109 protein-coding genes, 1 tRNA gene, 13 pseudogenes and 2 other annotated features (2 of these 125 only partly in view) are annotated in these 112,322 nt (G+C 67.3%); of the genes and pseudogenes, 57 read left to right on the top strand and 66 right to left on the bottom strand.

The window, feature by feature from the left end; genetic code table 11:
* The 8 genes from L7N97_RS24215 to L7N97_RS24180 form a co-directional block, all read right to left on the bottom strand.
* Positions 1-635, bottom strand: a protein-coding gene (locus tag L7N97_RS24215; RefSeq protein ID WP_237480787.1) for an IS3 family transposase whose coding sequence is annotated in 2 segments (ribosomal slippage) — positions 1-374 and positions 374-635 — 1,182 coding nt in all (it extends 546 nt beyond the left edge of the window). Because the reading frame shifts where the segments join, the coding sequence is not laid out codon by codon here.
* A 296-nt stretch (positions 636-931) separates the two neighbouring features.
* On the bottom strand, positions 932-2,284 hold the full coding sequence (locus L7N97_RS24210; protein WP_237480786.1) for an MFS transporter: 1,353 nt from the start codon (positions 2,282-2,284) through the stop codon (positions 932-934).
* A gap of 46 nt (positions 2,285-2,330) precedes the next feature.
* Positions 2,331-3,053 (bottom strand): SDR family NAD(P)-dependent oxidoreductase, encoded by a 723-nt coding sequence (locus tag L7N97_RS24205; protein WP_237480785.1) that lies wholly within the window; start codon positions 3,051-3,053, stop codon positions 2,331-2,333.
* Positions 3,053-3,466 (bottom strand): Rieske (2Fe-2S) protein, encoded by a 414-nt coding sequence (locus tag L7N97_RS24200; RefSeq protein ID WP_237480784.1) that lies wholly within the window; start codon positions 3,464-3,466, stop codon positions 3,053-3,055. Before L7N97_RS24200 ends, L7N97_RS24205 begins: the two co-directional genes overlap by 1 nt.
* 5 nt (positions 3,467-3,471) lie before the next feature.
* Entirely contained in the window at positions 3,472-4,572 is a 1,101-nt protein-coding gene (locus L7N97_RS24195; protein ID WP_237480783.1) for an amidohydrolase family protein, read from the bottom strand.
* On the bottom strand, positions 4,569-5,618 hold the full coding sequence (locus L7N97_RS24190) for an amidohydrolase family protein (protein ID WP_237480782.1): 1,050 nt from the start codon (positions 5,616-5,618) through the stop codon (positions 4,569-4,571). Before L7N97_RS24190 ends, L7N97_RS24195 begins: the two co-directional genes overlap by 4 nt.
* 12 nt (positions 5,619-5,630) lie before the next feature.
* Positions 5,631-6,587, bottom strand: a complete 957-nt coding sequence (locus L7N97_RS24185; RefSeq protein ID WP_237480781.1) for a PDR/VanB family oxidoreductase — start codon at positions 6,585-6,587, stop codon at positions 5,631-5,633.
* 5 nt (positions 6,588-6,592) lie between these two features.
* Positions 6,593-7,138, bottom strand: coding sequence for a 2,4'-dihydroxyacetophenone dioxygenase family protein (locus L7N97_RS24180; protein WP_237480780.1), 546 nt, complete (start codon positions 7,136-7,138; stop codon positions 6,593-6,595).
* 326 nt (positions 7,139-7,464) lie between these two features.
* Here L7N97_RS24180 and L7N97_RS24175 point away from each other — a divergent pair, with 326 nt between their 5' ends.
* Positions 7,465-8,106 carry a TetR/AcrR family transcriptional regulator gene (locus L7N97_RS24175; RefSeq protein WP_237480779.1) on the top strand — a complete coding sequence of 214 codons (642 nt, stop codon included), beginning with the start codon at positions 7,465-7,467 and terminating at the stop codon, positions 8,104-8,106.
* A gap of 125 nt (positions 8,107-8,231) precedes the next feature.
* Positions 8,232-9,031, top strand: a protein-coding gene (locus L7N97_RS24170) for an IS5 family transposase (protein ID WP_237480778.1) whose coding sequence is annotated in 2 segments (ribosomal slippage) — positions 8,232-8,559 and positions 8,559-9,031 — 801 coding nt in all. Because the reading frame shifts where the segments join, the coding sequence is not laid out codon by codon here.
* Here the strand turns inward: L7N97_RS24170 and L7N97_RS29945 are convergent.
* From L7N97_RS29945 to L7N97_RS24155, 3 genes are all read right to left on the bottom strand, one after another.
* On the bottom strand, positions 9,028-9,273 hold the full coding sequence (locus L7N97_RS29945; RefSeq protein WP_255722347.1) for a hypothetical protein: 246 nt from the start codon (positions 9,271-9,273) through the stop codon (positions 9,028-9,030). The genes L7N97_RS24170 and L7N97_RS29945 overlap by 4 nt on opposite strands.
* A 20-nt stretch (positions 9,274-9,293) precedes the next feature.
* Positions 9,294-10,474 (bottom strand): IS3 family transposase gene (locus tag L7N97_RS24160; protein WP_237480777.1). Its coding sequence is split into 2 segments (ribosomal slippage): positions 9,294-10,213 and positions 10,213-10,474, totalling 1,182 coding nucleotides; the frame shifts between segments, so codons are not numbered across the junction.
* A 223-nt stretch (positions 10,475-10,697) separates the two neighbouring features.
* Positions 10,698-11,834, bottom strand: coding sequence for an iron-containing alcohol dehydrogenase (locus L7N97_RS24155; RefSeq protein ID WP_237480776.1), 1,137 nt, complete (start codon positions 11,832-11,834; stop codon positions 10,698-10,700).
* Between the two features lie 205 nt (positions 11,835-12,039).
* Here L7N97_RS24155 and L7N97_RS24150 point away from each other — a divergent pair, with 205 nt between their 5' ends.
* On the top strand, positions 12,040-12,981 hold the full coding sequence (locus L7N97_RS24150) for a LysR family transcriptional regulator (RefSeq protein WP_237480775.1): 942 nt from the start codon (positions 12,040-12,042) through the stop codon (positions 12,979-12,981).
* Positions 12,982-13,699: 718 nt separating this feature from the next.
* On the opposite strand, the pseudogene L7N97_RS24145 reads toward L7N97_RS24150, so the two are convergent.
* The 19 genes and pseudogenes from L7N97_RS24145 to L7N97_RS24055 all read right to left on the bottom strand — a co-directional run.
* Positions 13,700-14,899, bottom strand: a pseudogene (locus L7N97_RS24145) (IS701 family transposase); the annotation flags it as partial.
* 395 nt (positions 14,900-15,294) lie between these two features.
* Positions 15,295-15,606, bottom strand: coding sequence for a hypothetical protein (locus tag L7N97_RS24140; RefSeq protein WP_237480773.1), 312 nt, complete (start codon positions 15,604-15,606; stop codon positions 15,295-15,297).
* Between the two features lie 30 nt (positions 15,607-15,636).
* Entirely contained in the window at positions 15,637-16,401 is a 765-nt protein-coding gene (locus tag L7N97_RS24135) for a hypothetical protein (RefSeq protein WP_237480772.1), read from the bottom strand.
* Positions 16,402-16,405: 4 nt separating this feature from the next.
* Complete coding sequence (locus L7N97_RS24130) at positions 16,406-16,705, bottom strand: hypothetical protein (RefSeq protein WP_237480771.1); 300 nt, start codon at positions 16,703-16,705, stop codon at positions 16,406-16,408.
* Positions 16,705-17,064 carry a hypothetical protein gene (locus tag L7N97_RS24125; protein WP_237480770.1) on the bottom strand — a complete coding sequence of 120 codons (360 nt, stop codon included), beginning with the start codon at positions 17,062-17,064 and terminating at the stop codon, positions 16,705-16,707. Before L7N97_RS24125 ends, L7N97_RS24130 begins: the two co-directional genes overlap by 1 nt.
* On the bottom strand, positions 17,057-17,422 hold the full coding sequence (locus L7N97_RS24120; protein WP_237480769.1) for a DUF4326 domain-containing protein: 366 nt from the start codon (positions 17,420-17,422) through the stop codon (positions 17,057-17,059). Before L7N97_RS24120 ends, L7N97_RS24125 begins: the two co-directional genes overlap by 8 nt.
* The gene (locus tag L7N97_RS24115; RefSeq protein WP_237480768.1) at positions 17,415-18,581 is read right to left on the bottom strand and encodes a DUF5131 family protein; all 1,167 of its coding nucleotides are present in this window, start codon (positions 18,579-18,581) and stop codon (positions 17,415-17,417) included. The genes L7N97_RS24120 and L7N97_RS24115 overlap by 8 nt, the downstream gene beginning before the upstream one ends.
* Positions 18,574-19,008 carry a hypothetical protein gene (locus tag L7N97_RS24110; RefSeq protein WP_237480767.1) on the bottom strand — a complete coding sequence of 145 codons (435 nt, stop codon included), beginning with the start codon at positions 19,006-19,008 and terminating at the stop codon, positions 18,574-18,576. The genes L7N97_RS24115 and L7N97_RS24110 overlap by 8 nt, the downstream gene beginning before the upstream one ends.
* Positions 19,005-19,181: a hypothetical protein gene (locus L7N97_RS24105; RefSeq protein WP_237480766.1), complete on the bottom strand. Its 177-nt coding sequence runs from the start codon at positions 19,179-19,181 to the stop codon at positions 19,005-19,007. The genes L7N97_RS24110 and L7N97_RS24105 overlap by 4 nt, the downstream gene beginning before the upstream one ends.
* On the bottom strand, positions 19,178-20,401 hold the full coding sequence (locus L7N97_RS24100) for a helicase HerA domain-containing protein (protein ID WP_237480765.1): 1,224 nt from the start codon (positions 20,399-20,401) through the stop codon (positions 19,178-19,180). The genes L7N97_RS24105 and L7N97_RS24100 overlap by 4 nt, the downstream gene beginning before the upstream one ends.
* Positions 20,398-20,712: a hypothetical protein gene (locus tag L7N97_RS24095; protein ID WP_237480764.1), complete on the bottom strand. Its 315-nt coding sequence runs from the start codon at positions 20,710-20,712 to the stop codon at positions 20,398-20,400. Before L7N97_RS24095 ends, L7N97_RS24100 begins: the two co-directional genes overlap by 4 nt.
* A complete protein-coding gene (locus tag L7N97_RS24090; RefSeq protein WP_237480763.1) occupies positions 20,709-21,182 on the bottom strand; it encodes a hypothetical protein in 474 nt (157 codons plus the stop codon). The genes L7N97_RS24095 and L7N97_RS24090 overlap by 4 nt, the downstream gene beginning before the upstream one ends.
* A gap of 10 nt (positions 21,183-21,192) precedes the next feature.
* Positions 21,193-21,747 carry a helix-turn-helix domain-containing protein gene (locus L7N97_RS24085; RefSeq protein WP_237480762.1) on the bottom strand — a complete coding sequence of 185 codons (555 nt, stop codon included), beginning with the start codon at positions 21,745-21,747 and terminating at the stop codon, positions 21,193-21,195.
* Positions 21,748-21,768: 21 nt separating this feature from the next.
* Positions 21,769-22,020: a hypothetical protein gene (locus L7N97_RS24080; RefSeq protein ID WP_237480761.1), complete on the bottom strand. Its 252-nt coding sequence runs from the start codon at positions 22,018-22,020 to the stop codon at positions 21,769-21,771.
* A 586-nt stretch (positions 22,021-22,606) separates the two neighbouring features.
* A complete protein-coding gene (locus L7N97_RS24075; protein ID WP_237480760.1) occupies positions 22,607-23,029 on the bottom strand; it encodes a helix-turn-helix domain-containing protein in 423 nt (140 codons plus the stop codon).
* Between the two features lie 25 nt (positions 23,030-23,054).
* Entirely contained in the window at positions 23,055-23,441 is a 387-nt protein-coding gene (locus L7N97_RS24070; RefSeq protein WP_237480759.1) for a DUF6197 family protein, read from the bottom strand.
* Positions 23,438-23,797: a hypothetical protein gene (locus L7N97_RS24065; RefSeq protein WP_237480758.1), complete on the bottom strand. Its 360-nt coding sequence runs from the start codon at positions 23,795-23,797 to the stop codon at positions 23,438-23,440. The genes L7N97_RS24070 and L7N97_RS24065 overlap by 4 nt, the downstream gene beginning before the upstream one ends.
* Complete coding sequence (locus L7N97_RS24060) at positions 23,794-23,997, bottom strand: hypothetical protein (RefSeq protein WP_237480757.1); 204 nt, start codon at positions 23,995-23,997, stop codon at positions 23,794-23,796. Before L7N97_RS24060 ends, L7N97_RS24065 begins: the two co-directional genes overlap by 4 nt.
* On the bottom strand, positions 23,994-24,323 hold the full coding sequence (locus L7N97_RS24055; protein ID WP_237480756.1) for a hypothetical protein: 330 nt from the start codon (positions 24,321-24,323) through the stop codon (positions 23,994-23,996). Before L7N97_RS24055 ends, L7N97_RS24060 begins: the two co-directional genes overlap by 4 nt.
* 62 nt (positions 24,324-24,385) lie before the next feature.
* Between L7N97_RS24055 and L7N97_RS24050 the strand changes: the two are divergent.
* The 7 genes and pseudogenes from L7N97_RS24050 (at position 24,386) to L7N97_RS24025 (ending at position 30,951) form a co-directional block, all read left to right on the top strand.
* Positions 24,386-25,629, top strand: a pseudogene (locus L7N97_RS24050) (IS3 family transposase).
* Positions 24,667-24,783, top strand: a sequence feature (AL1L pseudoknot). Its footprint overlaps the pseudogene before it by 117 nt.
* A gap of 286 nt (positions 25,630-25,915) precedes the next feature.
* Positions 25,916-26,320, top strand: a pseudogene (locus L7N97_RS29940) (ISAs1 family transposase); the annotation flags it as partial.
* The gene (locus L7N97_RS30380; protein WP_309242874.1) at positions 26,203-26,829 is read left to right on the top strand and encodes an ISAs1 family transposase; all 627 of its coding nucleotides are present in this window, start codon (positions 26,203-26,205) and stop codon (positions 26,827-26,829) included. The pseudogene L7N97_RS29940 and the gene L7N97_RS30380, both read left to right, overlap by 118 nt.
* A gap of 62 nt (positions 26,830-26,891) precedes the next feature.
* Positions 26,892-26,965: transfer RNA gene (locus L7N97_RS24040), tRNA-Gly, on the top strand.
* A 115-nt stretch (positions 26,966-27,080) separates the two neighbouring features.
* On the top strand, positions 27,081-29,111 hold the full coding sequence (locus L7N97_RS24035; protein ID WP_237480755.1) for a site-specific integrase: 2,031 nt from the start codon (positions 27,081-27,083) through the stop codon (positions 29,109-29,111).
* A 214-nt stretch (positions 29,112-29,325) separates the two neighbouring features.
* The gene (locus tag L7N97_RS24030; protein WP_237480754.1) at positions 29,326-30,387 is read left to right on the top strand and encodes an AAA family ATPase; all 1,062 of its coding nucleotides are present in this window, start codon (positions 29,326-29,328) and stop codon (positions 30,385-30,387) included.
* A gap of 54 nt (positions 30,388-30,441) precedes the next feature.
* On the top strand, positions 30,442-30,951 hold the full coding sequence (locus L7N97_RS24025; protein WP_237480753.1) for a hypothetical protein: 510 nt from the start codon (positions 30,442-30,444) through the stop codon (positions 30,949-30,951).
* Here the strand turns inward: L7N97_RS24025 and L7N97_RS24020 are convergent.
* Positions 30,936-31,891, bottom strand: a protein-coding gene (locus tag L7N97_RS24020; protein ID WP_237480752.1) for an IS630 family transposase whose coding sequence is annotated in 2 segments (ribosomal slippage) — positions 30,936-31,540 and positions 31,540-31,891 — 957 coding nt in all. Because the reading frame shifts where the segments join, the coding sequence is not laid out codon by codon here. The two genes, L7N97_RS24025 and L7N97_RS24020, sit on opposite strands and share 16 nt — an antisense overlap.
* A gap of 327 nt (positions 31,892-32,218) precedes the next feature.
* Between L7N97_RS24020 and L7N97_RS24015 the strand changes: the two genes are divergently transcribed.
* The 4 genes and pseudogenes from L7N97_RS24015 to istB (L7N97_RS24000) all read left to right on the top strand — a co-directional run bounded on the left by L7N97_RS24015 (position 32,219) and on the right by istB (L7N97_RS24000) (position 35,777).
* A complete protein-coding gene (locus L7N97_RS24015; protein WP_237480751.1) occupies positions 32,219-33,124 on the top strand; it encodes an ATP-binding protein in 906 nt (301 codons plus the stop codon).
* Complete coding sequence (locus tag L7N97_RS24010) at positions 33,105-33,461, top strand: DNA-binding transcriptional response regulator (protein ID WP_237480750.1); 357 nt, start codon at positions 33,105-33,107, stop codon at positions 33,459-33,461. Before L7N97_RS24015 ends, L7N97_RS24010 begins: the two co-directional genes overlap by 20 nt.
* An 84-nt stretch (positions 33,462-33,545) precedes the next feature.
* Positions 33,546-35,031, top strand: a pseudogene (gene istA / locus L7N97_RS24005) (IS21 family transposase); the annotation flags it as partial.
* 11 nt (positions 35,032-35,042) lie between these two features.
* Complete coding sequence (gene istB / locus L7N97_RS24000; protein ID WP_237478175.1) at positions 35,043-35,777, top strand: IS21-like element helper ATPase IstB; 735 nt, start codon at positions 35,043-35,045, stop codon at positions 35,775-35,777.
* 132 nt (positions 35,778-35,909) lie between these two features.
* Here the strand turns inward: istB (L7N97_RS24000) and L7N97_RS23995 are convergent.
* From L7N97_RS23995 to L7N97_RS23985, 3 genes and pseudogenes are all read right to left on the bottom strand, one after another.
* A pseudogene (locus L7N97_RS23995) lies at positions 35,910-36,494 on the bottom strand (putative sulfate exporter family transporter); the annotation flags it as partial.
* The gene (locus L7N97_RS23990) at positions 36,494-36,922 is read right to left on the bottom strand and encodes a c-type cytochrome (protein WP_237480749.1); all 429 of its coding nucleotides are present in this window, start codon (positions 36,920-36,922) and stop codon (positions 36,494-36,496) included. The pseudogene L7N97_RS23995 and the gene L7N97_RS23990, both read right to left, overlap by 1 nt.
* Positions 36,923-36,933: 11 nt before the next feature.
* Positions 36,934-38,169: a molybdopterin-dependent oxidoreductase gene (locus L7N97_RS23985; RefSeq protein WP_237480748.1), complete on the bottom strand. Its 1,236-nt coding sequence runs from the start codon at positions 38,167-38,169 to the stop codon at positions 36,934-36,936.
* Between the two features lie 242 nt (positions 38,170-38,411).
* Between L7N97_RS23985 and L7N97_RS23980 the strand changes: the two genes are divergently transcribed.
* Complete coding sequence (locus L7N97_RS23980; RefSeq protein WP_237480747.1) at positions 38,412-39,323, top strand: IS1595 family transposase; 912 nt, start codon at positions 38,412-38,414, stop codon at positions 39,321-39,323.
* Between the two features lie 592 nt (positions 39,324-39,915).
* Positions 39,916-40,581, top strand: coding sequence for a hypothetical protein (locus L7N97_RS23975; protein ID WP_237480746.1), 666 nt, complete (start codon positions 39,916-39,918; stop codon positions 40,579-40,581).
* Between the two features lie 178 nt (positions 40,582-40,759).
* On the opposite strand, the gene L7N97_RS23970 is transcribed toward L7N97_RS23975, so the two are convergent.
* Positions 40,760-41,635: an FRG domain-containing protein gene (locus tag L7N97_RS23970; protein ID WP_237480745.1), complete on the bottom strand. Its 876-nt coding sequence runs from the start codon at positions 41,633-41,635 to the stop codon at positions 40,760-40,762.
* Between the two features lie 242 nt (positions 41,636-41,877).
* Here L7N97_RS23970 and L7N97_RS23965 point away from each other — a divergent pair, with 242 nt between their 5' ends.
* The 4 genes from L7N97_RS23965 to L7N97_RS23950 all read left to right on the top strand — a co-directional run bounded on the left by L7N97_RS23965 (position 41,878) and on the right by L7N97_RS23950 (position 44,647).
* Complete coding sequence (locus L7N97_RS23965) at positions 41,878-42,993, top strand: YeiH family protein (protein ID WP_237480744.1); 1,116 nt, start codon at positions 41,878-41,880, stop codon at positions 42,991-42,993.
* A gap of 73 nt (positions 42,994-43,066) precedes the next feature.
* Complete coding sequence (locus L7N97_RS23960; RefSeq protein ID WP_237480743.1) at positions 43,067-43,282, top strand: nuclear transport factor 2-like protein; 216 nt, start codon at positions 43,067-43,069, stop codon at positions 43,280-43,282.
* A 21-nt stretch (positions 43,283-43,303) separates the two neighbouring features.
* Complete coding sequence (locus L7N97_RS23955; RefSeq protein WP_237480742.1) at positions 43,304-43,492, top strand: hypothetical protein; 189 nt, start codon at positions 43,304-43,306, stop codon at positions 43,490-43,492.
* A 66-nt stretch (positions 43,493-43,558) separates the two neighbouring features.
* On the top strand, positions 43,559-44,647 hold the full coding sequence (locus tag L7N97_RS23950; protein ID WP_237480741.1) for a sulfite oxidase: 1,089 nt from the start codon (positions 43,559-43,561) through the stop codon (positions 44,645-44,647).
* A gap of 104 nt (positions 44,648-44,751) precedes the next feature.
* Here the strand turns inward: L7N97_RS23950 and L7N97_RS23945 are convergent, their stop codons facing one another.
* Entirely contained in the window at positions 44,752-45,084 is a 333-nt protein-coding gene (locus L7N97_RS23945) for a LexA family transcriptional regulator (protein ID WP_237480740.1), read from the bottom strand.
* A gap of 186 nt (positions 45,085-45,270) precedes the next feature.
* Here L7N97_RS23945 and L7N97_RS23940 point away from each other — a divergent pair, with 186 nt between their 5' ends.
* The 6 genes from L7N97_RS23940 to L7N97_RS23915 all read left to right on the top strand — a co-directional run bounded on the left by L7N97_RS23940 (position 45,271) and on the right by L7N97_RS23915 (position 52,464).
* Complete coding sequence (locus L7N97_RS23940) at positions 45,271-46,260, top strand: mechanosensitive ion channel family protein (RefSeq protein ID WP_237480739.1); 990 nt, start codon at positions 45,271-45,273, stop codon at positions 46,258-46,260.
* A gap of 55 nt (positions 46,261-46,315) precedes the next feature.
* Positions 46,316-47,128, top strand: a complete 813-nt coding sequence (locus L7N97_RS23935) for an IS5 family transposase (protein WP_237477649.1) — start codon at positions 46,316-46,318, stop codon at positions 47,126-47,128.
* A gap of 55 nt (positions 47,129-47,183) precedes the next feature.
* Positions 47,184-48,500 (top strand): DUF2254 domain-containing protein, encoded by a 1,317-nt coding sequence (locus L7N97_RS23930; RefSeq protein WP_237480738.1) that lies wholly within the window; start codon positions 47,184-47,186, stop codon positions 48,498-48,500.
* Between the two features lie 48 nt (positions 48,501-48,548).
* Positions 48,549-49,796: a cation:proton antiporter gene (locus L7N97_RS23925; protein WP_237480737.1), complete on the top strand. Its 1,248-nt coding sequence runs from the start codon at positions 48,549-48,551 to the stop codon at positions 49,794-49,796.
* Between the two features lie 181 nt (positions 49,797-49,977).
* Entirely contained in the window at positions 49,978-51,867 is a 1,890-nt protein-coding gene (locus L7N97_RS23920) for a potassium transporter Kup (protein WP_237482374.1), read from the top strand.
* Between the two features lie 372 nt (positions 51,868-52,239).
* A complete protein-coding gene (locus L7N97_RS23915) occupies positions 52,240-52,464 on the top strand; it encodes a hypothetical protein (protein WP_237480736.1) in 225 nt (74 codons plus the stop codon).
* 34 nt (positions 52,465-52,498) lie between these two features.
* Here the strand turns inward: L7N97_RS23915 and L7N97_RS23910 are convergent, their stop codons facing one another.
* The gene (locus L7N97_RS23910; RefSeq protein WP_237480735.1) at positions 52,499-53,515 is read right to left on the bottom strand and encodes a fatty acid desaturase; all 1,017 of its coding nucleotides are present in this window, start codon (positions 53,513-53,515) and stop codon (positions 52,499-52,501) included.
* A 16-nt stretch (positions 53,516-53,531) separates the two neighbouring features.
* Positions 53,532-54,083 carry an OsmC family protein gene (locus L7N97_RS30375; protein ID WP_237480734.1) on the bottom strand — a complete coding sequence of 184 codons (552 nt, stop codon included), beginning with the start codon at positions 54,081-54,083 and terminating at the stop codon, positions 53,532-53,534.
* 113 nt (positions 54,084-54,196) lie between these two features.
* Here L7N97_RS30375 and L7N97_RS23900 point away from each other — a divergent pair, with 113 nt between their 5' ends.
* The 15 genes from L7N97_RS23900 to L7N97_RS23825 all read left to right on the top strand — a co-directional run bounded on the left by L7N97_RS23900 (position 54,197) and on the right by L7N97_RS23825 (position 65,219).
* Positions 54,197-55,078, top strand: coding sequence for a LysR family transcriptional regulator (locus L7N97_RS23900; RefSeq protein WP_237480733.1), 882 nt, complete (start codon positions 54,197-54,199; stop codon positions 55,076-55,078).
* A gap of 210 nt (positions 55,079-55,288) precedes the next feature.
* Positions 55,289-56,263, top strand: a complete 975-nt coding sequence (locus L7N97_RS23895) for a PhnA-like protein (RefSeq protein ID WP_237480732.1) — start codon at positions 55,289-55,291, stop codon at positions 56,261-56,263.
* 104 nt (positions 56,264-56,367) lie between these two features.
* The gene (locus tag L7N97_RS23890; protein WP_237480731.1) at positions 56,368-57,270 is read left to right on the top strand and encodes a YsnF/AvaK domain-containing protein; all 903 of its coding nucleotides are present in this window, start codon (positions 56,368-56,370) and stop codon (positions 57,268-57,270) included.
* A gap of 27 nt (positions 57,271-57,297) precedes the next feature.
* Positions 57,298-57,723 carry a YsnF/AvaK domain-containing protein gene (locus tag L7N97_RS23885; RefSeq protein ID WP_237480730.1) on the top strand — a complete coding sequence of 142 codons (426 nt, stop codon included), beginning with the start codon at positions 57,298-57,300 and terminating at the stop codon, positions 57,721-57,723.
* A 171-nt stretch (positions 57,724-57,894) separates the two neighbouring features.
* Complete coding sequence (locus L7N97_RS23880) at positions 57,895-58,251, top strand: hypothetical protein (RefSeq protein ID WP_237480729.1); 357 nt, start codon at positions 57,895-57,897, stop codon at positions 58,249-58,251.
* Positions 58,252-58,368: 117 nt separating this feature from the next.
* Positions 58,369-58,575, top strand: coding sequence for a hypothetical protein (locus tag L7N97_RS23875; RefSeq protein ID WP_237480728.1), 207 nt, complete (start codon positions 58,369-58,371; stop codon positions 58,573-58,575).
* 74 nt (positions 58,576-58,649) lie between these two features.
* On the top strand, positions 58,650-59,720 hold the full coding sequence (locus L7N97_RS23870; RefSeq protein ID WP_237480727.1) for a PRC-barrel domain-containing protein: 1,071 nt from the start codon (positions 58,650-58,652) through the stop codon (positions 59,718-59,720).
* Between the two features lie 119 nt (positions 59,721-59,839).
* Positions 59,840-60,841, top strand: coding sequence for a hypothetical protein (locus L7N97_RS23865; protein WP_237480726.1), 1,002 nt, complete (start codon positions 59,840-59,842; stop codon positions 60,839-60,841).
* Between the two features lie 204 nt (positions 60,842-61,045).
* Positions 61,046-61,468 carry a hypothetical protein gene (locus L7N97_RS23860; protein ID WP_237480725.1) on the top strand — a complete coding sequence of 141 codons (423 nt, stop codon included), beginning with the start codon at positions 61,046-61,048 and terminating at the stop codon, positions 61,466-61,468.
* Between the two features lie 26 nt (positions 61,469-61,494).
* Positions 61,495-61,941 carry a phage holin family protein gene (locus tag L7N97_RS23855; RefSeq protein ID WP_237480724.1) on the top strand — a complete coding sequence of 149 codons (447 nt, stop codon included), beginning with the start codon at positions 61,495-61,497 and terminating at the stop codon, positions 61,939-61,941.
* A complete protein-coding gene (locus L7N97_RS23850; protein WP_237480723.1) occupies positions 61,938-62,891 on the top strand; it encodes a hypothetical protein in 954 nt (317 codons plus the stop codon). Before L7N97_RS23855 ends, L7N97_RS23850 begins: the two co-directional genes overlap by 4 nt.
* Before the next feature lie 82 nt (positions 62,892-62,973).
* Positions 62,974-63,147, top strand: a complete 174-nt coding sequence (locus L7N97_RS23845) for a DUF1328 domain-containing protein (RefSeq protein ID WP_237480722.1) — start codon at positions 62,974-62,976, stop codon at positions 63,145-63,147.
* A 78-nt stretch (positions 63,148-63,225) separates the two neighbouring features.
* Positions 63,226-63,732 carry a DUF421 domain-containing protein gene (locus L7N97_RS23840; protein WP_237480721.1) on the top strand — a complete coding sequence of 169 codons (507 nt, stop codon included), beginning with the start codon at positions 63,226-63,228 and terminating at the stop codon, positions 63,730-63,732.
* 225 nt (positions 63,733-63,957) lie between these two features.
* Positions 63,958-64,125, top strand: a complete 168-nt coding sequence (locus tag L7N97_RS23835) for a hypothetical protein (protein WP_237480720.1) — start codon at positions 63,958-63,960, stop codon at positions 64,123-64,125.
* Positions 64,126-64,955: 830 nt separating this feature from the next.
* Positions 64,956-65,219 (top strand): hypothetical protein, encoded by a 264-nt coding sequence (locus L7N97_RS23825; protein ID WP_237480719.1) that lies wholly within the window; start codon positions 64,956-64,958, stop codon positions 65,217-65,219.
* Positions 65,220-65,307: 88 nt separating this feature from the next.
* Here the strand turns inward: L7N97_RS23825 and L7N97_RS23820 are convergent, their stop codons facing one another.
* From L7N97_RS23820 to L7N97_RS23810, 3 genes are all read right to left on the bottom strand, one after another.
* Positions 65,308-65,715, bottom strand: a complete 408-nt coding sequence (locus tag L7N97_RS23820) for a hypothetical protein (RefSeq protein WP_237480718.1) — start codon at positions 65,713-65,715, stop codon at positions 65,308-65,310.
* Between the two features lie 572 nt (positions 65,716-66,287).
* Positions 66,288-67,307 (bottom strand): sodium:calcium antiporter, encoded by a 1,020-nt coding sequence (locus L7N97_RS23815; RefSeq protein ID WP_237480717.1) that lies wholly within the window; start codon positions 67,305-67,307, stop codon positions 66,288-66,290.
* A gap of 184 nt (positions 67,308-67,491) precedes the next feature.
* Positions 67,492-68,556 (bottom strand): fasciclin domain-containing protein, encoded by a 1,065-nt coding sequence (locus L7N97_RS23810; RefSeq protein WP_237480716.1) that lies wholly within the window; start codon positions 68,554-68,556, stop codon positions 67,492-67,494.
* A gap of 677 nt (positions 68,557-69,233) precedes the next feature.
* Between L7N97_RS23810 and L7N97_RS23805 the strand changes: the two genes are divergently transcribed.
* Positions 69,234-70,097 (top strand): transporter, encoded by an 864-nt coding sequence (locus tag L7N97_RS23805; RefSeq protein WP_237480715.1) that lies wholly within the window; start codon positions 69,234-69,236, stop codon positions 70,095-70,097.
* Between the two features lie 148 nt (positions 70,098-70,245).
* Here the strand turns inward: L7N97_RS23805 and istB (L7N97_RS23800) are convergent, their stop codons facing one another.
* The gene (gene istB, locus L7N97_RS23800; RefSeq protein ID WP_237478215.1) at positions 70,246-70,989 is read right to left on the bottom strand and encodes an IS21-like element helper ATPase IstB; all 744 of its coding nucleotides are present in this window, start codon (positions 70,987-70,989) and stop codon (positions 70,246-70,248) included.
* Between the two features lie 14 nt (positions 70,990-71,003).
* On the bottom strand, positions 71,004-72,518 hold the full coding sequence (istA, locus tag L7N97_RS23795; protein ID WP_237480714.1) for an IS21 family transposase: 1,515 nt from the start codon (positions 72,516-72,518) through the stop codon (positions 71,004-71,006).
* A 527-nt stretch (positions 72,519-73,045) separates the two neighbouring features.
* On the opposite strand from istA (L7N97_RS23795), the gene L7N97_RS30615 reads away from it, so the two are divergent.
* Both L7N97_RS30615 and L7N97_RS23790 read left to right on the top strand, forming a co-directional pair.
* Complete coding sequence (locus tag L7N97_RS30615) at positions 73,046-73,318, top strand: DUF6894 family protein (protein ID WP_428981025.1); 273 nt, start codon at positions 73,046-73,048, stop codon at positions 73,316-73,318.
* 103 nt (positions 73,319-73,421) lie between these two features.
* Positions 73,422-74,834 (top strand): carbohydrate porin, encoded by a 1,413-nt coding sequence (locus tag L7N97_RS23790; protein WP_237480713.1) that lies wholly within the window; start codon positions 73,422-73,424, stop codon positions 74,832-74,834.
* A gap of 34 nt (positions 74,835-74,868) precedes the next feature.
* Here the strand turns inward: L7N97_RS23790 and L7N97_RS23785 are convergent, their stop codons facing one another.
* The 3 genes from L7N97_RS23785 to L7N97_RS23775 all read right to left on the bottom strand — a co-directional run bounded on the left by L7N97_RS23785 (position 74,869) and on the right by L7N97_RS23775 (position 77,361).
* The gene (locus L7N97_RS23785) at positions 74,869-75,123 is read right to left on the bottom strand and encodes a hypothetical protein (RefSeq protein ID WP_237480712.1); all 255 of its coding nucleotides are present in this window, start codon (positions 75,121-75,123) and stop codon (positions 74,869-74,871) included.
* Positions 75,124-75,398: 275 nt separating this feature from the next.
* Positions 75,399-75,974 carry a hypothetical protein gene (locus tag L7N97_RS23780; RefSeq protein WP_237480711.1) on the bottom strand — a complete coding sequence of 192 codons (576 nt, stop codon included), beginning with the start codon at positions 75,972-75,974 and terminating at the stop codon, positions 75,399-75,401.
* Between the two features lies 1 nt (position 75,975).
* Complete coding sequence (locus L7N97_RS23775; protein WP_237478510.1) at positions 75,976-77,361, bottom strand: IS701 family transposase; 1,386 nt, start codon at positions 77,359-77,361, stop codon at positions 75,976-75,978.
* Between the two features lie 107 nt (positions 77,362-77,468).
* On the opposite strand from L7N97_RS23775, the gene L7N97_RS23770 reads away from it, so the two are divergent.
* The gene (locus L7N97_RS23770; protein WP_237478198.1) at positions 77,469-77,750 is read left to right on the top strand and encodes a hypothetical protein; all 282 of its coding nucleotides are present in this window, start codon (positions 77,469-77,471) and stop codon (positions 77,748-77,750) included.
* A gap of 175 nt (positions 77,751-77,925) precedes the next feature.
* On the opposite strand, the gene L7N97_RS23765 is transcribed toward L7N97_RS23770, so the two are convergent.
* Together L7N97_RS23765 and L7N97_RS23760 are read right to left on the bottom strand one after the other, a co-directional pair.
* Positions 77,926-79,266, bottom strand: coding sequence for a mechanosensitive ion channel family protein (locus L7N97_RS23765; RefSeq protein ID WP_237480710.1), 1,341 nt, complete (start codon positions 79,264-79,266; stop codon positions 77,926-77,928).
* A 554-nt stretch (positions 79,267-79,820) separates the two neighbouring features.
* Positions 79,821-80,558 carry a hypothetical protein gene (locus L7N97_RS23760; protein WP_237480709.1) on the bottom strand — a complete coding sequence of 246 codons (738 nt, stop codon included), beginning with the start codon at positions 80,556-80,558 and terminating at the stop codon, positions 79,821-79,823.
* Positions 80,559-81,062: 504 nt separating this feature from the next.
* On the opposite strand from L7N97_RS23760, the gene L7N97_RS23755 reads away from it, so the two are divergent.
* Together L7N97_RS23755 and L7N97_RS23750 are read left to right on the top strand one after the other, a co-directional pair.
* The gene (locus L7N97_RS23755; RefSeq protein WP_237480708.1) at positions 81,063-83,075 is read left to right on the top strand and encodes an AI-2E family transporter; all 2,013 of its coding nucleotides are present in this window, start codon (positions 81,063-81,065) and stop codon (positions 83,073-83,075) included.
* A 217-nt stretch (positions 83,076-83,292) separates the two neighbouring features.
* Positions 83,293-83,733, top strand: a pseudogene (locus tag L7N97_RS23750) (manganese catalase family protein); the annotation flags it as partial.
* Here the strand turns inward: L7N97_RS23750 and L7N97_RS29925 are convergent.
* Entirely contained in the window at positions 83,731-83,961 is a 231-nt protein-coding gene (locus L7N97_RS29925) for a transposase (RefSeq protein WP_428981024.1), read from the bottom strand. The pseudogene L7N97_RS23750 and the gene L7N97_RS29925 overlap by 3 nt on opposite strands.
* 58 nt (positions 83,962-84,019) lie before the next feature.
* Positions 84,020-85,242, bottom strand: a protein-coding gene (locus tag L7N97_RS23740; RefSeq protein ID WP_237479301.1) for an IS3 family transposase whose coding sequence is annotated in 2 segments (ribosomal slippage) — positions 84,020-84,954 and positions 84,954-85,242 — 1,224 coding nt in all. Because the reading frame shifts where the segments join, the coding sequence is not laid out codon by codon here.
* Positions 84,845-84,961: a sequence feature (AL1L pseudoknot), on the bottom strand. (Overlaps the previous gene by 117 nt.)
* 88 nt (positions 85,243-85,330) lie before the next feature.
* On the opposite strand from L7N97_RS23740, the pseudogene L7N97_RS23735 reads away from it, so the two are divergent.
* Positions 85,331-85,762, top strand: a pseudogene (locus L7N97_RS23735) (manganese catalase family protein); the annotation flags it as partial.
* A 218-nt stretch (positions 85,763-85,980) separates the two neighbouring features.
* Here L7N97_RS23735 and L7N97_RS29920 read toward each other — a convergent pair.
* The 12 genes and pseudogenes from L7N97_RS29920 to L7N97_RS23685 form a co-directional block, all read right to left on the bottom strand.
* Positions 85,981-86,460, bottom strand: a complete 480-nt coding sequence (locus tag L7N97_RS29920) for a YihY/virulence factor BrkB family protein (protein ID WP_309242873.1) — start codon at positions 86,458-86,460, stop codon at positions 85,981-85,983.
* A gap of 58 nt (positions 86,461-86,518) precedes the next feature.
* Positions 86,519-86,857, bottom strand: a pseudogene (locus L7N97_RS29915) (YhjD/YihY/BrkB family envelope integrity protein); the annotation flags it as partial.
* A 372-nt stretch (positions 86,858-87,229) separates the two neighbouring features.
* Entirely contained in the window at positions 87,230-88,399 is a 1,170-nt protein-coding gene (locus tag L7N97_RS23725; protein ID WP_237480707.1) for a permease, read from the bottom strand.
* 71 nt (positions 88,400-88,470) lie between these two features.
* Positions 88,471-89,355, bottom strand: coding sequence for a YihY/virulence factor BrkB family protein (locus tag L7N97_RS23720; protein ID WP_237480706.1), 885 nt, complete (start codon positions 89,353-89,355; stop codon positions 88,471-88,473).
* Positions 89,352-90,425, bottom strand: a complete 1,074-nt coding sequence (locus tag L7N97_RS23715) for an endonuclease/exonuclease/phosphatase family protein (RefSeq protein ID WP_237480705.1) — start codon at positions 90,423-90,425, stop codon at positions 89,352-89,354. Before L7N97_RS23715 ends, L7N97_RS23720 begins: the two co-directional genes overlap by 4 nt.
* Before the next feature lie 247 nt (positions 90,426-90,672).
* The gene (gene cax / locus L7N97_RS23710) at positions 90,673-91,761 is read right to left on the bottom strand and encodes a calcium/proton exchanger (RefSeq protein ID WP_237480704.1); all 1,089 of its coding nucleotides are present in this window, start codon (positions 91,759-91,761) and stop codon (positions 90,673-90,675) included.
* Positions 91,762-92,377: 616 nt separating this feature from the next.
* A pseudogene (locus L7N97_RS30610) lies at positions 92,378-92,626 on the bottom strand (IS91 family transposase); the annotation flags it as partial.
* Positions 92,627-92,652: 26 nt separating this feature from the next.
* A protein-coding gene (locus L7N97_RS23705) for an IS3 family transposase (RefSeq protein WP_237479395.1) occupies positions 92,653-93,872 on the bottom strand; the annotation gives its coding sequence in 2 pieces (ribosomal slippage) (positions 92,653-93,593 and positions 93,593-93,872; 1,221 coding nt in all).
* A gap of 56 nt (positions 93,873-93,928) precedes the next feature.
* Positions 93,929-94,867: pseudogene (locus L7N97_RS23700) on the bottom strand (IS91 family transposase); the annotation flags it as partial.
* Positions 94,868-94,871: 4 nt separating this feature from the next.
* A complete protein-coding gene (locus L7N97_RS23695; protein WP_237480703.1) occupies positions 94,872-95,777 on the bottom strand; it encodes a tyrosine-type recombinase/integrase in 906 nt (301 codons plus the stop codon).
* A 1,045-nt stretch (positions 95,778-96,822) separates the two neighbouring features.
* Positions 96,823-97,902 (bottom strand): YeiH family protein, encoded by a 1,080-nt coding sequence (locus L7N97_RS23690; RefSeq protein WP_237480702.1) that lies wholly within the window; start codon positions 97,900-97,902, stop codon positions 96,823-96,825.
* An 83-nt stretch (positions 97,903-97,985) separates the two neighbouring features.
* Positions 97,986-99,302, bottom strand: a complete 1,317-nt coding sequence (locus L7N97_RS23685) for a cupin domain-containing protein (RefSeq protein ID WP_237480701.1) — start codon at positions 99,300-99,302, stop codon at positions 97,986-97,988.
* Positions 99,303-99,338: 36 nt separating this feature from the next.
* Here L7N97_RS23685 and L7N97_RS30370 point away from each other — a divergent pair, with 36 nt between their 5' ends.
* The gene (locus L7N97_RS30370) at positions 99,339-100,538 is read left to right on the top strand and encodes a helix-turn-helix transcriptional regulator (RefSeq protein WP_237480700.1); all 1,200 of its coding nucleotides are present in this window, start codon (positions 99,339-99,341) and stop codon (positions 100,536-100,538) included.
* A 245-nt stretch (positions 100,539-100,783) separates the two neighbouring features.
* Here L7N97_RS30370 and hflX read toward each other — a convergent pair whose 3' ends face one another.
* A complete protein-coding gene (gene hflX, locus L7N97_RS23675; protein WP_237480699.1) occupies positions 100,784-102,139 on the bottom strand; it encodes a GTPase HflX in 1,356 nt (451 codons plus the stop codon).
* 552 nt (positions 102,140-102,691) lie between these two features.
* Here hflX and tnpA point away from each other — a divergent pair.
* The 3 genes and pseudogenes from tnpA to tnpC (L7N97_RS23660) form a co-directional block, all read left to right on the top strand.
* Positions 102,692-103,141, top strand: coding sequence for an IS66-like element accessory protein TnpA (gene tnpA, locus L7N97_RS23670; RefSeq protein ID WP_237480698.1), 450 nt, complete (start codon positions 102,692-102,694; stop codon positions 103,139-103,141).
* Complete coding sequence (gene tnpB / locus L7N97_RS23665) at positions 103,138-103,494, top strand: IS66 family insertion sequence element accessory protein TnpB (RefSeq protein WP_237480697.1); 357 nt, start codon at positions 103,138-103,140, stop codon at positions 103,492-103,494. The genes tnpA and tnpB overlap by 4 nt, the downstream gene beginning before the upstream one ends.
* A 105-nt stretch (positions 103,495-103,599) precedes the next feature.
* Positions 103,600-104,514, top strand: a pseudogene (gene tnpC / locus L7N97_RS23660) (IS66 family transposase); the annotation flags it as partial.
* An 88-nt stretch (positions 104,515-104,602) separates the two neighbouring features.
* Here the strand turns inward: tnpC (L7N97_RS23660) and L7N97_RS23655 are convergent.
* Positions 104,603-105,331: a reverse transcriptase domain-containing protein gene (locus L7N97_RS23655; RefSeq protein ID WP_255721718.1), complete on the bottom strand. Its 729-nt coding sequence runs from the start codon at positions 105,329-105,331 to the stop codon at positions 104,603-104,605.
* A complete protein-coding gene (locus L7N97_RS29905; RefSeq protein WP_309242839.1) occupies positions 105,259-105,843 on the bottom strand; it encodes a reverse transcriptase domain-containing protein in 585 nt (194 codons plus the stop codon). Before L7N97_RS29905 ends, L7N97_RS23655 begins: the two co-directional genes overlap by 73 nt.
* 684 nt (positions 105,844-106,527) lie before the next feature.
* Between L7N97_RS29905 and tnpC (L7N97_RS23650) the strand changes: the two are divergent.
* Together tnpC (L7N97_RS23650) and L7N97_RS23645 are read left to right on the top strand one after the other, a co-directional pair.
* A pseudogene (gene tnpC / locus L7N97_RS23650) lies at positions 106,528-107,142 on the top strand (IS66 family transposase); the annotation flags it as partial.
* 88 nt (positions 107,143-107,230) lie between these two features.
* Positions 107,231-107,524, top strand: a pseudogene (locus tag L7N97_RS23645) (integrase core domain-containing protein); the annotation flags it as partial.
* A gap of 349 nt (positions 107,525-107,873) precedes the next feature.
* Here L7N97_RS23645 and L7N97_RS23640 read toward each other — a convergent pair.
* On the bottom strand, positions 107,874-109,046 hold the full coding sequence (locus L7N97_RS23640; RefSeq protein WP_237480696.1) for an ABC transporter ATP-binding protein: 1,173 nt from the start codon (positions 109,044-109,046) through the stop codon (positions 107,874-107,876).
* Positions 109,047-109,237: 191 nt separating this feature from the next.
* Between L7N97_RS23640 and L7N97_RS23635 the strand changes: the two genes are divergently transcribed.
* The 3 genes from L7N97_RS23635 to L7N97_RS23625 form a co-directional block, all read left to right on the top strand.
* Entirely contained in the window at positions 109,238-110,371 is a 1,134-nt protein-coding gene (locus L7N97_RS23635; RefSeq protein ID WP_237480695.1) for an IS5 family transposase, read from the top strand.
* 261 nt (positions 110,372-110,632) lie between these two features.
* A protein-coding gene (locus L7N97_RS23630) for an IS630 family transposase (protein WP_237480694.1) occupies positions 110,633-111,588 on the top strand; the annotation gives its coding sequence in 2 pieces (ribosomal slippage) (positions 110,633-110,972 and positions 110,972-111,588; 957 coding nt in all).
* Positions 111,589-111,688: 100 nt separating this feature from the next.
* Positions 111,689-112,322, top strand: partial view of a recombinase family protein gene (locus tag L7N97_RS23625; RefSeq protein WP_237480693.1) — the 5' portion only. The gene runs 626 nt beyond the window's last position; 634 of the gene's 1,260 nt are visible here — the first part of the coding sequence; the start codon lies at positions 111,689-111,691; its stop codon lies beyond the right edge, outside the window.

Raw genomic sequence — 112,322 nt, 5'->3', positions numbered from 1 at the left:
GTGATTGCGGCGCTCCGGCCGCAGACGGATGCACGAGCCGTCGTTCAGCCACAAACGACCGCGCTTGGGCTGGCGCGCCGGCACCTTGAGCCCTTCCTGCCGCCAGATCCGCTCGACGCGCTTGTCGTTGACCACCCACCCGGCCCCGCGGAGCAGGGCCGAGATCTTGCGATAACCGTAGCGGCCATACTGTCGCGCCAACTCGACGAGATCGGCCGTGAGGGCCTCCTCGTCGTCCCGGCCCCGCGGCACCTTCCTGTGCGTCGACCGATGCTGGCCGAGCGCGCGGCAGGCCCGGCGCTCGGAAACAGCCAACACGTCACAAACATGGCCGACGCACAGACGACGGCGCGCGGGGCTCAGAAGTTTCCCCGGGACGCCTCCTGCAAGATGAGCTTGTCGAGCGTCAGATCCGCGATCGCCTTGCGAAGCCGGTTGTTCTCGGTCTCCAGATCCTTCATCCGCTTGACCTGGTCCGACTTCAGCCCGCCGTACTCCTGCCGCCAACGGTAGTACGTGACCTCCGTCACAGCGACGCTGCGGACCGCGTCCGCAACGCTCGACCCCTGCGACACCAGCACGTCAACCTGACGCAGCTTGGTGATGATCTCCTCGGGCCTGTGCCGCTTCGCCATATCGTCCGTCCTCCCAGGCTCAAAAGCCATACCTCAGGGCGGACCACTTCAAGGGGCGAGGATCAGGCCCGTCCAGGCCGACGAGTCTGCGGGACGCTTCATCAAGATTGATTCCGCCGTATTAGAGCAGACTGCGATCAGGCGAAGTCACCTGACCGCGTGAACCTGCTTGTAGAAGCAGGAGGTTAGAGCTGGAGCCACGAGCCAAGGCGAGCGGCAGCAGCTCTAATGCGATCCGATCAGACCAGATCGCCTCATCGGACCTATCTGCATAGGCGCTTCAGCAGCGCCTTGCTTCAGCGCCCGTCCACACTCAGCATCGGCGCATGCGGCTGCCCGGGAGCAGAGGACTGAGCCTGCCGGATATCGGCCGCGAGGTCAGCTTCGATGGGCGCCCTCGCCAGGATGAAATAGGCGAGACCGCCTGTCAGTGTGATGCCGGCTCCGACCCACAGCGCCGGAGCGAAACTGCCAGCACCCTGTACGATGAAGCCTGTGACCGTGGGAGCCAGCGCGCCGCCGATGTAGCCGCCGAAGTTTTGGATGGCGCCGAGCGATCCCGTAGCGTTTTTGGGCGCCACCACCGTCACCATTGACCACTGATTGGCGATGGCCACGTAGGAAAGGAACAGCGTTGCCGAGATGAAAGCGATGGCGGCCGTGCGATCCTGAGACTCGGCGGCCAGCACGACGCAGAGCGCCATGCCCACCATGGCGACCGCCACGGGATAGCGCCTCGCATCGACCGGAGACAGGCCGCCCCGCTGCAAACGGTCCGCGACCCAGCCCCCGCTGAGGCTTCCGAGCACGCCGCAGAAGAACGGTATCGCCGCCGCCCAGCCGGTCTGCTTGATGCTGTAGTGCCGTTCCATCTCAAGGTAGGTCGGCAGCCAAGCCGTGAATATCCAGATGACGTAGATACCGCCGAAGCTGCCGAGGATCATGCCCCAGGTAGTGCCGAAGCTGAAAAGGCGCCGCCATTGGTGCAGCGTCACGCTACCGCCTGCAGACGTAGGGTCGCCCTCAGACAGGTAATGGTCCTCCGCTGCTGACAGGGCGATCTCGGCGGGGTTGCGGTACAGCCCGTACCAGAGAAGCGCGATCGCGAAGCCGAAGACTCCCATGATCAGGAACATCCCCCGCCAGCCGAACCAGCCCATAAAGGTCGTCAGCAGCGGAGCTGCCAGCGCCGTGCCGAGCGTCGAGGCCGAGATGAAGATGCCGGTGGCGGCGCCGCGGTGGCGGAGATTGAACCAGTCGCGCACCACGCGCGATCCCGTCGGGAACTGTGGGGCTTCGCCGACTCCGAGTAGCAGCCGAGCGAAAAAGAACGCGCCGAAGCCGGACACGAGCCCGCCCAGCATCTGCGCTCCCGACCAGACTGCGAGGCCTAGCGCCAGTAGCCGCCGCGCGCCGAGCCGGTCAACCAGCGCGCCAGTGGGGATCTGAGATAACGCATAGGCCCAAAGGAAGGCCGACAGCAGCAGGCCCATTTCGCCGATGGACAGGCCGAGATCCTCGCGGATCATTGGGCTGGCGATCGACAGCGTGGCGCGGTCGACGTAGCTCACTACCCCGCTGATGACCAGAAGAGCCAGTGCCGTCCTTTGAACCCGTTTCAGGCGCGTCGTTCGTCCGACGTCGTCCATGATGTCCTCCCATTTCGTTCTTGGTTTGTTGGTCCTCGGGCTGCAGTCAGGCGGCCAGATAGCCTCCGTCGACCGGCAGGATCGTCGCCGTGATGAAGGCCGCGGCCGGGCTGCACAGGAAGGCGACCGCCGCGGCGACGTCGTCCGGCGCGCCCCAACGCCCGAGTGGCGTGCGGTCGAGGATGGGTTTGGCGCGCGACGGGTCGTCCTGGAGCGCCTGGGTCAACGGCGTGGCGATCCAGCCCGGCGCGACTGCGTTCACCCGAATGCCATCGGGCGCATAGGCGATGGCGAGCGACTTGGTCAGCTGCGCAACGCCACCCTTGCTGGCACTGTAGCCAGGCACGAGGCCGCCGCCGAAAAAGCTGAGCATGGACGCCGTGTTGACGATGCAACCCCGTCTTTCGCGCAGTTTCGGCCGCGCCAGAGTGCAAAGACGCATCGTGCCGGTGAGATTGATGGCCAGCACGCGCTCGAACGTGTCGAGCTCGTGCTCCTTCACGCGGGCGATGATGCCGGCGCAGTTCACCACGATGTCGAGCCGCGGCAACCCGTCAATGAGCTGGTATACGTCCTCCTCATGGGTTACGTCGAGCTCCTCGACGCGGAGGTCCGAGCTGAGATCGGCCGCTTTGGCACCGAGGCCTGCCGCCACCACCTCAGCCCCGAGCCCGCACAGCATCTGGGCTATGCCGGCGCCGATCCCCCGCGTGCCGCCTGTGACGAGCGCGGTGCACCCGGCGAAAAGGTCGGTCCGAAAAGCCGTCATCACACGTCCACCACAATGTAGTTCGCGTCGACCGACACGGGAAAGCTTTCGGCCACGTAGGGACCCTTGATCAGCTCCTCGCCCGCCGCCACTGCGGCCGCATAGGCCCGCACCCGCATCCGTTTCGGGTCGCACCAGGATTGTCCGGTGCGGATATCGAACTCCCAACCGTGCCACGGGCAACGGACCATTTCGCCCGACCGCGTGTAGCTGTAATGGCCAGGACCATCCGACTGCACGAGCCCAATGCGGTCGCCCCGGCACAGGCTCGCGCCCTCGTGCGGGCAGCGATCCAGCAGGGCGAAATAATTCCCATCGACGTTATAGATGCCGATCGGCCGTCCTTCGACGTCGACCAGCTTGGAACCGCCAGGCGGAATCTCGCTCAGCCGCGCCACGACATACCGCGCCATCGTCTTCAGAGTCCAAACACGCCGCGGGCGTTCTCAGAATAAATCAATCGCTGCTGTTCGCCTGTCAGCGTGCCCTTGAAGGCAAAGCGCGGGTCGTCGAAGTCCCAGTGTGGATAATCAGTCGAGAACAGGATCCGGTCGTAGCCGATCCACTCCATCGTCTGCTTGAGGTCGCCGCGGTTCTCCGGCTCCTCCATCGGCTGGGTGGTGAACCACACATTGGAGCGGACATAATCGGACGGTGGCCGCTTCACACGCGGCACCTCGCTTCGACCACGCGACCAGTGAGCGTCCATGCGCCAGGCATGTGGAGGCACCCAGGCGAAACCACCCTCGACCAGGATGACTTTGAGGGTGGGAAACTCCTCGAACACACCCTCGAAGATGAGGCTAGCCAGCACGGATTGCATGCCGATCGAATGATTGTGGTGGTCTTCGAGATAGAAGGAGGGCCAGCCGCCCGGCGTCATCGGGATCGCGCTGGTGCCGCCGACATGGATGCCGATCGGCAGGCCTGCCTCGACGGCGGTCCGGTAGATCGGCCAATAGCGGCGCTGGCCCAGCGGTTCGCGGTTGCGCGTCATCATCAGCACCTGGGCGAAGTTCTCATCGCCCGCGCGACGCCGGATCTCGGCGACGGAGGTCTCGGAATCCTCGACCGGGATCACAACCGATCCCCTGAGACGAGGCTCGGGTCGCGTGAACTCCTCTACCTGCCATTCATTGAGTGCGGTGCAGAGCGCGGCGGCAAAATCGGGGTTGCGCTCGTCCTTGCCAGTGAGGGCAAAGACCTGAAGAATGCCGTATTCCACCCCGTTCGGGTCGAGGTGCTGCTTGCGCATGAAGTCGAGGTCGGAGCCCGGCGGGTTGCCGTTCTCCGGCCAGGCGTCGCGCCGGGCCAGGGCCGGCGTGGCCTTGGGATAAGTGGGGCTCGCCGTGAAGGGCTGGCGCAGATAGGGCCCGTATTGGTGGAAGTGCGAGCGCCACTGCGCTGACAGATAAGGGTCTAGCGAGGCGCGGGACTTCAGCGCGGGATGGATGTCGCAGTCGATAACCTTGAGCCGGGTCGCGCTCGCGGTGTCGCGGTCCGATACAGAAACGTTCATTGCACGGTCTCCTTGAGGCGCGGGTAGGTGTCGAGCGGATTAACGGTGGTGATCTGGCGGGCGAGCGCCGAGCCGATGCCGTCCGGCAGGGCGGCGTCGCCGTCGAACTGCCAATGGGGATAATCGGTCGAGAACAGGATTAGTTTGTCGGACCCCATCTGCTCAACGACGCGAGCAAGGTGCTGCGGATCAGGTGGCGCATCGGCTGGCTGCAGGGTGAAGCGGATGTGCTGGCGGATGATCTCGGCAGGGGGCCGGTCCACCCAAGGCACTTCGGTACGCAGGCCGCGCCAGGTCTTGTTGGCGCGCCACAGGAAGGACGGCAGCCAGGTGAAGCCCGCCTCAATCAGGACGACGCGCAACTCCGGGAACTTGGAGAAGACGCCTTCCGCGACGAGGCTCAACAGCGCGCTCTGGAAGGCGGCTGATTGGCTAACATACTCTTCGACGATGAAGGACGGCCAACCTGAGGAGGTTGTGGGGTTGTGGTAGTTCGAGCCGGCATGGATGCCCACCGCCAGCCCCAGGCGCTGCGCGGTCTCGAAGATCGGCCAGTATCGGCGGCGGCCTAGCGGCATGTCGTCCGACACCAGCAGCAGCACCTGGACGAAGCGGGTGTCGGCAGCGCGGCGCTCGATCTCCTCGACCGCGAGTGCGATGTCCTGCGTCGACACCACGATGGAGGCGCGCAGCCGGCTGTCGGCATTGAGCCATTCAGTCGCAATCCAATCATTGACCGCGCGGGCCAACACCGAGGCGAGGTCCGCATTGGCAAGGGCCTGGGCGCCGTAGAGTGGGTTCAGGATGGCAAGCCGCGTTCCCCACGGTTCGAGTGCCTGGGTACGGAGCCGGTCAAGAGTCAGGGCATCGCGCCGGTCCGTACGGGCGCTGATGGGTGCGCCAGGCGGATAACTGTTGAGGCCCAACCCGTCGGTGCCACGGCTCGACACCATGTCGCGCCAATAGGTATCCATGTAGGGCAGCAGCATCGCCATGGTCGGGGTCGGCGGATGGATGTCGCAGTCGATCACGCTTGTGTTGGGCATCGACGAGTGTCCTTAAAGGTCCAGCACCAAGCGCGATGACCGCGACCCGGAGCAGCACACCATCATAGTCTTGTTGGCCGCCTTTTCGGCTTGGCTCAGCACGGCGTCTCGGTGGTCCGGAACGCCGTCCAGAACGGTGGTCTCGCAGGTGCCGCAGACCCCTTCCATGCAGGAACACGGGACATCAATCCCAGCATCGAGCAAAACATCGAGAATACTACGGCCGGAGGGCACTGGCAGTTCTAGCCCTGAGCGGGCCAGTTGCAGCACGAAGCCGCCCACGGTTGCGGCCGCCTGGGACGGCGCGAAGGATTCGGTATGGACCCTATCTTGCGGCAGATGCGCGGTCGTGGCCACGAAGCTGTCCAGCATTGGACGAGGCCCGCAGCAGTAGAAGTGACTCCCCGCCGGTGACACGGCGACGAGTTGCGCAATATCGAGCAGCTGGCCGTCGGCCAAGTCGTCGAACCAGAAGTCGACCCGTTCGCCGAAGGCTTCCAGCAAGGGCACGAAGCCGGCCACGGACCGGCTGCGGCTGCAGTAGTGCATACGCCAGGGCCGATCGAGCGCGGCCAATCGGTGCGCCATGGCGATCAGTGGCGTAACCCCGATGCCGCCGGCGATTAGCACGCTGTGGGGCGCCGTTTCGTCGAGCCGAAAGGTGTTGCGAGGGCCCCGTAGGTCGATATCCATGCCAGGCATCAGCACGTCATGGACATATGTCGAGCCACCGCGGCTCGCCCGGTCCCGCGCCACGGCGACGAGATAACGGTGCCGTTCGTTGGGCGCGTTGAGAAGGGAATAGCTGCGCACGAGCCCGCCCGGCAGCACAAGGTCAACATGGGCGCCGGGCGTGAAGGGCGGCAACTCAACACCGTCGGCACGAAGATCGAGCACGCGGATATCGTCGGTCTCCGGCGAAGCGTCATGAACCTGGACGCGGAGCGTCCCTCCCTCTGCCGCTATCATCACGCTCACCGCACGAACTGGTCGACAAAGGCTTCGCCCAGGCCGACGTCCATGAAATGCTTGCGGCACATGTCGATTTTAGAGAAGACGTCTTCGTAGCCTACGCCCTTGCCCCAAGGATCGACGTAATACATAACGCCGTTCACCTGGAAGTAGGTGATCATTTCCTCGACGTCTTCAGGCACTATCAGAGTATGGGTTTCGCCCGGCGGCTCGAACACGTAGCTGCCTTCGGTCGCGACCCAGTCGTGTTCCAGGTAGCGCCAGCGCCCCTTGAGCACGAAGCCGTGCACCGGGCCGGGGTGGCGATGCCGGCTCAGGACGCCCGCCTTGCGGACCTTGAGAAGGTTCATCCAATAGCCCTGACTGACGTTCAGGCAGAGCGGGCGGAACCAAACGTTCTCGCCCTGGGGCACCCATAGTCGATCATCTTCGGGGATCGCGTTCGGCACCACAATCTCGGCCCTCGCCTCCTTCGGAAAGGGGAGCTGGTAGGGCATGGTGCGGATGTCGGCGCCGGGCTGCGGGGCGTTGCCAGTCTCGGCCGTCATGGCTTGTCCTCCGTCAATACGGGAGGCGCCGCTGGTCCCCGCGCTCAACTCCCGCATCATGTCGGCGGGTCGCGTCGCGCGAGGCGGTAATCCGGCGTTCCTTCCCTTGGACGCTGTCCCGGATGTTGCAAGGGATCAGCCGTCCTACTGACTGACATGTAAGTCAGGCGTCCGCGGATTGCAAGGTGTTTTCGGTTGCGGGTGCGCCGCACGGACGCCATGAAGAGAGCGCCGCGGCAGCCTATGCCGCCATATTCTCGTCCGGAGTCTCAAGAATGACCGCCGTAGGCTCAGCTGTTCCCTCAGATGTGGACGCTCAGGGGAGCATGCGCGACAGGATCAAGGATGTAGCGCGCGACCTGCTGATCAAGCATGGCTACCGCGGCCTGCGCTTTGCCGACATCGCTTCTAGTCTCGCCATCACGCGAGCCAACGTGCACTATTATTTTGGCGACAAGAGCAATCTGGCCGACGAGGTCATCGCCGAGTACACGGCCCAGTCGCTGCACGAGATCATCGACATCTGGCGCTCGGACGACGATTACGTCGGCAAGATCCTGCGCACGATCGAGCACAACCGCACGCGCTATCTTCGCTTCAACCAGGGCGGCGTTGAAGGAACACCCTGGAGCCTGATCTCGCGCATGCGGCTCGACGCGGCGCTCCTGAGCCCCAGCGCGCGGCAGCATCTGCGGCTGTTCTCGTCCGGCGTCGAAGCCTGCGTGCTGCGCAGCATCGAGACCGCGAAAGAAAGGGCGGAATTTGTCGACTCGGCGCCGGTGCGTGACATAGTAGTGCAATTCGTCAGCGTGATCGACAGCGCGGGACCGATCACACAGGATGCCGGGTCCTTCGCCCGGCTCGAGCATTTGTACTTGGCCTGCATGCGGATTGTCGTGCATGGTTACGGCAGCGAAACCGCCAAGCGCCGTCTCGGCACCATGCTGGAACGGCATCGGACCGAGTAGGGTCGAGGTGGGTCAACTCAGGCGAAACTGCCCGCTGCCTTCAAGCCAGCGCGGCTCTTCTGCGAGCGAAGGCGGTCGCCTTCTAAGAGCACCTAACAAAACCGGCGTGAGCGCGTTCAAGGGCGATGAGCGAGCCCTTGGTCACCGACGCGCTATGGTCTGCCATCGCGCCCCTGCTGCCACCGGAACTGCCCAGGCCGAAGGGTGGTCGACCGCGGTGTGACGACCGCAGCGCTCTGACCGGCATCGTCTTCGTGCTGCGCTCGGGCACGGCGTGGGAGTTGCTGCCGCGGCAGTTCGGCTGCTCGGGCATGACATGCTGGCGAAGGCTGCGCGACTGGCACGCGGCCGGTGTGTGGGCGCGGCTGCACCGGGTGTTGCTGGAGCAACTCAACGACACGGGCGCGCTGGACTGGAGCCGGGCTTCTCTCGACAGCGCGTCCGTGCCGGCCAAAAGGGGGGCGAGGAGACCGGCCCCAACCCGACCGACCGCGGCAAGCCGGGCACCAAACGCCACATCGTGGTCGACCGGGCCGGCACGCCGCTCGGCGTCACGCTGAGCGGGGCCAACCGCCACGACAGCCGCATGCTGGCGCCCACGCTCGACGCCGTGCCGGGCGTGCGCCACGGGCGAGGCCGGCCGAGACGGCGCCCGACCAAGCTCCACGCCGACAAGGCTTACGACAACCGCCGCTGCCGGGCCGAGTGCCGCGCCCGCTCGGTCAAGCCCCGCATCGCGCGCCGCGGCGTCGAGCGCAGCGACAGTCTCGGCCGCCACCGCTGGGTCGTCGAGCGCACCCTGGCCTGGCTGAACCGCTTTCGCCGTCTCACGGTCCGTTACGAGCGGCGCGCCGACATCCACCTCGCCTTCGTCACGCTCGGATGCGCCCTGATCTGCCTCAACCAGATCAAGCGGTTTTGTTAGGTGCTCTTAGCCGCGAAGGCGCGCGGCACGTTGATCGTGCCGAAGGCGTGGATGAAGAGATAGAGGTCCTTGCCCCAGACTTGCGCGGCGCGGAAGGCGTCGCGGTGCATGTATTCGCCCGCGATCGGCAGGGAGCGGAGGTCCCGCAGGATGTGCCGGCGGATGGACTGGAGCTCGGCCGGGTCGTTCGAGCCAACATAGAAGACCGCCTCCGCATCCGCCTTGGAGTGATCGGCCCCCAGTGGGTGGTCCGGTGTAAATGTTAGTGCACCGTCGGCCGTGGCGCCACGTGTAGCCTGGCCGGCGGAGCAGGTCGGGTCAGCGCAGCCGGCCAGGCGGCGTGAGTGGGCACCACCACTTCCGGGGCCGGCGGTCTGTAGCCGAGCGAGGCGTGCGGGCGTACAGTGTTGTAGTGCCGCCGCCAGCTCTCGATGATGATCTCGGCCTCCCGGAGGGAGTAGAAGATCTCGCCGTCGAGCAGCTCATCACGGAGCCGAGCGTTGAAGCTTTCGACAGAGCCGTTTTCCCAAGGTGAACCGGGCATGATGTATGCGGTCTTTGCGCCGACGGCCTTGATCCACCTCTGCACGGCCACAGCGATGAACTCCGGGCCGTTGTCGGAGCGAATGTGCTCCGGCACGCCGCGCATGATGAACAGATCGGACAGCACGTCGATGACGTCAGCCGCTTTCAGCTTGCGGCTGACCCGGATCGACAGGCACTCATGGGTATACTCGTCGACGACGTTCAGCATGCGGAACTTGCGGCCGTCATGCGTGCGGTCCTCGACGAAGTCGTAGGCCCACACGTGATTGCGACGCTCCGGCCGCAGGCGGATACACGAGCCGTCGTTCAGCCACAGACGAGAGCGCTTGGGCTGGCGTGCCGGCACCTTCAGACCCTCCTGACGCCAGATCCGTTCCACGCGTTTGTCGTTGACGATCCACCCGGCTCCGCGGAGCAGGGCCGAGATCTTGCGATAGCCGTAGCGGCCGTACTGGCGCGCCAGCTCTACAAGGTCAGCCGTCAGGGCCTCTTCGTCGTCTCGGCCCCGCGGCACCTTCCTCTGTGTCGACCGGTGCTGGCCGAGCGCGCGGCAGGCCCGGCGCTCGGAGATAAGCAGAACAGCACGGACATGATCGACACACTGGCGACGGCGCGCGGGGCTCAGAAGTTTCCCCGTGCAGCCTCCTGCAGGATCAGCTTGTCGAGCGTGAGATCAGCGATGGCCTTGCGCAGCCGGCCGTTCTCGGTCTCGAGCTCCTTCATCCGCTTGACCTGGTCCGACTTCAGGCCGCCATACTCCTGTCGCCAGCGATAGTACGTCACCTCCGTCACTGCGATGCTGCGGACCGCGTCCGCAACGCTGGACCCCTGCGATACCAGCACGTCCACCTGACGCAGCTTGGTGATGATCTCCTCGGGTGTGTGCCGTTTCGCCATCTCGTCCGTCCTCCGGGGCTCGGAAGCCATACCTCAGGGCGGACCACTTCAGTGGGGGCGGATCATAGGCCCGCCAGCATCGCGGCGCGAAGAATGTTAGATCCTGTCATAATGGTTCTCCTCCTGTTGAAATCTCGCCTCGAGAACAATGCAGGCATTTGCGGCAGGGCTCCTCCGCCCGCCGTCGCCCGGTCCGCGCCGTGACGGCGCCCTCGTTACCCCTTCAGAACGCCGCGTCCAGCATGGCGTGATAGTCCTTCGCCGTTGCCTCGCGTGGGTTGGTGAGGTGGCTGTGGTCCCGCAGCGCGCCCGAGACGATCGGCTCGAACATCGCCCGCGTCACGCCGACCTCGGACAGGCGCGCGGGCAGGCCGATGGCGCGCGTCGCCGCCTCCACCGCCTCGCTGATGTCCGCCGAACGGTCCAGCCCCATCGTGTCGGCGAGGCGGGCGTACTTGTCCTGCGCGACGACGCTTTCGGCTTGGCTGTTGAAGGACAGGACCGACGGCATAAAGATCGCGTTCAAGGTGCCGTGGTGCAGCTTCGGGTTGAGCCCGCCCAGCGAATGGCTGAGGCTGTGGACGCAGCCAAGCCCCTTCTGGAACGCCATGGCGCCCATGGTGGCGGCGATCGCCATGTCGGCACGTGCCTGCCGGTCGCCCGGCTCCGCGACGGCCTGGGGAAGGCTCTTCCAGCCGAGGCGCAGCCCCTCCAGCGCGATACCATCGGCGGGCGGGTTGAAGGAGGGCGCGATGAAGGTCTCGATGCAGTGCGAGATCGCGTCCATGCCCGTCGCGGCCGTCAGATGTGGCGGCAAGCTCAGCGTCAACTCGGGATCCACAATGGCGGCCTTCGGCACCAGGAAGGGCGAGAGCAGGCCCACCTTTCGCCCGTCGTCGAGGATGATGATGGCGGCGCGGCCGACCTCGCTGCCGGTGCCCGCCGTCGTCGGCACGGCCAGCGTCGGATAGGTCCGCGCGGTGATCTTCGCGAGTCCGCCTTCGATAGCGGCGAAGGTTTTGAGCGGCCCGTCATGGGCCGCCATCACGGCCACAGCCTTAGCGAGATCGAGCGCCGAACCGCCGCCGACCGCGACGATGCCGTCGGCTCCGGCTTCCCTGAAGCGCTGCGTCGCGGCCTTGGCCGCGGCCTCGGTGGGGTTGCCGGGCGTCTCGTCGTAGACCGCGGCGAAGCCAGACGGCAGCAGTGCCTCGACCCGCTCGATCACGCCGAGGGCGAGCACGCCCTTGTCGGTCACGACCATCGGTCGCGCGATGCCCGCGAGGCGAAGCTCGTCGGCGAGAACGCGGATTTCTCCGTAACCGAACTGCACACGCGTGACGTAGTTGATGAGACCCATTCGCTCCCCCCGAGCATTCGCAGCGCCCTGCATCCGTCCGGACACATGGGATCGCCCCACCTATTCGATTCCAGGATCGGTCGTCGCGAAAACCGGGCCAGGTTCTTATGCCGACATCCTGGACAGTCGCGGCAAACTATCGGGCGCGGAGACGCTGTAAATCCGCTATTGGGCGATACAGGTATAACGCGAGGGAAGACCTGGAATGAGCGCACGGTGGCCGACGGCCGCGTTTTCCCGCCTGTCGCTGCGTCAGATTATGCTGATCGCCGCGATCGACGGCACGGGCTCGCTGAAGCGAGCCTCGCAGAAGATCGGCATGAGCCAGCCCCGCGCCACGAAGGCGCTGCGCGAGGTAGAGGAGCTGACGTCACGAACCCTCTTCACGCGCACCAATCGCGGGCTTCTGCCGACGGTCGCGGGCGACTGCATGATCCGGCACGCCACCACCCTTTTAGCGCAGCTCTCCTCGCTCGAAGAGGAAATTCAGGGGCTTTCGGAAGTCGAGTGGAGCCAGTTGCGGATCGGCACCATCATGGGCGCCGTCCCTTACGTCACGGAGACGATCAGCGCCTATCTGCGCCGCTTTCCCCGCACCCGGATCGAGATCGTCGAGGACACGAGCGTGGAGCTTCTGCGCCTGCTCGACAGGGGTCTGCTCGACCTCGTCATCGGCCGCAGCTCGGTGACCGCGACGCCGCAACACTATAACGTGAAAGCATTCCACGACGAGACGCTGTCGGTCGTCGCGAACCAGGCCCATCCGCTCGTGCGGCGAAAGCGCGTCTCGCTGCAGGACCTCACCGATTCGCGCTGGATCGTCTACACGGCGGCCATGCCGATGCGCGTCCTGCTCGAACGGGAGTTCGAACATGCCGGACTCGGCTTCCCCGTCGCGCTTCTGGAGACGCGCTCGGCGCTGACCACGATATCGCTGATCCAGGCCGACCCGAACACGGTCGCGCTCCTCTCCAGCGACGTGGCCGGCTTCTTCGTCAACTTCGGAATGGCGCGCGTTTTGCCGATGCATCTTTCGTCGAAAAGCGAGCCCTATGAGGTTATTACGCGACGAGGATTGGGGTTATCGGACACAATCAAACGCTTCCTCGTTCAACTGTCTATGGGCGTAGCCGACATGGACGAGTGAATGTGCTTTCGCCCAAATGAGATTTTATGACCTCTATCGTCGATTCTACTCGTCTGAGAACAGGCCAACGCTTGCTATGCGCCCCTTATTGTAGCGTATTCCCGTTACATCGCCTTAATTCAACCGTAGTCAGTTCCAGGGAATTCGATAAAATACTATTGTCTCTAATAATAATTGTGCATAATGCGCAATATCATGCAATAAATATCACATTGTATGTGAGGCTATAATATAACTGCTTGTCGAAATTCGATTATTATAGATCAATTGATGATTGGTAGCCCAATTCTTCTTAATAAAAAAGTAATAATCTGAGGGAGCTGCCGTATATGTCGGTTACTTGGTACTCGCGACTTCAGAAATCATTTGGTCGAGCGTCCTCAACATGGATAGAAGCATATTAGTGTCTGCTTCAAGCGGCAACGATCTCAAAAGCAGATGAGGTGGATAGCTCCTGATCTCTGCATCTGAGTGCCACGATGGGTCTCCCGTCAGGCGAACTCAAGTCTATTGAGCTAGGCAGAACCTCGGGTTTAGGCATGCGACACGATCTAGCACTACAGTTGCATCTTTTGCAGGTGAGCTCTCCGGGCCCGCGCTTGGTGAGCGCGCCTCCAGCACGACCAGGCGATGATGTGAGCCGGAGCGACCCGCCGGGCTCGCAGCCGCATCGCCAGGCGACGGATCTCCTGCACGGACCAGCAGATCAGGTCAGCAGACGCTGCCGTAGGAGTTTTTTTGGGTGTTCGGCCAGATTGGCCCGGTGGCGAACAGTCGCCATCATGGCGAGCGCCAACATGCTGAGCGACACGTGGCGGTGCCAGCCGTGCCAGGACCGCGTTTCATTGTGGTCGAGGCCGAACTCGTTCTTCCCCGTCTCGAAGTCGTCCTCGACAGACCAGCGATGGCCCTCCACCGTCACCAACGTTTCGATGCTCGTTCCTTGCGGACACCATGTGGTGAAGTAGGCCAGGGCGCCGTCGGCGATGGCGCGGCGGATCAGCAGGCCGCGCGTCCAGGGCGAGGCCGGCGTCACTCCGAACTCGGCCCCGTCGAGGTCCGCGAGTTCGAAGTAGGCCCAGTCGTGCAGCCTCGGCCCCTTGGTGCCCTCGCCCGCGGACAGGCGCCGCCAGTCGACCTCGTCGATCTCCGCAGCGATGTCCTCGGCACGGCCATCGACGGAGGGAAGCTTGCCCCAGGAGTGGAACTCGCTGTTGGCGTTCACGCCCAGCACGTAGCCCTTTCCGGCCCGGCGCAGCGCCATCTCCAGCGCGCCCACGCCGTACACGCTGTCGGCCGCCACCCACCGAAACGGCACGCCAGCCGCGATGGCGCGCGCCACCATGGCCTGCGCGATCTGCGGCTTCGTCGCGAACGCGGTCTCGGGCGGCACGTGCGCCTTGGCCAGTCGATCCTTGTCCGTCGTCCAGCTCTTCGGCAGGTACAGGGCACGGTCGATGAAGGCGTGGCCGTGGCGCGAAACATAGTCGGCGAAGACGCCGATCTGGCAGTTGGTGATCTTGCCTGCTGAGCCTGTATACTGCCGTCCGACGCCACACGACGCTTTGCCCTGCTTGAGAAAGCCAGTCTCATCGATCACCAGCACGGCATCGTCATCGGCCAAGTGCTCCACCACATAGTCGCGCACGACATCGCGCAGGGCGTCCGCCTCCCATCGGCCTCGCCCCAGGATGGCCTGCTGGCGCCAGGGGCCCGGATCGCCCGCCGCCTCCGCGCGCGACCAGCCGGTCTTGCGTTGCTCTCCGCCCAGCAGGCCATCCAGGAACTGGCCAGCCGACAATGCCACCCGCTCCTGCGTGAACAGCGGGCGGATCCGCCCCTTCACGTCCCGCAACGACGATGCCCAGAGCTCAAGCGTCGTCTCGATCGATGCCGCCAACCCGTGCCGCCTCCTCACGACGGATCAGGTAAGAGGCCAGGACAAAACCGCAACTGTAGTGCTAGCCTGGCGCTGCATAAACATAATGTCCGCTTCGGCACACGTCACGCCCGGAAGCGGACTGACAGGTTTCCACCCACTTTTGCCGTTCGCGGCCCCGTCGGTGCGGGCGGGCAGGCGTCGCCCGTGAAGCGATTTTCTGGTCGGAAAACTGGTAAGAATCCTGGTCAGAACCGGCGGTGTATCGGAGCCAAGCTCCTCTGGGGAATGAGCTTCGGAGCCGATTCCCTTCACCCGCTCCAACAATCTGAGAGACTCAGCGCGCTCCGCGCCGCTCCATTCGGAAAAACGGGCTGCTGAATTCGGAAAACGGTTCACCCGCTGTTCCCTTTCCGACGTCCTCGCACGCGCGCCTAGTCGGTCTGCTGCACCTGCTCCAGGTCGACTGGATTGTAGGTCTTGAAGAGGAAGGCCGAGCGGTCGATCGAGTTGCCAAACTTCTGCGAGACGGCCTTCGAGTCGGCGCCGCCGCGGAACGCTTCCGTCGTGGCGGAGCGGCGCATGTCGCGCAGCTGGCGATGGTCCTCCGGATCCACCATGGCCCGCACGTCGGCGAAGTCGTGCGACAGGACCGTGTCGCGGTAGGGCTGCTTGCGGCGGGTGCGGAAGAGCAGGGCCTCGCCCATCATCTCGATGCCGAGCTCGCGCAGGTAGGTCCGGACCATGGCGTCGCCCAGGCGCGACAGCGTGCCGGATCACCGGCGCGCCGGTCTTGCCGCGGCCGTCCGCCGAACGGTCGATGATGAGGCGGCCGTTGACCGGGTCGGTGCCGAGGTGCCGCGCCAGAGCAGTGCGGGCGTCGCCCGGCTGAAAGCCGGTGTCCCAGCAGACGATGATGATGCAGGCCAGTCCGCGATACCCCGCCGCCACGCTGTTTTCGCGAGGTGGAGCGCGCTGGCGAACTCGTGGCGGACGTTGCGAGGCTTCGGCGCCGTGTTGGTGACCTTCTTCGAAGGGTCGGTCAGCTGCGTGTAGCGCAGCGCCTGCAGCACGCCCCAGAGGGCGCGCCACACCTTCATGGCCTTGTGGGCCGCGTCGACGCCGAACTCGCCGGCGACGGTCGCGCGCCATGCGATGCTGTCGGGTCGCACGTCGCCGAATACCGGCTCGATGCGCTTCTCCCAGGCCGGCCACCAGATCTTCGTCCGGTTCGACAGCGCGAGCGCTCCCCACTCCTCCGTGCGGATCCACTCCTGCCAAGCGGCGCCGATCGAGCCGCGCGGGTAGCGTCGGCCGAGGCTGACGGCCTCCTTCGACGCGCGGCCCGACGCTGCCGGCTCCGGCGCGGGCGCGCGCCCGTCCCGGGTCGCCATCCTGTCCTCGTAGAGGCGCCACGCCTCACGCCGGGCCCGCTCGTCGTCGGGGCCGAGGGAGCGCGGTCGGAAGCCCTCCGCCACCATGCGGCCGCGCGGCTCGAAGAACCGCTTGCCGCCGCGCACGCTCGTGTAGGGGATCCTCACGGTCCTACCGCTGCCTGCCTGTCCCACGGATGCGTCCCAGCCTCGACGAGAAGTCGCCGGCGTCAGCATCACGCGCTTCCACAACCTTGGCGAGTCCCGACCGCCGATCCATCCAGTCCTCGATCGCCTTGACGTCGAAGTGGCCGGTGTCTGGATCGGGCACCGGGAAGCCACGTTCGCGCAGGCGCGGCAGCACGTCCTCGAAGCTGGGCAGGGTGAGGCCGAGCAGGCGCGCAGCCTTCACGGGCGGCACGTCGCGCGGATCGACGCGGAAGCGGACGGCCGTCGTCTGCGGGGCTCCCATCAGCCGATCCCTCCGGCGGCCTCGGTCGCGCGGCGTTTGCAGATGCGCCACAGGCGGGCGTTGCGGTTCTCCGCCGACACGAGGCGGTGCACGGCATGCAAGCGCGCCGCCTCCAGCGGGTGCATGCCGTCCGGCCGGAAGACCTGCGCCTCCGGGCAGGCGAGGAAGCGCAGGCGCGCCGCCTCGTCCTCGGCCGCGAGCCTGCGGACAGTCGCCTTGGCCCGCCGGCGAGCGGCCTTCAGCGCCGTCGGCACGGCGCGCCAGTGCGCGGCACAGATGATCTCCCAGCCGGCTGGGGTGCGATCGGCCGGCACCGTGCGGCGGCAGAACGGGACGATGCAGGGGAGGCGGTCAGGCATGGGCCGCCTCTCTAGCGAGCGCCGCCCACCGCGCGATGTCCAGCAGCACGTCGCCGTGGCACGGCCCGTCGAGGGGGCACCAACAGGCGATATTGTGCCCGGCAAGCTCCGCCCTCACCTCCTCACAGGTGAAGCGCAGGCGGCCCGCGCGCAGGTCCTCTTGGAACGCGTCGACGGCCGCGCCCCGCGCCCAGTTGGCAGGGCCGATGTCGGCCGGGCAGGACTGCCACCGGTGCGGGTTGCCCCAACGCGACGGCCGCGCCACGACGATCGCCGGAAGGCCGTTCGTGGCGCGGCTGAGTGCCTGCAGGCCGAACCCGCGGGCGCGAGACAGGCGAATGCGGACCGGCTCAGCCATGGCCGACTTCCGGCATGGCGTCGTGCTCGACGCCGTCGAGGAGACGGCCGGCTGCGGCTTTGCCCACCCGGAACATGAGCATGCCGCCGTGGCCGTCGACGACGCGGTAGGCGTCGAAGCCGGTCGCCCCGCCGTACCCCAGGGCGAGGTCTGGCACCCTGCAGGTGCGGCCGTGGAACTCGTCGAGGGTGCCCTGGCTCTCCCCTTCCCGCGCGATCCGGTTGGAGCGATAGAGCGTGTCGCTCTCGGCTTCCGTCATGGTGCAGATCGGCTTCCAGGCCCCCCACTGCTTGAACAGGAACGGCACGCCCGCGGCTGCGCATTGGTCGCGCAGGGTCCGAGCCCAATCGGGGTGCATCGGCCGCGCGTCCGGTCCGCTCTCGCCGCCGACGACGACCCAGTCAAGGCCTGGGTGAGGACGGAGCGGAACACCGAACTCGTGCCAGCCGGGACACTCGTCGTTCATATCGAGGTGTCCGCCGCAGTCCGGACAATGGTAATTCGGATCGCGGAAGTACGTGGACAGGTCGATCGACCCGAGCAGCGGCTCGGCCGACACGAACCGCACCGCCGCAGGCGTGTCGAGCAGGTCGGGCACGCGCTCATCCGCCCGGCGCTGGTCCTCGGCTGAGATGCCGAGCCAGACGTTGGGGAGGACGCTCGGAAGTATGGTCCAGTCGACGTGGTCGGAGAAGCACGCCGGCCCGGTGGGGTGGTCCACGCGGACGTCGCCGGTCGCGAGCCGTTCGAACCATCGCGAGGCGTAGTCCCGCATCCGTGCGCTGCGTTTTGTCAGCACCTGAAACGTGTGCCGTGAGCAAAGCGCCATCACGGCGAACACGCGGTCGATCCAGGCGTCCGACACCCAATCGCCGAACAGGTCCGTGATCGAGCAAACGAAGATCCGACGCGACCGTCGCCAGCGGAGCGGGGCGAGCAGCATGGCCTCGTCGAGGAAGTGCTCGACGTCGCCGCGGTGGCCCGGCTTGAAAGGCAAGCCGGTACCGAGGCGTAGCTCGTTGAATGTCTCGCTGTAGCAGTTCGAGCAGCCCGGCGACGCGTGCTCGCAGTGCCAGCCGACCTCGCCCGTAACGCGGTGCCGGGCGCGGATCGGCGTCCAGGTCGCATCGGTCCACTCGATGGTACTGGTCTCAGCCATTCCGGGCCTCATGTGGTCCAGCGCTTCGGAGGCCCCGGGCCGAGCGGCCCGGCTCCGGGTCGCCCATCAGCGCCGGTGCGAGGTCGACGCCGGCGGGGGATCGGTCGACCGGCCGGCCGACCGCCGGATGGGCGTCGAGCAGGCGCAGCAACCGGGCGAGCTCGGCGGCGAGGCGCGGTTGCCAGCCCTCGCCCGACATCACCGCGGCGACGCGCAGCGCCGCATCGGCGCCGGCGACGCCGCACAGCACGAGCGCGGCGTCCGGGCCGACCGCGGGGTGAACCTGAAGCACGGCCTCGACCGCGTGGGCGCGCAGCCGCAGCGAGCCGGCCAGCCCCGCCCCGCCGCGGAGCTCCGGGCCGAGCAGCGCCGCGGTCGCCGCCATGGCGGCCGACACGGCGCGCGGCGTGAGGGCGGGCCGGCTCACGGCCGCACCGCCCGGACCGCGGCGCCGGCCTCGACGAGGCGCGCCGCGCAGGCGATCAGCCGCGGCAGGCGGGCCGCCAGGAGCGCGCCGACCGGCCCGCCCGTGAAGGGGTGGCGGCCGGTGCGCGCCATGTCGCGCGGCTGGCCCAGGAGGTGGCGGGTGCCCTCGGTCATATCGCCTCCACGGTTGGGCCGTCCGCGCCCTGCCCGCGGCGGACGAGGCCGTAGCCGTCGAGCAGCGACAGGGCGACCTCGACCGCGGCGGCGCCGAGGCCGAGCTGGCGGGCGAGGCCGGAGACGAGGCGCGGCAGAGGCCGGATGCGCCACAGCTCGTCGTAGGCGAGCGCGGCCGCGGCGGCCCCCGGCTCGCGCATGAAGCGGCGCACAGCCGTGGCCTCCGCAGGCAGGCAGCCGCTGCGGAGCGCGGCGAGGCGCGACGCTGTGGCGGAGGCGAGGTCCTCGACGTCGAGCATCGCGGCGCCGTCGCCGCCCCGCGGGGGCGGCAGGCTGAGGCGGGGCGTCGAGCCGCGGTGGCGCGTCACCACCGGGCCGACGTGCACCACCACGGGCGAACGGCTGAAGGCCGTGCCGACGGCGATGAAGGAGCCGGGCCGCAGGTGGGGCAGATGGCCCTCCGCCTTGTCCCGGGTCCAGCCGATCGCCTGGGCAGCGCGGGCGATGTCGAGCTCCAGCGCGTTGCGTCCGATCAGCACGTTGCCGGCCTCGGACGCGACCGACTTCGCGAGGTTCACCAACCGCTGCGTCGCCAGCACGCCGCAGAGGCCACGCTTGCGGCCGCGGCCCATCAGGTCGGCGACGGCCTCGAGCGAGGCGCGCCGCTCCTGGCGGGACGCGCCGGCGCCGCCGGCCTGGGGCGCGAAGAGGTGGGCCTCGTCGACCGTAACGAGGCAGGGGTGCCAGTGGTCGGGCCCGGCCAGCACCAGCGCGCGCAGCACGGCCGCCACCGCCGCCATCTGCGGCCCGCGCTCCAGCTGGCTGAGGTCGACCCACAGCGACAGCTGCAGCACGCGCGCCTGGCCGGCGGCCTCGGCCAGGGCCTCGGGGTCGAGCCGGGCCGCGTCGAGGTGGACGTGGCCGTAGCGCTCGGCCAGCGAACCGAACTCCCCTTCCGGGTCCAGCACCACTTGCTGGATCGCGAGGGCCGTGGTCTCCAGCAGGCGGCGGAGCAGCCAGGACTTCCCTGCGCCCGACATGCCCTGGATGAGCAGGCGCCCGTCGAGCAGCGCCCCGAGGGTGAGCTCGATCGCGTCGCCGGTGTCGCCGCGGCCGACCTTGACAGGCGCGGGCCGGACCGCTACCTCGCCGTCCAGGGCAGCGGCGTCGAGGTCGGCCGGCGCGGTGCGGTGTGCGCGGGCCAGGGCGCGGGTCGTCATGGCGCGTTCCTCCGGATGTCCCAGAGACCGCTCTGGTCGAGCCGCTCGACGCCCCAGCGGCGGTATAGCGCCGCGAGGTCGTCCCTCGTCTCGGCCGCTTCGGCCCGCGCCGCGGCCCGGAGGCGGGAGCGCTTCGCGACCTCGGGATCGCGGGCCGGCGGCTTGTGCCCGCTCCTGGCCCGCGACGAGCGCACGCCGTTCAGCTGCTGCCAGACCGCGACCTTGCTGCGGCCCACGGCCTCGCCGATCTCGCTGAGCGACAGGCCGGCGGCGGCGAGCCGGCGCGTGCGGGGCAGCCAGTAGGCGCTCATGCGGCGCGGCCCCTCAAGCGGCCGGTCGGCTGGCCCACCCCGAAGCCCTGCGCGGAGCGTTGCCCGAGGGCGGGCGGCGCGGGCTGGCGCCTGCCCTTCGCCTGCTCGCGATGGATCTCGCAGTAGCTGTTGGGGACCTCGACGCCGGTGTGCCCGACGACGACGGGCCTCTCGACCACCGCGGCGCAGAAGCGGAAATCCTCTTCCCCGACGTCGCCGATCGGCCACCGGCAGCAGTTGCGCTTCAGGCGGTCGACCTCTCGTGCGGCGCCCGTGAACACGGCCGCGCCGACCGGCTCGCGCGGTGCGACGGACGGCGGGAGGGGCGACGGCTCGGGGCAGTCGCGGCGGTGATAGATGCCGAGCACCTGGTTCTTCGACAGGCCGTGCCGGCGCGCGATGTCGCCCCGCTTCTCGCCGCGGGCGCAGGCGGCGATCACCGCGGCCCTGATCTCCTCCGAGAAGGCCATGCCGGCCCCCTCAGTTCAGCGCCGCGCCGGCGCGGGGCGCGGCGTCGGCGAGCGGGACGGAGCCGGGCTCGGCGGCCGCGACGGTGAGCAGCGCGGGCGCGCCGTGGCGAAGCATGGCGGGGTACAGCGCGCGCGGCAGCGGAAGCGGCGCCCGCAGCGAAGCCGTGTCGACGAGCGCGACGACGTCGATCGACAGGATCGGCTCGCCCGCCTCCCCCGCCTCGGCGTCGACCGTGAACAGCACGCGCACGGTCAGTCCCTCGCCGGCGAAGCTCGGCAGAAGGGCTTCCAGCGGCAGCAGCTCGCAGTGCTTGCGCCGCTGCGCCACCGTGTTCTCGGGGTCGAAGAACCACGCGACATCGCATCCGAGGAAGCGCGCCGCCGCCGCGAGCCGGCCGGCGGTGATGCGGTCCCGCCCGCTCTCGTACTTCGAGAGCTGCTGGTGGGTGACGCCGAGTTCGGCGGCGAGGTCCTCCTGCGACAGGTGGAGATCCTCGCGGCGAGCGCGGAGCGCGGCGCCGACGGTGCGGTCGGCCGCGCGGGCGAAGTCGTCCGGGTCTGACATGGCGGTCTCCTGACGGGCGGGTCAGCCGCGGTCGGCGGTGCGGCGGCGGACCGGGACCTCGGCGCCGGAGGCGACGGCCGTCTCGTCGCCGGTCACCTTCGCGGTGCCGCGCTCGCGCCAGCAGAAGGCGAGCAGCAGGAGTGCGACGATCAGGAAGGGCGCCCAAGTGAAGAAGCTGAACAGCCGCTCGTCGGTCAGCACGGGGCCGAGCACCGCGGCGTGGGCCGGGAGGCAGAGCAGGCAGTAGCCGGCCGTCCAGGCCAGGATCAGCATGGCGAAGGCCGACCCGTCGGCCGCGTGGTCGAGCAGCGCGGCGCATCCGGGCGCGGGCCCGCGCGGTCGCGGGGCGGACGAGGTCGGCGCGCCCGGCGTCGAGCGGCGCGAAGCCGAGGCCGATCAGCCCCGTCTCGACCGCGAGGGCATCGTCGAGGTCGAGCCCGTCGAAGCGGGCCGCGCGCACGAGCGCCGCGGCCATCAGCGCGACCAGGTCGTCGTCGGACGGCTGCGGCCGCGGCACGGGGGCGGCCGTCGGCATGGCGCGGGCGTCGGCCAGCAGGGCGCGGCGCTGGTGGCGCACGATGTCGGCGGCCCGGTGCGCGTCCTGCGGCGCGACGTCGACGAAGCCGGCGCGGTGGAAGGCCGAGCGACGCGCGTGCGGATCGCGCAGGGCCGCGACGTTGCGGAGTGGGCGCGTGAGGGCGCGGAGGTGCAGTTCGTGGTCGAGGTTGAGCATGGGGACGTGCTCCTGGCGGGAGGGAGCGCTGGCGGGGAGGGGCGCTCGTCGCGGGCCCTCGGGGGAGGCGATCGGCCGGGAGGAGCGTCGCGAAGGGGGCCCGGCGCGCGGCCGGGCCGGGCGGGGTCAGGCGGCGTGTGGCAGGGCGGCGTCGGCGTGCTCGGCCGGCCCAGCAGGCTCTTCGGCGGCCGTGCGCGGCAGAAGGGCGACGAGGTCCATCACGCGGCGGCGCGCGTCGGGCGTCAGGCCCTCGATCTGCTCCGCGACCGACAGGTGACGGCGGATCGTCGCCGGGGACATCGGCACGACTTTGGTGTCGACCTGCACGCCCTCGAAGAACTCGCCTGGCTCCCGCCCGAGCGCCGCGGCGATCCGGGCCAGCACCTGGGCCGACACGCGGTCCCGGCCCAGCTCGTACTTCTGGACCTGCTGGAACGAGCAGCCGATCGTCTCGCCCAGGGCGCCCTGGCTGAGCTTGGCGACGGTGCGCGCCTCGCGAATGCGGGCGCCCATGGCGCGGTCGAAGTCGTGGTCCTTCATAATGCTCATGGTCCTGATCTCCCGGTGATGGGCGTCACGGGCCGCCGCGGGCGGCGAGGCCGATGGCGGCGTCGAGGAGGGCGAGGACCTCGTCCTCAGTGCGGGCGGGCTCGGCATCCCAGGCCGAGAGGAAGGGCTTGGCGCCGGCCGCCACGAGGCACGCGATCGCGTGCTGCCGCCCGTCCTCGGGCCCGGCGAGCCGGACCAGGGCGGCCAGCACGCCGAAGCGCACCGCCTGGGGGCGCCGGCACGGCAGGCGCTGCCCGGCCGCGTCGACGGCGCGGAAGGACTCGGCCGGCAGCCACATGCCCGGCCGGCCGAGGATCTGCCGGACGGCGTGAAGCTGCGCCGCGGCCGAGACCGGCACCGGCCCGGCTGGAGCCGCCGCGGCGGGCGGGGTGCGGCGCGCGGGAGCGCTCACGGCGCGACTCCGGCGAGCGCGCGGTCGAGCAGCTCGGACAGGCGGCGCCACGCCGTCAGGTGATCGTCCTCCGACTGCGCGTGGGTCAGGGCGCGCTCGAAGAGGTCGGCCGCGGCCCGCAGGGCCCGCACGGGCCGCGCGTCCGGGTGGCGGGCCGCGTCCACCGCGAGGTCGATCGCGATGTGGCGGCCGTCCGCGACGGCGTTGAGGCTCACCGTGAGCCATGTCAGCCGCAGGTGGCGCTCGCCGCCGATGAAGTCGCTCAGCGGCACCACGCGCTTAAAGGCGGCGTCGCAGAGCGCGAGGCCGAGCGTCTGCGCCATGGAGGCGCCGAGGCGGGACGCGGGGGCCGTCACAGCCCCGCCCCCCGGCGCGCGGCGTCGAGCGCCACGAGGCTGAAGGCGCCGACCACGGCGAGGCCGACGAGCACGGTCGCCTCAACGACGTCGTCGTGGCGATAGCTGAAGCCCGACCAGCCGATCGCCGAGACCGACAGGCCCGCGAGCGCGAGCTCGACGAAGCCGACCGCGGGCGTGAGGAGCGCCGCGAGGCTCACCGGCGCGGCTCCCGAAACGAAGTGGCGCGGCGGCCGCGGTCCTCGATCATGCGGATCGCGGCCCGGCGCGCCTCGACCGCGTCGTCGAGATCGGCCGGGACCTCGATCGTCCAGTGGGTCACCAGCAGGAAGCCGACGGCGTCGCGCATCGAGGCCAGGGAGACCTCGCCGGCCATGACGCTGGCCGCGCGCGCGCCCGCGAAAGCGGTGGCCTGCTCGTTCGAGCATGCGGCCGGCGGTGACGAGGGCGAGACCGCTTCCGCCGCGACATCCACGGGCCAGGGTTCGAAGGCCGAGCTGTCGGCCCAGACCGACAGGATAGTCACGCCGCCCACGACTGAACCGCGCCGGGTTTCCCGGAGGCTCCTGATCTTGCGAGAGTGGAGCCATGACGAAGCGCACACCCCCATTTTCCCCCGAGGTCCGCGAGCGTGCGGTCCGGATGGTGCAGGAGCACCAGGGCGAGCATAGCTCGCGGCACGCGGCCATCCGGTCGATCGCGTCCAAGATTGGCTGTTCGGGGGAAACCCTGCGCAACTGGATCGAGGAAACCGAGAACAGCAAAGGTGCGAGGCTCGGCCCTGCATCGGACGAACGCGAGCGCATCAAAGCGCTGGAGCGCGAAGTCCGCGAGCTGCGTCAGGCGAACGAGATCCTGCGCAAAGCGAGCGCCTATTTTGCCATGGCGGAGCTCGACCGCCGCTCACGGACATGAAAGCCTTCATCGACGAGCACCGGGATGCTCACGGGGCCCTGCCGATCTGCAAGGTGCTGCCGATCGCCCCGTCCACATATTACGCCCATGCGGCGCGGCAGGCCGATCCCACCAAGCGGTCGGCCCGTGCCCGGAGCGATGGGGCGCTGATGGTCGAGATCCGCCGTGTGTTCGAGGAGAACTTCGGTGTTTACGGCGTTCGGAAGATCTGGCGGCAGCTCGGCCGCGAGGGGATCCCTGTCGCCCGCTGCACGGTGGCGCGCCTGATGCGCGTCTTGGGGCTGCAAGGGGTCGTGCGGGGAAGAAAGGCCCGCACCACAGTGCCGGATCCCTCGGCGGCTTGCCCGCTCGATCCTTCGACGAGCTCAGGATGAGGGGTGAACCGGCAGTTCAAGGCACCTCGTCCCAACGTGTTGTGGGTGTCCGACTTCACGTATGTGGCGACCTGGTCCGGGTTCGTCTATGTGGCTTTTGTCATCGACGTGTTCGCCCGCCGCATTGTTGGCTGGCGAGCTTCGCGCTCAGCCCAGACCAGCTTCGTGCTGGATGCGCTGGAGCAGGCCCTGCACGAGCGCCGACCTGTCGGCGGGCTCATCCACCACTCTGATCGAGGAGTACAGTACGTCAGTATCAAATACACAGAACGACTTGCCGAAGCCGGCATCGAACCGTCGGTCGGCAGCATAGGAGACAGTTACGACAACGCCCTCGCTGAAACCATCAACGGCCTGTTCAAGGCCGAGGTGATCCACCGGCGGGGGCCATGGCGGTCGTTCGAGGCCGTCGAATACGCCACGCTTGAGTGGATCGACTGGTACAATCACCGCCGGCTGCTCGAGCCGATCGGCAACGTCCCGCCGGCCGAAGCCGAAGCAGCCTTCTACGCCGCGCTTGAGGCCACCCCGATGGCGGCGTAACGTCCAAGCCAACCAGCCTCCGAGAAACCCGGCGCGGTTCAACATGTGGGCCGGAGATCCTGTGGGACCGGCTGTGCCGCATCCCTGACCGACGCGGCCGCAAGGGGCGCCAGTATGCCCTGCCGTCGATTCTGATGCTGGCGCTTCCGGCCTCGCTGTCGGGGGCCGACGACGTGATGGCGACGTTTCGTGGGGCCGGCGCCTGCCGCCCGAGGCGCTGTTTCTTCTGGGGCTGGAGCGGGCCCCGTGTCACGCAGCCTACCATGACGTCTTCAAAGCTCTGGACGTGGTTGCGGTCGAGCAGGTGCTGGGCGCCTGGGTGAACGAGCACGGGCCGGGCGGTCACCTGGCGCTCGACGGCAAGCGCCTGCGCGGCTCGGCGCCCGGCGGCCACGACGGACGCGAGGGCGTCCACCTCGTGTCGGCCTTCGCCAGCCGCCTCAAGGACATGGTGGGCCAGTTGCGGGTGCCGCCGGACGGCAACGAGATCACCGCGGCCCTGGCCCTGCTCAAGGGGCTGCCCCTCGCCGGCACGGTGGTGGCCGGCGACGCCGCCTTCTGCCAGCGGGCGATCTGCCAGACAATCCGCGACCGCGACGGCGCCTACCTGTTCGCCGTCAAAGCCGACCAGCCGGAGCTGATGGCCGACATCGCCACGGCCTTCGGCGACGCTTTTCGCCCCCGGAGCTCACCCGCGCGCTCCGGCGGGCGCCGACGCCGCCTGAGCCGGCTTCGCCGCCGGACCTGCGCACGGCCGGCACGGTCGAGAAAGGCCACGGCCGCATCGAGATCCGCAGGCTGTCGGCCAGCCACAAACGCGTCGCACACCTGGGCTGGCCCGGAGCCCGGCAGGTGTGCCGCATCGAACGCACCCGCGAGATCGGCGGGCGCGTCAGCCGCGAGGTCGCCGACGCGGTGACGAGCCTGACGCCCGAACAGGCCGGGCCAGACCGGCTGCTCGGGCTGTGGCGTGACCATTGGCTGATCGAGAACCGTCTGCACTGGCGGCGCGACGTGGTGGCCCGCGAAGACCACAGCCGCCTGCGCTCCCGCTCCGCCCCCCAGGCAGTGGCGGCCGTCCGCAACACTACGCTGTTCATGCTCCGCGGACAGAAAGGGGCCTTGCGCTCACGACGGGCCGCAAAAGCCGAAGACCGGCTTCAAACCATCAAAGCTGCCAGCAATGGCTTCTTTGAATGACCCTGCTCGGCTGCGGGGTAGGGCTTGCCGGCGCGGCGCAACTCGGCTATAACGAATTGGACGCGGGTGTAGTTCAATGGTAGAACGGCAGCTTCCCAAGCTGCATACGAGGGTTCGATTCCCTTCACCCGCTCCATTTTTGCGCCAGAGCGCTGATTTCCCTACGGTCCCCTCACGTTCTCGCCGCAGACCGCCGATTCCGGGCGGAAACCGGTAAGAATCCTGGTAAGAATCCAGCGTGAGGCGCCCCCATGCCGCGGTCGAGCACCACCGGTCTGCCCTTCCTGGTCCGTCGGACCGACACGGGCAAGTTCTGCTATCACCGCGACGTGCCGGCTGCCGTCGCCGCCTTCATCACGGGCGAGGTGGTGCTGCCCTGGAAGGAGGGCATCCACAAGCTCGAGGGCCGGCCGACCGTGAAGGTGTCGCTCGCGACGGGCGACGAGGCCACGGCTCGGGTGCGCTGGAACCGCGTTCACGAACAGGTCGAGGCGCTGGTCCAGATGGGACAGGTGCTGGCCGCGGAGAAGGAACAGCGAGGCCGTGAGCGCAACACGGTGCAGCGGTTGCCCGTCGGCGCGGTCGGCACGATCGCGGCGCAGGCCAGGCACGATCTCCTGGCGGAACACGATCAGTGCTGGATCGACCCGACCTTCACCTCGCCCCTGACGGGCGTCGTCGTGCGACTGATGATGAACGCTAGCCGCACCGCCTCTCTCGACCCGGTCGATGACGCCCGCCGCTTCGCCGACGATCTCAGGTTGCGCGATGCCAAGGCAGCCCTCGTCTCCCGCCGGTCCGGCACGCTCGATGGGGAGATCAAGGAGGGCGAGGTCACCGACCCGCATCTCATCGCCGCCATCAGCGACTTGGCGGCGGGGCGCGTCGTGCGGCTCACGCCTGAGCAGAACGCGGCCCTCACCGCCGCCTGCACCACGTCGACCATCCCCAGCGAACTAGATCTCCGCCTGGCGGAGAACGGCCTCGATCTGCCGCAGGGCCACACCGACCGCCGCGCCCTGGCGCTGGCGCTGCTCAGGACCACCGTCAACGGGGTCGAGGCCGTGAAGGCGAGGGACGCCGGCGCCGCCATCGACACGCCGGAGCGTCCGCCTGTGATGGCGCCCGTTCCGAGGCCCGAGACGGCTGCTGCCCCGATGCCGCTCCTGTCCGCGATGCGCGAACGCTGGATCAAAGAGGAGAGGCCGCTCGGCAAGCAGCAGGACGACAACGCTCTCTACACGGGGTACTTCATCGGCAAGTTCGGCGACCTGCCGGTCGACCAGATCACCAAACCGGTCTTAAAGGATTTCATGGACCTGCTGGAACGCTGCCCCCGCAACGTGCCCCATGCCATTCGCCGGGCGTCGCTCGCGGAGCGGATCGCGTGGGGCGAGAAGCCGGCCAACTTGAAGCAGCCCAGGCTCGCCCGACGCACGGTCAACGCCAAGGGATTGGGGTCGATCTCGGCCGCGCTGACGATGGCCGAGAAGCTCGGCCACATCGCCGTCAACCCCTGCAGCAAGATGGGCCTGAAGATCACCGAGGCGGACGTGATCAAGCGCGAGCCGTACGGCCTGGAGGACCTCCGGCGCATCTTCTCGACGTCGGTCTACGTGGCCCCGATCGACATCCCGATCAGCGGCTGCGGGTCTGCGGCGCACTGGCTGCCGCTCTTGGCGCTGTTCACCGGAGCGCGGCTGGAGGAACTCGGGCAACTGCTGGTCGGTGACGTCAAGCAGGTCGACAGCTTGTGGTGCATCCATATAACCGACCTCCCAGACGAGGACGACGCGGCGGACCGAAAGGCTTGGTGGGGCGAGAAGGAACCGGAAAAGGCAGTGAAGACGGCGGCTGCACGGCGTTACGTGCCGGTCCACGCCGAACTGGTGCGGTGCGGCTTTCTGGACTTCGTGGCGCGGCGCAGGCGCGACGGCTTCAAGCGCCTGTTTCCCGAGCTGAAGGCCTACCGCGGCCGAATTACGAAGGCTTGGAGCACGTTCTGGGCGCGGCACACGGACGAGCACGTGACCAAGTCGCCCCGGAAGACGTTCCACAGCTTTCGACACCTGTTCGTGGCGCGGCTGCGCGCAGCGGGCGTGGACCGGGACATTATCAAGGCGCTTGTCGGACACGCCAACAAGGACGTAACGGCCGGCTACGGCGTGGTCGACGGCACTCTGTTTCCCGTCGCAGTCTTGCACGAGGCGCTCCAGAAGGTGCGCGTGGACGGCCTTGAGCTATCGCACCTACATCGGCCGGAACTGATCAAGGCTGCTTGACAGGAGTTGTCCATGCACTTGGCGATCCGGCCTTCTGTGAGGTCAGCATCGCGCCAAAAGCCGGCTTTGGCGCCTTGCCCGAAAGCAGGCTTTCTTTCGGCGCGTTAAATGAGGCGCTGGGGTCAGGCTGTCAGCTGTTCGCCCCACATTAAGCGCTGGAGCGGCCCTTCCAACCGCCCGTTCTCTCGCGCTAAGGTTAGCTCGGAGAACCGGCGTGCACATCAAGCGAATCCAGATCGAAGAAGGCTTCCTCAGTGGGCTTGACTTACGCCTGCCGTCAGGGCTGGTCGCTGTTATCGGTGCGCGTGGAACGGGTAAGACATCGCTGATCGAGGCCATTCGCTTCGGCCTCGGTGCTCGCAACCACACGTCCGAGGCCACGACCGAGTCAACGGAGCACGCCAAAAACACGCTGGATGGTGGCGAGATCACCATCACGATCGACGATATCTTCGATGACATCGTCGTTTCCCGAAGCGCAGAGGACAACGAGCCTAGAGCGACCGAGGCTTTCCAGCCACCGATCATCTTCTCTCAGAAGGAGATTGAGACCATCGGCCTGAGTGAGATAGGTCGGCTGAGCCTGCTGGATGGCTTCGTTCGGGATCGAGCCAAGCTTCGCGCTGAAGAGGCGGAGATAGCCAACGCTATTAGGTCTCTTTACCGCGAGATCGCCAACCTTGAAAGCGAGATCGCCCGAACCTCGACTAGGTTGGCGGAGCTACCTAGCCTTCGTGCTCAGATCCTGAGTTTGGAAACACGGGCGGCGGATATCAGCGCAACATCGGCCGTCACTGCGGAAAAGTCAGCTCGCCTCGATACTTTTGCATCGAAAATAACGGCTATTGCAGTTAGGGTCGATACCCTTGAGCGCTTTGAAGTACGCCTAAGGGAATGGGCCGATGCGCTCGATGAACACATGGAAGAGGACTTCGGACCTGAGCCATGGGAAGGCGAAGCAGCCATTGATCCCCTAGGGCCATTCCGAGCTGGCTACGATGAGGCTATCGGTCACGTCAAATTCGCCAGTTCAGAATTTAAGGCCTTGATGAGTCAAGTTGAGACTGCATGCTTGGTTGCTGCGGGGGAACGGCAAAAAGTGGAAGGCGAAGCGCGCTTGCTTCGCGGAGAAGTAGAAAAGCTGGTGGAAGGTGCCGGCGCAATTACTCGACAGCTCGCGGCCTCCCGTAGTGGGATCGCCCAACTCGAGGCGATTGAGAAGGTTATTGTTGATCGACGTAGCCGGCTGGCCTCCTTGCGCCATCGCCGCGATTAACTGCTGAATTCTCTTGAAGCGGTTCGGGACAAGCGCTTTCGCGCACGCGTCACTGTGGCAGACAAGATGAATGCCGCGCTTGGGCCACGAATCGGCGTCGCCGTCGAGAAATTCGGCCAATATGCAGAGTACACCCGTGCCCTAACCGAAGCTTTTAGAGGCAGCGGTCTTAAATACAACAATCTAGCGGCCGCTATCGCGGAAGCAGTCAGCCCTCGTGAACTTGTGCGCTTTGTAGAGGAACAGGCATTTTCCGAGTTGGCCCAAGCCGCAGGCCTGCCGCGCGACCGAGCTGCGCGAGCTCTGGGTGTGCTCCAAGAGTTCGGACTTGGCGAGATCGTGACCTGCGCAATTGAAGACAATGTCCGGCTAAGGCTCTTGGACGGCACCGAGTACAAAGACATCGCCACGTTGTCGGCCGGCCAGCGATGCACGGTTATCCTACCCATCGTCCTTCAGCATGACGAACGGGTGCTGGTAATCGACCAACCGGAGGATCACATCGACAACGCATTCATAACAGACAGCCTGATTAGAGCTGTTGCCGCTCAGGTTGGGTCATAGGCATCGTAGCCTGCTGCAGCGAGATAGTTTCGGCACTCATCGGGTCTGAAGCGCGTGAAGGCGTCGCGGATGGCAGCCCACAGGTCGGGGACAGTGCGGGCCGCCGCGGTGCGCAGCAGGGCCTTCAGCTTTGCGAAGGCTTGCTCGATCGGGTTGAAGTCCGGGCTGTAGGCCGGAAGGTAGAGCAGCTTCGCCCCCGCCGCTTTGATGGCCTGCCGGACGCCGGTCACCTTGTGGGCCGCGAGGTTGTCCATGACGACCGTGTCACCTGGTTTGAGCGCGGGCACGAGCGTGCCGGTGACGTAGCATAGGAACCGCGTCCCGTTTGTGGCCCCGTCCATGAGGTCGATCGCGAAGGGACCGCTCGCCCGCAGGGCGGCCGTGACGGTGGTGGTCTTGTAGTGGCCGTGGGGCACCGCGATGCGGCAGCGCTCGCCCCGCGGAGCCCGCCCGTAACGCCGCTCCATGTTGGTGGCGGTGGCGGTCTCGTCCAGGAACACGACGCGATCAGGGTCGATGTCGAGTTGCCCCTCGAACCAGGCCTCGCGTGCCTCCATCACGTCGGGCCTGTCCTGTTCGGCGGCGTGCAGATCCCCTTTTTACGGGTGATGCCGTGACGCCGGAAGAAGCGGGACAGCCCGCTCAGGCTTGCCGTGGCGCCGCTTTCCCCCAGCACGTCCCTCACCTCGCGCAGATAGATCTGCGGGCGCGCCTCGTAGGCCTTCAGGATGGCGGCCGAATGGGCCTCAGTTCGGTGGGAGTGCCGGTCCCCACCCATCGGCTTGGCCGCGATCTCGCCCTCGGCCCGGAAGCGTGCGCGCCACCGGATGGCCGTCGCCACCCCGACGCTGAAGCGCTCCGCCGCCTCGCGGCAGGACGCGCCCTCCTCGATGGCGGCAATCACCCGCTCGCGCAGGTCCAGCGACAAAGCTCGGGGCATCGGTCTTCTCCGTGATCCGGCCACCACCGAATCACAGCACCGCCCCCTGCGCTACCTCGCCCGAGCCAACCTGAGCGGCAGCAGCTCTAAGGCAATCCGAGCGCGGGCGCCACATTCTCAGCTCATCGTTTCGACCCATAATGCCAACATCCCCGTGCTAGGAGACGCGAAGTTGGTTGTTCAGCTTACATCGGATGGCCGCAACGGGTCCGTTGAGGTCTGCAAGCCGCTGGACGACGACGCGGCAGTGGACGCGATCACCTCTCTAATGGAAGGCGGAATCGAGGCGTTCCGGAACCGCGCAGCCTTCTACGATGCGCACCTTTTATGACCCGCGAAGAAGCAGCGACTGCCCTCGATTCGAACGCAACCGAAGTGCGCTTGCAGGGTGCGCGCTTCTTTTCGCGGATCTCTGAGACTGATGACCTACAACGTATCAAAGCGGCATTGAGACGAGAAACGGTTCCGTGGATTAGGCGAGCGCTGCTGTCGGCCGTGGCACGGGCCGAACAAGCTCCCCCTCAGCAGGTCGCGCAGCTACCTAGCGCAGATGACTTGGGTGGTCTCGACGCTCAGCAGATATTCGCGAAAGCGGCAGAGGAGGTCGCCGATAGCCTCATTCACGAGCTCGCGCCGGTCGTCGGCCTTCTGCGGGTCGTCTTGCCCAAAGAGTTGGATGGAGCTTATGAGTCTTCACAGTCCCGACGCTACCTCGATCAGCTTCATGGTCTGATGACTGCAATCCGCGACCTCAAACGCGCGAACGCGGTGCCCACTTACAAGCAGTTCACGCTCGCCGAACTCATTGCTGAAGTTATCGAGGCTGTCCCCAATCCTGGGGGCGCTACAATCCAGCCGGCAGGAATCAGCCGGCTGATTGTCTCGGCCGACAAGGACCAACTACGTCTGGCGATTAGCAACGGCCTCCGAAACGCTCTAGAGGCGGTGCAGCTCCATTCGATCGCGAAGCCGCCTAAAGTCGTCGTTACCTGGGGCGCGACCCAGAGCGAGAACTACGTCGTCATCAAAGACACTGGTCCTGGCTTTAATGGCGACCCTGCCGCCGCATTGAAGTTGGGCGCTACGAGCAAGAATGGCCACGTTGGGTTTGGCCTCGCGCTCGCTCAGCAGGCGATGTTGTCTATGCAAGGCGATATCGCGCTGAAGAACGATGAGGACGGCGCTCACTTCGAAATTCGCTGGTTCAGAGACAATGAAAATCTTATTCGTTGAAGACCATCTGAGCTTTGGCCCGTCGATGGCGGAGATCTTGCGCGGAATTGCTGGGGTCGAGCGCGTGGACCTATGCCGCACTAAAGCTGTGGCATTGGTGATGTTGTCGCAAGATTTTTATGACCTGCTTATTCTTGACCTCGCCATTCCCGCAAACGAAGGGGATTTAGATATCGCGCCGGTGCATGGTCAAGCGGTGTTCTACGAAGCAATTAAGGTTTGCCCCGGCATCCCGATTTTCATTTTAACGGGATCTGAGATGGACGATTTCATCAAGGGCCTGGTGCGGCACGGTGAGCAGGTTGTGATTAGGCGTGGAATTTTGACCCCCATGTGAGGGGGATCGGCGTCCAACTTTGACCCCCTCGAGTGCAATTCGAGCAAGCTGCACGTCCTTGTTGCGGGACGGGCGGTGGGGGGGATGAAAGGCGTGGACACGATTGCGCGCATCAGGCGCGAGTTCTTCATTCGAGGCCGGTCCATCAAGGAGATCGTCCGGGATCTGCACGTGTCCCGGAACACCGTGCGCAAGGTGGTGCGCACCGGCCGCACCGCGTTCGAGTACGAGCGTGAGGTCCAGCCGATGCCCAAGCTCGGGCAGTGGCGGGCTGATCTGGACGAGATGCTGGCCGCCAACGACAGCAAGGCGGCCCGCGAGCGGCTCACCATGATCCGCGTGTTCGAGGATCTGCGCGGCCGCGGCTATGCGGGCGGCTACGACGCTGTCCGGCGCTACGCCCGGGGCTGGCGGCGCGAGCGGGTCGCGGTGACGGCCGCCGCCCACGTGCCGCTGAGCTTTGATCCGGGCGAGGCCTACCAGTTCGACTGGAGCCACGAGATCGTGCTGATCAACGGCACCACCGTCACCATCAAGGTGGCCCACGTCCGGCTCTGCCACAGCCGCATGCTGTTTGCGCGGGCCTATCCGCGCGAAAGCCAGGAGATGGTGTTCGACGCCCACGACAAGGCCTTCGCCTTCTTCGAGGGCGCCTGCCGCCGCGGCATCTACGACAACATGAAGACGGCAGTCGAAACGATCCTCGTCGGCAAGGAACGACAATATAACCGCCGTTTTCAGCAGATGTGCGCTCACTATCTCGTCGATCCCGTCGCCTGCACGCCGGCGTCGGGATGGGAGAAGGGCCAAGTCGAGAACCAGGTCGGCCTGGTGCGCGAGCGCTTCTTCACGCCCCGCCTGCGCGTGAAGAGCATCGAGGAGCTGAACAGGTGGCTCCTCGATCAGTGCGTCGCTTACGCCAAGGGCCATCCCCATCCCGAGAACAAGGAGATCACGGTCTGGCAGGCGTTCGAGGCGGAGCGGCCGAGCCTCGTGCCCTATGTCGGCGCCTTCGACGGTTTCCACGCCGTGCCGGTCTCGGTGTCCAAGACGTGCCTGATCCGCTTCGACAACAACCGTTACTCGGTGATGGCGAGCGCCGTCGGCCGCCCCGTCGAAGTGCGGGCCTATGCGGAGCGGATCGAGTTGCGCCAGGGCGGCCATGTCGTGGGCGAGCATGTTCGCAGGTTCGGCCGCAACGAGACCGTATTCGAGCCCTGGCATTATGTGCCGGTGCTGGCCCGCAAGCCCGGCGCCCTGCGTAACGGGGCGCCGTTCAGGATTGGTGCTGCCGCCCGCCTTCGAGCGCGTCCGGCGCAAGCTCGCCGGCGCCGACGATGGCGATCGCCAGATGGTGGGCCTGCTGACGGCCGCCATGGACGACGGGCTGGAGGCCGTCGAGGCTGCCTGCCTGGAGGCGCTCGAAGCCGGCGTCCACTCGGCCGACATCATCCTCAACATCCTGGCCCGACGCCGCGAACCCGCGCGCGTCATCACCATCGATACCCCTGACGCGCTGCGCCTGCAGCACGAGCCCGTCGCCGACTGCGCGCGCTATGACACTCTGAGGAGCATCATGTGATGGAACGTTCCGAAATCCTGGCCACGATGGTGGACCTGAAGCTTTACGGCATGAAGGCCGGCTACGACGAGATCATCACCACGGCGTTGAAGCGCCAGCACGAGCCGCAACGCATCGTCGGTGATCTGCTGCAGGCCGAGATCGCCGAGAAACAGGCGCGCTCGATCAAGTATCAGATCACCATCTCCAAGCTGCCTTTAGCCAAGGACATCGAGGATTTCCGGTTCGAAGGCACGCTCATCAACGAGATGCTGGTGCGCGATCTCGCCGGCGGCGAGTTCCTTGCTCACCAGCGCAACGCTGTCCTGGTGGGCGGCACCGGGACCGGCAAGACTCACCTCGCCATCGGGATCGCCCGAGCCTGCATCCGCAACGGCGCCCGTGGCCGCTATTTCAACGTCGTCGACCTCGTGAACCGGCTCGAAGCCGAAGGCCGCGCCGGCCGCCACGGCCGCATGGCCGACTACCTGTCGCGCATGGACTTCATCGTGCTCGACGAACTCGGCTATCTGCCCTTTGCCCAGTCTGGCGGGCAACTCCTCTTCCATCTCATCAGCCGCCTCTACGAGCAGACCTCCGTCATCGTGACGACCAACCTGGCCTTCGGTGAATGGCCGAACGTGTTCGGCGATGCCAAGATGACGACCGCACTGCTGGACCGGCTCACCCACCATTGCGAGATCGTCGAGACCGGCAACGAGAGTTGGCGCTTCAAAAACCGCGCCTCGGCCTGAGCATCACGCCACCGCAGCCGCCCGGCTGCGCAACCCTGACCCGCTTCGCCGGGCGGCCGCTACCGCCTCAGATTGCAGCAAGGGGGTCAACATTGGACGCCGATAGGGGGTCAAATTTCAACGCCGATTGACAGCCAGCACGCCGTATTGCGTCAGCGACAGGGGCAGCACCGGCACCAGCAGCGGCAGGAGCAGCACGACGACGACGCCCAGCACCGCCGTGAAGGCGATCGAGGAGGCGACGTCGTCGCCGTCCGCGCCGATCACCGGCGCGACCGCCGCGATGGCGGAGTTGCCGCAAATAGAGTTGCCGCATGCCACCAGCACCGCCATGCGCTTGGGCATCCCGAGCAGCCGGCACAGCCCGTAGCTCGACGCAATGGCGAGCGCGACCACGAGCGCGATGCCGCCGATGAGCGCCGGGCCGAGCGCCAGCACGGTGGCGGCGCTGACCGAGGCGCCGAGCAGCACCACGGCGACCTCCAGCAACACCTTGGCCGAGAAGGCGATGCCGGGCGCCCATCGCGAGCCCGGCGTCCAGGCCGACCGGACGGCGACGCCGAGCAGGATCGCCAGCACCAGGGCTTCGAGGTAGGGCTCGCCGACGAACCGCGTCTCGACGCCCTGCAGCGCCTAGGCCACGAGCGTGACCGCGACGCAGAGCGCGAGGCCCGGCAGCAGGCGGAGCGGACCGGCCGCGTCCAAGGGAGGGTCGATCAACGGCCGGGCTTCAGTTGCGCAAGGTACTCGACCACCGCCGCGGCGTCCTCGGGCGACACCGGCGCCTTGTAAACCTTCACCATCTTGTTGACCTCGCCCTGCCACTCGGCGCGGCTGAGCTCCGGTTGGGTCAGGACCATGCCGGCCGAATGGCAGGACAGGCAGTTGCCGTTGATTGCGTCCGCGTGCGGGCCGGCCGGGTACTCGCGGTCGTTGGTCGGCAGGGTGAAGGACACGCTGGTCAGCGTCACGCCGTCGGCCGAAGCTGTCTTGGGCGCCGCGGCTTCGGCCGCCGCAGCCGCAGCGGCGGCACGCGTTTCGGCCGCCTGCTGCCGGCCGCGGCTCTCGGGCGAACCGACGATCGCGAGGGTGATGCCGGCCGCGACCACGAGGCCGAACGCGACGGTTCCGAGCGAGATCTGCATGGTCGCCTCCTTCAGGCCACGGCGAGGTCGAGCGCCTCGACCCCGTTGCGCATGAAACCGTTCGGGTTCCAGGGCTGCTGCATCGGCTGCACGACGCCGTCCGCGTTGGTGCAGCGCACCAGGGCGGCGAGCCTTCCCCCCGCCGCCGGCGCGGATGCGGCGTCGAAGGTCCAGCGGCGGAACGAGTAGGTGCCCTCGTCGGGGCCGAGCTTCGCCGCCGCCCAGGTGGCGCCGCCGTCGGTCGACAGGTCGACGGCCTTGACGCCCCGGTCGCCGCCGAGCGCGATGCCGCGCAGGGGCACCAGCGCGCCGGCCTCGACCTTGGCGCCGCTGGCGAGTCCGGTGAACCAGCTTCGCGGCACCATGCGGTTGATCGGCACCGTCTTGAAGCCGGTCTCGCCGGGCTTGACGCTGGCGTGGGGCGTGTCCGGGATGCGGTAGGCCGTCTTCATCCAGAAGCTCTCGTCCGGCGCGTCCAGCACCTCGATGTCGGTGACCATCTTGACCCAGTAGGTCGAGTACCAGCCCGGCACGATGAGGCGCAGCGGGAAGCCGTTGAGCAGCGGCAGTTGCTCGCCGTTCATCTGGTAGGCGATCATCACCTCGCCGTCGCGGGCGTGGTCGACCGAGAGGCTCTTCATGAAGTCGGGTGCGTCCGGCACAACGGGCTCGTCCAGCCCGTTGAAGCGCACCGCCACCGAGCCCGCCTTCACGCCGGCGCGGTCGAGCACGTCCCTGAGTCGCACGCCCACCCATTTGGCGTTGCCCATGGAGCCGTGGGACCACTGCGCGCCGGCCACGCGGGGCTCGAACAGGCCGCGCGAGTTGCCAGAACACTGGTTGACGGCGGCGAGCTCCACGCGCGGCATGGCCAGCACGTCGGCCAGTGTGAGGCTCAGCGCGCGCTGCACGTTCCCTCGCACGGCGAGACGAAACTTGGCGGCATCGACGCTTTCGGGGATCACGGCCCAGTGCCAGCGCACGAAGAAGCGTTCGTTGGGGGTGAACACGCCCTGGTCGAAGACGTCGAATGGCGTTTCCAGCAGCGGCGGGCGGGTGCGCTGGAGGATCATCTGCCCTTTCTGCGGGAAGGCGCCCGTCATCTGCCGGTCGCGCGGGTCGCTCGGCAGCGGCAGGCGCACGTCCGCCGCTCGGGCGCGGGCCGCCCCGAGCGCGAGGGCGCCGACCCCGAGCCCCTGCAGGACGCGGCGTCGCGTGGTCCCCGTCGCGATGTGGTCGCCCGACATGTCGATCCTCTCCCTCGTGTTTCTGTTCCCACGTTAGACCGCATCGACCGCGGTGACTCATCGTCCTTCTCGCGTGAAACGATCGATGGAGACGAACGATCGCGGCCCGTATCCCGGGCGCCCGCGGAGCGACAGTCGGGCGGCGCGACCCAGCGACGCCGCGACAGCCGTTCATTTGGGCGATTATATACCTTGCAAACCACGGCGATCCAGGGTAGGGTTTGGACATCGGAGCCAAGCCCATGTCCGCCCTGTCCGCCCCTCACTTCCACGACGAAGGCGCCGCCTTCGCAGAGGTCGAGCGCCTTCTCTGGCCCGAGGGTCCGGTGTGCCCTCACTGCGGCTCCCTGAGCGGCAAGCACTACGATCTCCGCAAAACTCGCGTCGGCCTTCGCAAGTGCTCCGACTGCCGCAAGCAGTTCACGGTCAAGGTCGGCACCGTCTTTGAGTGCGCCAAGATCCCGCTGCACCTCATGCTTCAGGCGGTCTATCTCCTGTGCGCCTCCAAGAAGGGTTGCAGCTCCCACCAGATCCACCGCACCCTCGGCATCACTTACAAGAGCGCGTGGTTCCTGACGCACCGCATCCGCGAGGCGCTGCGCTCCGGTGATCTGGCGCCGATGGGTGGTGAGGGCGCCGTGGTCGAGGTGGACGAGACGTTCATCGGCACCAAGGAAGGCGCCACCAAGCGCCGAGGCTACGCCCACAAGCGTGCGATCCTGTCCCTGGTGGAGCGCGGCGGCATGGTTCGGTCTTTCCATGTGGACGGCACCGCGGCGGCGCAGCTCGTGCCGATCCTCCGCGCGAACATCGCCAAGGAGACAGCGATCATGACCGACGAGGCCGGCCAGTACGGCAAACTCGGCGATCACTTCGCCTCCCACGACTTCACAGTCCACAGCGCCAAGGAGTACGTCCGCGGCGAGGTCCACACGAACACCGTCGAGGGCTACTACAGCATCTTCAAGCGCGGCATGAAGGGTGTCTATCAGCACTGCGCCGAGAAGCACCTGCACCGCTACGTTGCCGAATTCGATTTCCGGTACAATCACCGGATCGCGCTTGGCTGCGGCGATGCCGAGCGCACCGAAGCGGCCTTGAAGGGCATCGTCGGCAAGCGGTTGACCTATCATGGGCTTGATCGGCAAGCCTAGACGCACTTGACGTTGTAGGGCACGTTCTCAGCGTGCCTACGCTGACTGATTCGGAATTCGCGCTTCTGGTGCCCGCCTTCTTGGCGGCTGACAAGACGGCTGTCGGTGCTATAGCTTGGAAGAATGGCTCTCATCCTGATTACAGCAGAGCAATTTTTCCTGTCATATGCACTCAGTACCCGACAATAAATAGCAAGGTCGTTCTTACTGCGCACTGCAACAGAAATCCTAGAAAATATGCTATGGTGCTCCTAATTGGAGACATACCAGTATTTCGACTAGACGTCGATCCTGCGCGAACGCACTTCAATCTCTCTAATATGACGAGAGTTGAAGGAACCCATTGGCAAATCTGGCCAGATATGGAGGCTCAACCGGAAAGTGCAAGTCGGAGCCATCGGCAGTGGCTCGATGAGTTCTTGCGGCGCTCGAAAATATGGTATCGTGGCGTGTACGTCACGCCGCCCTACCAGGACCCTCAGCTACCACTCCTATGAGCAACACGCTACCGCCCATCGACCCGCGAGAGATCGAAGCGGCTAGCCGCAGCCTGATTTGCGCCCGTACAACAAATCTTGGCGTTGAGGTGCAGATGCCCCTCATCTATCCGTCCGGCAACGGTGTGACGGTTGTCGTAGTCGATGAAGGCGACACTTGCTTGATCCACGACGCCGGCTTTGGCGCAATGGAGATCGAATTAGCAGGGATAGGTGTCAGTGAGAAGATGCGTGTTCAACTCGCGCGACGTGCAATGATCTTCGGCTGTGAGTTCACCCAGAATCGTATGTGGCTCCGGTGCTCCAAAGCCAAGGCTGCCATCGGCGTTGTCATGGTAGCGAACGCATCCAAGCTTGTTGGCGATCAATCAGCCGACCAGAAAACTATCGTTACGACAGACTTCAAGAAGGAAGTCGCCCACTTGATGCGGGTAACTCTCGGCGAGGACCGTGTCAGAGTAGATGATGGTGTGCTCGGAGACAGCGGAATCGAATATAAAATGAAGATTGTTCTGCTTAACGAGCATAAGACTGCACCGCAGGCGTTTGTAGAAACTGTTTCTGAGCAGAAAGCTGTAAACGCGCCATTCCGTGCATTTTATGATATTCAGAAGAATGAAAATCTTCGGGATGTTCGTCGCCTGTCAGTGTATGACGATCGCCATCAATGGCGATCTGGAGACATCATACTTTTACAGGATGTAAGTGCGATTATACCGTTTACCACAGCGCAAGCGCATTTAGACAGGGTGCTCAATTGAAGAAGCCGAGAGAGGATGCCGCAGCTCAATCCGCCCGCTTCATCGAAGCCGCCCGCGAACTCGGCTGTGACGAGTCCCCGGACGCCTTTGAGGCTGCGGTGAAGAAAGTCGGCTCAGCTCCCGTAGTGCGAAATTCACCAATCAAATCCAAGAACCAGAGGAAGAAAGAATAAGAAAACTATTGATAACGTTGTTTTATGAACGATGCAGCCTTGTCAATTTCTGGAAACAATGCACTTTCAGTAATCCCGAGTGTCGCAAGTTCCTTACGAATGGGACCCTTTGCTAGTTCTGGAATTTTTATTGACTGAAATGAGATCTTATCCATAGTTACTGGCCTTCTCGGTGTATCTGATAATCCGAAAATCATGAAAGCGCCATTCTGGGCTATGATTCTACGATTGCTGAGCTTGGGTACAACGTACCAAAGTCGGTCAAGATCTTTGCCGTTAATGATCCCCCTGAAAGCTGATTTTTCCTCTCGAATAAACTGAAGCAGCCGGTCTGCAGCAGGGTTGGTTGTACCGTTGTTGAAGTCTGAAATTGATAAATTTTTGTTTGAAAATAGCTCATCCTTTTCCTCGCTCGTCAAATTACACAGATTTGCTACGCAGCTAATTGTGTCGCTGTCATAGTACTTCCTTCTGCTGTTAGGGACTTCAATGTAATAAACGCGACCATCTTTTGCTTTCTTGTCTTTTCCTAAAAATTCCTCAGAAGCATTAAAGAGTGCGACCAATGGATTGCCGGTCACATCCATCAATCTCGTCGGAAGTCCATAATGCTGCATTCGCACAAGTCGGTCGAACATCGTTTTATCGCTGTCAAACTCATGAGGATGCACTGATACTAGATCGCGCGTAGCATCTCGCTCGTGTCTAAGAAGATTGGTATATTGAGGTCTCATTATGGTGGGCAAACGCTGCCATTCGATCTTGGCCTCACCTCGAAAAGTGAAGAAGCTATTATCACTTGCAGAGATGGTTTTAATCACGTCAATAAACGCAGAGGTCGAATCTGCTGTATGTGTAATTGCTGAAGGGGCTGTGACCATGGAAGTCCCACTCGTTAAACCCAAAGCGCACCATCACGCGAAGGGAAGCAATGGCATGCTACCTCAAATCGCGTGGTTCGCAAGGTATATAATCGCCTTCATTTGAGGGGTGAGGGGTGACCAGAGAGGCTCGAAGCCAGCCTCTGACAGATCGAATTTGTAGATCGTTTCATTCGATATCCCGCGTTGGATCGAACGGTTCGGCCGGCCGACATTGCCGTCATCGAGACAGCGAGGATGTCATGTCGGACCAGCCCCTCATCCCGCAGCGGATCGCTGCCCACCCCGTGCCGCTGGCCGGCCTCGGCCGCGGCGCCCTCCGCGTGCTGCCAGGCCTGGCGCTCTGCGGCGGCGTCACGGCCGCGGCCTATGGGTTCGAAGCCGGCGAGGCCCACCTGTTCGGCCGCGCCTGGCTCGAGGCCCTTGTGCTCGCCATCCTGGTCGGCACCGCCGTCCGCACCGTCTGGACGCCCGGCACGCGGTTCCGCCCCGGCATCACCTTCGGCGCCAAGCAGATGCTGGAGGTGGCCGTCGCGCTGCTCGGCGTGTCCATCTCGTTCCGCACCCTCGCCGATGTCGGCCCGGGCCTGCTGTTCGGGATCGCCGGCGTCGTGGTCCTGGCCATCCCCACCAGCTTCGGCATCTGCCGTCTGCTCGGCCTGCCCAAGCGCATGGCCGTGCTGGTGGCCTGCGGCAACTCCATCTGCGGCAACTCCGCCATCGCGGCGGTGGCGCCCACCATCGGCGCCGACGGCGACGACGTGGCGGCCTCCATCGCCTTCACGGCCGTGCTGGGCGTGCTGGTCGTGCTCGGCCTGCCCTTCTTCGGCGCCGCCCTCGGCCTGAGCCAGCTCCGCTTCGGCGCGCTGGCCGGCCTCACCGTCTACGCCGTGCCGCAGGTGCTGGCTGCCGCCGCCCCCGTGGGCCCCGCCGCGGTGCAGATCGGCACGCTCGTCAAGCTGGTGCGCGTGCTGATGCTCGGGCCGGTGGTCCTCGTCCTGTCCATGCTGGCGAGCCGCCTGCGCGACGAGACGGACGAGCCCGCCCCGAACGTCACGGCCGGCGACCGCCCGAAGCCCGGCCACGTCCCGGTCCACCGCATGGTGCCGCCCTTCATCCTGGCCTTCCTCGCCTTCGCCACGCTGCGCTCGGCCGGCCTCGTGCCCGCCGCCGCCCTCGCCCCCACGGCCACCGTCGCCGAGGTGCTCACCATTCTGTCCATGGCGGCGCTCGGCCTCGGCGTCGACGTCCGGGTGGTGGCCAGGGCCGGCCTGCGCGTCACCGGCGCCGTGACGCTGTCCCTCGCCGCCCTCGGCGCGCTGAGCCTCGGGCTGATCCGCGTCCTCGGCCTCGCCTGAGCCGCGACGACGAATAGGGCGCGAGCGGCCCGGGGAGCCACCGCACCTTCGAACTCACCCCCGGAGACGAACCATGAAGATCTCGCACATCGCCCTGCTGCCCGCCGCACTCGCGGCCCTGGCCACCCCGGCGCTGGCCGGCCCGGCCGCCGAGATGGCGCAGGCCCACATCGCCGCCATCGCCAAGGGCGACGTCGCCGCCATCACGGCCTCCACGGCGCCGAACGCGGCGCTGCACTGGGTCGGCGGCCCGCTCGACGGCACCTATGCGGGCGCCGACACGCAGTAGGGCATCTGGACCAAGTTCACGATGGCGCAGGGCGAGCAGAAAGCGACCGTGTCGGACCTCGCCGAGGCCGCCAACCCGAAGGGCGCGACCGTCACGGCCAATGTGGTCTTCGCCGGCAAGAACACCGTCAAGGTCCGCTACGTGATGCTCTATACGGACGGCAAGCTGTCCGACGAGATCTGGCAGGTCGACCCCAACGGCAAGTCCTGAGAACCAGGGAGGGCCGCAACCGCGGTCCTCCCCATCGATTGCGGATACAGACATGAGGAGGACGCCGTGCTCAACCCGTTCCGCAAACATCCCGAACTGATCGTCCACGGCGCCCACCCGCTCAACGCCGAGCCGCCGCTGGCGAAGCTGCGCGGCAGCTACCTGACTCCGCGAGACCTGCTCTACGTCCGCTCGCACGGCGACCTTCCCGAGCTCGACGGCGCGACCCACCGCGTCGCGGTCGAGGGCCGGGTGTCACGTCCGCTGTCGCTGTCGCTCGCCGACGTGCGAGCCCTGCCGTCCCGCACCGTGCGGGCCGTGATGCAATGCGCCGGCAATCGCCGCGCCGACATGCGCGCCGTGCGCCCCGTCAAGGGCGACCCCTGGGCGGCGGGTGCCATCGGCTGCGCCGACTGGACCGGCGCGCCGCTGGCCGCCGTGCTGGAGGCCGCGGGTGCCGAGACCGGCGAGGCGTTGCACGTCGCCTTCACGGGCGCCGACACCTGCCAGCCGAGCGACGGCGGCGCGCATTTCGGCGTGTCGATCCCCATGGCGAAGGCGCTCGACCCCGACACGCTCGTGGCCTTCGCCATGAACGGCGAGCCGCTCGCCACCGAGCACGGCTTCCCGCTGCGCATCGTGGCGCCGGGCTGGGCGGGGGTGCGCAGCCCGAAGTGGCTCAGTGCCGTCACGGTGCAGGACCGGCCCTCCGACGCTCACCAGCAGGCCGGCGACTACAAGCTGTTCCCGCCCGACATGCGGCCCGACACGGAAGACCTGACGCGCGGCATCACCATCGAGGCCATGCCGCTCAACAGCGCCATCACGGAACCCGCGGCGGGCGCCGAGATGAAGGCGGGGCGCGTGGCGGTCAACGGCTACGCGGTCGCGACCGACCGCCATATCGTCCGCGTCGACCTGTCGGGCGACGGCGGACGCACGTGGGTGCAGGCGAGGATCGAGGACCAGGGGACCTCGCGCTGGGGTTGGACCCTCTGGCACGGCACGCTGGACCTGCCCCCCGGCGAGCACGAGATCTGCGTCCGCGCCTGGGACGCGGCCGGCCAGACCCAGCCGGCCTTGCCCGATGACACCTGGAACTTCAAGGGCTACCTCAGCGCCGCCTGGCATCGCGTCCGCGTGACGGCAGCGTGAGCGCCACACCCCAGCCCAACGCCTCGGGCGACGACGGGCTCGGCTGGCGATTCTGGTGCTCGGTGCCCGTCACTGGGGACGCTACGGGCTTCGCCGCCGGCCCGCTAGTGGCGCTGCACTGGGGATCTGACGGTTGGGTCCTGTGCCATTGCAGGAGCTGGCAGGGTATCGGACTCGACGACGAGGCAGATGGATCGGGCAGCGCCGGGCGTGCGGCTGATGAAGCTCCATCGTTCAAAGGCGAGGACCATCTGATGGACAAAGGGCGGCGTCACGCGGAAGGGGCGTTGTAGATCGGCTTCGACCGGTGGTCGGCCGAGCACGATCGCGTAGGCTTGGATGAAGGCCGGATCCTCTCCCTGCTTGTCGGACAAAGCGGGGCGGATGGCGGTTTCGTTCTGATGTGGGATCCGCTGGATCACCTTGGATCTCGTCATGAGCGGAGGACTCCGGTCTGATCCAGTGGGTCACGTATAAAACCGTCATCGGAGCCTGTGTGAACCGCCGGGAGGCGAACTTTCATCCGGCGCCAAAGATTGCCCGCTCGGAGCGAAGTCGACGGGTGGACCTCGACGCCCCGGGTGCCGTTGCTCTCGGCGAGGCGTCTCCGATGGAGACGCGGAGTGAACCTATTCGGGATCGATTGGGTCGGGGTCAACGCGGAGAATGGGCGAAAGCTCCTCCTTTCGCTCGTGTTCATCGCCGTCGTGGTGGCGCTCCGGATCGGGCTCAGGGCGCTGATCGGCCGCGTCGCCGGGAAGTCCTTCGCCACGACCCAGCTCCGCTTCTGGTCGCGCCAGGGCATCAGCCTGCTCGCCGCAGTTGTTCTGGTGCTGGGCCTGCTGTCGATCTGGTTCAACGACCCGACGCGCCTCGCCACGGCTTTCGGCCTCGTGTCGGCCGGCGTCGCCTTCGCGCTGCAGCAGGTCATCACGTCGCTGGCCGGCTATCTCGTCATTCTGCGCGGCAACACCTTCACGGTCGGCGACCGCATCTCGATGGGCGGCGTGCGCGGCGACGTGATGCGGCTCGGCTTTATCCAGACCACCATCATGGAGATGGGCCAACCCCCCTCCGTGCAGGGCTCCGATCCTGCCATGTGGGTCAAGAGCCGCCAGTTCACGGGCCGCATCGTCACGGTGTCGAACAGCCAGATCTTTTCCGAGCCGGTCTACAACTATTCCCGCGACTTCCCCTTCATTTGGGAGGAGATGGTGATCCCCATCACCTACCAAGCGGACCGTGCCTACGTCGAACGCACGCTGATCGAGGCGGCACGCCTCCACGCGACCGACCCCGACACGATGGCGATCGGCGCGAAGGAGCACCTCCAGCGCACCTTCGGGGTTGAGCCGATCGATCTACAACCCCGCGTCTACTGGCGCATCACCGACAACTGGATGGAACTGACGGTTCGGTTCATCGTCGGCACGCATCAGATCCGTGGCGCCAAGGACGCAATGACGCGCCATATCATCGGCAAGCTCGACGAGGCGGGGATCGGCATCGCCTCGGCGACCTACGACATCGTGGGGATGCCCAAGCTCCGCATCGAGCGCGGCATGCGCGTCCGCGGCTCTGAGTGTCCGTCCGATAAGGGCACGTGGGGTTGAGTGGCCGGGGCTGAGATGATTCCAGGAGGGTGCTGAAACCTGATCTGGAACCGCCATGTGGACCCCGGCCACCCGCGAGCAGCATAGCCGCTCCGAACTCCGCTACTCAACCGATCTGACCGACGCCGAATGGGCCGTCATCGAACCGCTGTTGCCGCCCGGCAACCCGCTCGGACGGCCCCGGCTGTGGTCGTTGCGGGAGATTGTGAACGGCATTTTCTATGTGCTGCGGGGCGGCGTTCCCTGGCGCCTGTTGCCGAAGGACCTGCCCCCGAAGAGCACGGTGTACGGCTACTTCAGCGCGTGGCGCGATGAGGGCCTGTTCGCCGGCATCAACCACCATCTCGTCATGCTGGATCGCGAGCGGGCCGGGCGAGAGGCTTCGCCCACCGCGGCCGTGCTCGACAGCCAGAGCGTGAAGACCACGGAGAGCGGCGGTCCGCGGGGCTACGACGCGGGCAAGAAGGTGAAGGGTCGCAAGCGCCAGGCCCTGGTCGACACGGACGGCCGCGCCCTGGTGCTCGACCCGCAGCCGGCCGACGTGCAGGACCGCGACGGGGCCGTGCCGGTGCTCAAGCAGTCACGCCGTTCATATCCTTTCATCGCCAAGGCCTTCGCCGACGCGGGCTACGCCGGCGACAAGCCGGACAGCGCCACGCTCATCGCCGTCGAGATCGTCCGCAAACCACCCGGGCAGGTCGGCTTCGTGGTTCACCCCCGGCGATGGGTGGTTGAGCGCTTCTTCGCCTGGATCAGCCGCAATCGACGCCTCTGGAAGGATCCGGAGGCCACAATCGCATCCGCAAAGGCCTTCCTCTACGCTGCGTCCGTCATGATGCTGCTACGTCGCATAGGTTGCGCAGCCTGACTTCCCGGACGGACTCTGAGGCGCGGGACGCCTTCGATACCGCGGGCCCATCGTCGTGATCGGCCGTTTCCGGGCGTGGATCGCCGACTTCGGCAGCAACACGCGCGTCCGCGCCTGGATCGAGGACCTCGGCGACCAGTTCTGGTTGCGGCCGGCGCTGGTCGTGGCTTTGTGCGTCGGTTTGGCGCTCCTCGCCACTTGGTACGATCACGACACGGCTGGCTCAGATCCGTCGTCGGGCTCCTGGGGCTACTCGGGCGGCGGCGAGGGAGCGCGCAGCCTGTTGTCGGCCGTGGCGTCGTCGAGCATCGGCGTCGCGGGCACGATCTTCTCCATCACCATCGCGGCCCTATCCCTCGCATCGGGGCAGATGGGGCCGCGCCTGCTGCGCAACTTCGTGCGCGACGTGCGAAACCAGGTCGCCCTCGGCATCTTCCTCGGCACCTTCGCCTATGCCCTGACCGTGCTGCGCACGGTGCGCACAGTTGATGAGGGCAAGTTCGTGCCCCATGTCGGGGTGACTGGCGCCATGGCGCTGGCGCTGGTCTGCATCGGCACGCTGGTCTGGTACGTCCACCACATCGCGACATCCATCAACGTCGAGATGGTGGTGGACGTCGTCCACCAGGACCTCGTCGAGGCCATCGCGGGCAAGACGCTCGACGCCGCCGACCTCATGCCACCCGCCGTGCCTTTGGCCGGTGAGGCTGTGACGGTGTCGGGCAGCGGCTTCCTGCAGGCCGTAGACAGCGAGATCCTGGCCGACTGGGCTCACCAGCACGGGGTGACGATCGTCCTGCGGGTGCGCCCCGGCGCCTTCGTTCCGCTCGGCGCACCGATCGCGACCGTGTCGGCGGCGGTCGACGACGCGCGCGACATCTTCGACAAGGCGATGACCTTCGGCCGACGGCAGGCCGCCTTGCAGGACCTCGAATATCCGGTGCGGCAGCTCAACGAGATCGCCGTACGGGCGCTGTCGCCGGGCATCAACGATCCGTTCACGGCGGGGAGCGTGGTCGACCGTTTCGGGGACGCCCTGTGCCGCATCGCGCCCCGCCACCTGCCGCGGGGCGCCGTGGACCGCGACGGCCGCGTCGTGCTGACGCTTGACGTGGTGAGCTACGACGGGCTCTGCGACGGCATGTTCCACACGGTCCGACAGAACGGCTCAGGCTCGGCCTACGTGCTGATCCGGCTCCTGGAAGTGCTCTGCCGCGTCGCTGAGGTCGAGCGCCTCATCGACCGGCGCGCCACCCTACGGCGCCACGCCGACCTCGCGATGGCGGTAGCCCGTCAGGGGGTGAGCGATCCCGCGGGCCTCGCCGATTGCGAGGCGCAGTTCCGGGCCTTCGCGGACGTGCTCCAGTCGTGACGGCCCGTCCTTCGGCCCGCCTTCGGTCCGGAACGGGGTGAGGCTCCGATGTCCATCCTCGATCTGTCTGCGATCCTCCTCACCCTGTCGGCCGTGTTCGGCTGGCTGAACCGCAAGGTCGATCTCCTGCCTCATGCCATCGGTCTCCTGCTGATGGGGGTCGCGGCCTCGCTGGTGCTCGTCGCTGTCGACGCCGTCGTGCCCGGCCACCGCGCGTCCGGGGCGCTGGGCCGGGTCCTGCACCAGATCGACTTCAGCGCCGTGGTGATGGACGGCATGCTGGCCTTCCTGATCTTCGCCGGCGCCCTCCACGTCGACGTCGGCAAGCTGCGGAGCCACGCCGTCCCGGTCGTCGTGCTGGCGATCGTCGGAACCGCGATCTCGACGGCCATCGTCGGTTGCGGCTTCTGGGTGATCGCCCGTCAACTCGACCACCCGCTCCCGCTGGTCTGGGCGCTGGTGTTCGGGGCGCTGATCAGCCCCACAGATCCCGTGGCCGTGATGAGCACGCTGAAGACGGTGAGCATCCCCGCGAAGCTGGAAGTGCAGCTCCAGGGCGAGTCGCTGTTCAACGACGGCGTCAGCATCGTGATCTTCACCGTGCTGTTGCGCTACGCCACCGGCGCGCCCGCGGCCGAGACGACGCCAACGGCCATCGCGGAGCTGCTGCTGCTCGAAGCCGGCGGCGGCCTGTTGCTCGGGACGGCGGCCGGCTATGTGGCCTACCGCGCCATGCGGGCCATCGACGATTATCCCGTCGAGGTCCTGATCACGCTGGCGCTGGTCACGGCCACCTACGCGGTGGCCGAGGCGATCCACGTCAGCGGCCCCCTGGCGATGGTCGCGGCGGGGCTGCTCATCGGCGACCGGGGCCTGCGCTTGGCGATGAGCGACACCACGAAGAGATACGTCCTCGCGCTGTGGACGCTCATCGACGAGGTGCTGAATTCCGTGCTGTTCCTGCTGATCGGCCTGGAGGTTCTGCTCGTCGCCTTCGACCGCGGCGACGTCGCCCTGGCCCTGTTGGCCGTGCCGCTCGTGATCGCGGCGCGCGGCCTGGCGCTGGCCGTCCCCGTCGCGGTGTTCGCGCGGAGCGGGCACTTCTCGGCCCGCAATATGCCGTTCCTGACCTGGGCTGGCGTCCGGGGCGGGATCTCGGTCGCCCTGGCCCTGGCGGTCCCGGACGGCCCGTCGAAGTCCATCATCCTGGTCGCAACCTACGCCGTGGTCCTGTTCAGCATCGCCGTGCAGGGATCCACCCTGGGATGGCTGGCGCGCCGCACCGTGGGGACGTGAGGGCGCGGGGCCGGGGCGGCGATGGTGTCGTCCGAAGGCGAAGCGCAACGATCGCGGCCATCCGGGCTGCGACGTCGCCCGCGTTGACCCCGGCCATCCGAAGTGCCTCATATCGCGAGGACCGTCGGGGTTCGTGGACGTGGGTTTCGGTGCCGTCACCGAGGACGGACGAGGCTCGCTCATGGACGGCTCGGTTACGTCGACGCCTGCGGTCACGACACATCCCGCCCGGGCGGCGCTTCTTCTCGGGGCGCTGGGCGTCGTCTTCGGCGACATCGGGACCAGCCCCATCTACGCGTTCCGCGAGTCGCTGAAGGCCGCCGGGGACGCTTCCACCGAGGCTACCGTGCTCGGCGTCCTGTCGATGATATTCTGGGCCATCTTCCTGATCGTCGCCGTGAAGTACGTCGTCTTCGTCATGCGGGCCGACAACGGGGGCGAGGGCGGGACGATGTCGCTGCTCTCGCTCGCCCTGCCTGTGGCAGGTCGGCTACAGGCCGTCCTGCTCGTCGTCGGCTTGGCGGGGGCTTCTCTCTTCTTCGGCGACGCCATGATCACGCCGGCCATCTCGGTGCTGAGCGCGGTCGAGGGGCTGGAGATCGTCCTCCCCTCGGTCACGCCCTACGTCGTCCCGATCGCGGCGGCGATCCTCGTCGCGCTGTTTGCGATCCAGAGGCGAGGCAGCGGTGCGGTCGGCTTCCTGTTCGGCCCGGTGATGGCGGCGTGGTTCGCCGTGCTCGCCTTCTCCGGGCTGTTCCACCTGCTGCGCCATCCGACGGTGCTGTGGGCCCTCGATCCCCGCTACGCCGTGGCCTACGTCGGCCACGCGGGCGGCGCCACCTCGTTCCTGGTCCTCGGGTCGGTGTTCCTGGCCCTCACCGGCGGAGAGGCCCTCTACGCCGACATGGGGCATTTCGGCAGGGCCCCCATCCGCGTCGACTGGTTCGCCCTGGTCATGCCCGCTTTGGTCCTGAACTATCTCGGCCAGGGCGCCTCAGTCCTGGCCGACCCCGCCGCTGCGGCGAACCCGTTCTTCCTGCTGTTCCCGGGATGGCTCCTGATCCCGGCGCTCCTTCTCACGACCGCCGCGACCATCATCGCCAGTCAGGCCGTGCTGTCCGGCGCCTTCGCCCTCGTGCAGCAGGCGATCCAGCTCGGCGCCGTGCCGCGCCTCGAAGTGCGGCAGACGTCGGACGAGTCTGCCGGTCAGGTCTACGTGCCACAGATCAACTGGCTGCTCGCCGTCGTGGTCCTGGGTCTGGTGTTCGGCTTCCGGTCCTCCGACGCCCTCGCCAACGCCTATGGCATCGCGGTGGCGGGCGACATGCTGGCCACGACGCTCCTGGTGACCACGGTGGCCATCGGGCTGTGGCGCTGGCCCGCACCGCTCGTCTATCCGGTCGCTGGCGCCGTCCTGCTGCTCGATGTGTCCTTCGTGTCGGCGAACGTGCACAAGATACCGGCCGGGGGCTGGTTTCCCATCCTGGTCGGAACGGCGACGCTCACGGTGATGCTGGTGTGGCGAAAGGGACGGCAGGCCGTCTTGGCCCAACGCGACAAGGACGCCGCCCGGCTTCCCGCCTTCATCGCTAGCCTGGGACGGCCGGATGCACCCCTGCGGATGCGGGGGACGGCCGTCTACTTGACCAAGCAGTCCGAGATCGTGCCGGCCGCGCTCGCCCTCAACGTTAGGCACAACGGCGTCGTCCATCGGCAGGTCGTCCTGCTCAAGGTCGTGACGGAGCGTGTGCCGAGGGTGCCGGACGACGGCCGCGTCGCCGTCGAGCCGAGGACGGCCGGGTTCTCGGTGGTCACGCTGACCTTCGGCTTCGCGGAGAAGCCCGACGTCATGTCGGCCCTGAGATCCCATCGAGAGGAGGTCGGCTTCGACCCGGATGAGGCCTCGTTCTTCATCGGCCGGGAGACGCCCGTCCCCTCGGTGCGCCCGGACCTGTCACCGTGGCAGGAGGCCCTGTTCGGGTTCCTGACGCACAACTCGGCGACCGCCTCGGATTACTTCCTCATCCCTGCGCCCCGCGTCGTCGAGATGGGCACGCGCATCGAGCTTTGACACTGAGCATGGGCGTTTCCACCGCGACGTGAACACCAAAGGGGGCATGGTGGCACATAGACACCAGCGCGTGGCCACCCCCTTCCCCCATTCATCCAGCACGCGAGAAGCCCTGCAGCGGTGCGTGCACGACGGACCGAATGAAAACGCTACGTTTTAACAAAATTGAACGCACTTCCACCCGTTCACCCATTAAGTTCTCCGATGCCCGACGCGATGAGACAGGCATGACGGCGCATGGGAGGGCACAGTGTTCGAGTCCGGAGCCGCAACGCGGCGTATGAGCGGTGATCCGCATCGGGCACGTCCACCCCAGCCAGCAACCGAGAACGGCGACCGGTCCCGTCGTCTCCGAGCGGAGGGGCAACAGCGATGCCTGATTATGTCGTGAGATGCAGCCAAGCGGAGGACGGCAGTCTCGCCAGGCGCCCGACAGCCTTCGAGGCCATCGAGGTCCTTGAGCGGGCCGTGTCCCAGGGCTGGGAGGTCAAGGATATCATCCGTGGCAAGCGGGTCATCGACGAACTCAGCCTTCGCCACGATGCGTGGCAGGAACGGCCACGAGTCGGTCTCGTCGATGCGGCGCGACCGACCTGACCTCGCCGCCGAGGCATCGCTCCTCCGAGTCCCGTCACGGGTGGTCCCAAGCCATCCTGAACGGGACGAGGCGCCTGCGGTCCTCGTCCCACAGCACCAACGGCACGCACCTCAGGCTCTCCGTCAGGGTGATCCTGCCGACGTCGTTCAGTTCGGGGTGGTCGCGCACCACATCGGGAAGGCGATAGAACGGGATGCGGCTGCCCAGGTGGTGAACGTGGTGCAGCCCGATGTTGGCCGTCAGCCACCGCAGCACGCGCGGCAGGTCGTAGTGAGAGCTGCCGTGCAGAGCCGCCTCGGCGTGGCTCCAGTCCGGCCCCGCAGACCAGTTCGTCTCCTCGAACTGGTGCTGCACGTAGAACAGCCACACGCCGATGGTCGACGACAGCACTACGACCGGACCGTGGATCAGCAGAAGGGGCACGAGCCCGATCCACCAAGCCAGGCCGGCCATCACCAGGGCGGTGGCGAGATTGGTGCCCATGGTGCCGAGCCAGGGACGCCAACCGGCCCGCATGAGCCCGATGGGAAGCCGGTTCCGCAGGACAAACAGGTAGGTCGGGCCCAGGCCGAACATCACCGCGGGATGGCGGTACAGTCGGTAGCCGAGCCGCCCGAGCCGGGACGAGGTCCGGTACTCCTGAACGGTGAGCGTGGTGACGTCGCCGATCCCACGCTCGTCCAGGTTGCCGACCGTGGCGTGGTGGACGGCGTGGGTCCGCCTCCAATGGTCGTAGGGCGTCAGGGTCACCACGCCGATGACGCGGCCGACCCAGTCGTTGGCGACGCGTGCCCGGAAGCAGGCGTCGTGGCCGCAGTCGTGCTGGATCAGGAAGAGCCGCACCAGGAAGAACGCCGCAGGGACGGCGAGGACGAGGCACAGCCCGTAGCTCACCTGCAGGGCGAGCCACATCGCCGCCCACAGGGCGACGAGCGGCAGGGCGGTCACAGCGATCTCGAACAGGCTCCGGTGCGGGTCGTGCTGGCGGTAGCGGGCCAGGGCCCTGGCCCAACCCTTCGCGTCGACGGAACTGGTGACCTCGGATGGCATGCGCTTCTCCAATGCTTCAAACCGGAACCAAGGAGACCTGGAGGTCGACGGGGTCGTGCAGCGTGTTCGCCACGGGCGACCAGAGCACGGCGTAGTCGACCAGGGCCCGGAGCGACTCACTGGGCGCCTCGGCCGCGATCCGGACCTCGACCGCGATCGAACGGAAGCCGATGGGGCGCACCCTGCGATCGCCGGTGCCCCACAGGGCCGAGGGGTCCACGTCGCCCATGGAGCAGACTTCGAGGGCCCGCACGGGGATGCCCCGCGCCACTGCGTTGGCCTGGATGCTGACGGACAGGCAGGCGTTCAGCGCCGCGAGCAGCATCTCGGACGGATGGGGTTCCACGTCGTCGTCGAGCAGGGTCGGCGAGTCGAGGGAGGCGCTGCCGCCGACGATGGCCGGGAGGTCGCGGATGTGGTGCCTCTGGCCGAAACGTCCCGTCGCGACGGTGCGGCACTCAAGCCGGCGCGTGTAGACGGCGGAGGACGGATCTGAATTCTGGCTTGGACAAAGCTTAGGTGAGCCGTGCCGAGTACTCCGACCTTTCTCATTTGATGTGTTGGTCACGTGGGCGATCCCCTAATCGATGATATGGCCATGCAAACCTCAAGAATTTCGTTTGGGGGTGAGTTTCAAAGTGAAAATGGTTAGTGGGTCGCCAGAATTGGAGGGAGGCGAAGATGCTCGACTGGGATGACCTCCGCTTCTTCCTGGCCGTGGCCCGGCACCGCAACCTCACAGCGGCGGCGAAGGAGCTGCGCGTGTCGCAGTCCACCATGGGGCGCAGGCTGGCCTCGCTCGAAGGCGCCCTGGCCGTCCGGCTGCTGCACCGAACCCCGGAGGGCTATCGGCTCACCCTGGCGGGGGAGGGCGTCCTCGAACAGGCGGAACGGGTCGAGGCGGAGGCCCTCGCGGTCGTCCGCCGGGTCGGCGGGCAGGACGACAGGTTGGAGGGCACGGTGCGGATCGCCTGCACCGAGACGCTCGCGGCCCACGTCCTCGCGCCCTGCATCGTCGACCTCCAGCACAGCCACCCCGGCATCCGGATCGAGGTGGTGCCCCACCCCAGCCAGGTCAGCCTGGCCATGCGCGAGGCCGACATCGCGGTCCGCCTCACCCTCACGGATCGGAACGACCTCATCGTGCGGCGCGTGGGCCACATGGCGTTCGGGCTCTACGCGTCCTCGTCCTACGTGCAGCGGCAGGGCATCCCCGACCTCCCGTCCGGCTGCCCCGACCACCACCTGATGACGCTGCGGGACGACGTCGAGGGCGAGGACCAGGCACGCTGGGCCGAGAGCATGGCCCCCCGTGCCCGTCCGGGCCTGACGACCAGCAGCCACGAGGTCCTGATGGCGGCGGCCCGCAACGGCGGCGGGCTGGCCTGCCTCGCCCGGTTCCGGGCCGACGCGGATCCAGCACTGACCCCCGTCGCCACGCCCTGCCAGGCCCCGGCCTCCGACGTCTACCTGCTGTTCCACAAGGACAACCGCGACACGCCCCGGATCCGGGCGACATCGACGGTGGTCGGCGCGGCCATCCAGGCCGCCCTGCCGTTCTGAACGCCCCGCGATCCATCGACGCATAGCCGGTCGTCATATTTGGAGCGCACCAACTTCCAGGCGCGCCTGTTATTCGGCGAAAGAGAAAACAAACAACGCGTGCAGACAGACGAAGTTATCAATTGATTGAAATAGACTGGCTGTCGATGCGATGAGGGATCGATCCTCATCTTTTCGCAACATTCCTGACATCACCGAAGGACGACAGCAGTGGCCCAAGACACCACAGGGACCCGCACCACAGGGATCCCGCGTCAGCGCGCCGACCTCGACGAGGCGAACCTGACGCCGGTGAGCCCGGCAGACGACGCACGCACGATCCTCGTCAACGACGTGTCTTGGGGCGGAGTGCTGGCGGGCGTCGCTGCCGGGCTCGTGACCCAACTCATCCTGAACATGATCGGCATCGGCGTCGGGGCCTCAACTCTCAACCCCACCGGCGGCGACAACCCTTCGGCCAGCGGTTTCTCCATCGGCGCCGGCGTCTGGTGGGCGGTGTCGAGCATCCTGGCGGCCTTCGTCGGCGGCTACGTCGCGAGCCGCCTGTCCGGCCGCCCGAAGGCCTCCACCGGCGGCTGGCACGGCCTGACGTCCTGGGCCCTGACGACCCTGTTGGTCATCTACCTGCTCAGCACCGCGGTGGGCAGCCTCGTCGGCGGGGCGTTCAGCACCGTCAGCAGCGCGGTCGGCGGCCTCGGCCACTCAGTGGCGTCGGTGGCGGAGACGGCCGTCCCCGCGCTGACCCAGGCCAGCGACCCAGCGGCGGCCATCCAGCAGGCGCTGCAGAACCCCGCCGCCAACGATCCGGCCAACTTCAAGGAAGCCACGGCGTCGCTGGCGAAGGCCCTGGTGACGGGCGACGACGCCCAGATCAAGGACGCCCGGGAACGCGTCGTCCAGACCCTGGCGAAGTCGCAGAACATCCCGGTCGACGAGGCGCGCGCCCGCGTAGCCTCCTACGAGAAGCAGTACGACGTCAAGGTGGCGATGGCCAAGCAGAAGGCCGCGGATGCGGCCGACGTCGCCGCCAAGACCGTGTCCCGCGGCGCCCTGCTGGGCAGCCTGGCCCTGGTGCTCGGCGGCATCGCGGCCTGGTTCGGCGGCATGGCCGGCACGGTGGCTCCCACCGTCACGGCTAACCTCCTCCGCACGACCCGCACCGACCGCCCGACCAAGGCTGTGTGAGGCTCCTCCCACCGCCGCTCGGCGGAGGAGACCTTCGGGCACGCAGACAGATGCGAACCGTCGTCACACGACGCTTTGCCCCCACTTGAACCAAGGACAGCGCCATGAGCAAGCAGACCATCACCGCCCTCTACGACGACCGCAGCCAGGCCGACCAGGCCGCGACGATGCTGAGGCAGGCCGGCGTCCCGGCCGGCGACGTTACGGTCTCGCCGTCCAACGCCCGCGACGCCATGGAAGCCAGGGGCGACGCCCGGACGAGGGACGAGGAGAGCACCGGCTTCTGGTCGTCGTTGGAGAACTTCTTCGGCGGCACGCCGGACCACGACACCTATCGCGAGGGCATCCGCCGCGGCGGCACCCTGCTGACGGCCCACGTCGCGGACGAGCACGTCGACAAGGCCGTGGAGATCCTGGAGAGGCACGGCTCGGTCGACTTCGACGAGCGGGAAACCTCCTGGCGCAGCGAGGGCTGGACCGGCGCCGCGGCGGCGGGCCCCGGGATGGCGGGGGGCACCGCGACCGGGCTGGCGATGAGCGCGGGCGGCGCCAAGCCCGCGATGGCTCCCGCCCCGAGGTCCGCACCCCCGGCCAAGGCTGCCCGCGGCGGCGAGGACGTGATCCAGGTCGTCGAGGAGCGCCTGGATGTCGGCAAGCGCGCAGTGAGCCGGGGCAAGGTCCGCCTGCACAGCTACGTAGTCGAGAAGGACGTCTCCGAGGACGTGAGGCTGCGGAACGAGACCCTCACCGTCGACCGCCACGCCGTCGACCGCCCGGTCGCTGCGTTGGGCGCGGACGCGTTCAAGGAGCGTACGGTCGAGATGGTGGCGACGGGCGAGGAGGCCGTCGTCGGCAAGACGGCGCGGGTCGTCGAGGAGATCGGCATCCGCAAGGACGTGAAGGACCGCGTCGAGACCGTGAAGGACACCGTCCGCAGCACAAAGGTCGACGTCGAGGACGACCGGGGCACTGCGAGCGAGGCCGACCGCCTCGGTCGCAAGGTCTAGGGCCTCGGCCGCGTCGGGGAGCGCTCCATGGCCGTCCCACCGCGCCCCGACGGCGGCTTCGACGACCTCCATGGATCATCCGACGCAATTCCCGTCGTCGAGGAAAGGCTGTCGGTCTCCAAACGTCGGAGGTCCAAGGGTCGGGTCAGGATCTCGACGAGAACCGAGGTTCATCGGGCCTTCGCCGAGGCCGAACTCGACGGCAACTCGGTCGCCGTGACCAGGGTACTGGTCGGACGCGTTGTGGACAGCCTGCCTCCGGTACGGAACGAGGGCACCACCACCATCGTGCCCGTCGTCGAGGAACGGCTGGTGCTGATGAAGCAGCTCTACCTCACGGAGGAGCTTCACATCCACCAGGAGGTGACGCGAAGCAGTTTCCGTCAGCCCGTGGACCTGAGGCGTCAGCGCGTCCTCGTCGAGCGCATCGATCCCGAGAGCGATCCCTCGTGATCGATGTTGACGAGCAGAAATGCTCAATCACACCGGTCTCGCGCAATTCTACAAAAATATTCAGATCTCATTGAAACACTGATGGGTGGCGTATTGTTCGATATGTGGCCAATCAGTAATTCCTAGATGTCGACTTCCAGGTGCTTGTCCTGGCCTCATAAGGAAAATCACATGCTCAAGACCGCCTTTCGCTCCGCGCTCGTCTTGATGAGTTTCGGCGTGGCGTCCGCCTATGCAGCCGACACGGGCTCTTCCCAGAACAGCCTGTCGGCGTCCTCGTCCGCTTCGTCAAGCCAGGATCCGTCGGGCAACATGAACGTCAAGCAGGAGATCCAGAACACCCTGTCCAAGCAGGGCTACACGGACGTGTCCGTGATGCCGTCGTCTTTCCTGGTGCACGCCAAGAATTCCAAGGGTCAACCGGTCGCCATGGTCATCGGGCCGGACTCGGTGACCACCGTCACGGAACTCCCGCCCGCGAGCCAGTCTGGGTCGAATTCCGATTCGAAGCCGTCCAGCTCGAAGTAGAGATACCATCGACGAACGACATCGCGTCCCCGGGCTGCTGAGCCGACTCGGGAGCGGTGCGAACCGTGGCGGATGTAGATATCGCCACTGTCTTCTACGCATGAACGGAGAGAACTGATGCTGAATGTTTGTCTGGCACTGGCCTGTGCCTCCACGCTCGTCCTCGGCGCTTCGATGAGCGTGGCGGAGGCGATGCCCCTCAAGCCTGCCTCCATCGTCTCGCAGGGGGCCGGTGACGCCTTGCCGGTCATGTACGGCATGCATCGCAAGAACCATCGCAACGCCCCGAACAAGTACTGCCGGAGCCAGCCGTCCCGCTGCTGACGCGCCGCGTCGCCCGGGACATGCCGGCGGCGATCCCGCCGCCGGTCTCACAAACACCAGCACAGGAACTCACTATGACGACCTCCACCAGCACGCTCGCGCTCCTCGGCGCATTCATGCTCGTCCCCGTGTCGGTCGCGCTCGCCGCGGGACCGTTCGACGAGAACCAGGCCCGCGCCAAGGTCGAGGGCGCCGGCTACACGCAGGTCACCGGGCTCCACGAGGGCAACGGCGGCGAGTGGATGGGGAACGGCACGCACGACGGCCGCATGGTGATGTTCGTGCTCGACCCGAAGGGCAACGTCACCCCGGCGTCCGGCGCCGCGACCGCCAACGCCGCGACCACGGCCGGCGTCCAAGTCCAGCAGATGCCCGCGCAGGTCACCGTCAAACAGGCCCAGCCCGACGTCACCGTCACCCAGGGCCAGCCCACCATCACGGTGCATCAGGCGGCCGCGATCGTGACGGTCGAGATCCCCCAGCCCGAGATCACCGTGCAGATGCCGAAGCCGCAGGTCGCGGTCTCTATGGCCCAGCCCCAGGTCGAGGTGAACCAGCCCAAGCCCACCGTGCAGGTGGTCGGATCGGCCCCGGCTCAGGTCAGCGTGCAGGCCTCCAAGCCCGAGGTGACCACGCAGCAGACCCAGGCGGCGCCGGTGATCCGTTACACGGCGGACCAGGCCAAGGTGAACGTGAAGCAGGCCCCCGGCGACCCCCACGTGAAGATCGTTGACGCCGACGAGGATGGGACCGCGAAGCCTGCCGGCGCGGCCGTGATGCCCGTGGCCATGCCGGCCGGCCAGACCGCAGCCCCGGCCACCGCGCCCGGCACGGCCATGCAGGTGTCGCGCGTGCTCAACATGAACGTCACCAACATGAAGGGCGACGTGCTGGGCGACATCGAGCACGTGGTCAAGAACACGGACGGCAAGGATTACGCGGTGATCGGCCACGGCGGCTTCCTCGGCATGGGGCAGAAGCATGTCGCCCTGCCGCTCGACAGCATGGTCCTGCGCAACGGCCGCATGGAGATGCGCGGCCTGACCGACGACCAGATCCGCTCGATGAACTCGTGGAGCGACAACCAGCCCGGCTACACGGACCTGCAGATGAACAGCTCGGTCCAGGTCGGCACCGCCTCCTGAACCACCGGCACCTCCGGCCCGGGGCGGCACGTCCCGCCCGCCTGCCCTGAGTGGCACGGGCGGGATGGTGCCTCCGGTTTGTAGCAACTCATGTCCCGATCGAAGTCGAGGAGGCCCGCATGGCCGAACCCGGAAACACGGCCAAGTTGGAACGGCTTGAGCAGAAGATCGGCTCGGAACGGGCCGAACTCGCCCAGACGGTTGACCGCCTGCACCGCCTCGCCTCCGGCACCGCCGGTCGCGTCAGACAGCGGGTGTCCGTCAAGGCCCTGAAGGCAGATGCGGGGCGGTACGCCACCGACTCCGTGGCGGGTGCCTTGACCACGGCACGGGACAAGGCCTTCGCGCACCCACTGCAGGCCGTCGCGGTCGGTGCGGGGCTCGCCTACCCCCTCCTCCGCGTCCTGAGGCTGGTCCCGCCGCCCCTCCTGCTCCTGGGCGCCGGGCTGGCGCTCGCCAGCCGCGGCGGGGACGAGACGGGACAGGCCCACCGAAACCTTCGCGACGGGGGGCATGGGCGTGACGCGCAAGACGACGGTTCCCTCCGCGATGATGAGAGCGTGCGGTCACAGGTGTCGACGGGCGTGCACGACCTCGCGGACGCGGGTCGTCGCATGATGCATGACGGAATGGATGCAGGGTCCCGTATGGTGGACGGGGCAACTGATTGGGCGGCGTCGTCCGCGGCGGCCGTCGGCGCGACCGCACATCGGACGGTCGACGGGCTCGGGCGGACGGGCCGGGTGGGCGGCAAGGGCCTGCTCCGCGGCGTCCAGGAGAATCCTTTCCTGGTCGGCGGGCTCGTCGCCCTCGCCGGGGCCATCGTCGCCGCCGCGCTCCCCTCGACGGCGGTGGAGGACAGCCTCTACGGCGGAGCTGGAGATGCCGTGAAGGCGAAGGCTGCCGAGACCGCGATACACGGGCTCGACGTGGTCGAGGTCGCGGCCGGACGTGTCGTCGAGAGCACGGTCCAGGCGGCGCAGGACCAGGGTCTCACGCCGTCCTCGGCCAAGGCCGCCGCGCAGGGACTCGGCGACAAGGTGCAGAGCGTCGTCGCCGACACGGCCGACAACCTCGCCTCGGCCGTCCAGGCCAAGTCCCTGGATGCGCGGGACGCGTGACATCAGAGGCGACATCGCCGAGCAGGAAGGACGATTCCGATGCCGAATGACATGCCCGCCCAAACGCCGAACAGGAAGACCGATGCCGGTGCGGAAGCCACGAAGGTACCCGGGCGCAACCCTCAAGCGAGCCAGGGCCCTGATCGGACCGCCAAGCAGCCCGTCGCCGACGTGGTCGCGGGCGCGGTAGAGGATGCCAAGGGGATGGCGTCCGACGTGGCCCAGACCGCGAAGGACGGCGCCTCTCACGTCTGGGACAGCCTGCAGGGCGCCGTCGACGGCCGGAAGAAGGCCGGTGCGGACAGGGTCGAAGGTATCGTCGCCGCGATGCGCGAGGCCGCCGACGCCTTCGACGAGGAAATCCCGCCGGTGGCCCGGTACATGCGGGAGGCCGCCCGGGGACTTGGGAACGCTTCCGACGCGCTGCGCGAGCGCAGCGTCGGCGACCTCGTCGAGACCGCCCAGGACTTCGCCCGTCGCAAGTCCGGCCTGTTCCTGGGCCTCGCCGCCCTCGGTGGCTTCGCCCTGGTCCGCTTCCTGAACTCCTCCAAGCCGTCGGAGCGAGGCCCGTCGGGCGGGCCGACCGGCCGGGGCGCCGTGCGTTCCACCGAGTTGACCGCGTCATGAGCGCCTTCGCACCCGAGGAACCGAGGATGTTCGGTTCGCGACCGCGTCGCGCGCCCTTCCGCGACGACCGCCATGCCACGGCGGAGGCGGGCGGAGACGCGTCCTTCTCCGAACTCGTCTCGACGGCCTTGGCGCAGGTGAGGACCCTGTTCCGCAGCGAGATCGAACTGGTCCGGACGGAACTGGCCGCCAAGGCGCGCGAGGGCGTGGTCGGCCTGGCCATGGTGGCGATGGCCGCGGTCTTCGCCCTGTCGACCGTGACGCTGCTGCTCGTCACGGTCGCGGCCTTCCTGGTCGCCCTCGGCCTGCCCGTGGCGGCGTCGATGCTGATCGCCACGCTGTGCGGCGCCGTCGCGGCCGGATCCCTCGGCTGGCTCGGCCTGCAGAGGCTGTCGGTCGACAACCTCAAGCCGAAGCGGTCCATCGCGCAACTGCATGACGACGCGGCGATGATCAGGGAGCAGGTCCGATGACAGCACGCCTCGTGTCCGTCGACCCGGTCATCGTCGTCGACGATGTTCCGTCCCCCGGGACGGCTCGCGCTCCCCGGCCTCCGTCCGGGTCGGGCGAGTTCCTCGACCGCCTGGGAGGCGCCGTATCGGACAAGCCGGGCGCGGCGGCGCTGATCGGGCTCGGTGCCGCGTGGTTCCTGGTCAAGGCCAGCGGCGTGGCCCTGCCGTCCCTCACGCTCGCCCGCAGCACCGGCCAGCGCCAGTCGCGCGGTGCCGTCCCTCCGCCTCAGCGTGCCCTGCCGAACCCCTCCGCCCGCTCGGGGGACGCCTCCTCCGGGGTCGGCGAGGCTGTGGCGGGAGCCGCCTCGGCCGTGGGAGGGTCCGTGAGCCGCGCCGCCGCGGCGGTGGGCGGCGCTGCCTCGTCGGCGTCCGCGCAGGTGACGGAGGCGGCCTCCGCGGGGGCGGCGGGCAGCCGGTCGATGGCGGTAACCGCCCTGCGCACGGTGTCGGGGGCAGGAGGGACGGCCTATGACGCCGTGTCGGACGCGGGGTCGTCCGCCTATGAGGCCGTGTCCCATGCGGGATCCACCGCCTACGACGCGTCGATGGACGCTTCCCGCTCGGTGGCGGGGATGGCCGAGGCGCTGTTCCTGAGACAGCCGCTCGTCGTCGGCGCGCTCGCCCTGGCCGTGGGTGGAGGCCTCGCGGCCCTCATGCCCCGTTCGGAGGTCGAGGACCGCTACCTCGGCGAGGTGAGCGACGACGCGAAGTCGAAGGCCAAGGCCTTCGCCGCCAAGAAGGCGGAGGTGGTCCAGGGCGCGGCGAAGGACGCAATCGACGGGGCCGTCGCGACCGCGAAGGAACAAGGGCTTTCGGCGTCCGGCGCCGCCGACCTCGTCCGGAAAGCCGGTGACAAGCTCGGGAAGGTCGCCTCGGCCGCGGGCGACAGCCTGAAGGCCGAACTGAAATGAGGGGGCCCGTCCGGGATCCGCCCCGCCGCGGCCGGGGCGAAAGCCCTCAGACACCACCGACCGAAACCGAAGGGCCCTCGCCATGCTGAAACTCGCCATCCTGTTCCTCGTCGTTTCCGTCGTGGCGGGGTTCTTCGGCTTCTCGGGCGTGTCCGCCGGGACGGCCAAGATCGCCAAGATCCTGTTCTTCATCGCCATCGCGGTCTTCGTGGTCTTCGTCGTGCTCGGTCTCCTGGCCGGCGAGGTCATCTTCTGACCTCGGGCCATCGGCGCACCGGGCCATGGTCGGACCGGTGTGCACGACACCACGCGGGCGAGGCCCGGGAGCCGAACCATGTTCTTCGATACCTGGATCGGCCTGCTGCGCGTACCTGTCGTCGGCACGCTGGCCTACGTGGCCCTCGTGCTGTTCATCCGCGTGTCGGGCAAGCGCACGCTGACGAAGCTGAACGCCTTCGACCTCGTGGTCACGGTAGCGCTCGGCTCCACGCTCGCCACGGTGCTGCTGTCGAACTCCGTGGCGTTGGCGGAGGGCGTGCTCGCCATGGCGCTGCTCATCTTCCTCCAGTTTGCCATCACCTGGGTGTCGGTGCGCTCGACGCACTTCGAGTCTTTGGTGAAGAGCGAGCCGACATTGGTCCTGCGGGACGGCATGTTCCTCGACGCCGCGCTCAGGTCGCAACGCGTCACACGCGACGAGGTGCTGTCCGTGCTCCGGTCGCAAGGCGTGTCCGATGTCGCGGAGGTCCACGCCGTCGTGCTGGAGACGGACGGCTCGATGAGCGTGCTCCAGGAGTCGCTGCGTCGAGCCGCGCAGCCGACGTTGCCCGAGGCCGCTTGAGCGCGCTGGCGGGCTGGCCTCGACACCTCCGGGTCGGGATCAGACCCCGGCCGCACTCCCATTCACTGCGGAACACCGACGATGCCACAGACCCTGAAAATGCCACCGATGGCCTCGTCCCCTGGCGTCGGAGTGGCCACGAGGTCCGCCCTCCTCGGCCTCTCTCTCGCGGCCGTCCTCACGTCGACACCCGCGTCGGCGGACCGAAGCGACGTGAGTGCCCGCATGCGCCATCTCGCCATCGACCGTTGCACGGGCGACGCCATGCGGCTGTGCCCCACGAGCCTGTTCTCTCAGCGCACGGTCATCAGCTGCCTGGCCGGTCAGCGCTCCAGCCTCACCCCGTCCTGTCGCAAGTCCTACGACGCCGTGGCCCGCGCCCTGCGCCGGTGAAGGCCGTCCGCACCGCGGTGCCGTCTCTTCAAGCCCGACCCATTCCCCACGAAACGGGGCCGACGCCCCAAATCCGGAGTTTCCATGAGACGCTCGCTCGCAGTCCTGTCCGTCGTGGCCCTCGCGGGACTCGGTGCCTGTTCCAAAGGTGACAACGGCCAGCAGGGTGCCGTCGGTCCCGCCGGCCCGCCAGGGCCCGTGGGAGCGCCAGGACCTGTCGGTCCCGTAGGGCTGCTGGGCCCGGCCGGTCCCGCGGGGCCAGCGGGCCCACAAGGCGCGCCAGGTGCCAAGGGCGACGCAGGTCCGGTCGGGACGGCCGGGCCGAAGGGCCCCTCTGGGGACACGGGTGGCCCAGGTCCGAAGGGACCGGCCGGACCCGCAGGTCCGGTGGGGCCACAGGGGCCGGTCGGCCCGGGTGGTCTGGCCGGGATTGCGGGCGCCGACGCGCAGGCGACCAGCAAGGTGGTCTTCGTGCTGCACCGCATCGCGGGCGAGACGGGAAAGACGGTGTCCGGTCAGTGCGGATCCGGAGAACAGATCATCGCCGCGACATGCTCCACGGGAGCGACCATCGCCGATGACGACAAGGCGTACTGTCCGGCGTCGGCGGACCCGGGCAGTGCCGTTCCCCTCACCGTTACATGCGCGAAGCCGTAGAACACTCCGTCATACGGGGGCCGTGCAGGAAGCACGCCTCCGGTAGACCCGCGATGTCCATCCACGGCGACCCCGAAGGCCCTCGGGTCAATCCGTCGACCCAACGTTCAGGAGAACCGATGTCGACACCGCAGAGAGCCGAGTCCCGCGTGTTGGACAGGGAGGAGGGCGAGATGGTCGCCCGAACCCACCTCCCCGCCCTTCGGGACGAGACGGATGGCGAACTCGCCGAGCTGATCCGTTATCTGCGGGACCGACGCAGCCGCGCCCGGGACATCGCCCGCCAGCAGAGGCGGGAGATGCGCGGCGAGTCTCCACCGTCGGGCGCATCGGCAGCGACCGATAACACTGGCACCCGGGAGAAGGGCGCGCTGCTGGGCGAAGCGCTCAAGCGTGCCAGCAAGGAGAGTGGACGTCGTCACCACACAGCAGGGTGACCAGAGACATCGTCATCCGGCGCCCGATAGACGCACTTCCTATATGCATTATTCTGTTTTTCTATCATTTTCAAAAGTTCGTGTCGATTTAAAACTCGAATACGGATGATTTTACGATAAAAATGGGGAACTCCATGCCAATTTTTATGTTGAGTAAGAGCATCTTATATTGGAGAATTAGCAGATGATGAAATCCAATTTCACTGTCCTGGGCGGCGTGGTTCTCGGCGCAGCCATCCTTGTGACCGCGCCCGCATTCGCCCTCCCTGTGGCTGCTGTCGTTGCAGAGGTGCCCGTCACGAACCTGCAGCAGGTGCGGTACGATGACAGGTACGACCATCACCACAGGGATCGTCGCCACGGGTACGATCATCACCACCGCGACCACCGTCGCGGTTACGACCGTCACCACCGTGGCAACGGCCCAGTGGGTCGCATCCTCAACCATCTGTGACATCGCTCTCGACCGGTTGGCGCGGGCCATGGATTTCGCCACGGCACGTCGTCCGGCCGGCCGGGTCGATTGATCGACCATCAAACGAGAACGCGGTGACATCGGGCGCGCTCCTTCGTTTAAAGCCGGTTTGAAGTCAGCTTGCAGCGCGCCGATGCGCAGGGCCGTCGATGGACGCCCACCTTACCAGTAGAGCTGGAGGCGTCCGACGAAACTGTGGTCCCGAACCGCCCGCTCCGTGACGAACGCGGCCGACGAGCTCGCCAGGGCGTGGACGTCGTTGGCCATCAGACGCAGGTTGCGCTCCGGGCGCCAGTTCAGGCCCAGCGTGTCATTGCGCTCGGAACGAGTGCCGGTCGACCGTAGCAGGGTAGCTGTTGAGCAGGGAAACGATGCTCCCATCCCGGTAGGCTGCTTTGGGGAGATGCAACCAAGCGCAGAAATGCACACGGCTCCTATCGTCGGATCTGTCCGGGGTGGGGCCGCTCAGCATGCCGATATGGAAGCAATGGCAGCGGTCCACCCACCAAACAGTAGATCATACGGGATTCGCGAGATTTGTTCGGTACGACCCGTCCTCGGTAAGAACCCGATCCAATCTCGCGGAAGGCGTATCAGAGCACCACGGACAGCACGAACCCGGCATAGACCGCCACCAGGGCCCCACCCGCCCAACGGCCGAAACCGCGTCGGACGAGGCCCAGGACCAACGCAGCGGCCGTGATGGCGACGAGCCAGGCGATCGAGAGCAGCCCCTGGTGCGAGGTCGGCGATCCCGCCACGATCAGGCTGGGTCCGTAGATGCCGACCAGCAGGTTCAGCGTGTTCGAGTTGAACGCTTCGCTCGATAGCGTGACGCCGCGCCCCTTGGCGGCAAGTCGGACCGCAGCGATGAGGTTCGGCAAACCCGTCAAGGTTGCCACCACGAAGGTGCCGACCACGATCTCGGACACGTGCCAGCGACCGCCGGGCACGACCACGACCTTCACCATGACAACCGAGGTCGCCACGATCACGGCCAGCATCGGCAGGATCGACAGGCCGTCCGCCGCCGACATGGTCCGACCCGTGGACGCATCTGCCTCGCCCTCGCGCTCCGCCGCGTCCTCGTCGCGCTTCTCCGAACCCAAGGCGGCGGCGAGCCACCCCGCGATCGCGCGAGGCAACGGCAACCTCGTCAGGGTCGAGGGGCGCAGCGACGAGACCGCCACATAGGGCAGCAGCAGTGCTGCGAGGACCAGGCCGCTTCCGAGGGGGCCGAGCAGTCCCGCCGCCTCGGCGCCCACCACCAGGGTCACCGCGAGCGCCATGCCGCCGTTGAGCAGCAAGTTGGCCCGGCCCATGGTGACGCGCCCCGCCACGAGCGCGCTGAAGCCGAGCAGGAAGGCCACGTTGAACACGTTGGAGCCGAAGATCACCCCGCGTCCCAGGTCGTGCTGTCCGCCGACCAGGGCCGTGATGGCGGAGGCGATCTCGGGAGAGTCCGCCCCCAGGGCCGTCATGAGTCCGACGAGCCCCGGAGGAAAGCGGAAACGTTCGCCGACCTGATCGAGGCGCTCGGCCAGGACAGCGCTCGACAGGACGTTGAGCAGCAGGCTGGCGCCGAAGAAAGTGAGGGCTAAGCCGGTGGACAAAGTCGTGAAGATGCAATCTGAGGCGGGAGGGCGGGGCCGACCGGGGCATCCGATCCGCGATGGTACGGCTCTGAGACTTCCCCCGAGCCGGTTTGTGGTCAGGCCAGATAGAGCACCGTCGGCGGAGTCACCGACGTCGCCATCAACGAGGCCGGTACCACCGATAGCGACGCGCTTCGCGCAGTCACGGTTTGGGCGCGCTCGCGGGGGCGGCGGCGAACTCCGCCTTCGTCATGCGGGCACGGAGCACATGGGCCGTCGTATCGGGCGTGACGCGATCCCAGGGCACGAAGACCGTGCGGCCGCCAAAGCCCAGGAAGCCGCCGAAATGCGCCCTCAATCCCGTGACCCGCCCTCCCGGCAGGCCGACGATGATGCTGTCGACCCTTCCGGTCGAGCCGTTGCCGCTGACCTTCAAGGGCCAGCCGCGCAGGCCCGCCGTCGCGACGTCGATTTCGGGTTTCGAGAAGAGGGCCGGGGCGGCGGGGGGGGAAACCGGAGTCGTCATCACCGCGACTTCGCCCGAGGGTGCCCCTAGCGGAAGGGGCGCCGTGGGCTGAGCTGGGACCGATGCCACAGGGATCTGCGGTTTGACGACGACCGTGGTCACGTCGGCCGGTTCGGCGACGGTGGTCGCCGTCGCACGCGCCGAAGGAGCGGGTGCCTTCTCCGTCCTCGGCACGGACAGGCCTACCACGGGCTTCGCTCCCCCATCGGACGGCATGGCAGGGGCGGTGCCGGAGCCGGCGCGGGTCGGCAGGCCCGCGGCCTGCCCTGGCATTCCGTTCGCGGCGGGCATCAGCACCGTGTCGATGGCGTCGATCACTCCGGCGCCGGCCGGGATGTCGCCCCCGACCACGTAGGCGAGCCGGCTCTTGGCGGGGCCGAGGTGGTCGCGCAAGGAAAGCCGACCCTTGTACCACGTCACGTCGTACGAGGCTCCGCTCTGCGCCGTGATGGTCTGGTCGAGGTCGTTCGACGCCATAGCCATGCCGGGGAAGACGAAGCGCTGAACGAAATTCCGCACGCCCTCCGGCGACAGATCAGCGATCATCTTCCGTTGCGCCGCCGTCAGGCGTGCGAAGGCCGGATCGGTCGGCATGAACACGGTCACGGGACCCGCACCGAGCGTGTCGGCCAAGTCGGCCCGCGAGACGAGGCTCACAAAATCTTTGAAGCCTCCATGGGCGAGGGCGGCCGCGACGAAGTCGGTCTCCGCCGCCGCCGCGGGACGGACCACGGCGAGCACACCGATGGAGACAAGCGTGGCGCTGCGGAGCGCGCGGAAGGACGGTCGTACAGACATGGGAGGAGATCTCGACGCGTAAGGGCGGTCTGTAGAGGGCAACCGTGCCGCGGTGACAAGTGTTCCGACTGCAAGTCAATGCACCACTTGATCCGTGAAAGGCTGGTCGAAAAGGAAGGATTTGTTCGCGTACGATAGGATCGCGACTGGCAAGGCGAGCCGTCGTCGACGCTCTTGTTTTCCGGCGTCGAGGAGTTGATCGCTGGCCCCTCATGCTCGTTCGCCACGACGTCGGTCAGAGCCGTTTGAAAAGTGATGGACGCGATCGTCGATGCGTGCTCGGTCTCCCCGTAGCCCGAGGGGGTGACGCCGTTCGTGCCGAGTGAAGCTGTGCCCGTCGTCCGCAGGTCCGTCGGGAACGGCGGCAGACACGCGAAGGCGCCGATGGGATCGACCTGTGCCGGTACGCCACAAGACAGTACGATGGCCGTCGATATCATCAAATGATGAAATCTTGTGACTTGTTGATGATAAAACACGACCGCTCCCGAAGTCGCGAGCATCTGCTCAACGCTCGCGTCATCGCATGGACAACGATGCCGCGGAAGCTCTATTTATGGCCACCGGTCAGTTCGGACGTTTCGACGGATTTAGAGCCAATGCACGTTCGGCCAACGTCGATGTTCTGCCTGTCACTGTCGGCAGTGGTCTGCTGCTCGGCGTCGTGGGGCGGGCAGGCTCTGGCAGAGGATGCGTCACCTGACAAGTCAGGATATTTCCTGTTCAACCCGACGCCGGACGGCGCGCTGCGCAGCTTCGCGACCGACCGTCCGCTCAACGCCTTCACGCCCTACACGGTCGACGCCGGGCGCTACCAGGTCGAGAGCGACATCCTGTTGTTCGGCCAGTCGAGCGACCGGACCACCACGACGCACAGCCTGCAGGCGCTCGATCCCGAGGTGCGGGTCGGCCTGACGCGGTTTCTGGAGTTCGACGTCGTCACGGCGGGTCTCCAGGCCGACCGCACCACCTCGGACCGCACGGGGCGGACCCTGTCGCGCGATACCGGCACGGGAGCCGTGACGCTTCGGGCGCGCTACAACGTGGTCGGCGACGACGCCGGCCCCTATGCCTTCACGCTGATCCCCTTCGTGGCCGTGCCGAGCGGCGACCGGCATTTCGGCAACCAGCGCGTCGAGGGAGGCGTCGTCGCGCCGCTGGGCCTGTCGCTGCCCTACGAATTCACCCTCATCCTGCAGACGCAGGTCCAGGCGGTGCACAACGCGTCCGGGGCCGCCTACGCGAGCTTCACGGACGTCGCCTATCTCCAGCATGCGATCCCGGGCGTGAAGGACTTGAGCGGCGTCGTCGAGTTCACCGCGACCAACAACGGCGACCGGCACACGGCCGACACCTACACCTTCGACACGGCGCTGGCCTACCTCGTGGACGAGAACACGCAGCTCGACCTTTCCGCCTTCGTCGGCCTCAACCGCGCGGCACCGGACTTCCAGATCGCGAGCGGCATCGTCCATCGGTTCTGATGCAGATTCCGACGAAGCCGGCCGGGTATTCCGATTTCAAGCCGGCCAGCATTCCAACATGAAGCCGGCCACCGTTCCGATCTGAAGCCGGCCACGGCGATGGCGCCCCGCTGGTCGGGTTCGTAGATCGGTCGAGGAGTGTTTCGGGTCAAGCCAGCTGGTCGGCAGGGCGGTGCTTGCGCAGGCTGTCGCCGGACAACGCGATCCGGTAGGCGTTGTGGATCAGGCGGTCCAGCACGGCATCGGCCAGGGTCGGGATGGCGATCATCTCGTACCAGCGGTCGACCGGCACCTGGCTGGTGATCAGCACCGAGCCGGCGTCGTAGCGGTCCTCCACGATCTCCAGAAGGTCGCGCGCCTGCTCGGCGCTGAGGGGCTCAGGGCCCCAATCGTCGAGGATCAGCAGCCTGGCGCGGGCGAGCTGCTTGAGCAGTTTGGCATAGCGGCCGTCGCCGCGCGCCAGACCGAGCGCCGCGAACAGGCGCGGCACACGGTAGTACAGGACCGACAGGTCCTCCCGGCAGGCCTTCTGGCCGAGCGCGCAGGCGAGCCAGCTTTTGCCGACACCGCACGGCCCGGTGATCACCAGGTTGCGCCGGCTTCGGATCCAGTCGCAGCCGGACAGCTTGAGGAACAGGGCACGGTCGAGGCCGCGATGGGCGCGGTAGTCGACATCCTCGACGCTGGCCGGATGGCGCAGGTGGGCGGCGCGGGCGCGGGTTTCGAAGCGCTTCTGCTCGCGCAGGGTCTTCTCGTGCTCCAGGATGATGCCGAGCCACTCGGCGTGCGTCAGCGCCTGCGCTTCCGGGTTCCCGTCCAGGGTCTTGTAGCCCTGCGCCATGCCGTGCAGGCCGAGGCCGTGCAGAAGTTCGAGTGTGGGATGAGCAAGCATCGTCAAGTCTCCTATCAGTGGAAGTAGCCTGCGCCGCGCAGGTTCGGATGATCGATGATCTTCGTCGTTTCTGTTATTCGAGACTTTCGGTCGAGGTTGTTGGCAATGATGGAGGCGATGCTCTTGTAGGTGAGCGCACCGATGGCCGTGGCCCGGGCGGAGATGGCCTCGGCCCGAGCTGGGGCGAGGCCGCGAAACAGGCGCAGCACGCCCAGGCAGGTGCGGAAGCCCTGCTCGGGATGGGGACGCCCGCGCAGGATGGCGATGACGAGGCCCTCGGTTTCGGGGCCGATCTCCCGGCCCCAGCGCTCGAAGCGGGCCGGCGTCCATTCCGCGTAGCGCCGGTGAGCGCTCGGCATGTGCTCGACGTCGGTGCCGTGCCGGGCGCCGCCATAACGCCGGTCGTGGGCGGCGACGCGCTGGCCGCGGTGGAACACCTCCACGGTGCGCTCCGTCAGGCGCACGTCCACCTGCTCGCGGATCAGCGCATGGGGCACCGAGTACAGGAAGCCGGCAGCCTCGACGTGGTAGTCGAGGTTGACCCGTGCCAGCCGCCACTCGGCAAAGACGTAGGGTGCCGACGGCAGGGGTAGCAGGGCGGCCCGCTCCACGGCCTCGAACAGCGCCCGGCGCGTGGTGCCGAGGCGGCGCATGGGGTGGGCGTTGATGCGCTCCACCATGGCCGCGATGGCGGCGTTGCACTCGGCCAGCGAGAAGAACGTCTGGGCCCGCAGGCGTCCCAGGATGTAGCTCTGGGCGAAGCGGACGCCGTTCTCCACCTTGGCCTTGTCGCGCGGCTTCCTCGGCCGGGCCGGCAGCACGCCGATGCCGTAGTGCTCGGCCATGGTGCCGTAGGAGCGATTGATCTCCGGATCGTAGAAGGACGCCTTGTTGATCCCGCTCTTGAGGTTGTCGGGCACCACCAGGCGCGGCACGCCGCCCAGAAAGTCGAACAGGCGCACGTGGGCGCCGATCCAGTCCGGCAGCGCCTGGGTCCACGTCGCCTCGGCGTAGGTGAGGTTGGAGGCGCCCAGCACCGCCACGAAGATCTCGGCCTGTCTCACCACGCCGGTGGCGGGATCGACGATGGGCACGCGCTTGCCGGAATAGTCGACGAACACCTTGTCGCCGGCGGCATGGTGTTGGCGCATCACCGGCGTGACACGGCGTTCGAACTCCCTGTAAAGATCACAGAAGCGCGAGTAACCGTAGCCGCCGGGCTCAGATACACGATACTCTTCCCAGAGAACCATCAGGTTGACGCCGGGCCTGCGCATCTCGCGCACCATCGACGGCCAGTCTGGCTCGACGCGTCGTCTGACGCCCTGCTTCACGCCGACGCGGTCGAACAGCCGCTGTTCGAGGACGGCGTCGGTGATCTCTTCATCGATCGGCCAAGCCAAGCCCGCCGCTGACGCACGGGCGAGGTTGTCCTGGACGGTGGACCGCGCGATGCCGAGCGTTCGGCCGATCTCGCGGGCGCTCACCCCGTCGCGGGCGAGCCGGAGCATGTGTCGAATCTGTCGCATCGTCAGCTCTCTCCTGGCCGGCATCCCGATCTCCTCGCGTGGGGGGGCGAGGCAGGGTGCCGCGGTTGCTGACCTGCGGGGACGCTATTGCCGGATCAGGGTGGCCGGCTTCATCTCGGAACGGTGGCCGGCATCAAATCGGAATGGCGGCCGGCTTCATCTCGGAATCAGTGGCCGGCTTCGATCGGAATCCGCATTCTGAGGCGTGATCCGCGACGGGTGGGCGGCTTCGGTCGGCATTCTCCCAGCCCCGAGCGGGCGTCCCGACCCGGTCCGGGCCGTGCCGTCGGGGCATCAGGTGGTCGGAAGGTGGGCGGCGGATCATGGCGTAGCGGCTCACACTCCCGAGTGCCATTCTCCCGATCATGACGATGGCTGACGCGTCCATTGCAATGGTGCAACCTGCCACGTCGCCGAGCATCACCCTGGCGGCACCCGCGCGACATCGATGCATGCCACAAACTTTATAGAGGTGATGGCGAGCGCCATGTATCGCTGCCCGCAGATTTTCTCCCGAGGGTACTGGCTTGCCGCAATATTTCTTCGACACCGATAGGGGCGATCGCATTTGCCGAGATGGGCGGGGGCTCGAACTGAGCGATGACGACGCGGCACGACACGAGGCGAAGAAGCACTTGTTCGACCTCTTCTACGGTGTACCCTCCCTCGGGAGGACCATCGTGGCCTGCGTCGTGAGGGACGGACTCGGATGTGTCGTCTACAGGGTCATGATGACGGTGGATGGGGAGGGCGAGCCGGGTAGGACGCTCACCCGTAGAGACCGCATGCAGGCTTCGTAGCTGCAAGGTGCGGCCCAGACCGGCGTCCTCCCGGCCCAGACCGGACGTCCGGACCCGGTCGAGGCCGGGCCCGCAGGCCTCAGGTGTCCGAAAGAAGGTGACCATGGCGAGGCGGCTCACCATCCCGACCGTCATCCTCCTGATCACGACGATGGCTGACGCGTCCCTGGCACTGGGACAACCTGCCACGCCGCCCGGCATCAACACCGTGGCGGCACCCGCCACGACCGGCAAGACCGACGAGAACGTCACCGCCGCCACGCCTTCGCTCCAGACCCTGCTAGGTCCCTATGGCGACCCGGGCGGCTACCGGGCCTTCCTGGCCGTCCGCGGTTTCGCCTACGACCTGACATACATCGGCGACGCCTTCGGCAACCCCGTCGGGGGCTACCGCCAGGGCGCCACATACGAGGGCCGCCTCGACGTCAACCTGAACGCCGACCTGCAGAAGATCCTGGGCCTGCAGGGCCTCACGGGCCATGCGGAACTGTTCCAGGTCCACGGCGACGGCCTCACGGCGGGCAACACGCTCGACCTGTTCGGCGTCACGGGGATCGAGACCACGCCCGGTGCCAAGCTCTACGAGGCCTGGCTCGAACAATCGCTGCTCGGGGGTCGCGTGACGCTGCGGGGCGGGCAGCTCGCGGCCGACACGGAGTTCGTCATCAGCCAGACGGCCGCGGTGTTCATCGGTGCGAGCTATGGCTGGCCGGCGAGCTTCGGCAACGACCTGCCGAGCGGCGGCCCCGTCTACCCGCTCGGCGCCGCGGGCGTCCGCCTGAAGGCTGCCGTGACGGACCACCTGACCGTGCTGGTCGGCGGCTTCGACGGCGACCCGAACGGCACCTACCGACCCGGCGTGCTCGGGACCCTTCTGCCCCGCCTCACGGTCCCCTCCGGCTTCGCCTTCCGCACGGGCGACCCGCCCTTCGTCATCGGCGAGGCCCAGTACAGCTACAACCAGGGGATCGACCCGGGTGGTTTGCCCGGCGTCGCCAAGCTCGGGGCCTTCCATCACTTCGACCGCTTCGACGCCACGAACCGGCCGTTCGAGCCAGGGGCGACCTACCGGGGTGACGATGGCGTCTACGGCATCATCGACCAGACGGTCTATCGTGAAGCCGCCAACCCCAACCAGGGCGCCGCGGTGTTCCTGCGCACCACCTACGCCCCCGCCGACCGCAACCTCATCGACGTCTACGTCGATGGCGGGATCGCCTACAACGGGCTGCTGCCCGGCCGACCCGACGACACGGCCGGGCTCGACTTCGCCTACGGCCACATCTCGCGCGATGTGACACGGGGCGACGTCGTCACGGGCGCCGCGCCGCTGGTCCGCGACTTTCAGACCACGTTCGAGGCCACCTACCAGATCGCGGTGGCACCGGGCGTCACGCTGCAGCCCGACGCGCAGTACATCGTCCACCCCGGCGCCCACGGCGTCGGGCTCCCCGTCACGGGACGGCCGACGCATGACGCGGCCGTGTTGGGCCTGCGCGCGACGGTGCACTATTGAGATCGGGAGTCCTGGCGTCCGAGCCGCACGGCCCTCAGGGCAAGGCCCCGATGAGCAGCGCGCCGGACGTGGCCATGGTGGCCAGGAACGCCACGCTGCCGAGGTGGAACGCCACGGGGCGCGCCCATGTGGGAAGCTGTCTCATCCACTTGGTGCGGCCTGCCCGGCGGAGTCTCAGGTGCGGGCCGCGGCGAAGGGCCTCGTCCGCCGCGTCCCCTGCCAGCAGTGCGCCCACGGCAGCTCCCGCGGTCATCGTGAACAGGGCGAGGTCGTGCGGGCTGGGGGCCATGGTGATGTCCTGTTCGGAGCCGGGAGATCCGGCGCTGGCATGTGGTCGAGGCCTGTGGATCGATTTGTGGAGAGGGCACGCGCCTCGCAAAACTGCTTCGGAAAGGATGTCAGGGCCGAGGACCGCGGCGGCCCTGCCCGGTCTTTCTGGACCGGCAGGCTGGCGCATTCATCGAAGCCAAGGCCAAAGGAGCAGACGATAAAGTCCTGAGAACAGGATGACGATGCAGACCACCGTTCCGGTGATGATCACATCGGTGGCGCCCAACCCAGCCATCATGCCGGCGACGCTTCTGCAAGCATCGCCTCGCCGGCGGCCCACGCCATCTCCAGGCTCGTGTAGCCACTGTCGCCCTTAACCAGGACGACACCGCCGAACCGTCGTATTTCCCACGTGAAGGGCGTTGTTGGAGCGCCATACCGGACAATGAAGACCCTGGGAGCAGCGGGGTCCATCTGAAGGAGTGCCTTGGCCTTGCGCGCCGCGACGGCCGCCTCGCGAGCCGCCTGGGAAAACCTACGTCCGCTGGAGTTTGGACACCGGCGCTTCTTCGATCGATCTGTGGCCACGCGGGACGGACCCGTTCCGTCTCCATTCGTCGGAGTGAGCGAGCCGCCTTCGATGGCCATACCCTCCAGGGCGGACGTCAGCCTGTCCTCCGCGAGTCGAACCTTGCCCATGCGCGAGATGAACGTGTCCACATGGGCGACCGTCGTTTCGGCCGTCATCACGGCAGCGCCTTGCTTCGGCACATCGGACATCATCGCGGTCTCCGGCGAAGCGGGAGAGAACCCCATCGCCGGCCAGTTCTCGAAGTGGGACGACGATGCCCTGAGCTCGACTTTACGCATTTCAGGCAGCGCGGCACAGTGTGTCGATCCACCGGTCGAGGAGGTCGGGGTGAATTTTGACGGGGTCTCGGCTGGGCGGGGACGTTGATGAAATCTGCGGCCACCATAACGCGCGGCGGACGTCGGCGAGCGCGTCGCTGAAGGTTGGCAGGCGTTTGTCGTACCAAGCTGCGGTCTGTGGGCGGATCGGTCCGGCCCGGGTGTGCAGCTCGTGTGCCCAGAGCGTGACGAGGGAGTACAAGGCGAGCAAGGCAGGTGTGGTGCGCAGGATGGCCTTGTCGGACCATTGGCGCTGGGTCTCGACGCCGAGGTGCCGGCGGACCTCCTGGAAGGTGGTCTCGATGCGCCAGCGCATGACGAACCGCGTGAGGATCGCCTCGGCGGTGAGGTCGGCGTCGGTGCACAGGAACGCCTGCGCGTCACGGGTGCCGGACGGATCGCGCACCAGCACCCAGCGGATCGGCTGGGGCGGCAGGCCGGCCTTGGACCAGAGCGCCGTGGCCGAGGTGTATTCGAGCCTGCAGGTTTGGCCGCCGTACCATTCGGTCAGCGTCACCTTTGTCCAGACGGTGGCCGGGTCGCGCAGCACGGCATCGAGCTTGGGCACTCGCTTTCCTTTCAGGGCGGGGCGGCCGCGCCGGCCTGGAACGCGCGCGGGGGCGGGTTCGAACAGGTTGGCGTCGAGGCGCAACCGCGTGATCAGGGTGACGTGGCGGCGCACGGCGGCGATGAGGTCGAGCGCGGCGAAGCTGCTGTCGGCCACCACGGTGACGCGGCGGCTCCCCAGCCAGCGACTGCTCTGCAGGATGGCCTGACGCGCCCAGTCGGTCAGGGTCTTGTGGCGCTGGCGATGCGCCTGGCTCCAGCGCTCCGAGGGGGCCAGCACGGTGAGAAAGGGCAGCGCCCAGCGCCGGCCCGCGAAGGGGACCGGGAGCATGACGGCCAGCACGAGCCAGCGCAGGCCGCTGGTCTTGACGAAATGGCCTTTGGACGAACGGACGGGGTCACGATAGATGCCGCGCGCCGCGATCTTCGGCCCCCATCGTCGCTCCACGGTGTCGTCGATGCCGATGATCACCTCGCCGTCCGGCGACAGCACGGCGACGAGGTGCCCGAGCAGCCTGCGCGCCACGTCGCGCGCATCCCACCGCGCCCGGCTCAGGACGTCGTGGTATCGACCGAAGCCGGGTTTTCCGGCCAGTCCCATCACGCGCAGGGCTTGCGTCACGGTTCGTCCGCCGGGCGACAACACCGCACCGGCCACCAGCACGAGGACTCGGGTCCAGACTGGTGCAGTGAAGCACGGGCGCAGTACGGTCAGCCATGTCGACAAGATCGCTGGCACAGCGGAAAGGTCGGAAGGGGGGCGTTGGCGATGGGGTCTCATCCCGGCCGTAGAATCGCATCGCCGTTGTTCAGCAAGCCCTGCATCCAGCCCATCAGAGCGCAAACGGTCCGTGACGGGACCAGTCCCTCGGAATATCCTGCGCCGCCATGGACGACGACGTCATCATGCGCATCGCGCAGTTTCGAAGCCCGCGTGGTTCTCTCGTGGCCGAGCGGCGCAACCGGGGCTACACGCTCTACGATGCGCGGTCGGGCACACCCGTCGCCCGCCTGCGACCGGCAAAACCCGACGGCCACTTCGAAGTTCTATACTGGTCCCTGTGGAAGGAGCGCTGGTCCTCGACCGGCCCCTTCGGCAGCACTATCCTCGCCCTCGACGACGCCCTCACCTGCATCGCAGCCGAGGACATCTTCTGGGTCAGCACCTGATGCGCCTCCAAAAATGCGGAAAGTCGAGCTGAGACTGCACTGTCCAATCCATAGAATCCTTAAACATTGATGAACGGCTTCGACGTTTTTGAGTCAGCAGGAGTAATCTTTGACGCTTTCTGCATCCCAACCGGCCTCTGAAATGCATCCTGGGAGCATCGTCCACCGCCCGGCGCTATTCGACGGCTCGGCCGGGATCGAGGAGGTCGTCCTTGCCTCCCGACGCAGCCCGCTCCGCGTTCACCAGCCTCTCGACATGTGCGTCAGGCGCCGTGTCCGAACCGGCGAGCGAGGGCGAGGACCGCGTCGCGGTCCGCCGGGGCGGTCGCTCGGTGACCGGTGCCGAACGCTGCACCGGCAGCGCCGCGCCCTCGTCGAACCGCAGCCGATAGATGGGCTCCGGCAGGGCGAACCCCGAGCCTTCGAGCGCCGTCTTGGCCGCCTTGATGGCGAGGCTCCGTCCCTTGAGGAAGTCGGTTCTGGTCTGGTCGACCCAGCCGTAGAAGCGGAGCACAATGTTGGAGTCGCCCACCTCGCGGATGACCGCCGTCGCCTTCGGCGTGTCGAGCACGAAGGGAAGGCCGTTCACCGCCGACAACCCCACGTCCATGCCGTCCACGGGGTCGTCGGCCGCGTCGACGCCGAGGTCGAACTCGAACCGCCGCTGCGGGTTGCGGATGTAGTTCAGGATGACGGCGTTGAAGACTGTCGCGTTCGGGATCTGCACGTGGTTGCCGTCGAGCGTCAGCATCACGGTGGCGCGCGACGTCAGCCGCATGACGCGCCCCTCGTGGCCCTCGATGACGACGTGGTCGTTAGCCCGGAAGGGCTGCCGGAGGCTGAGCATGATGCTGGCGACGTAGTTGGTCACCGTGTCGCGCACCGCGAAGCCGAGCGCGATGCCGACCACGCCGGCCCCGCCGAGTACGCCGCCGAGCAGCGCGGTCGCGCCCAGCACCTCGAAGGCAGCCACGAAGCCGAGGATGACCGTCACGACGCGCACCGAGGTCGCGAGCAGTTCGGCCAGGAACAGGTTGGGCGCCACCCACCGCCACAGGCGCGTGACGGAGGCGAGCCCGTATCCCAGGGCCGCGATCAGCAGCCCGACCGCGATGGCCACGCCCACGAGGGGAAGCGCCCGGGCGAAGGCGCGCAGGTCGTCGCGGAACTGGCCGATGGCCGGGGCGACCTTGGTGCCGACCGCGAGGTCGCGGGTGACGTCGTTCTGCACCGTGACGACCCCCGACACGCGGGACGCGATGGTCTCCGCCCGTCCTTTGTCGTCCGCCGCCTGCACGGTGCCGTCGAGCGTCACGACGCCTGCGGACACGCGCACCCGGACGTCGTGCAGGGCCGCTATCTGCCCGAAGATGTCACGGATGCGGGCGGCGATGTCGGCATCGTCCGACGCGTCCGCCTTCGTGGCGATGGCGGGTGCCGCCTGCTTGTCGGGGGCATCGGTCGCGGGAGCGGCAGCTACCGACGTCGTCAGCACCATGCAGATGAGGACCGCCATGGCGAGCCGCCCGGACCGCCAGTGCAGGACGTCATGATGACCATTCGGGGATGGTGGCCGTGGCGTTTGGCTGACGGCGTCGTCGTGAGCCTCTCGTGGCAGCACCGGGTAGGTCAGCAACGCGAGGGGACGTTGTCGCATCGGTCGAGGTGCGTGCGGTATCGCTGCTTCGCGCGCCCCGCCCGGGAACCGTGGCGTCCCGCGCCCAGGACGGAACCGAGGATCGAACCGCCGTGCCGATGACGCGCGTGGCGTGACCCGTGCGGTTGGCGGTGGGGGGACGCGCCGTAACCGCCGGAACTCACGTAGGGTATGGCGCTGGCCGGGGACGCCGTGGCCGACAGCAGCACGGCCAGCAAGGCCGCACCGATCATGGACGCCTTCATCGTGCTCGCTCCGTCATGAGGGGTAAAGGCCGCTCGGCGAGGCCGGCCAGAGCCAGACGCGTCTCGGCCCATGTCGTGCCAGGCAGAACGTCTGCGGGCCGGACCGGCCCGGTCCGCCACCCGTCGTCTGACGCAAGTCGGTAGCAGATCGAGCCGATGGCACGAGGATCAGCCATGGAGGTTGATGTCGTGCCCGGCATTCCTGGCCAGTTCCTTCGTGGTCACGCCCGCGAGGCGGATCGCATCGCCCGTCACAGGGTCGGTGATGAAGGCGCTCCCGCCGACGTCGCCCGTATTGCGCAATACGTCCGCGATGGACGTGAAGTCGGACGCGGGCAGGTCGAGCGTGTCGTGGCCCGCCCCCCGGGCGCCAAAGCCCGCCACCACGTCCAGCCCGAACCCGGGCTGGAAGACGAAGGTGGTGTTGTCCGCCCGACCGGCACCGAAGATGTCGAATTCGGTCGAGGTCAGGGTCTGTCCGGGTGCCTGCGCCACGACCTTGGAGCCGCCCTCTCGGAGGTAGAACTCGGTCGCCGTCTGCTCGCCGTCGACGAAGCTGTCCTGACGCGCCACGCCTTGAGCTCCCCGCAGGCCGGCCTGCAGGCTGTAGGGCGCCACCGCCGACGAGGTGTCGCCCGCGGCATCGGTGGCCGTCGCCGTGACGAAGCCCTGGTGATGACGGCCCACGCGATCGGCGAAGCTGTAGGTGCCATCGGTGGCGACCGCCGCCGCGCCGAGGTCCGTCTCGACCCCGTCCACGTTGGCGGTGACCTCGACGGACGTGGCCCCGGTGCCCCCAGATACTTGGCCGGTGATCACGAAGACGCCCCGCCCGACGAAGGTCGCCTTTTGCTCGATCGTGGCGGCGAGGCCTTCGGAGCCGTCTCCGGCGTAGGATGTCGACATGGCGATGGGTCCTTCCCTCGTAAATGTCGATGAGCCCACGTCCATGACGTCGCGCAATGTCGAAAGTGAAAGTGTCAGGCTGATAAATGTTAGGTTCACGAAAATCGAAGGCGATCTCCCATGGTCTGCACTTTGCTTCCGTGAAGCTACGACGATTTTTCCTGCATCGCGGTCCGGTCGGCGTGAGGACTTGGGAACTTCGGTGTATGGAGGCGTGTCTGGCCCGCCTTCGACGGCATGATATGACGTCCGCGTGGTTGCCTCGGAACAGTCCGCCACCGAGCGGCACCGGTCCAATCACGCAGATGCCGTATGAGTCGGGGTGGGTCATGCCACTTCGGTCCGCGCCGTCCGGTTGCGGGTCCGTGGCGGGCGCGTGCGGACAGGCACGATGACGACCCGCGCGAACCCTCGCGCGGCGACATGAGCGGCCGGATCTGCCCTGGTCCCGGCACCTCGGGCGATGGAACCACCGCATCGGGCCGGCCTCAAGCGGATACATCCATGACGCAGCATGACGAGCCGACCCGCGCCCCGGCCAGGGTGCCGCCCTCCGGGGTGCCGGGCGTGAGCGGCCTCCTATACCTGGCGGTCGCGGTCGTGGTGGTGGCCGCGCTGTATCTCGCCCGCGAGGTGCTGATCCCGATCACCGTGGCGGTGATCCTCTCCTTCGTACTGGCCCCCCTGGTCTCGCGGCTGAAGCGTTGGCACGTGCCCCACGTCGCGGCCGTGCTCGTCGCCATGCTGGTGGGCCTCGGCGTGGTCGGGGCGCTCGGCGCCGTCATCGGCACGCAGGTGGCCGGCATCGCCGAGGACGTGCCGCAATACACGGCGACCATCACGCGCAAGGTCCACGCGGTCCGCGACATGACGGTGGGGCGCCTGCGCGGCCTGCGGCAGCGGTTGGACGAGCAGGTGGGCCGCACGGCTCAGGAGGCCACGGCGGCTCAGTCTGGAGTTCCGGCCGACGCGACGCCCCAGGCCCGGCTCGTCCGGATCGAGGCCGCGCCGATGTCCGCCCTGGATCTGGCCCGCACCGTGCTGGCCCCCGTCGTGGACCCGCTGTCGACGCTGCTCATCGTCCTGATCGTGACGGTCTTCGTCCTGATGCAGCGCGAGGACCTGCGCGACCGCATGATCCGGCTGTTCGGGTCGAACGACCTCCAGCGCACCACCCTCGCGCTCGACGACGCGGGCCACCGTCTCGCCACCTACTACGTGGCCCAGCTAGCCATCAACGCCTGCTTCGGCGTGGTTGTCGGCCTCGCGCTCTGGCTCATCGGCGTCCCGTCGCCGCTCCTGTGGGCCGTGACCGGGGCGGTGCTTCGCTTCGTGCCCTACATCGGCCCGGTCATCGCCGCCATCCTGCCCGCCGCGCTCGCGGCCGCGGTGGAACCCGGCTGGTCTATGGCGCTGTGGACCCTCGGCCTGTTCGTGATCGCGGAGACCGTGACTGGTCAGGCGATCGAGCCCCTGGTCTACGGCCACTCCACGGGCCTCTCGCCCGCCGCGGTGATCATCGCCGCGATCTTCTGGACCTGGGTGTGGGGCCCCATCGGCCTCCTGCTGTCGACGCCGCTGACCCTGTGCCTCGTCGTGCTGGGACGCCACGTCGACCAGCTGGAGTTCCTGGAGCTGCTGCTGGGGGATCGGCCGCCGCTGACCCCCGTGGAGAATTTCTATCAGCGCATGCTGGCCGACGACCCCGACGAGGCGCTGCAACAGGCCGAGTTTCTGCTCCAGGGACGCTCCTTGACGGCCTACTACGACGAGGTCGCTATGAAAGGCCTGCAGCTCGCCGCCAACGACGCCCTGCGGGGCGCGCTCGGGCCCGACAAGGTCGACGCCATCAAGGAGAACGTCAGGGACCTGACGGCCGACCTCGCCGACCATGAGGACCGGGACCCTCACCCGAAAGACGAGGCCGAGGCCGACGAGGTCGCGTCGCGGGCGGAACGGGACGTGCCGACGCCCGAGGCCCCGAAGATCGACGCTCCGGCCGTGCGGGAGTTGGCGACGGGGTGGCGATCCGCGGAGCCCGTGCTCTGCGTCGCAGGCAAGGGACCGCTCGACGAGGCTGCGGCCGGCATGCTGGCGCAACTGCTCGGCAAGCACGGACTCGGGGCGCGCGTGGCGTCCTATGGGGCTGCGTCGCGAAGGCAGATCGGCGGGCTCGACGTCCAAGGCGTGGCTATGGTCTGCGTCAGCTACCTCGAGATCTCAGGGAGCCCGTCGGGCCTTCACTACCTCGTGCGCCGTCTGAGGACGCGCCTGCCGAACGCAAGGATTTTGGTCGGGCTTTGGCCGATGGACGGCGACGCCGTCGAGGACGAGCGGACCCGCAAGGTCGTGGCCGCCGACGTCTACGCGTCGAACCTGAAAGATGCCGTCCAGGCCTGCGTCAAGGCTGCACACGACGCCGCCGCGACGTCTTCCGGTCAGCGTTGCGGTCCAGACGACAAGGCTCTCGGTCGCCATGGATCACCGTCGCCGCCTCGTGAGCAGTCCTCGACGTGATTTCGATGGCCGTCCCAGACCGAACGAGCGTCTGTCGGCTTGCAAGCGAGGTTGCGGCCTCTTCGAACCATCAAATGTTTCACGGCAGCCTCGTAGCTTGAACACATCGCCTGGTAATCACAGCTGAAACTGCACCTTTCTTCGGACGTCATTAGTCTACGTCAGAGCGAGGGGTGCGTCTGTGCACTCCTCGTCATGCAGCTCCGGGAGATGAGCGATGTATTATTTCGACAAGCGACTGCAGTGGCCCGTCAAGGTCGAGAAGCCCGATCCCCTCTTCGCCCGCATGCTCCAGCAGGCCATCGGCGGCGTGGAGGGCGAGATCCGCGTCTGCATGCAATACTTCTTCCAGGCCTGGGGCGCCCGCGGGCCCTCGACCAAATACCGAGACATGCTGCTCCACACCGCGACGGAGGAGATCGGCCACATCGAGATGCTCGCGACCGCGGTGGCGCTCAACCTCGACAAGGCGCCCGTCACCGAGCAGGAGGCGGGGGCCGCAGACGGCATCGTCGGCTCCATCATGGGCGGCGGCGACACCAAGGGCGTCATCGAGGGCATGTTGCACCGTCATATCCTGTCGACGGGCCTCGCGGCCTATCCGGCGGACGCCGATGGCGTGCCCTTCAACATGTCTCATACCATTTCCGTTGGATCAGCTCGGGGTATGATTTTTGGGCCACCAAGCGAAGTTGGTGCGCGAGCTGATTTCGGTTTGGCGCTCGGCGAGATCGCAGCACCGCGCACCGATCGTGTTCACGAGGTCATCTATCGTGGGCACGAGCTTGTTGACGATGGGCTCGTCCACCAGCCGCCAAAGCGTCTCGGCGGGCTGCAGTTCAGGACTGTAGGGCGGCAGGTAGACCAGCGTGATCCCGTCTGGCACGGCGAGGTTGGGACGGGTGAACCGCCCCGGGTTTCTCGGAGGCTGATTGGCTTGGAATTTACGCCGCCATCGGGGGGGCCTCAAGCGCGGCGTAGAAGGCTGCTTCGGCTTCGGCCGGCGGAACGTTGCCGATCGGCTCGAGCAGCCTGCGGTGATTGTACCAGTCGACCCACTCAAGTGTGGCATATTCGACGGCCTCGAACGACCGCCATGGACCCCGCCGATGGATCACCTCGGCCTTGAACAGGCCGTTGATGGTTTCAGCGAGGGCGTTGTCGTAACTGTCTCCTATGCTGCCGACAGAGGGTTCGATGCCGGCTTCGGCAAGTCGTTCTGTGTATTTTATGCTGACGTATTGTACTCCACGGTCAGAGTGATGAATGAGAGCGCCGACAGGTCGGCGCTGGTGTAGGGCCTGCTCCAGGGCGTCCAGCACGAAGCTGGTCTGAGCGGAGCGCGAAGCTCGCCAGCCAACAATGCGGCGGGCGAACACGTCGATGACAAAAGCCACATAGACGAACCCGGACCAGGTCGCGACATAGGTGAAGTCCGACACCCACAGCGCGTTGGGACGAGGGGCCTTGAACTGCCGGTTCACCCGGTCGAGCGGGCAAGCCGCCGAGGGATCCGGCACTGTGGTGCGGGCCTTTCTTCCCCTCACAACCCCTTGCAGCCCCAAGACACGCATCAGGCGCGCCACCGTGCAGCGGGCGACGCGGATGCCCTCGCGGTCGAGTTGCCGCCAGATCTTCCGCACCCCGTAGACGCCGAAGTTCTCGTCGAACACGCGGCGGATCTCGACCATCAGCGTCGCATCGCTCCTGGCCCGCGCCGATCGCTTGGTGGGGTCGGCCTGCCGGGCCGCGTGCGCGTGGTACGTCGACGGGGCGATCGGCAACACTTTGCAGATCGGCTCGACCCCATGAGCATCCCGATGCTCGTCGATGAAGGCTTTCATGTCCGTGAGCGGCGGTCGAGCTCCGCCATGGCAAAATACGCGCTCGCCTTGCGCAGGATCTCATTCGCCTGCCGCAGCTCGCGGACTTCGCGTTCCAGCGCCTTGATGCGCTCGCGCTCGTCCGATGCAGGGCCAAGCCTCGCGGCTTTGCTGCTCTCTGCTTCCTTGATCCAATTGCGCAGGGTTTCCCCCGAACAGCCGATCTTGGACGCGATCGAACGAATGGCCGCGTGCCGCGAGCTGTGCTCGCCTTGATGCTCCTGCACCATCCGGACCGCGCGCTCGCGGACCTCGGGAGAAAACGGGGGTGTGCGCTTCGTCATGGCTCCAGTCTCGCAAGATCAGGAGCCTCCGGGAAACCCGGGGCGGTTCAATCCGTGCCGTGCCGAGTTCGTCCAACGGAAACCGTATCACATCTACGCCAGCGGGAACCTCGCCGCCGACATGTACTGCAACGTCGCCGCGGAATCGACGGGCCGTGTGCTGGCCTGCCGCCTCTACGAGGCGACCAACGACACCGGCATGAAGGATATGCTGGCCTTCAACGTGGCGCGCGATACGATGCACCAGCAGCAGTGGCTGGCGGTGATCGAGGAGCTTGGCCCCCAGGCGCACCTGCCTATGCCGAACAGCTGGGACCAGTCGAAGGAGACGCAGAAGTACTCCTACGCGTTCTTCGGCTCCGCCGCGGACGGCACCCCGCCCATGGCAGGCCGTTGGACAGCGGGACCGAGTCTCGACGGCAAGGGCGAGTTCTCCGTGATGCAGAACGTGCCAATGGGGCCCGAACCCGTGCTCGGCCCGGCCCGCAAGGACAGCTTCGCCCAGAAGGAGCAGATGTAAGCCGTACGGACACTGATACTCTTCCTGTTGGAGCGGCAGAGGGACCCGGCAGACGCATGCCGGGTCTCGACATCCAGGCGGGATTTCTCACGAGGTCGTCTGGATCATGTTCTTGATCGATGTTCCGCGGGAAATTGTAGCTTCCTGCATGCGTGACATGTGTTCCATTCGATCAGGCCGAGCGTGCCTTTGCGACGACACGTCAAAGCCGAGCCTCTTCACTGCGCCTTGCCGACGTGGTCCGCCATCATCGCGCCCCTGGAACCCAGGAGTTTGCCGCCCCCGCGCGTCGAGTCCCGGGCCGTCTGGTGCTCCATCTCGGCGTTGAGTTCGCCCCCGAGCAGGACGATGACGGCCGAGATCCACAGCCAGACCATGAAGCCGACGGCCGCGCCGAGCGAGCCATAGATGCGGTTGTAGCTGTCGAAGGTGGCGACATACCAGGAGAAGAGCATGGATGCTGCGAGCCAGAGCAGGGTTGCGACCGCGCTGCCCCACGTCACCCAGCGCCAGCGCGCTTCGTTCCGCGACGGTCCGTACCGATAGACGACAGCCAGGCTCCCCGCGATCGTCAGGAGGAGCACCGGCCACCTGGCGGCGGAGATCAGCCACTCCGTCAGCGCCGGCAGACCCACGGTACGCAGGACCATCGGCAGGGCGACCACGCCCGTCAGCGCCAGGACGGTGAAGATGGACACCGGCAAGCGTGAAGCCGAATGTGGTTGCGTAGAGGCGGATCGGGCCCCGGTCCTCCCGCTCATTGTAGACCACATTGAGGGCGTCGAAGAGGGCGACGATGCCCGAGTTGGCGCTGTAGAGCGCGAGCGCGAGCGAGACCGCGAAGGCCCCGCTCAACGTGCCGTGGCCCTTCTGTGCCACCAGCCTGACCTGGTCGCCGACGAGGTCGAGCACCCCGGCCGGCAGGACCCCGGACAGCAGCGACAGGTGGCCGCTGATCATGCGCGCGTCGGCGAACAGGCCGTAGAGCGAGACGATGGCCGCGATGCCCGGGAACACGGCGAGGAGCGAGAAGAAGGCGACGCTGCCGCCCGTGGACAGGATGCGGTTGGCAGACGTCGCCCAGACCAGGCGCATCAGGATGTCCCACCAGCCGCGGGCCGGGATCTCCCGCGGGGCATCGGCCCCGCGGCCGCGCCCCGGCTCGCGGGCGCGGGCACTGTCGGTTGACGACCCTCGGGTCGCGGGCTCCTCGCCGAGGTGGACGCGCCAGTCCTCCGCAGGCCCATCGTCGGTCACGGTCCTGACGTCCGTGTGTCCGAAGCGTCGATCACGAAGTCGAGAAACGCCCATCCCGTCGTGTCTGCCTCGGACGGAGCAACGCCGAACGACGGCCTGCAGTCTCGAAGGCGAGGGCTGGGCGTCGAAGGCGATGGACGACGTTCGAGGCCATTGCGGATCCGACGGTCGACGGCGCCGTTCCGGAACGGCTGCGGCTGGTCGGGATGCTCACGCGTGTCCATGCGCCGGCCTCGCTCCGGAGCCGCCCGAGGGTGCCTGTCCCTCCTTCGCATGGTGGCCATGGTCCATCGGGTGCTGCCCGTTGACCCAGAACAGGTAGACGGCCAGCGCACCGAAGGCGAGGTCGAGCCAGAACGTGTAGTTCAGGGCGAAGTGGGTGAGCTGCGCTCGCACGTCCGTGGCGTGCGACGGCACGAGCCCGAGACCGTCGAAGGCGAGGTCCATCAGCAGCGCCGAGACCGCCATGGTGACGAAGAACAGCCCCGCCATGAAGGCCGCCATGCGCCAGCCGAAGTAGCGGCGGTACACGTCGAGCAGCGGCAGGACGAGGAGGTCGGCGTAGAGGAAGGACAGCACGCCGCCGAAGCTCGCTCCGCCCGCCCAGAGCACGGCGGCGAGCGGCACGTTGCCGATCGAGCAGACGAAGGTGAGGCAAGCCACCACGGGGCCGATCAGGACATCGAAGGGCACCTTGATCCAGGGCGATGCGTCCTGGAGGAACATGGCCTTCCACCAGGCGTCGGGCACGAAGGCTGCCAGGAAACCGCCGACCAGGAAGCCGATCAGAAGGTCCTTGTAGAGCATCGACCATTCCATGGCGAAGTTCTGCGCCACGCGGATGCGCGTCTTCGGGTTGGTGAGCCGCTCCCACCATGCGTCGCCCTTGACCGTCATCGACATGTGGTGGTGGCCCGATCCCGGCTCCTCGTGCCGTCGCGCCTCCTCGACGAGATCCTTCGGGTACACGAGCTTCAGGAGCAGGCTCATGACGACGACGAGGACGACCCCGCCGATCCACTCCCCGACCATGAACTGCCAGCCCAGGAGCACGTAGAGAATGATGCCCAGCTCCAGGACGAGGTTGGTGGAGGCGAACAGGAAGGCCAGGGAGGTGCTCAGCGCCGCGCCCTTCTTGAACAGCGTCCGCATGATAGCGGCGGCGGCGTAGGAGCAGCTCGACGAGGCGGCGCCGAGCGCCGTCGCGGCCGCGATGTCCCCCGGCCCCCCGCGGCCGAGGGCTTCACGCATCTTCTCGGCGGGCACGACCGTCTGCAGCAGCGACGAGATGGTGAAGCCGAGGACCAGGGTCCATCCGGTCTGCCACATCATGCCGAGGCTCATCATCAGGGCGTGGCCGATCTGGTGCAGGATGTTCATAAGCGTCGCTCCGATGTCTTGTCGCCGGACAATCACCTTGCCCCGTGGCAGTGTTGCAGGGCATGCAACGTTCACCTCGCCGCGCGGCGGCCGTAGAGGCCCGTCTTGCGTTCGATCTCCGAATCGAGTTCGGCGCAGGCGAGGACGATGAGGAAGTCGACCCACAGCCAGAGCAGGAAGGCGACGACGGTGCTGAGGGAGCCATAGGTGGCGCTGAGCCCCATGAAGCGCTCCGTGAACCAGGAGAACAGCGCCGTGCCGAGCGCGAGCAGCCCTGCGGCGAGGGCCGAGCCGACCGTGACGAGGGGCCAATGCTCGCGCCTGCGGTGAGGGGCGTAGCGGTAGAGCAGAGACAGCGATGGCGCGAAGCCGACGAACAGCACGGGCCAGCGCAGCCAATGCACCGCCGCCGCGGCGACGTCGCCCAGGCCGATGCGCGACAGGATGACGGGCGAGGCCAGAAGCGTGCCGACGGCCAGTACGAGCAGCAGCAACGTGCCCAGTGTGAACATGAGCGTGAGGACGGTGCGGCGTAGGAAGCCGCGGCCCTCCTCCTTATCATAGACGATGTTCAGGGCGGCGAAGAGGGCCTTGGTGCCGCTGTTGGTCGTCCACAGCGTCACCACGAGGCCCAGGACCGGCGCGAAGCCGCCGAGCCAGGGCGCCTCGGCCTTGGCGTCGGCCGGGTTGGAGCGCAGGGCGGAGTCGACCGCGTTCGCGATGATCGAGCGACTCGCGTCGGGCACGATGTCCGACAGCGTGCCGACCAACGACTTGGCCTCCTCGGGCCCGATGGTCCGGCTCGCGACCCACACCAGGAGCGCCACACCTGGGAACAGAGCCAGCGCCACCCGAAAGGCCACGCCGGACGCCACGATGGAGGCCTGGTCAGCACCGATCTCGGACCAGGTCGCCCGGAGGATGTCCAGCCAACGGTTCCGGTCGATGCGCGTCACGGCGCGGTCGCACCGACGGCGACGTTCGCCTCGTTGACGCGCGCACGGTCGTCGCCGCCTTCGGGCGTCGCCGCAGGCGCCTTCGCCCCGGGGTCGCGGCACAGGCGGACGACGTAGGGGTAATGGTCGGACCCGACGGGGGCGAGACGTTCGAGCGACAGCGCCGTGAAGCCGGGCTTGTAGTCGATCTGGTCGAGCGGCCACTTGGCCCACCACGACTGCGCGTCGAAGCTGTACACGTAGCCGTAGCCCCTGCGCGGCGACACGAGACCTGCGATGCGTCGCGTTCTCTGCACCGCGTCCTCCCAGGGCGTGGCGTTGAGGTCACCGGCCATCACGGCCGGTCCGTCGCGGCCGCGCAGGATGGCCGCGGCCGCGTAGAGCTCGGCGTCGCGCGGCAGGGCCGACTGTCCGACGAGCGGCGGGCGCGGGTGGATGCCGAGGAAGGTCGCGGCCTCGCCGTCGCGCAGCTTCACCGTCGTGACGATCGACGGGGTGTCGCGCCCGGCGAGGAAGCGCACGTCGGTGTCGGTCAGCGGCAGGCGCGAGAACAGGCGAATGCCGTAGTAGGAGCCGGTGATCTTCGTGGCCCCGTAGGGCATCTCGGCGCTGAGCGGCTCCAGCGTCCTGTCCCACCAGTCGTCGATCTCCATGGCCAGGAAAAGGTCGGGCTTCTCGGCTCTCACCTCTTCGAGGAGGGTCTGCGACTGTCGGTTGGTGAGCAGCACGTTGGAGATCATCACCACGAGGCTCCGGTCCGCCGGGCAGGCGCCCGAGGCGACCGCCAGATGCGCGAAGGGGCGGTAGGGCCAGAGAACTAGACCGTCCGCCCCGAGTGCCACGAGGGCCGTCACGGCGAGGGCCAGGACCGCTCGGGGATATGTCCGGGTGAAGAGGATGACGAGCACGAACAACGCCAGGGTGACGATGCCGAACTGGAGGCGCGGGAAGTCGAGGAGGCGGACCAGCCACCAGCGGGTGCCGACGAAGGGCAGCAGCGCCACCACGAGAGCCAGCGCGACCGCGAGGCCGAGGAGGCAGAATAGGGCGAGCCTGACAGTTCGGATCAAAGGCTCTGCTTGTGTTCTGGCGCCAGACGGTGGCGGGCATGGCGGACCGGATGGCGTGGTTGCGCCGGTGTTGGAGGACGCCCATCGAGCCGTCCATCACAAGGATCAAATTGCATGCCGGTTTGAGGCGAAAAATTTCGCCGGATGTCGAAGCGGAGCGCACCTCGTCGGTCCTGATACGCCGCCCCCCCGGCGCGGGCCCGACACGTCACGGGCGGGCTGTCTCGACCGTCGAAGAGCGGCCCCGTCACCCGCCGGCGAAGAAGAAGGCGAGGGCGAGCAGGGCGTACACGCCCAGAAGCAGCACGCCCTCAAACCACGTGGTCTCGCCGTCGGCCGCGATGGCGTTGACCGTGAAGGCTGCGGCCGCGATGGCGAACAGGTCGAGTGGGTTGCCGAACACGAGCGTCATGGGACGGCCCATGGCCCATGAGGCCAGGACCAGCAGCGGCGCCACGACCAGCGCCACCTGGACCGCCGATCCGACGCAGATGCTGAGCACGAGGCCCATCTTGTCCTGTCGGGCGAAGAAGGCCGCGGCGAAGACGTCTGACACCGTGCCGACCAGCGCGAGCACGATCACACCCAGGAAGACCGTCGACAGACCGAGCGACGTCGCGGTCGCCTCCAGCGCGCCGGACACGAGTTCGGCCTCGAGCGCGATGGCGGCGGTCGCCGCCACCATGGTGCCGAGCGCGGCGGGGAGCGGCCAACCGCCACTGCCACCCTCGCCTCGCGCATCGTCGGAGGCGAAGACGTCCCGATGGGTCACGAGCGTGTAGATCAGGTTCCCGGCGTAGAGCAGGATGAGCACGACCGACACGCTGATGCTGAGGTCCTCGTCGGTGACCTTCAGGCGCGCCGCGTCCGAGTTGGCTCCGGCGACCATGTTGAACACCGCCGGGAGCAGCAGCGCGACCGTCACCAGGATCAACATGGACGACAGCTGTCCGGCGCGCTCGCGCTTGAACGTCTGCCGGTCGCGCCCGAAGCTGCCCACGACGATGGCCAGGCCAAGCCCGAAGAGGCTCGTGCCTATGATCGAGCCGGTGATCTGAGCCTGGACCACCTTGGCTTCGCCCCGGGACAGCACGAAGAGCGCCAGGATGACCTCGGCGAGGCTTCCGAAGGAAACGTTGAGGAGCCCGCCGACGGCGGGACCGACGTGCTCGGCCATCTGCTCGGTGCCGCGCCGCACCCAGTCGGCCAGGACCCCGATCGCGACGGCCCCGGCCAGGAAGACCGTGATGGGCGGGGCGTCGACGAACCAAGCAAGGACGGGCGCCACCGGCACGACGAGCAGAAGGCCGAGCGGGAGGCGGAGAGATGGGGGCAAGGCGGTGATCTCTGAAGGCGGAGACCTAGAAAATGGCCTACCCGGCCAGAAGGGCGAGTGTCACGAGGACCAAAACCGATGTGTGAAGGCATCCTTCGTGCGGCATGTAACGTCTGCTATCATGGTCAGCTACTCAGTAGCAGCCAGTCTGCTCCCCACCCACTTCTGCTGTCCGGCCGGTGTCGACCCATCTCGGGCGTAGCAGGCATCCCTCCGCGAGCTCTGAACCGGACGTTCGATCCTGAGTTCTCGAACCGGTGAAGGGTTACGGACGGCGGCCGGCACTGGCCGAGCGTCCAGGCTGAGGGCCGCCGTCCGTAAGCCGCCCAAGGACGAACGCGCGGGGGTCGCCTCGCGCTATGGGGATTTGGCGGGAGGGTCGAGCGCGCGAAGGCGCCGCGGCCAGTCCAGACTGGCGGACCCGTGGCCGGACGAGGCGTGAGATCGGTCTGCAGGCGCTGCGATCGAGGTTCGCCGCCGATGCCGGCAGGCCGATGGTGCTGTCCCGGGCTCGCTGCGGACGATGCCGGACGCCGTGAGGGCGAGCGTGTCCGATGGCCGAAGCAGCGTCGCTTCGGCCCTGTGCTGGGTCTGGTCGTGCCGGGTCACGGCGCCTTCATCCTGCTCTCCATCGGTGCGGGGGCGGAGCCCGGGCGCGGGCGACGCCCTCGAAGCTCTCGATCACCAGCATGCGCCCGCCGCAGCAGGGACACGGGGTGCGGCGTTCCGCCGAAGAGGCCGGCTTGGGAGGCAGGGGCGGTGCGGGGACGGCGAGCAGTTCGCGGGCGCGGGCGATGTTGGCCTTGCACCGGCCCGTGGCGAGCAGGCCGTAGTGGCGGATGCGGTGGAAGCCCTTGGGCAGGACTGGGATTGACCCGGTTTCGTGGACGGTCAGTGGACTTGTTCGGGTAGGCTCGTCATAGGGCTGGCTTGGTCGTGATGGAAGCTCCTTTCGTAGTCGGTGGGAGATCGATAGCCGAGGCCCGAGTGCAGGCGCAGCGGATTGTAGAAGCCCTCGATGTAGGCGAAACAGGCCATGCGAGCCTCGGTCTGCGAAGAGAAGGACCGCCGGCTCAGCAGTTCGCATTCCAGGGTCGAGAAGAAGCTCTCGGCCATGGCGTTGTCGTAGGCATCCCCGACCGATCCCATCGAGGGCCTGACGCCGGCTTCCTTGCATCGATTGCCGAAGGCGAGCGACGTGTACTGACATCCTTGGTCGGAATGATGGATGACGTCTTTCGGCTTGCGTTGACCGATGGCCATATCGAGCGCGTTCAGGATCAGTTCGGTCCGCAGATGGTTCTTCATGGACCAACCGACGATCTTGCGGCTGTAGACATCGAGAACAACAGCCAGGTACAAAAAGCCGCTCATCGTCGGTACGTAGGTGATGTCGGCCACCCACAACCGATCAGGAGCCTGTGCCTTGAAGTTGCGGTCGACGAGGTCGGGCGCTGGTCGGGCCTCCTCGTCGCGCCGTGTCGTGGTCGGGCCGCCCTTGCGGTGACTGGCCCCGACAAGGCCGGCCGCGCGCATCAGCCGGGCGATGCGCTTGCGGCCGTGCCGCTCGCCCTGGGCCCGCAGGGCGGCATGGACCCGCGGCGCCCCGTAGGTGTCGCGCGAGGCCCCGTGCACATCCTGCACCCGCGCGAGCAGCGCCCCGTCTGCCACTTGACGGGCTGACGGGGCTCGCTCGCGCCACGCATAGAACCCAGCCTTCGACACGCCGAGGACGCGTGCCATCACGGCCACGGGGAAGGCAGCCTGGTTCGCGCTCATGAAGGCGTAGAGCCCGGGGGCACCACGCCGGTCTCCCGCGCGAACCAGGCCGCGGCTCGAGAGAGGATGTCGCGCTCCAGGCGCAGCTGCTTGTTCTCGCGGCGCAGGCGGGCCAGTTCATCCCGCTCCACCGATGTCAGTGTGGCGTCGACCGCTGCCGGCTTCGGCTCTCGCCGGCCGTCTCGGCGGTCCGCTTCGGCTACCCAGTTCCGGATCGCCTGGGCGGACGGTTCAAACTCTCGGGCCAGATCCTGCGCGTCGCGGCCGGAGCGGACCAGATCGACCAGCTGCTGTCGGAACTCTGGCGCATAGGGTGGACGTGTCTTGGGCATGGGAGAACACCTCGTGCGAAAGCATCATCGGTGTCCATCGAACCGGGGCAAGCTCAGACATGGACGAGGAAGCGGCGGATGAACTCGTCGGCCGACAGCGTCATGGTGCGGTGGCGGGCGTCGCCGTCGCGGCGATAGTCCTTGTAGCGGAAGGTGACGCCGTCCTCGTCCATCCCGATCAGGCGCCGGTTCGAGATGGCGACACGGTGCGTGTAGCGCGACAGGTAGGCCAGCACGGCCTCCGGGCCACCGAAGGGCGGCTTGGCGTAGACGACCCACTTCTTGGCTTTCATGGGCGCAAGGTGGCGTTCGAACGCCTGCGGGTCGTTCAGCCCGGCCCTGTCGCCGAAGAAACGGAGCCGGCCCGCGGCATGGAGCGCGAGCAGTCCCGTGAGGAAGAGCCGGCGGAACAGCTTGCCGAGCACGTGGACGGGCAACAGGAAGGCGGGCCGCGACGGCACCCAGCGCGTGCCGTCGAGCGAGATGCCGCCACCCGGCACGATCAAGTGGACGTGCGGGTGGTGTGTCAGGGCCGAGCCCCAGGTGTGGAGCACGGCCGTGATGCCGATGCGGGCGCCGAGGTGGCGCGGGTCGGCGGCGATCGTCAGCATGGTCTCCGACGCGGCCCGGAACAGCAGGTCGTAGACCGGGGCCTTGTTGGTGAAGGCGATGTCGGCGATCTCGGCCGGCACCGTGAACACCACGTGGAAGTAGCCGACCGGCAACAGATCGGCCTCGCGCGCCGCCAGCCACTCGCGCGCGGCCGCGCCCTGACACTTGGGGCAGTGCCGGTTGCGGCAGGAGTTGTAGGCGACGCGGGTGTGGCGGCAGCCCTCGCAGGCCTCGACGTGGCCGCCGAGCGCCGCGGTGCGGCAGCTCTCGATGGCCGACATCACCTTGAGCTGGTCGAGGCTGACGTGGCCGGCATGGGCGGCGCGCCACGCCGCACCGTGCCGGCGGAAGACGTCCGCGATCTCCAGCGCGGGACGCGACACCGGATCAGGCTCCGGTGTCGGCGCCTTCCATCAGCAGCTTCAGGCGTTCGAGCGGGCTCGTCACCGCCCGGATGGTGCGGGTCGCCACGCGGGCGTAGAGTGCGGTGGTGTTGAGCTTGGAATGGCCGAGCAGGACCTGGATGACGCGGATGTCGACGTCCTGCTCGAGCAGGTGGGTGGCGAAGCTGTGGCGCAGCGTATGGGGCGAGACGCGCTTCCTGATCCCGGCCGTCTCGGCGGCCTCGTGGACGGCGCGGCAGAGCTGGCGCGTCGACAGCGGCTCCAGGCTGTTCTTGCCGGGGAACAGCCAGCCCTGGGGCAGCATCACGCCGCGGCGTCGTCCCTCGCGCCACCACTGCCGGAGCAGCTCCAGCAGCTGTGGCGACAGCATCGCGTTGCGGTCCTTGCGCCCTTTGCCCTGTTCGACGCGGATCAGCATGCGGGTGCTGTCGATGTCGCCGGTCCTGAGCCCCACCACCTCGGACACGCGTAGGCCGGCTCCGTAGGCCACCCCGAGCGCGGCCCTGTACTTCGGCCCTCGTGCCGCTTCGAGCAGCCGCCCGACCTCCTCGACGTTCAGCACGGTCGGCAGCTTCTGGGCGTAGCGCGCCAGGACGAGGCGACGCGACAGGTCCGGCCGGTCGAGCGTGACGTTGAACAGGAAGCGCAGCCCCGACACCGCATTGTTGATGGTGGGCGCCTGCACCCCGCTGTCCGCCTGGTGGATCTGGAAGCGGCGGACGTCCTCGGGTGTCGCAGTCTCGGGCGAGCGGCCCAGGAAGGCCGCGAAGTTCCGCACCGACATGATGTAGTTGCGTTGCGTGTCCTCGTGCAGACCGCGCATGGCCATATCGTCGAGCATGCGGCGACGGAGCGGGCTGACGGGGACGGAGGCTTGTTGCTGAGACATCGCGTGATCCTCGCGAGATGAGGGGTGGACCCTCATGCTCGGAGGCTGGCGGAACCCGCTCAAGCGCTCGCGACGATCTCCAGTTGTGCCCTACCTCTCAGGAAGCCCTCCCGCGAGAGCGGGTTCGTCCTCGGTTCGCTTTTGGGCGAACGGACACTACCGCCGCTCGTAGCTGAACTCATCGCCCATGGACTCGCGCCCAGGCTGGACCATGTCGTCGGCGTGTTCTGGGGATGGGGGACGATTGTCACTGGCGCTAACCTGCGACGACACCGCACACCGATTTCGCAGTTGGGTGCACTGCACAAGTTCTGCGAAGTGATCTGTCTCGAATCTCTCAGTCGCTGTTTATTTGACGTCAGAAATTCATAGGTCCAAAAAAGCAATATACCCTCGAGAAGCTGTCAATTTCGACTCTATTGTAAAATATCCACCAATCCCCATCCTGCGAGGGCAGCAAGGAACTTGCCGAGATCAAGAATGGGTACCCATCGACGCGAAAGCCATCAGTCTCGCGGTGAACCTGTTCAGGGCTTAGATGATGAACGTCTTCAGGTCCACAGCAGACCGACGCCACCCAGGCAGGAACAGGCTTTCCATCAGTCCAGACGTCGTGCGACCAGCAAGGACGTGCTGTCATCAAGATCTCGCAGAAGGCGATGCCTATCGATATCGAGCGAACATGATGCATAGGACTTCTCCGCACTGTCGAGCTGCATCGTTTCAAAGGCACCGCCCTGCGCTCTCTGGGGACTGCTCAGATCCGACCACGAGTTGACAAAGCTCTCTGTCGGACAGCAGCCTCGGCGGCGGCGTCTTGGACGGCCCTCTTGACCAAAGCACCAGCCCGGTCTGGCAGTCGTAGATCGCTAATATCTCGCCTTGCTGTTCACAGCTGCCGTGCCGCTCCTCCGCGTGCGATGGAGACCAGGAAGGTACGGTCAGCAGAGCAATCGCGGCGATCAGCAGCGGCGATCGCACCCGGTTTCGGGCCATGCTCGGATCACGCGTCGCTGGCATTCCGACCTCCTCGAGGGTTAGAGGCTCAGGGCAAGGGAAAGCTTCGAACGATCAGCAGGCTCAGGAGCAGGATGAGGGCGAGCGATCCCGCCACCGCCAGCGCGGTCCTGTTGCCGCATCGCACCAATGTCCGCAGGTCGACGTTGAGTCCGAGGGCGGCCATGGAGACGACGGTCAGCAGATGTGCTGCTGATGCCGTGGGGGCGACGAACGCGCTCGGGACGAGACCCGAAGAGCGGCATGCCGCCAACCCGAAGAAGCCCACAAGGAACCAGGGGACGAGCATCGCGATAGGCGTCGATGTGCGCAGGGCTTCCCGTGCTTCCTGCCGAGGCGACGCATGTCGCAGGAGCCGGTGTCTCCGCCGCGTCACGAGGAAGGCGATGCCGAGCACGACCGGGCCGAGCATCATCACGCGCAACAGCTTGACGATGACGGCGATCTGGCTGCTCAGGACGCTGACGGGCAGAGTGGCTGCCAGCACCTGTGGAACGGAGTAGACGGTCAGTCCCGCCAGTTCGCCGTATTGGGCCGGCGTCAGGTGCGGGAGCGGAATGAGGGTGGGCAGAGCCAGCACGGTCAGCAACCCGAACACGGCCGTGAACGATACGGCCGTGGTGATGTCGCGTGCGCCGGCTCCGATCAGAGGTGCGACGGCGGCGATCGCCGCGTTGCCGCAGATTGCGTTCCCGCAAGCGATGAGGACTGACAGTCGGGCAGGTAGGCCACAGGCGCGCCCGAACGCAAAGCTGCCGGCGACGGCGGTCACCACGAGCAGGCCGACGCTGAGGATCGTGGTCGGCCCGAGCCGCGACAGCGTGACCGCATCGATGGAGACGCCCAGCAAGGTGACCGAGCATTCGAGCAGAAACTTGGCACTGCACGTGATGCCACGCTCCCAAGCCGGGCCGGGCTTCCACACGAAGCGGGCCGTGGTTCCGAGAAGGATGGCGATGACGACCGGATCGAGGAACATCCGACCTGTCAGGGCGATCTCGATGGGCGTGAGGTGATCGGCGAGGAGCGCGAGGGCGAGGCAGAGCGCGACGCCGGGGAGGACGCGTCCGAGCCAGGTGATGCGGTCGAAGGCAAGTCCGGTGGACATGGTAGACCGGAATGAGGCAAGGGGGCTACGAGCGGGATGAGGACCTCAGGCGCCGGTCCACCTCGGGAGACCGGTGAGCGCCGTCACCCGCCTGCGAGGACGATGGGTTGCCGTGGAAGCGATGCGACCTCGGACTCGGTCAGGCCCAGATTGGCGGCGATGAGGTGGGTCGGCACGGACGAGAGCCACTGGGAAAGGGAGCACTCGGCATAGTCCGCCGCGTCGTGAACGCCGACGAAGTGGCATGGCTCGGACCCGATGTTCTGTACGATGTGCCCCATGGCACGAGGCAGGTAGGCGCAGTCGCCTGGCGCCAACTCAGCCGTCGCCATCCGCTTTTCGGCCTCGAAGATCGTCACCCTCGTGCGACCCTTGAGGAGGAACTGCCATTCGTTCCCGTTTGGATGCCAGTGCGGTCCGTGGATTGCTCCGGGCTGCAGGATCTGCACGAAGCCGGTCATCGTGCTGGAGATCGGGAAGGCCGAAGCTGGCGCGACACGGAGGGATCCCGCCTCAGTGTCGATCAGCGGCTTGCTCGCAGACAAGCCGAACCGATGTGACCGCTTGGCATCGAGCTGCCGCTCCGCCTTGGCTTGGTCGCCGTCAATCGGCACCACCGGCCCCTGCATGATGTAGGTCTCGCCTTCGGGTAGCCGCTGTCTCACCGTGTCCGGGACACCGATCGTGGTGCGAAGCATGGAGGCATCGAGGCGGCTCAGGAAGTCGGTCAGACCGAACGTACCGTGTTCGCCGTAGCGTCCGTCATCGAAGGTCAGGATGGCGTGGCAAGGTGATGCACCGAGGGCCTGGATGGCATGAGCGTGGCCTGCCGGAAATGACCACGTGTCGCCCGGCCCGAAATTGATGATCTCCGTGAGGCCGGCCTGATCCACAATCGTGACCTGGCAGCGGCCCGCGATCACGTAGGCCCACTCGGCGGAGGAGTGCCAGTGCATCTCCCGCACCCCGCCCGGGTTGAGGAACAGGTGAGCGCCGGCGATGCCCGTCGCGATGGGAAGCTGGGCCGTCGTGAGGTCACGGGCCCAGCCCCCCGAGGTTGCCTTGATGGGGCCAGTGTCGAGGGATGCCGTGAAGGCCTGCCCGGCTCCCGGCTTGCGCGGAATGGTTCGGAGGAAGGTAGCGGACCTGTCGACATCGAAGCCGGCAGCATGCCCGTCTCCGTCCGAGGCTCTCGACGCCGTCGAGGCGAATGCACCAGCCCCGAGGATCAAACCACCCAGAACCTGCCTGCGACCCTCATCCATGTCGGCCTCCGCCTCACAGGCAGCGACCTTCCCATCCGACGCGAAGAACGGCATCCTCCAAAAGGTTGAGATCCCGATGTGAGCGGTCTGACGGATCTGGTGCTCGGACCGGCCGGCCGATCGGTCCTTTTGCATGCTGCGACGACCATGCACGATCACAGGAGGTCGAACGTGGATGACATCATCTCTGCCGCGACGTTGTCGTCGTTGATCGGCTTGATCTACGATGCCGCGATCAATCCAGGCGCCTGGGCCAAAGCTCTCGATGCGATTCGAACCGAATTGAACTTCGGGAACGCCACCCTCTCCCTGCACAGCCTGCCGGCGGGCGAGGTGCTGCTGAACGAGACGGTGAACATCCCGCAACGTTACCTCAGCAGCATGGCGGACTATGGTCCCGACGTCCTGGACCAATGGGGTGGCATGCCCGTCATCATGCAATGGCCCCTCGACCGGCCAGCGGTCCTGAGCCAAGTCAATCCCGATGTCGTACGCTACGACCTGACGCAGAACCGGTACTCCCTCGAATGGGCCCGACCGCAGGGCCTGATCGATGTCCTTGCCATTCCGCTGGCCCGCGATGCGAGGGCTGTCGGTTCCGTGGCCTTCGGCCGGCATGAGAGCGCCGGGTCGATCGGCACGCGCGAGTTCGAGATCGCCCGATTGCTGGTCCCGCACCTTCAGCGGGCGGCGACGATCAATCGACTGCTGGACCTGACGGCTTTAGCGCGATTCACTTTCGCGGGTGTGGTCGACACCTTGTCCGCACCCGTCCTTCTGGTCGCGGCCGATCTGAGGCTCATCCATGCGAATCCCGCGGCCAAGGAAATGTTGGCGGCCGCTGACCTGATCCGTGTGCGCGGCGGCGTCGTTTCCAGCACGGTCGGCGGTGTCACCAAAGCGCTTGCGGTGGCGGTCACGCAGGCGAAGACCGATGAGAGCGCCATGGCACGGAGGGGGCTCGGAATACCGGTGTCGCGCCATGGCGGCGGCAAGGCCGCCCTCCACGTCCTCCCACTCCGCCTTGGCCGCATGGCGGTCGACGGCGGTGCGGCCGCAGCGGTCTTCGTCGCCCGGACCGACGATCCCTTCGTGCCGCCGACCGAGGTCGTATCTGCCTTGTTCGGGTTCACGCCGGCGGAGAGCCGCATCTTCGATCAGATCGTGACCGGCCGCACGGTCGATGAGGCCGCGGCGGCTCTCGACGTCGAACTCTCAACCGTGAAGACTCACCTGCAACGCATCTTCAGCAAGACCGGCGTGCGACGTCAGGGCGACCTTCTCAGGATCGCCGTCTCGCTGGCGGTTCCGGTTGATGTAGGCCCTTCTCTCCCAGCCTGTAATCGGAAGCATCCGGCCTCATGTCACTGATCCTGTCCGAAAGCCGAGGATTAACACGATGCGAACGCTTCTCGAAACTTGTGTGACGCTTCCCATTCAGTCTCACTACGTTGCGAGCAAAAGCCGGATACGACCCATCTCGGGCATACCGCTCCAAATCACGCATGCTCCGAAGCAGACACTCTCGGCTCAACCATACCGACGGTTGCGCGCCCACTACAGTCCTTGCCGAACGAGGTCAACCTGTGGCACGCTTTCGCTGACGCATGCCGTTTCTACGAGGCTGAGAGAATCTTGCGCAGGCGCGCGATCCCGCCTGGAAGCCCGCGGACGTGCAGCACGCGGCCTTCCGCGTCGAACTCCTCCGAGAGCACGCGCGCGTTCTCGTAGACGGCGCCGAGCAGCCCCTGCTTGGCATAGGGCAACGTGAGCCGGTCCTCCACCATGGCGGCCTCGAAGAAGGCGATCACCGTCGCGCGCAGCGCCGCCACGTCGGCGATGGAACTCGCCGAAAGGAAGATCGCCTCGGGATGCCTCTCCGCCAGGACGGCCCGATGGGCGTCGTCCACCCGGTCCATCTTATTCAGCAGCAGCAGCGAGGGCACCGCATCCGCACCGATCTCGTGCAGGACGGACCGGGTGACCTCGAGTTGCGCCTCGTAGGTCGGGTCGGAAGCGTCGACCACGTAGAGCAGCAACGACGCATCGAGCGCTTCGGCCAGCGTCGACCGGAACGAGGCGACGAGGTCGTGCGGAAGTTTCTTGATGAAGCCCACCGTATCGGAGACGAGCACGCGGGGCGAGGTTTCCGGCCGCAGCGCCCGCACGGTGGTGTCGAGCGTCGCGAAGAGCTGATCGGCCACAAGAACCTCGCTCCCCGTGAGAGCACGCATCAGCGACGACTTGCCCGCGTTGGTGTATCCGACCAGCGCGACACGCGACTGGTCGCCGCGCGCGGAGCGACGCTGTTCGTCGTCGAGCTGGATCTCGTCAAGTTGCGCCTTGAGTTCGGCGCGGCGGTCTCGGACCTTGCGGCGGTCGAGGTCGATGTTGGACTCGCCCGCGCCGACCCCGCGCTGACGGCCGCCCCCCGTCGAGGACTCGCGAAGGCGTGGAACGACATATTGCAGCCGGGCCATCTCCACCTGGAGCTTCGCCTCGCGGCTGCGCGCGTGGCGGTGGAAGATCTCCACGATCACGCCGGTGCGGTCGAGCACGTCGGCGCCCGTCGCCCGCTCCAGGTTCCGCGCTTGGCTCGGCGAGATCTCGTGGTCGACGATCACGATGTCGGCCGACGGCTGCCTGTCCTGCCCCGGCTGGTCCGGCACGAAAGCCGGCTCGGCGCCCTCGTCGAAGCGCTCCCGCGCCTTCGACTTCGGCGCGGTCGCCATCGTTCCGACCACGCCCGTTCCGCCGGTGAGCGCCGCCAAATCCTGTATCCGTCCCTTGCCGAACACGGTCGAGCCGTCGAGCGCTTCGCGTCGCTGCGACAGGGTGCCGACGACTTGGTAGCCCAGCGTCTTCACCAAGCGGCCGAGTTCCTCGATGCTTGCCGCATGGGCCGCGTCATCGACGCCGGGAAGCTGGACGCCGACGAGGATGGCGCGCGGGACGGGAAGTTTGGTTTCCATACGTCTGCGTAGCACGGTCGGAAGGTCTGTTGTCTCACACAGCCCGCCTCAAATCACTTGGCCCCCTCTCGGCCAGATCGTTCTGCTTTCGACGCCGGTCCCGTGAGATAACCGACGCCGCCCGTGACGCATGGGTCCTGCGGGACGAACCCATCCGGGCCCACGTGCCTGATCGCCGGGTCAGCGTCACCGGAAGCGACGCCCCGCCTCAGCGCCGTCGCCTGTCGACCCATATCGGCCGATCAGAGCCGAAGCGGCGGCCTCGAAAGCGGACGGTCGCTTCCGGGGTCGTTTGCGGGACACGAGTGTTGAGCGAGGATGGTGATCAATCACTCGACGTAGGCTGGGGCCCGGTCCCAGTGCTGTCGGCCCCGTTCCTTAGGGTTGCAGCAGATTCCGGTCTGAGCCGACTACGCCGTCAATTTCACTAGCGCGTCCGGCCACGCAAGAGCATCCTCCGTACCTCGTCCTGCAACGTAAGCGTCGCCCCGGCCCCACCTTCTGGAGCCTGACCGGGTGATGGATGATCGAGGCCGCAGGAGGCTTCGATCCATGTCTATACCTGAGCATATGCACGTGTCGGAGGGGCCGCAGCGCTTCGACGTGTTCACCGGCGGAGGGCGCCGACGCCGTTTCACCGCGGCCGAAAAGGCGGCGATCGTCGACGAAAGCTACGCGGACGGGACCTCGGTCTGCGGGGTCGCGCGCCGTCACGGCCTGACGTCCCAGCAGCTGTTCGGCTGGCGCCGACTGGCTCGCCTCGGGCCATCGTCGTCTCTGCCCGCCGAGCGACCGCTGTTCGTGCCCGTCATCGTGGCCTCCGAGCCCGAGGCGCCGCCCCGTGATGAGGCGCCGACTGGCCCGAAGCCGCGCAGGCGCCGGAAGCGGATCGAGGAGGCGAGCATCGAGCTGGAGATCGCCGGCGTCGTGGTGCGGGTGGGCCGGGATGCCGACGCCGGCGCGATCGCGGCGGTGATCGGCGCGCTCAGGGCCGGCACGTGATCGGTCCCGCGGGCGCGGTACGCGTCATGCTGGCCACCCGGCCGGTGGACTTCCGCAAGGGCATGGACGGCCTCGCCATGCTGGTGCGCGAACAGCTGGGCGCCGACCCGTTCTGCGGCACGGTGTTCGCCTTCCGCTCGAAACGGGCGGACCGGCTCAAGCTCCTGTTCTTCGACGGCACTGGCGTGGTGCTGGTGGCGAAAAGGCTGGAGGCGGGCGCGTTCCGCTGGCCGAAGCCGGGCGATGGTGCCGTCCGGCTGACCGCCGCCGAGATGGCGGCGCTCGTCGACGGGCTCGACTGGCGGCGCGTGCACGTGCCGCGTGAGGTGGCCGTGCCGCGGCTGGCCGGTTAGGCGAGAACAGGCGAAGGCGTCGCGCGCGGGGCTCGGGTGTGATCTGATCCCTCTGTGATCCCGAGCGAGCCCGCCCCCTCCGACGACCCCGCCGCCCTGCAGGCCATGCTGGCGGCCGAGCGGGCCGAGAACGAGCGGCTGCGCAAGATCATCCGCGAACTCCAGCGCCACCGCTTCGGCCGCCGGGCGGAGAGCCTGCCCCTCGATCAGCTCCAGCTCGGGCTGGAGGAGGCCGAGCAGGCCGAGGCGGCCGACGAGGCCAGCGCCGAGGCGGCGGCTCCGACCGTGCGCGCCGCCCGCGTCGCCAAGCGCCGGGCCAACCGGGGCTCGCTGCCGGCCCACCTGCCGCGGATCGACACCGTGGTGGACATCGCCGACGACAGCTGCCCGTGCTGCTCGGCCCCGCTGCATCGCATCGGCGAGGACGTGTCCGAGCGGCTCGACGTGGTGCCGGCGCAGTTCCGCGTGCTGGTGGTGCGCCGGCCGAAATACGCCTGCCGGGCCTGCACGGACGGCGTGGCCCAGGCGCCCGCACCGGCGCGGCTGATCGAGGGCGGGCTGCCCACCGACGCCACCGTGGCGCAGGTGCTCGCGTCGAAATACGCGGACCACCTGCCGCTGTACCGGCAGGCGCAGATCTTCGCCCGCCAGGGTGTCCTCCTGGACCGCTCCACCCTGGCCGACTGGGTGGGGCGCGCGGCGCTGCTGCTCGAACCCGTGCACGGGCGGCTGCTCGACCACCTTCGGGCGTCGACGAAGCTCTTCGCCGACGAGACGACCGCGCCGGTGCTCGACCCCGGCCGTGGGCGCACGAAGACCGGGCAGCTGTGGGCCTATGCGCGCGACGATCGCCCCTGGGGCGGCGCCGATCCGCCGGCGGTGGCCTACGTCTACGCCCCCGACCGCAAGGCCGAGCGGCCCATGGCACATCTCGCCGGCTTCGCCGGCGTGCTGCAGGTGGACGGGTATGAGGGCTACCGCGCCCTGACGAAGGGCGACCGGGTGAAGCTCGCCTTCTGCCGAGTAGGCGAGGATGTTCCCATCCCCGCCCCTCACAGACCCGGACGTGCAGATTTCCCGCATCCGGTTCTTCGCGCGCATGGTTCGCTCAAGGAGCGGCGTACTTGTGGACGATCAAGGCCGCGGGCAAAGGGTACCGCGCGAGCATGGCTCGGAAGCGCTGCCACGGCAGGTTGCTGTGGCGGCCGCGCCGCGCGAGCCACTTTCTCCAGGCCCGTACGATCTGGTTGTGATACCAACGGATCCGCCGGCCGTTGCCGGTGATGCCGTAGTAGGCGCAGTGTCCCCGGATCACCCGTGACAGACGCGTATGCTGCTCCCGGAACGGGCGGTGCAGGTTTCGCCTGAGCCACTCGTTCACGGACGCGAGCGCCCGCGCGTAACGGTCCTTGGCCGTCACCTGGGCGACGACGTTCCTGCCCTTGCGCGACTTTCCCCACACGTGGGTGAAGCCGAGGAAGTCGAACGTCGTTCCCGCTGCCCTCGGATGGCACCCTTGCGGGCGCCGGAACCGGAAATCCACGAAGCGGGTCTTGGTCGGATGGAGCGTGAGCCCGTACCGGCCGAACCGCTTGCCCAGCACGGCCAGCATCTTGATGCCGGCCGCGTGGTCCTCGAACGCCATCACCGCATCGTCGGCGTAGCGAACCAGCAGGCAACGCCCCCGCAGGTGCGGCCGCGCCACGGTCTCGAACCATCTGTCCAGCACGTAATGCAGGTAGATGTTCGAGAGCAGCGGCGAGATCACACCACCCTGGGGCGTGCCTCCCGTCGTACGGCGAAGGACGCCCTTGTCGAGCACCCTGCCTTCAGCCATTTGTCGATCATCCTCCGGACGACGCCGTCCGTGACTCGCCGGTCGAGGAAGCTTCGCAGGTGCCCGTGGTCGATGGTGTCGAAATATTTCGATATATCGACATCCACCACCCAGCGGAGCCCCTGCTCCATGAACCCCGTGCGCAAAGCGCGCAGGGCATCATGGGCCGAGCGTCCCGGCCGGAAGCCGTACGAGCACGGCAGGAACTCCGCCTCGTAGATCGGCTCCAGCAGCAGGAGGATCGCCCGCTGCGCCACCTTGTCTTCCAACGTCGGGATGCCGAGCGGCCGCATCGACCCATCCGCCTTGGGGATGAGATGCCGACGCACCGGCGGCGCGACGTAGCGTCCGGACTTGATGCGCGCCATGAGGTCCGAAAGATTGGCCTCCAGGTTCGCCTCGTAGTCCTTGGCCGTCACACCGTCGATGCCCGGCGCGCCATCCTTGCGCGTCAGGCGATAGGCCTCGGCCATCCAGTCGAGGTCGATCAGGTGGTGCAGCGAGGTCAGCACCCGCTCGGGATGCGTCCTCGCCAGATCGGCTATCCATTGTCGTTTCGTGGACAGGTTTGTGAGACGCAGGGTTCTCTCCCGTGTTTCCCGTCAATGGTTCATCGCGCGCGGCGGCCCCCTTCCCTCCGGCGGGTCCCGGTGAGCCCGGTTCCCCGCCCTCGGCGGTACTATGAAGCCGCTACGACGTCCCGCCGCACTCGGCCTTCGGCTTATGCCTTCGCCTCGGGCTTCCGCATGGTCCTGGCTTTTCGTGCTCGCCGAAGCGCTCCCGGTCGTCGCCAAGCCGGCGACCGGGCCTGAGCCTTGTTGAGCCGGCGCTCCCATTCCGGCGGTTTCCACGCGGGTGTCGGCGGGACCTCTCAGGTTCCCAGGTGACCCATCCCGTACCTTTGCCCTGCTCCAAGACCCCGGTCGAACCGGACGGCCTGACCATGACGGCCGTCCCGGTGCTGCCCCCGCACCCAACACGGCGAAGGCTTCGACGCTTTCATGATCTCGAGGCTTACGGCAGGGCTTCAGTACCCGCTGTATACGCTTCACGAGCGGCGTTGCCGCCGCCCATGCAAGACTCGCTTCCGGCTGGCGGGCTCCGCCTCTACCGGGAGGGTGTCGAACCCTCTGGATCACGATGAAAGGTTTCAGGTCACATCCGTCCTCCTTTCCAGGGCTTACCCTGACGCAAGCTGGGCCCACGCGCGGAGGAAGTTCTTTGAGCTGGCCGACATCGAGGCCGCGGCGCGCCAGAGGGCCCGCAAGAAGGTGGCGGTGATCGCGCCGCTGGCGCTCGAAGCCGTGCGGCGCATGGACGAGCTGTTCGCCATCGAGCGGGAGGTGAACGGCCGGCCAACGGCCGAGCGCCTGGCGGCGCGGCACGAGCGCTCCGCCCCGATCGTGGCGGCCTTGGAAGGCTGGATGCGCGCCGAGCGCGCCCGCCTGCCGCGCGGTGCCGAGGTGGCCCGGGCCATGGACTACATGCTCGAGCGTTGGCCGTCCTTCGCCCGCTTCCTCGACGACGGGCGCGTGTGCCTCAGCAACAACGCAGCCGAGAGGGCCCTGCGCGGCTTGGCTCTGGGCCGCAAGGCGTGGCTGTTCGCCGGCTCGGACCGCGGCGGACAGAGGGCGGCCTTCTTCAACAGCCTGATCGTGACGGCGAAGCTGAACGACGTCGACCCGCAGGCCTGGCTGGCCGACGTGCTCGGCCGCATCGCGTCTCACCCGGCCCAGCGCCTCGCCGAGTTGCTGCCGTGGAACTGGAAGCCGACCTCGGCCGCCCCGGCGAGCCTCGACGTCGCAGCCTGACCCGGACGCTCAGCCCCGGGCCTTCCCGACCCGCGATCACGCCGCGACGAAACCCGCAAGCCCCGTTTCCGCGGCCCTCGCCGTAGGCGTACGCATAAAGTACAGTGAGCGACTTGCCGAAGCCGGCATCGAACCCTCAGTCGGCAGCATAGGAGACAGTTACGATAACGCCCTCGCTGAAACCATCAACGGCCTGTTCAAGGCCGAGGTGATCCACCGGCGGGGGCCATGGCGGTCGTTCGAGGCCGTCGAATACGCCACGCTTGAATGGGTCGACTGGTACAATCACCGCCGGCTGCTCGAGCCCATCGGCAACGTCCCGCCGGCCGAAGCCGAAGCGGCCTTCTACGCCGCGCTTGAGGCCATTCCGATGACGGCGTAAATTCCAAGCCAATCAGCCTCCGAGAAACCCGGAGCGGTTCAGCCTGCCCCGACTTGTACATCGCCAGCAGCTTCTCGAAGGACGAGTCGTATGGCAGCGAGATGAGGTTGACCTTTTCGAGAACTGGGCGAGCTGCGCGTTGAGGAGCTCCGTCCTGGCCGGATTGGTCAGGACTTCGACGAGGTTGAGCTGGGTGGTGGCGGAGGCGGCTGTCGCGGACAACAGCGCGCACAGGGAGGCTGAGGCGGCCAGTAGGCCGACCGCCATGCGTTCGATGGTCATGGTGATCTCCGGTGATTAGTTCGGGCGTGTTGGCACGGTCGCGCGCCCGATCACGCGACCGAAGCTGTTACGCGGCGGCGTTCGCCTGCGCGGCTCGGCTCCCGGACAGCGGCAGACGGGCGCCATCAGGACCGAACAGAAGGATGCGGCCGGGTTTGGTCGCCAAGTGCACCCGTTCACCGGCCCTTGGAGCTGACGGCATGAAAGGGTCCGACCGGACGAGGAGGCGGCCGGCGGTGTCGTCGAGATCGACGAGCAACGTCCGCTCGGAGCCGAGATGCTCCACTCGGCGCACGATACCGGACCATCCGGTCGCCTCGGGCCCCACCATCGCCAGGGCTTCGGGCCGGATGCCGAGCGTCACTCGCCCGGCGTTGGCTGCCGTGAGCGCCGGCTGCACCGCGCCGGGAACTGTGAAGCGGCCGACCCTGACGGCGCCATCCGGTGTGAGGCAGCCCTCCAAAAGGTTGATGCGCGGCGTTCCGACAAGCTCGGCCACGGCTAGGTAGGCGGGATCGTCGTAGATCTCGGTCGGTCGGCCGACCTGAAGGATCTCGCCGGATCGCATGACCGCGATCCGGTCCGCCATCGTCATCGCCTCGGTCTGGTCGTGGGTGATGTAGACGATCGTCGCGCCGAGCCGCTGATGCAGTTGCGCCAACTCGTCCCGCATTTGGCCGCGCAGGGCTGCGTCGAGGTTGGATAAGGGTTCGTCCATGAGGAAGGCGCGCGGTCGGCGCACGACGGCGCGCCCGATGGCTACGCGCTGTCGCTGGCCGCCGGACAGCTGCTCCGGCCGGCGATCGAGCAGATGTTCGATGCCGAGCGTTGCCGCCACCGTCGCGACCTCACGGCGAATCTGCCGCCGGGATCGCCGTGCCGAGGGGACCATGGCTCCGATGAGGGGCAGGCGTTCTAAGGCGTTGAGCCGCTTCACGCGGAGCGGCGAGGCGATGTTCTGCTCGACCGTCAGATGTGGGTAGAGCGCGTAGGATTGGAACACCATGGCGATGTCGCGCTCGGCGGGAGGCAGGTCATCCATCCGGCGGCCGTCGATCCGGATCTCGCCGGAATCCTGAGAATCCAGACCTGCGATCAGCCGGAGTAGTGTCGACTTCCCACAACCGGACGCACCCAGCAGAGCGACGAATTCACCATCACCGACTTCGAGCGATACGTCCTTCAGAACGGGATTGCGTCCGAAACTCTTGCTGACGCGTTCAAGCGCTATCGCAGCCATCGTGCCACCTTTTCGTCCCGACTTGGCGGCCGATCTACCCCGCACTACGCGACAGACAGATGACATCTAGATGTCTTGCCGCAGTTCTTGAGAAGGCGCGCAGGAAGGCTCCTCTAGCAGGCCGCTGAAAAAGGCTTCGGGGTCTGGCCAGTTCGTGATTCACTCCGCCTTGCTCATGGGGGGAGTATCGAGTGCGCGGACAGGACAGCCGGAGCGGCTCGCTGTTTTCCTACGTGGACCTGGAGCAGCGGGTCCGTTCGGATCATCCCCTGCGTACGATCCGGGCTTTGGTGAACGAAGCTCTGGCGTCGCTCGACGGGCGCTTCGGCGAGATCTACTCGGAGATCGGCCGTCCCTCGATCCCGCCCGAGCAGCTGCTGCGGGCGATGCTGCTGCAGGTCTTCTATTCGGTGCGGTCCGAGCGCCAGCTGATGAAGCAGCTCGACTTCAACCTTCTGTTCCGCTGGTTCGTGGGCTTGGGCATCGACGATCCCGTGTGGGACGCCTCGACCTTCTCCAAGAACCGCGACCGCCTGCTCGACGGCAGCGTGGCGGCGGCGTTCCTGAGTGCGGTGCTGGCCATCCCGCGGGTGAAGCGGCTGCTGTCGCAGGACCACTTCAGCGTGGACGGCACGCTGATCCAGGCCTGGGCCTCGATGAAGAGCTTCAGGCCCAGGCACGGCGACACGCCGCCGAACCCGCCCGCTTCTGCCGAGCCGCCCGCGGGCGGGCGCGGTGGACGCGGTGGACGCAATGCCGAGGCGGACTTCCACGGGGAGCGCCTGAGCAACGACACGCATCGGAGCGTCACGGATCCCGAGGCGCGGCTTTACCGCAAGGGACGGGGCCGGGAAGCCAGGCTGTGCTTCATGGGGCATGCGCTGATGGAGAACCGCCATGGGCTGATCGTGGACGGCTGCGTGACCGAGGCCAACGGCCACGCCGAGCGCACCGCGGCCCTCGCCATGATCGAGAAACGCGCCGATCGGCCGGGCCGCATCACGCTCGGGGCCGACAAGGGGTATGACGCCGAGGACTTCGTCAACGAGCTGCGGAGCATGAACGTCACGCCGCACATCGCCCGCAACACGGCCAAGCGCCGCTCGGCCGTCGACGGGCGCACGACGCGTCACCCCGGCTACGCCGTGAGCCAGCGCATCCGCAAGCGCATCGAGGAGGGGTTCGGCTGGGGCAAGGAGTTCGGGCTGCTGCGCCGCATCCGGATGCGCGGCCGCGAGCGGGTCGACATGGCCTTCGCCGTCTCGGCCGCGGCCTGCAACCTCATACGCCTGCCAAAGCTGCTGGCCGAACCAGCGGTGGCGTGAGGTGGCGTGACATGGGGCCCTGTCCCGTCGCGACGAGCGCCAGCCCCGTCGCGGCGGCAAAGGAGCGGACAGCAAAAAGACCGACCCTCACGCTTTCCATCGTCCACCCGCCAAAAACGACGCCGGATGAAGCTCAGGGGCTGAACGTCGACCTTTTTCAGCGACCTGCTAGAGCTGTTTCCGTCCGGTTTGAGTCGGGACGGTGTAGCGGGTTCGGCCGGGTTGTGATTCGGTGAGGGCAACCTTTGCGGGATGCCCCTGATGCCAAGAGCCCTGTCTGTGGACCTACGCGAGCGTGTTCTGGCCGCTGTCGAGGCGGGCTCCTCCTGCCGCCAGGCGGCCGAGCGTTTCGGTGTCGGGATCGCGACGGCGATCCGCTGGCAAGCCCGCTTCCGGGCCGAGGGCGTGGTCGCGGCCAAGCCGATGGGCGGAGACCAGCGCTCCCGCAACATCGAGGCCCACGCGGAGATGATCCTGCAGGCGTGCGAGGCGGAGCCGCAGGCGTACCTGCGCGAGCTGCGTGAAAGCTTGCGCGAGAAGGGTGTCAGCACGAGCACGAGCGGGCTGCACCGCTTCTTCGTGCGCCACAAGATCAGCCGTAAAAAAGGGATCTGCACGCCGCCGAGCAAAGCCGTTCCGGCGTGATGAAGGCGCGCGAGGACTGGTTCGAGGGTCAACTCGACGTGGACCCCGAGCGGGTCGTCTTTCTCGATGAGACAGCGGCGGCCACCAACATGACCCGCCGCCATGGCCGGGCGAGGCGTGGCGAGCGCTGCCGCATCGCGGTGCCGCACGGGCACTACAAGACCACCACGGTCACGGCGGCCCTGCGGGGAAGCGGTCCCTTTGCGATCGAACTGATGGACGGCGCCACAAACGGGGCGCGGTTTCTGGCCTACGTCACCGACGTCCTCATCCCGGCCCTCAAGCCCGGCGACACGGTCGTGATGGACAACCTGAGCGCTCACAAGGTGAAAGGCGTGCGGGAGACTATCGAAACAGCGGGGGCTCGCTTGCTCTACCTTCCGGCATACAGCCCTGACTTCAATCCTATCGAGAACGCCTTCGCCAAGCTGAAGGCCTTGCTTCGCACAGCGGCGGCCCGCACCGTCACGGATCTGCGCGTCGCCATCCGGGAAGCCTTTACCCGCTTCACTCCTGACGAGTGCCGCAACTACCTCGCCGCGGCTGGCTACGATGCCTACGACCCAACCTGATCGGAAATAGCTCTAAGCTCCGCAGGACGGTCGGCGATCCGGCCCGGGACCGCAAGCCGAGGCTGCCTGGGCGAAGCTGAGGCGCCCTGAGGAGGTTGGGATGTCAAGGAACCTGCGCAAAGCGAGACTATCCCCCACGGCCCTCGTGGCCGCCATCTACGTGCGCTACTCGTCCGACCGCCAACGCGACGCCTCCATCGAGGACCAGATCCGACTGTGCAAGGAGCTGATCGACCGCATGGGATGGGTCGTGGGGCCGATCTACATCGATCGGCAGATCTCGGGCAGCATCGTCAGCCGAGAGGGCTTCCAGAAGCTCCGAAAAGACGTCCGGGGCGGCACGTTCCAGGTGGTCGTGGCCGAGTCGCTCGATCGCCTGATGCGGGACGGCGAGGCATCGTTCAACTTCGGGAAGCACTACAGGCTTGCCCGTGTCCAGATCCACACGCACGCCGAAGGGCCCGCCACCAAGCTGATCATGGGCTTCAAAGGGACGATCAACGCCGTCTTCCTCGACGACTTGGCCGAGAAGACCCATCGCGGTCTGCACGGGCGCATCGAGGACGGCGCTTCCGCAGGAGGGCTGAGCTACGGCTACGACGTCGTGGCCACCGCCGAGGGCGAGGATAAAGGCCAAAGGTGCGTCAACGTCGCCGAAGCCGAGGTCGTCCGGCGCATCTTCGACGACTACGGCCTGCGCAATCTTTCACCGAAGAAGATCGCTGCGGCCCTGA

Origin of the sequence: Lichenibacterium dinghuense (assembly GCF_021730615.1) — a bacterium.
GTDB lineage: Bacteria > Pseudomonadota > Alphaproteobacteria > Rhizobiales > Beijerinckiaceae > Lichenihabitans > Lichenihabitans dinghuensis.
The sequence above is the reverse complement of the archived record's forward strand: the minus strand, read 5'-3'. Positions and strand labels throughout refer to the sequence as shown.

Bases quoted from the DNA above. Each gene is read 5' to 3' on its own strand.
- L7N97_RS24210 (WP_237480786.1), bottom strand. From the start codon at position 2,284: ATGGACGACGTCGGACGAACGACGCGCCTGAAACGGGTTCAAAGGACG.
- L7N97_RS24205 (WP_237480785.1), bottom strand. From the start codon at position 3,053: ATGACGGCTTTTCGGACCGACCTTTTCGCCGGGTGCACCGCGCTCGTC.
- L7N97_RS24200 (WP_237480784.1), bottom strand. From the start codon at position 3,466: ATGGCGCGGTATGTCGTGGCGCGGCTGAGCGAGATTCCGCCTGGCGGT.
- L7N97_RS24195 (WP_237480783.1), bottom strand. From the start codon at position 4,572: ATGAACGTTTCTGTATCGGACCGCGACACCGCGAGCGCGACCCGGCTC.
- L7N97_RS24190 (WP_237480782.1), bottom strand. From the start codon at position 5,618: ATGCCCAACACAAGCGTGATCGACTGCGACATCCATCCGCCGACCCCG.
- L7N97_RS24185 (WP_237480781.1), bottom strand. From the start codon at position 6,587: ATGATAGCGGCAGAGGGAGGGACGCTCCGCGTCCAGGTTCATGACGCT.
- L7N97_RS24180 (WP_237480780.1), bottom strand. From the start codon at position 7,138: ATGACGGCCGAGACTGGCAACGCCCCGCAGCCCGGCGCCGACATCCGC.
- L7N97_RS24175 (WP_237480779.1), top strand. From the start codon at position 7,465: ATGCGCGACAGGATCAAGGATGTAGCGCGCGACCTGCTGATCAAGCAT.
- L7N97_RS24155 (WP_237480776.1), bottom strand. From the start codon at position 11,834: ATGGGTCTCATCAACTACGTCACGCGTGTGCAGTTCGGTTACGGAGAA.
- L7N97_RS24150 (WP_237480775.1), top strand. From the start codon at position 12,040: ATGAGCGCACGGTGGCCGACGGCCGCGTTTTCCCGCCTGTCGCTGCGT.
- L7N97_RS24140 (WP_237480773.1), bottom strand. From the start codon at position 15,606: ATGGTCCGGACCTACCTGCGCGAGCTCGGCATCGAGATGATGGGCGAG.
- L7N97_RS24130 (WP_237480771.1), bottom strand. From the start codon at position 16,705: ATGGGAGCCCCGCAGACGACGGCCGTCCGCTTCCGCGTCGATCCGCGC.
- L7N97_RS24125 (WP_237480770.1), bottom strand. From the start codon at position 17,064: ATGCCTGACCGCCTCCCCTGCATCGTCCCGTTCTGCCGCCGCACGGTG.
- L7N97_RS24120 (WP_237480769.1), bottom strand. From the start codon at position 17,422: ATGGCTGAGCCGGTCCGCATTCGCCTGTCTCGCGCCCGCGGGTTCGGC.
- L7N97_RS24115 (WP_237480768.1), bottom strand. From the start codon at position 18,581: ATGGCTGAGACCAGTACCATCGAGTGGACCGATGCGACCTGGACGCCG.
- L7N97_RS24105 (WP_237480766.1), bottom strand. From the start codon at position 19,181: ATGACCGAGGGCACCCGCCACCTCCTGGGCCAGCCGCGCGACATGGCG.
- L7N97_RS24100 (WP_237480765.1), bottom strand. From the start codon at position 20,401: ATGACGACCCGCGCCCTGGCCCGCGCACACCGCACCGCGCCGGCCGAC.
- L7N97_RS24095 (WP_237480764.1), bottom strand. From the start codon at position 20,712: ATGAGCGCCTACTGGCTGCCCCGCACGCGCCGGCTCGCCGCCGCCGGC.
- L7N97_RS24090 (WP_237480763.1), bottom strand. From the start codon at position 21,182: ATGGCCTTCTCGGAGGAGATCAGGGCCGCGGTGATCGCCGCCTGCGCC.
- L7N97_RS24085 (WP_237480762.1), bottom strand. From the start codon at position 21,747: ATGTCAGACCCGGACGACTTCGCCCGCGCGGCCGACCGCACCGTCGGC.
- L7N97_RS24080 (WP_237480761.1), bottom strand. From the start codon at position 22,020: ATGCTGATCCTGGCCTGGACGGCCGGCTACTGCCTGCTCTGCCTCCCG.
- L7N97_RS24075 (WP_237480760.1), bottom strand. From the start codon at position 23,029: ATGAGCATTATGAAGGACCACGACTTCGACCGCGCCATGGGCGCCCGC.
- L7N97_RS24035 (WP_237480755.1), top strand. From the start codon at position 27,081: ATGCCGCGGTCGAGCACCACCGGTCTGCCCTTCCTGGTCCGTCGGACC.
- L7N97_RS24015 (WP_237480751.1), top strand. From the start codon at position 32,219: ATGACCCGCGAAGAAGCAGCGACTGCCCTCGATTCGAACGCAACCGAA.
- L7N97_RS24010 (WP_237480750.1), top strand. From the start codon at position 33,105: ATGAAAATCTTATTCGTTGAAGACCATCTGAGCTTTGGCCCGTCGATG.
- istB (WP_237478175.1), top strand. From the start codon at position 35,043: ATGGAACGTTCCGAAATCCTGGCCACGATGGTGGACCTGAAGCTTTAC.
- L7N97_RS23990 (WP_237480749.1), bottom strand. From the start codon at position 36,922: ATGCAGATCTCGCTCGGAACCGTCGCGTTCGGCCTCGTGGTCGCGGCC.
- L7N97_RS23985 (WP_237480748.1), bottom strand. From the start codon at position 38,169: ATGTCGGGCGACCACATCGCGACGGGGACCACGCGACGCCGCGTCCTG.
- L7N97_RS23980 (WP_237480747.1), top strand. From the start codon at position 38,412: ATGTCCGCCCTGTCCGCCCCTCACTTCCACGACGAAGGCGCCGCCTTC.
- L7N97_RS23975 (WP_237480746.1), top strand. From the start codon at position 39,916: ATGCCCCTCATCTATCCGTCCGGCAACGGTGTGACGGTTGTCGTAGTC.
- L7N97_RS23970 (WP_237480745.1), bottom strand. From the start codon at position 41,635: ATGGTCACAGCCCCTTCAGCAATTACACATACAGCAGATTCGACCTCT.
- L7N97_RS23965 (WP_237480744.1), top strand. From the start codon at position 41,878: ATGTCGGACCAGCCCCTCATCCCGCAGCGGATCGCTGCCCACCCCGTG.
- L7N97_RS23960 (WP_237480743.1), top strand. From the start codon at position 43,067: ATGAAGATCTCGCACATCGCCCTGCTGCCCGCCGCACTCGCGGCCCTG.
- L7N97_RS23955 (WP_237480742.1), top strand. From the start codon at position 43,304: ATGGCGCAGGGCGAGCAGAAAGCGACCGTGTCGGACCTCGCCGAGGCC.
- L7N97_RS23945 (WP_237480740.1), bottom strand. From the start codon at position 45,084: ATGACGAGATCCAAGGTGATCCAGCGGATCCCACATCAGAACGAAACC.
- L7N97_RS23935 (WP_237477649.1), top strand. From the start codon at position 46,316: ATGTGGACCCCGGCCACCCGCGAGCAGCATAGCCGCTCCGAACTCCGC.
- L7N97_RS23925 (WP_237480737.1), top strand. From the start codon at position 48,549: ATGTCCATCCTCGATCTGTCTGCGATCCTCCTCACCCTGTCGGCCGTG.
- L7N97_RS23920 (WP_237482374.1), top strand. From the start codon at position 49,978: ATGGACGGCTCGGTTACGTCGACGCCTGCGGTCACGACACATCCCGCC.
- L7N97_RS23915 (WP_237480736.1), top strand. From the start codon at position 52,240: ATGCCTGATTATGTCGTGAGATGCAGCCAAGCGGAGGACGGCAGTCTC.
- L7N97_RS23910 (WP_237480735.1), bottom strand. From the start codon at position 53,515: ATGCCATCCGAGGTCACCAGTTCCGTCGACGCGAAGGGTTGGGCCAGG.
- L7N97_RS23900 (WP_237480733.1), top strand. From the start codon at position 54,197: ATGCTCGACTGGGATGACCTCCGCTTCTTCCTGGCCGTGGCCCGGCAC.
- L7N97_RS23890 (WP_237480731.1), top strand. From the start codon at position 56,368: ATGAGCAAGCAGACCATCACCGCCCTCTACGACGACCGCAGCCAGGCC.
- L7N97_RS23885 (WP_237480730.1), top strand. From the start codon at position 57,298: ATGGCCGTCCCACCGCGCCCCGACGGCGGCTTCGACGACCTCCATGGA.
- L7N97_RS23880 (WP_237480729.1), top strand. From the start codon at position 57,895: ATGCTCAAGACCGCCTTTCGCTCCGCGCTCGTCTTGATGAGTTTCGGC.
- L7N97_RS23875 (WP_237480728.1), top strand. From the start codon at position 58,369: ATGCTGAATGTTTGTCTGGCACTGGCCTGTGCCTCCACGCTCGTCCTC.
- L7N97_RS23870 (WP_237480727.1), top strand. From the start codon at position 58,650: ATGACGACCTCCACCAGCACGCTCGCGCTCCTCGGCGCATTCATGCTC.
- L7N97_RS23865 (WP_237480726.1), top strand. From the start codon at position 59,840: ATGGCCGAACCCGGAAACACGGCCAAGTTGGAACGGCTTGAGCAGAAG.
- L7N97_RS23860 (WP_237480725.1), top strand. From the start codon at position 61,046: ATGGCGTCCGACGTGGCCCAGACCGCGAAGGACGGCGCCTCTCACGTC.
- L7N97_RS23855 (WP_237480724.1), top strand. From the start codon at position 61,495: ATGTTCGGTTCGCGACCGCGTCGCGCGCCCTTCCGCGACGACCGCCAT.
- L7N97_RS23850 (WP_237480723.1), top strand. From the start codon at position 61,938: ATGACAGCACGCCTCGTGTCCGTCGACCCGGTCATCGTCGTCGACGAT.
- L7N97_RS23845 (WP_237480722.1), top strand. From the start codon at position 62,974: ATGCTGAAACTCGCCATCCTGTTCCTCGTCGTTTCCGTCGTGGCGGGG.
- L7N97_RS23840 (WP_237480721.1), top strand. From the start codon at position 63,226: ATGTTCTTCGATACCTGGATCGGCCTGCTGCGCGTACCTGTCGTCGGC.
- L7N97_RS23835 (WP_237480720.1), top strand. From the start codon at position 63,958: ATGCGCCATCTCGCCATCGACCGTTGCACGGGCGACGCCATGCGGCTG.
- L7N97_RS23825 (WP_237480719.1), top strand. From the start codon at position 64,956: ATGGTCGCCCGAACCCACCTCCCCGCCCTTCGGGACGAGACGGATGGC.
- L7N97_RS23805 (WP_237480715.1), top strand. From the start codon at position 69,234: ATGTTCTGCCTGTCACTGTCGGCAGTGGTCTGCTGCTCGGCGTCGTGG.
- istB (WP_237478215.1), bottom strand. From the start codon at position 70,989: ATGCTTGCTCATCCCACACTCGAACTTCTGCACGGCCTCGGCCTGCAC.
- istA (WP_237480714.1), bottom strand. From the start codon at position 72,518: ATGCGACAGATTCGACACATGCTCCGGCTCGCCCGCGACGGGGTGAGC.
- L7N97_RS23790 (WP_237480713.1), top strand. From the start codon at position 73,422: ATGGCGAGGCGGCTCACCATCCCGACCGTCATCCTCCTGATCACGACG.
- L7N97_RS23785 (WP_237480712.1), bottom strand. From the start codon at position 75,123: ATGGCCCCCAGCCCGCACGACCTCGCCCTGTTCACGATGACCGCGGGA.
- L7N97_RS23780 (WP_237480711.1), bottom strand. From the start codon at position 75,974: ATGCGTAAAGTCGAGCTCAGGGCATCGTCGTCCCACTTCGAGAACTGG.
- L7N97_RS23775 (WP_237478510.1), bottom strand. From the start codon at position 77,361: ATGAGACCCCATCGCCAACGCCCCCCTTCCGACCTTTCCGCTGTGCCA.
- L7N97_RS23770 (WP_237478198.1), top strand. From the start codon at position 77,469: ATGGACGACGACGTCATCATGCGCATCGCGCAGTTTCGAAGCCCGCGT.
- L7N97_RS23765 (WP_237480710.1), bottom strand. From the start codon at position 79,266: ATGGCGGTCCTCATCTGCATGGTGCTGACGACGTCGGTAGCTGCCGCT.
- L7N97_RS23760 (WP_237480709.1), bottom strand. From the start codon at position 80,558: ATGTCGACATCCTACGCCGGAGACGGCTCCGAAGGCCTCGCCGCCACG.
- L7N97_RS23755 (WP_237480708.1), top strand. From the start codon at position 81,063: ATGACGCAGCATGACGAGCCGACCCGCGCCCCGGCCAGGGTGCCGCCC.
- L7N97_RS23725 (WP_237480707.1), bottom strand. From the start codon at position 88,399: ATGAACATCCTGCACCAGATCGGCCACGCCCTGATGATGAGCCTCGGC.
- L7N97_RS23695 (WP_237480703.1), bottom strand. From the start codon at position 95,777: ATGTCTCAGCAACAAGCCTCCGTCCCCGTCAGCCCGCTCCGTCGCCGC.
- L7N97_RS23690 (WP_237480702.1), bottom strand. From the start codon at position 97,902: ATGTCCACCGGACTTGCCTTCGACCGCATCACCTGGCTCGGACGCGTC.
- L7N97_RS23685 (WP_237480701.1), bottom strand. From the start codon at position 99,302: ATGCAAAAGGACCGATCGGCCGGCCGGTCCGAGCACCAGATCCGTCAG.
- hflX (WP_237480699.1), bottom strand. From the start codon at position 102,139: ATGGAAACCAAACTTCCCGTCCCGCGCGCCATCCTCGTCGGCGTCCAG.
- tnpA (WP_237480698.1), top strand. From the start codon at position 102,692: ATGTCTATACCTGAGCATATGCACGTGTCGGAGGGGCCGCAGCGCTTC.
- L7N97_RS23655 (WP_255721718.1), bottom strand. From the start codon at position 105,331: ATGGCTGAAGGCAGGGTGCTCGACAAGGGCGTCCTTCGCCGTACGACG.
- L7N97_RS23640 (WP_237480696.1), bottom strand. From the start codon at position 109,046: ATGGCTGCGATAGCGCTTGAACGCGTCAGCAAGAGTTTCGGACGCAAT.